Origin of the sequence: Pseudomonas sp. NFACC41-3 (assembly GCF_900109505.1) — a bacterium.
Classification (GTDB): Bacteria; Pseudomonadota; Gammaproteobacteria; order Pseudomonadales; family Pseudomonadaceae; genus Aquipseudomonas; species Aquipseudomonas chlororaphis.
Map to the genome: position 1 here is coordinate 1,920,371 of NZ_FOAE01000001.1, position 109,392 is coordinate 2,029,762.

General features: G+C 62.9%; 116 protein-coding genes, 2 tRNA genes and 4 pseudogenes (2 of these 122 only partly in view). 65 read left to right on the forward strand and 57 right to left on the reverse strand.

Annotated features, from left to right (window positions below; genetic code table 11):
• The 3 genes in view from BMY68_RS08595 to hpaI are tightly spaced (at most 11 nt apart) and all read left to right on the forward strand, a layout consistent with a single transcriptional unit that may run on beyond the window.
• On the forward strand, positions 1-495 hold the final stretch of the coding sequence (locus BMY68_RS08595) for an MFS transporter (RefSeq protein WP_085530643.1). Its footprint begins 813 nt before the window's first position; the window shows 495 of its 1,308 coding nt (coding positions 814-1,308); its start codon lies beyond the left edge, outside the window; it ends in the stop codon at positions 493-495.
• A gap of 2 nt (positions 496-497) precedes the next feature.
• Entirely contained in the window at positions 498-1,301 is an 804-nt protein-coding gene (gene hpaH / locus BMY68_RS08600) for a 2-oxo-hept-4-ene-1,7-dioate hydratase (RefSeq protein ID WP_085530642.1), read from the forward strand.
• Between the two features lie 11 nt (positions 1,302-1,312).
• Positions 1,313-2,113 (forward strand): 4-hydroxy-2-oxoheptanedioate aldolase, encoded by an 801-nt coding sequence (gene hpaI / locus BMY68_RS08605; protein WP_085530641.1) that lies wholly within the window; start codon positions 1,313-1,315, stop codon positions 2,111-2,113.
• A gap of 164 nt (positions 2,114-2,277) precedes the next feature.
• On the opposite strand, the gene BMY68_RS08610 is transcribed toward hpaI, so the two are convergent.
• A complete protein-coding gene (locus BMY68_RS08610; protein ID WP_085530640.1) occupies positions 2,278-3,420 on the reverse strand; it encodes a glycerate kinase in 1,143 nt (380 codons plus the stop codon).
• A 271-nt stretch (positions 3,421-3,691) separates the two neighbouring features.
• Positions 3,692-4,819 (reverse strand): sugar diacid recognition domain-containing protein, encoded by a 1,128-nt coding sequence (locus BMY68_RS08615; protein ID WP_009044204.1) that lies wholly within the window; start codon positions 4,817-4,819, stop codon positions 3,692-3,694.
• 243 nt (positions 4,820-5,062) lie between these two features.
• On the opposite strand from BMY68_RS08615, the gene BMY68_RS08620 reads away from it, so the two are divergent.
• Entirely contained in the window at positions 5,063-6,373 is a 1,311-nt protein-coding gene (locus tag BMY68_RS08620) for an MFS transporter (RefSeq protein ID WP_062826088.1), read from the forward strand.
• 203 nt (positions 6,374-6,576) lie between these two features.
• The gene (locus BMY68_RS08625) at positions 6,577-8,478 is read left to right on the forward strand and encodes an acyl-CoA synthetase (RefSeq protein WP_085530639.1); all 1,902 of its coding nucleotides are present in this window, start codon (positions 6,577-6,579) and stop codon (positions 8,476-8,478) included.
• Positions 8,479-8,596: 118 nt separating this feature from the next.
• Here BMY68_RS08625 and BMY68_RS08630 read toward each other — a convergent pair whose 3' ends face one another.
• Positions 8,597-9,007: a VOC family protein gene (locus BMY68_RS08630; protein ID WP_085530638.1), complete on the reverse strand. Its 411-nt coding sequence runs from the start codon at positions 9,005-9,007 to the stop codon at positions 8,597-8,599.
• Positions 9,008-9,168: 161 nt separating this feature from the next.
• Between BMY68_RS08630 and BMY68_RS08635 the strand changes: the two genes are divergently transcribed.
• The 3 genes from BMY68_RS08635 to rarD all read left to right on the forward strand — a co-directional run bounded on the left by BMY68_RS08635 (position 9,169) and on the right by rarD (position 12,247).
• Positions 9,169-10,068 (forward strand): LysR family transcriptional regulator, encoded by a 900-nt coding sequence (locus BMY68_RS08635; RefSeq protein WP_085530637.1) that lies wholly within the window; start codon positions 9,169-9,171, stop codon positions 10,066-10,068.
• A gap of 103 nt (positions 10,069-10,171) precedes the next feature.
• Positions 10,172-11,179, forward strand: a complete 1,008-nt coding sequence (locus BMY68_RS08640) for an aldo/keto reductase (RefSeq protein WP_085530636.1) — start codon at positions 10,172-10,174, stop codon at positions 11,177-11,179.
• A gap of 186 nt (positions 11,180-11,365) precedes the next feature.
• Positions 11,366-12,247 carry an EamA family transporter RarD gene (gene rarD, locus BMY68_RS08645; RefSeq protein ID WP_085530635.1) on the forward strand — a complete coding sequence of 294 codons (882 nt, stop codon included), beginning with the start codon at positions 11,366-11,368 and terminating at the stop codon, positions 12,245-12,247.
• A gap of 163 nt (positions 12,248-12,410) precedes the next feature.
• On the opposite strand, the gene hpaR is transcribed toward rarD, so the two are convergent.
• The 3 genes from hpaR to BMY68_RS08660 form a co-directional block, all read right to left on the reverse strand.
• Positions 12,411-12,833, reverse strand: coding sequence for a homoprotocatechuate degradation operon regulator HpaR (hpaR, locus tag BMY68_RS08650; RefSeq protein ID WP_007921772.1), 423 nt, complete (start codon positions 12,831-12,833; stop codon positions 12,411-12,413).
• A 144-nt stretch (positions 12,834-12,977) separates the two neighbouring features.
• Positions 12,978-14,054: a 4-hydroxyphenylpyruvate dioxygenase gene (gene hppD, locus BMY68_RS08655; protein WP_007921770.1), complete on the reverse strand. Its 1,077-nt coding sequence runs from the start codon at positions 14,052-14,054 to the stop codon at positions 12,978-12,980.
• Positions 14,055-14,308: 254 nt separating this feature from the next.
• Entirely contained in the window at positions 14,309-15,256 is a 948-nt protein-coding gene (locus BMY68_RS08660) for a DMT family transporter (protein WP_085530634.1), read from the reverse strand.
• Positions 15,257-15,335: 79 nt separating this feature from the next.
• Between BMY68_RS08660 and BMY68_RS08665 the strand changes: the two genes are divergently transcribed.
• The 3 genes from BMY68_RS08665 (at position 15,336) to BMY68_RS08675 (ending at position 18,480) form a co-directional block, all read left to right on the forward strand.
• A complete protein-coding gene (locus tag BMY68_RS08665; RefSeq protein ID WP_085530633.1) occupies positions 15,336-16,211 on the forward strand; it encodes a LysR family transcriptional regulator in 876 nt (291 codons plus the stop codon).
• 120 nt (positions 16,212-16,331) lie between these two features.
• Positions 16,332-17,870 (forward strand): EAL domain-containing protein, encoded by a 1,539-nt coding sequence (locus BMY68_RS08670; protein WP_085530632.1) that lies wholly within the window; start codon positions 16,332-16,334, stop codon positions 17,868-17,870.
• A gap of 244 nt (positions 17,871-18,114) precedes the next feature.
• The gene (locus BMY68_RS08675) at positions 18,115-18,480 is read left to right on the forward strand and encodes a histone-like nucleoid-structuring protein, MvaT/MvaU family (RefSeq protein WP_009044214.1); all 366 of its coding nucleotides are present in this window, start codon (positions 18,115-18,117) and stop codon (positions 18,478-18,480) included.
• 216 nt (positions 18,481-18,696) lie between these two features.
• On the opposite strand, the gene BMY68_RS08680 is transcribed toward BMY68_RS08675, so the two are convergent.
• Entirely contained in the window at positions 18,697-19,224 is a 528-nt protein-coding gene (locus tag BMY68_RS08680) for a DUF4946 domain-containing protein (RefSeq protein WP_085531549.1), read from the reverse strand.
• Between the two features lie 194 nt (positions 19,225-19,418).
• Between BMY68_RS08680 and gloA the strand changes: the two genes are divergently transcribed.
• Positions 19,419-19,940: a lactoylglutathione lyase gene (gene gloA, locus BMY68_RS08685; RefSeq protein ID WP_009044216.1), complete on the forward strand. Its 522-nt coding sequence runs from the start codon at positions 19,419-19,421 to the stop codon at positions 19,938-19,940.
• Positions 19,941-20,108: 168 nt separating this feature from the next.
• Here the strand turns inward: gloA and ahpF are convergent, their stop codons facing one another.
• From ahpF to BMY68_RS08700, 3 genes are all read right to left on the reverse strand, one after another.
• Positions 20,109-21,674 (reverse strand): alkyl hydroperoxide reductase subunit F, encoded by a 1,566-nt coding sequence (gene ahpF / locus BMY68_RS08690; protein WP_085530631.1) that lies wholly within the window; start codon positions 21,672-21,674, stop codon positions 20,109-20,111.
• A gap of 123 nt (positions 21,675-21,797) precedes the next feature.
• Entirely contained in the window at positions 21,798-22,361 is a 564-nt protein-coding gene (gene ahpC, locus BMY68_RS08695) for an alkyl hydroperoxide reductase subunit C (protein WP_007921754.1), read from the reverse strand.
• A 151-nt stretch (positions 22,362-22,512) separates the two neighbouring features.
• Positions 22,513-23,451: a site-specific integrase gene (locus tag BMY68_RS08700; RefSeq protein WP_085530630.1), complete on the reverse strand. Its 939-nt coding sequence runs from the start codon at positions 23,449-23,451 to the stop codon at positions 22,513-22,515.
• Between the two features lie 178 nt (positions 23,452-23,629).
• Here BMY68_RS08700 and BMY68_RS08705 point away from each other — a divergent pair, with 178 nt between their 5' ends.
• Positions 23,630-24,664, forward strand: coding sequence for a DNA-binding protein (locus BMY68_RS08705; RefSeq protein WP_085530629.1), 1,035 nt, complete (start codon positions 23,630-23,632; stop codon positions 24,662-24,664).
• Here the strand turns inward: BMY68_RS08705 and gorA are convergent.
• Together gorA and galU are read right to left on the reverse strand one after the other, a co-directional pair.
• Positions 24,661-26,019 (reverse strand): glutathione-disulfide reductase, encoded by a 1,359-nt coding sequence (gorA, locus tag BMY68_RS08710; RefSeq protein ID WP_085530628.1) that lies wholly within the window; start codon positions 26,017-26,019, stop codon positions 24,661-24,663. The genes BMY68_RS08705 and gorA overlap by 4 nt on opposite strands.
• A gap of 131 nt (positions 26,020-26,150) precedes the next feature.
• Positions 26,151-26,990: a UTP--glucose-1-phosphate uridylyltransferase GalU gene (galU, locus tag BMY68_RS08715; RefSeq protein ID WP_007921743.1), complete on the reverse strand. Its 840-nt coding sequence runs from the start codon at positions 26,988-26,990 to the stop codon at positions 26,151-26,153.
• A 362-nt stretch (positions 26,991-27,352) separates the two neighbouring features.
• Here galU and BMY68_RS08720 point away from each other — a divergent pair, with 362 nt between their 5' ends.
• Both BMY68_RS08720 and BMY68_RS08725 read left to right on the forward strand, forming a co-directional pair.
• The gene (locus tag BMY68_RS08720; RefSeq protein WP_007921742.1) at positions 27,353-27,541 is read left to right on the forward strand and encodes a hypothetical protein; all 189 of its coding nucleotides are present in this window, start codon (positions 27,353-27,355) and stop codon (positions 27,539-27,541) included.
• Between the two features lie 155 nt (positions 27,542-27,696).
• On the forward strand, positions 27,697-27,978 hold the full coding sequence (locus BMY68_RS08725; protein WP_007921741.1) for a hypothetical protein: 282 nt from the start codon (positions 27,697-27,699) through the stop codon (positions 27,976-27,978).
• A 12-nt stretch (positions 27,979-27,990) separates the two neighbouring features.
• On the opposite strand, the gene BMY68_RS08730 is transcribed toward BMY68_RS08725, so the two are convergent.
• The 4 genes from BMY68_RS08730 to BMY68_RS08745 form a co-directional block, all read right to left on the reverse strand.
• Complete coding sequence (locus BMY68_RS08730) at positions 27,991-28,221, reverse strand: hypothetical protein (RefSeq protein WP_007921740.1); 231 nt, start codon at positions 28,219-28,221, stop codon at positions 27,991-27,993.
• 68 nt (positions 28,222-28,289) lie between these two features.
• Positions 28,290-29,213, reverse strand: a complete 924-nt coding sequence (locus tag BMY68_RS08735; protein ID WP_085530627.1) for a c-type cytochrome — start codon at positions 29,211-29,213, stop codon at positions 28,290-28,292.
• Positions 29,210-29,881, reverse strand: coding sequence for a c-type cytochrome (locus tag BMY68_RS08740; RefSeq protein WP_085530626.1), 672 nt, complete (start codon positions 29,879-29,881; stop codon positions 29,210-29,212). The genes BMY68_RS08735 and BMY68_RS08740 overlap by 4 nt, the downstream gene beginning before the upstream one ends.
• A 184-nt stretch (positions 29,882-30,065) precedes the next feature.
• Positions 30,066-30,416: a hypothetical protein gene (locus BMY68_RS08745; RefSeq protein WP_009044223.1), complete on the reverse strand. Its 351-nt coding sequence runs from the start codon at positions 30,414-30,416 to the stop codon at positions 30,066-30,068.
• 176 nt (positions 30,417-30,592) lie between these two features.
• On the opposite strand from BMY68_RS08745, the gene BMY68_RS08750 reads away from it, so the two are divergent.
• The 5 genes from BMY68_RS08750 (at position 30,593) to ada (ending at position 33,746) form a co-directional block, all read left to right on the forward strand.
• A complete protein-coding gene (locus tag BMY68_RS08750; RefSeq protein WP_009044224.1) occupies positions 30,593-30,895 on the forward strand; it encodes a DUF1883 domain-containing protein in 303 nt (100 codons plus the stop codon).
• 34 nt (positions 30,896-30,929) lie between these two features.
• Entirely contained in the window at positions 30,930-31,100 is a 171-nt protein-coding gene (locus BMY68_RS29850) for a hypothetical protein (RefSeq protein ID WP_007921734.1), read from the forward strand.
• A gap of 110 nt (positions 31,101-31,210) precedes the next feature.
• Positions 31,211-31,927: a 2OG-Fe(II) oxygenase gene (locus tag BMY68_RS08760; protein ID WP_085530625.1), complete on the forward strand. Its 717-nt coding sequence runs from the start codon at positions 31,211-31,213 to the stop codon at positions 31,925-31,927.
• Positions 31,917-32,585 carry a DNA oxidative demethylase AlkB gene (alkB, locus tag BMY68_RS08765; protein WP_085530624.1) on the forward strand — a complete coding sequence of 223 codons (669 nt, stop codon included), beginning with the start codon at positions 31,917-31,919 and terminating at the stop codon, positions 32,583-32,585. Before BMY68_RS08760 ends, alkB begins: the two co-directional genes overlap by 11 nt.
• A gap of 87 nt (positions 32,586-32,672) precedes the next feature.
• Positions 32,673-33,746: a bifunctional DNA-binding transcriptional regulator/O6-methylguanine-DNA methyltransferase Ada gene (gene ada / locus BMY68_RS08770; RefSeq protein ID WP_062826104.1), complete on the forward strand. Its 1,074-nt coding sequence runs from the start codon at positions 32,673-32,675 to the stop codon at positions 33,744-33,746.
• Here the strand turns inward: ada and BMY68_RS08775 are convergent.
• Both BMY68_RS08775 and BMY68_RS08780 read right to left on the reverse strand, forming a co-directional pair.
• A complete protein-coding gene (locus BMY68_RS08775) occupies positions 33,710-34,198 on the reverse strand; it encodes a GyrI-like domain-containing protein (RefSeq protein WP_007921729.1) in 489 nt (162 codons plus the stop codon). The two genes, ada and BMY68_RS08775, sit on opposite strands and share 37 nt — an antisense overlap.
• 49 nt (positions 34,199-34,247) lie before the next feature.
• Positions 34,248-35,231, reverse strand: a complete 984-nt coding sequence (locus tag BMY68_RS08780) for an acrylyl-CoA reductase (NADPH) (RefSeq protein WP_085530623.1) — start codon at positions 35,229-35,231, stop codon at positions 34,248-34,250.
• A 236-nt stretch (positions 35,232-35,467) separates the two neighbouring features.
• Here BMY68_RS08780 and BMY68_RS08785 point away from each other — a divergent pair, with 236 nt between their 5' ends.
• The 7 genes from BMY68_RS08785 (at position 35,468) to BMY68_RS08815 (ending at position 42,490) form a co-directional block, all read left to right on the forward strand.
• The gene (locus tag BMY68_RS08785) at positions 35,468-36,532 is read left to right on the forward strand and encodes an NAD(P)H-dependent flavin oxidoreductase (RefSeq protein WP_085530622.1); all 1,065 of its coding nucleotides are present in this window, start codon (positions 35,468-35,470) and stop codon (positions 36,530-36,532) included.
• A 194-nt stretch (positions 36,533-36,726) separates the two neighbouring features.
• Entirely contained in the window at positions 36,727-37,494 is a 768-nt protein-coding gene (gene modA, locus BMY68_RS08790; RefSeq protein WP_085530621.1) for a molybdate ABC transporter substrate-binding protein, read from the forward strand.
• Complete coding sequence (gene modB, locus BMY68_RS08795) at positions 37,495-38,175, forward strand: molybdate ABC transporter permease subunit (protein WP_009044232.1); 681 nt, start codon at positions 37,495-37,497, stop codon at positions 38,173-38,175. It begins immediately after the preceding gene.
• 3 nt (positions 38,176-38,178) lie between these two features.
• Positions 38,179-39,267 (forward strand): molybdenum ABC transporter ATP-binding protein, encoded by a 1,089-nt coding sequence (modC, locus tag BMY68_RS08800; protein WP_085530620.1) that lies wholly within the window; start codon positions 38,179-38,181, stop codon positions 39,265-39,267.
• A gap of 87 nt (positions 39,268-39,354) precedes the next feature.
• Positions 39,355-40,383, forward strand: a complete 1,029-nt coding sequence (locus BMY68_RS08805; protein WP_009044234.1) for a DNA topoisomerase IB — start codon at positions 39,355-39,357, stop codon at positions 40,381-40,383.
• A 186-nt stretch (positions 40,384-40,569) separates the two neighbouring features.
• Positions 40,570-42,210, forward strand: coding sequence for an ABC-F family ATP-binding cassette domain-containing protein (locus BMY68_RS08810; protein WP_085530619.1), 1,641 nt, complete (start codon positions 40,570-40,572; stop codon positions 42,208-42,210).
• A 70-nt stretch (positions 42,211-42,280) separates the two neighbouring features.
• The gene (locus tag BMY68_RS08815) at positions 42,281-42,490 is read left to right on the forward strand and encodes a hypothetical protein (protein WP_007921709.1); all 210 of its coding nucleotides are present in this window, start codon (positions 42,281-42,283) and stop codon (positions 42,488-42,490) included.
• A gap of 242 nt (positions 42,491-42,732) precedes the next feature.
• On the opposite strand, the gene BMY68_RS08820 is transcribed toward BMY68_RS08815, so the two are convergent.
• Positions 42,733-43,053, reverse strand: coding sequence for a YbjQ family protein (locus tag BMY68_RS08820; RefSeq protein WP_009044236.1), 321 nt, complete (start codon positions 43,051-43,053; stop codon positions 42,733-42,735).
• Positions 43,054-43,263: 210 nt separating this feature from the next.
• On the opposite strand from BMY68_RS08820, the gene BMY68_RS08825 reads away from it, so the two are divergent.
• On the forward strand, positions 43,264-43,590 hold the full coding sequence (locus BMY68_RS08825; protein ID WP_007921706.1) for an isochorismate lyase: 327 nt from the start codon (positions 43,264-43,266) through the stop codon (positions 43,588-43,590).
• A gap of 63 nt (positions 43,591-43,653) precedes the next feature.
• On the opposite strand, the gene BMY68_RS08830 is transcribed toward BMY68_RS08825, so the two are convergent.
• A complete protein-coding gene (locus BMY68_RS08830) occupies positions 43,654-43,854 on the reverse strand; it encodes a hypothetical protein (protein ID WP_007921704.1) in 201 nt (66 codons plus the stop codon).
• Between the two features lie 114 nt (positions 43,855-43,968).
• The gene (locus BMY68_RS30050; protein WP_037004783.1) at positions 43,969-44,172 is read right to left on the reverse strand and encodes a DUF6021 family protein; all 204 of its coding nucleotides are present in this window, start codon (positions 44,170-44,172) and stop codon (positions 43,969-43,971) included.
• Between the two features lie 405 nt (positions 44,173-44,577).
• Between BMY68_RS30050 and osmE the strand changes: the two genes are divergently transcribed.
• Positions 44,578-44,946: an osmotically-inducible lipoprotein OsmE gene (osmE, locus tag BMY68_RS08840; RefSeq protein WP_085530618.1), complete on the forward strand. Its 369-nt coding sequence runs from the start codon at positions 44,578-44,580 to the stop codon at positions 44,944-44,946.
• Between the two features lie 480 nt (positions 44,947-45,426).
• Here the strand turns inward: osmE and BMY68_RS08845 are convergent, their stop codons facing one another.
• Entirely contained in the window at positions 45,427-45,939 is a 513-nt protein-coding gene (locus BMY68_RS08845) for a fimbrial protein (protein ID WP_085530617.1), read from the reverse strand.
• A gap of 420 nt (positions 45,940-46,359) precedes the next feature.
• Positions 46,360-46,812, reverse strand: coding sequence for an anti-virulence regulator CigR family protein (locus tag BMY68_RS08850; protein WP_062826115.1), 453 nt, complete (start codon positions 46,810-46,812; stop codon positions 46,360-46,362).
• Between the two features lie 115 nt (positions 46,813-46,927).
• Between BMY68_RS08850 and BMY68_RS08855 the strand changes: the two genes are divergently transcribed.
• Entirely contained in the window at positions 46,928-47,389 is a 462-nt protein-coding gene (locus tag BMY68_RS08855; protein ID WP_085530616.1) for a hypothetical protein, read from the forward strand.
• Between the two features lie 224 nt (positions 47,390-47,613).
• Positions 47,614-47,787, forward strand: a complete 174-nt coding sequence (locus tag BMY68_RS29970) for a hypothetical protein (RefSeq protein WP_009044242.1) — start codon at positions 47,614-47,616, stop codon at positions 47,785-47,787.
• A 72-nt stretch (positions 47,788-47,859) separates the two neighbouring features.
• Here the strand turns inward: BMY68_RS29970 and BMY68_RS08860 are convergent, their stop codons facing one another.
• Positions 47,860-48,267: a hypothetical protein gene (locus BMY68_RS08860; RefSeq protein WP_085530615.1), complete on the reverse strand. Its 408-nt coding sequence runs from the start codon at positions 48,265-48,267 to the stop codon at positions 47,860-47,862.
• Positions 48,268-48,605: 338 nt separating this feature from the next.
• Here BMY68_RS08860 and BMY68_RS08865 point away from each other — a divergent pair, with 338 nt between their 5' ends.
• Together BMY68_RS08865 and BMY68_RS08870 are read left to right on the forward strand one after the other, a co-directional pair.
• Positions 48,606-48,935: a hypothetical protein gene (locus BMY68_RS08865; protein WP_085530614.1), complete on the forward strand. Its 330-nt coding sequence runs from the start codon at positions 48,606-48,608 to the stop codon at positions 48,933-48,935.
• 170 nt (positions 48,936-49,105) lie between these two features.
• A complete protein-coding gene (locus tag BMY68_RS08870; protein WP_085530613.1) occupies positions 49,106-49,534 on the forward strand; it encodes an N-acetyltransferase in 429 nt (142 codons plus the stop codon).
• A gap of 105 nt (positions 49,535-49,639) precedes the next feature.
• On the opposite strand, the gene BMY68_RS08875 is transcribed toward BMY68_RS08870, so the two are convergent.
• Positions 49,640-50,026: a YfeK family protein gene (locus BMY68_RS08875; protein ID WP_085531547.1), complete on the reverse strand. Its 387-nt coding sequence runs from the start codon at positions 50,024-50,026 to the stop codon at positions 49,640-49,642.
• Between the two features lie 69 nt (positions 50,027-50,095).
• Positions 50,096-50,293, reverse strand: a complete 198-nt coding sequence (locus BMY68_RS30055) for a hypothetical protein (RefSeq protein WP_190304717.1) — start codon at positions 50,291-50,293, stop codon at positions 50,096-50,098.
• Between the two features lie 350 nt (positions 50,294-50,643).
• Here BMY68_RS30055 and BMY68_RS08885 point away from each other — a divergent pair, with 350 nt between their 5' ends.
• Complete coding sequence (locus tag BMY68_RS08885) at positions 50,644-51,036, forward strand: hypothetical protein (protein WP_164487463.1); 393 nt, start codon at positions 50,644-50,646, stop codon at positions 51,034-51,036.
• 296 nt (positions 51,037-51,332) lie between these two features.
• On the opposite strand, the gene BMY68_RS29855 is transcribed toward BMY68_RS08885, so the two are convergent.
• The 4 genes from BMY68_RS29855 to BMY68_RS08900 all read right to left on the reverse strand — a co-directional run bounded on the left by BMY68_RS29855 (position 51,333) and on the right by BMY68_RS08900 (position 52,714).
• A complete protein-coding gene (locus BMY68_RS29855) occupies positions 51,333-51,482 on the reverse strand; it encodes a hypothetical protein (RefSeq protein WP_164487464.1) in 150 nt (49 codons plus the stop codon).
• A gap of 162 nt (positions 51,483-51,644) precedes the next feature.
• Positions 51,645-51,881: a YceK/YidQ family lipoprotein gene (locus BMY68_RS08890; RefSeq protein ID WP_085530612.1), complete on the reverse strand. Its 237-nt coding sequence runs from the start codon at positions 51,879-51,881 to the stop codon at positions 51,645-51,647.
• A gap of 195 nt (positions 51,882-52,076) precedes the next feature.
• Positions 52,077-52,163, reverse strand: a tRNA-Leu gene (locus tag BMY68_RS08895).
• Between the two features lie 329 nt (positions 52,164-52,492).
• Positions 52,493-52,714 carry a hypothetical protein gene (locus BMY68_RS08900; RefSeq protein WP_009044248.1) on the reverse strand — a complete coding sequence of 74 codons (222 nt, stop codon included), beginning with the start codon at positions 52,712-52,714 and terminating at the stop codon, positions 52,493-52,495.
• A gap of 751 nt (positions 52,715-53,465) precedes the next feature.
• Here BMY68_RS08900 and BMY68_RS08905 point away from each other — a divergent pair.
• Positions 53,466-54,188 carry a fimbrial biogenesis chaperone gene (locus tag BMY68_RS08905; protein WP_085530611.1) on the forward strand — a complete coding sequence of 241 codons (723 nt, stop codon included), beginning with the start codon at positions 53,466-53,468 and terminating at the stop codon, positions 54,186-54,188.
• A 68-nt stretch (positions 54,189-54,256) separates the two neighbouring features.
• On the forward strand, positions 54,257-55,312 hold the full coding sequence (locus BMY68_RS08910; protein ID WP_239694075.1) for a fimbrial protein: 1,056 nt from the start codon (positions 54,257-54,259) through the stop codon (positions 55,310-55,312).
• Between the two features lie 285 nt (positions 55,313-55,597).
• Here BMY68_RS08910 and BMY68_RS08915 read toward each other — a convergent pair.
• A tRNA-Cys gene (locus BMY68_RS08915) sits at positions 55,598-55,671 on the reverse strand.
• Positions 55,672-56,168: 497 nt separating this feature from the next.
• Between BMY68_RS08915 and BMY68_RS08920 the strand changes: the two genes are divergently transcribed.
• Together BMY68_RS08920 and BMY68_RS08925 are read left to right on the forward strand one after the other, a co-directional pair.
• Positions 56,169-57,143 carry a quinone oxidoreductase family protein gene (locus BMY68_RS08920; protein ID WP_085530609.1) on the forward strand — a complete coding sequence of 325 codons (975 nt, stop codon included), beginning with the start codon at positions 56,169-56,171 and terminating at the stop codon, positions 57,141-57,143.
• Positions 57,144-57,201: 58 nt separating this feature from the next.
• Complete coding sequence (locus tag BMY68_RS08925; RefSeq protein WP_085530608.1) at positions 57,202-58,140, forward strand: LysR family transcriptional regulator; 939 nt, start codon at positions 57,202-57,204, stop codon at positions 58,138-58,140.
• 6 nt (positions 58,141-58,146) lie between these two features.
• Here BMY68_RS08925 and BMY68_RS08930 read toward each other — a convergent pair whose 3' ends face one another.
• A complete protein-coding gene (locus BMY68_RS08930) occupies positions 58,147-59,040 on the reverse strand; it encodes a LysR family transcriptional regulator (protein ID WP_085530607.1) in 894 nt (297 codons plus the stop codon).
• A gap of 85 nt (positions 59,041-59,125) precedes the next feature.
• Between BMY68_RS08930 and BMY68_RS08935 the strand changes: the two genes are divergently transcribed.
• The 4 genes from BMY68_RS08935 (at position 59,126) to BMY68_RS08950 (ending at position 63,800) form a co-directional block, all read left to right on the forward strand.
• On the forward strand, positions 59,126-59,917 hold the full coding sequence (locus BMY68_RS08935) for an NAD(P)H-dependent oxidoreductase (RefSeq protein ID WP_085530606.1): 792 nt from the start codon (positions 59,126-59,128) through the stop codon (positions 59,915-59,917).
• Positions 59,918-60,126: 209 nt separating this feature from the next.
• Positions 60,127-61,383 (forward strand): HlyD family secretion protein, encoded by a 1,257-nt coding sequence (locus BMY68_RS08940; protein ID WP_085530605.1) that lies wholly within the window; start codon positions 60,127-60,129, stop codon positions 61,381-61,383.
• Entirely contained in the window at positions 61,380-63,593 is a 2,214-nt protein-coding gene (locus tag BMY68_RS08945) for a peptidase domain-containing ABC transporter (RefSeq protein ID WP_085530604.1), read from the forward strand. Before BMY68_RS08940 ends, BMY68_RS08945 begins: the two co-directional genes overlap by 4 nt.
• A gap of 6 nt (positions 63,594-63,599) precedes the next feature.
• The gene (locus BMY68_RS08950) at positions 63,600-63,800 is read left to right on the forward strand and encodes a hypothetical protein (RefSeq protein ID WP_085530603.1); all 201 of its coding nucleotides are present in this window, start codon (positions 63,600-63,602) and stop codon (positions 63,798-63,800) included.
• Positions 63,801-64,193: 393 nt separating this feature from the next.
• Here the strand turns inward: BMY68_RS08950 and BMY68_RS30310 are convergent.
• Positions 64,194-64,289: pseudogene (locus BMY68_RS30310) on the reverse strand (short-chain dehydrogenase); the annotation flags it as partial.
• Positions 64,290-64,327: 38 nt separating this feature from the next.
• Complete coding sequence (locus BMY68_RS08955; RefSeq protein ID WP_239694077.1) at positions 64,328-64,888, reverse strand: TetR/AcrR family transcriptional regulator; 561 nt, start codon at positions 64,886-64,888, stop codon at positions 64,328-64,330.
• 276 nt (positions 64,889-65,164) lie between these two features.
• On the opposite strand from BMY68_RS08955, the gene BMY68_RS08960 reads away from it, so the two are divergent.
• The 6 genes from BMY68_RS08960 to BMY68_RS08985 all read left to right on the forward strand — a co-directional run bounded on the left by BMY68_RS08960 (position 65,165) and on the right by BMY68_RS08985 (position 70,642).
• Positions 65,165-66,193, forward strand: a complete 1,029-nt coding sequence (locus BMY68_RS08960; protein WP_085530601.1) for a cupin domain-containing protein — start codon at positions 65,165-65,167, stop codon at positions 66,191-66,193.
• Between the two features lie 29 nt (positions 66,194-66,222).
• A complete protein-coding gene (locus BMY68_RS08965; RefSeq protein WP_085530600.1) occupies positions 66,223-67,167 on the forward strand; it encodes a DMT family transporter in 945 nt (314 codons plus the stop codon).
• Positions 67,164-67,952: a glutathione S-transferase family protein gene (locus BMY68_RS08970; RefSeq protein ID WP_085530599.1), complete on the forward strand. Its 789-nt coding sequence runs from the start codon at positions 67,164-67,166 to the stop codon at positions 67,950-67,952. Before BMY68_RS08965 ends, BMY68_RS08970 begins: the two co-directional genes overlap by 4 nt.
• Positions 67,942-68,385, forward strand: a complete 444-nt coding sequence (locus tag BMY68_RS08975) for an acyl-CoA thioesterase (RefSeq protein ID WP_007923604.1) — start codon at positions 67,942-67,944, stop codon at positions 68,383-68,385. The genes BMY68_RS08970 and BMY68_RS08975 overlap by 11 nt, the downstream gene beginning before the upstream one ends.
• Positions 68,386-68,397: 12 nt before the next feature.
• Positions 68,398-69,684 (forward strand): cation:proton antiporter, encoded by a 1,287-nt coding sequence (locus BMY68_RS08980; protein WP_085530598.1) that lies wholly within the window; start codon positions 68,398-68,400, stop codon positions 69,682-69,684.
• Positions 69,685-69,808: 124 nt separating this feature from the next.
• On the forward strand, positions 69,809-70,642 hold the full coding sequence (locus BMY68_RS08985; protein ID WP_085530597.1) for an enoyl-CoA hydratase/isomerase family protein: 834 nt from the start codon (positions 69,809-69,811) through the stop codon (positions 70,640-70,642).
• 77 nt (positions 70,643-70,719) lie between these two features.
• Here the strand turns inward: BMY68_RS08985 and BMY68_RS08990 are convergent, their stop codons facing one another.
• On the reverse strand, positions 70,720-73,863 hold the full coding sequence (locus tag BMY68_RS08990) for an efflux RND transporter permease subunit (protein WP_085530596.1): 3,144 nt from the start codon (positions 73,861-73,863) through the stop codon (positions 70,720-70,722).
• A gap of 12 nt (positions 73,864-73,875) precedes the next feature.
• A complete protein-coding gene (locus tag BMY68_RS08995) occupies positions 73,876-75,012 on the reverse strand; it encodes an efflux RND transporter periplasmic adaptor subunit (RefSeq protein ID WP_239694078.1) in 1,137 nt (378 codons plus the stop codon).
• A 156-nt stretch (positions 75,013-75,168) separates the two neighbouring features.
• Here BMY68_RS08995 and soxR point away from each other — a divergent pair, with 156 nt between their 5' ends.
• On the forward strand, positions 75,169-75,654 hold the full coding sequence (soxR, locus tag BMY68_RS09000; RefSeq protein WP_085530594.1) for a redox-sensitive transcriptional activator SoxR: 486 nt from the start codon (positions 75,169-75,171) through the stop codon (positions 75,652-75,654).
• A 54-nt stretch (positions 75,655-75,708) separates the two neighbouring features.
• Here soxR and BMY68_RS09005 read toward each other — a convergent pair whose 3' ends face one another.
• From BMY68_RS09005 to BMY68_RS09020, 5 genes are all read right to left on the reverse strand, one after another.
• Positions 75,709-76,404, reverse strand: a complete 696-nt coding sequence (locus tag BMY68_RS09005) for an anaerobic ribonucleoside-triphosphate reductase activating protein (protein WP_172963005.1) — start codon at positions 76,402-76,404, stop codon at positions 75,709-75,711.
• The gene (locus BMY68_RS30270; protein ID WP_274300483.1) at positions 76,401-76,523 is read right to left on the reverse strand and encodes a hypothetical protein; all 123 of its coding nucleotides are present in this window, start codon (positions 76,521-76,523) and stop codon (positions 76,401-76,403) included. The genes BMY68_RS09005 and BMY68_RS30270 overlap by 4 nt, the downstream gene beginning before the upstream one ends.
• Before the next feature lie 26 nt (positions 76,524-76,549).
• Entirely contained in the window at positions 76,550-77,740 is a 1,191-nt protein-coding gene (locus tag BMY68_RS09010; RefSeq protein WP_085530592.1) for an NnrS family protein, read from the reverse strand.
• A 344-nt stretch (positions 77,741-78,084) separates the two neighbouring features.
• Complete coding sequence (locus tag BMY68_RS09015; RefSeq protein WP_085530591.1) at positions 78,085-79,443, reverse strand: oxygen-independent coproporphyrinogen III oxidase; 1,359 nt, start codon at positions 79,441-79,443, stop codon at positions 78,085-78,087.
• A gap of 91 nt (positions 79,444-79,534) precedes the next feature.
• The gene (locus tag BMY68_RS09020; protein ID WP_085530590.1) at positions 79,535-79,978 is read right to left on the reverse strand and encodes a CopD family copper resistance protein; all 444 of its coding nucleotides are present in this window, start codon (positions 79,976-79,978) and stop codon (positions 79,535-79,537) included.
• Between the two features lie 311 nt (positions 79,979-80,289).
• On the opposite strand from BMY68_RS09020, the pseudogene BMY68_RS30060 reads away from it, so the two are divergent.
• Positions 80,290-80,611 (forward strand): annotated as a pseudogene (locus tag BMY68_RS30060) (hypothetical protein); the annotation flags it as partial.
• On the opposite strand, the gene BMY68_RS09030 reads toward BMY68_RS30060, so the two are convergent.
• Positions 80,608-80,802, reverse strand: coding sequence for a hypothetical protein (locus BMY68_RS09030; RefSeq protein WP_175534817.1), 195 nt, complete (start codon positions 80,800-80,802; stop codon positions 80,608-80,610). The pseudogene BMY68_RS30060 and the gene BMY68_RS09030 overlap by 4 nt on opposite strands.
• Positions 80,803-80,962: 160 nt before the next feature.
• On the opposite strand from BMY68_RS09030, the gene BMY68_RS29585 reads away from it, so the two are divergent.
• Positions 80,963-81,298: a hypothetical protein gene (locus tag BMY68_RS29585; RefSeq protein WP_139214882.1), complete on the forward strand. Its 336-nt coding sequence runs from the start codon at positions 80,963-80,965 to the stop codon at positions 81,296-81,298.
• A gap of 55 nt (positions 81,299-81,353) precedes the next feature.
• Here the strand turns inward: BMY68_RS29585 and BMY68_RS30065 are convergent.
• The 7 genes and pseudogenes from BMY68_RS30065 to lptA form a co-directional block, all read right to left on the reverse strand.
• Positions 81,354-81,514 (reverse strand): annotated as a pseudogene (locus BMY68_RS30065) (IS5/IS1182 family transposase); the annotation flags it as partial.
• Positions 81,515-81,731: 217 nt separating this feature from the next.
• The gene (locus tag BMY68_RS09040) at positions 81,732-84,212 is read right to left on the reverse strand and encodes a TonB-dependent siderophore receptor (RefSeq protein WP_085530589.1); all 2,481 of its coding nucleotides are present in this window, start codon (positions 84,210-84,212) and stop codon (positions 81,732-81,734) included.
• Positions 84,213-84,315: 103 nt separating this feature from the next.
• Positions 84,316-85,275 carry a FecR domain-containing protein gene (locus BMY68_RS09045; RefSeq protein ID WP_085530588.1) on the reverse strand — a complete coding sequence of 320 codons (960 nt, stop codon included), beginning with the start codon at positions 85,273-85,275 and terminating at the stop codon, positions 84,316-84,318.
• Complete coding sequence (locus BMY68_RS09050) at positions 85,272-85,793, reverse strand: sigma-70 family RNA polymerase sigma factor (protein WP_007923435.1); 522 nt, start codon at positions 85,791-85,793, stop codon at positions 85,272-85,274. Before BMY68_RS09050 ends, BMY68_RS09045 begins: the two co-directional genes overlap by 4 nt.
• Positions 85,794-85,975: 182 nt before the next feature.
• Complete coding sequence (locus tag BMY68_RS09055; RefSeq protein WP_085530587.1) at positions 85,976-86,995, reverse strand: fimbrial protein; 1,020 nt, start codon at positions 86,993-86,995, stop codon at positions 85,976-85,978.
• A 451-nt stretch (positions 86,996-87,446) separates the two neighbouring features.
• Positions 87,447-89,357 carry an esterase EstP gene (estP, locus tag BMY68_RS09060; protein WP_085530586.1) on the reverse strand — a complete coding sequence of 637 codons (1,911 nt, stop codon included), beginning with the start codon at positions 89,355-89,357 and terminating at the stop codon, positions 87,447-87,449.
• A gap of 167 nt (positions 89,358-89,524) precedes the next feature.
• A complete protein-coding gene (lptA, locus tag BMY68_RS09065; protein WP_085530585.1) occupies positions 89,525-90,076 on the reverse strand; it encodes a lipopolysaccharide transport periplasmic protein LptA in 552 nt (183 codons plus the stop codon).
• Positions 90,077-90,513: 437 nt separating this feature from the next.
• On the opposite strand from lptA, the gene BMY68_RS09070 reads away from it, so the two are divergent.
• Both BMY68_RS09070 and BMY68_RS09075 read left to right on the forward strand, forming a co-directional pair.
• A complete protein-coding gene (locus BMY68_RS09070; protein ID WP_085530584.1) occupies positions 90,514-91,497 on the forward strand; it encodes a TerC family protein in 984 nt (327 codons plus the stop codon).
• Positions 91,498-91,598: 101 nt separating this feature from the next.
• Positions 91,599-92,270 carry a class I SAM-dependent methyltransferase gene (locus BMY68_RS09075; RefSeq protein ID WP_085530583.1) on the forward strand — a complete coding sequence of 224 codons (672 nt, stop codon included), beginning with the start codon at positions 91,599-91,601 and terminating at the stop codon, positions 92,268-92,270.
• An 84-nt stretch (positions 92,271-92,354) separates the two neighbouring features.
• Here the strand turns inward: BMY68_RS09075 and BMY68_RS09080 are convergent, their stop codons facing one another.
• Positions 92,355-92,855, reverse strand: coding sequence for a GNAT family N-acetyltransferase (locus tag BMY68_RS09080; RefSeq protein ID WP_085530582.1), 501 nt, complete (start codon positions 92,853-92,855; stop codon positions 92,355-92,357).
• A gap of 201 nt (positions 92,856-93,056) precedes the next feature.
• Here BMY68_RS09080 and BMY68_RS09085 point away from each other — a divergent pair, with 201 nt between their 5' ends.
• Positions 93,057-93,821 carry a tetratricopeptide repeat protein gene (locus tag BMY68_RS09085; RefSeq protein WP_085531543.1) on the forward strand — a complete coding sequence of 255 codons (765 nt, stop codon included), beginning with the start codon at positions 93,057-93,059 and terminating at the stop codon, positions 93,819-93,821.
• 67 nt (positions 93,822-93,888) lie between these two features.
• Here the strand turns inward: BMY68_RS09085 and BMY68_RS09090 are convergent, their stop codons facing one another.
• A complete protein-coding gene (locus BMY68_RS09090; protein WP_085530581.1) occupies positions 93,889-94,797 on the reverse strand; it encodes a LysR family transcriptional regulator in 909 nt (302 codons plus the stop codon).
• A 116-nt stretch (positions 94,798-94,913) separates the two neighbouring features.
• Here BMY68_RS09090 and BMY68_RS09095 point away from each other — a divergent pair, with 116 nt between their 5' ends.
• The 3 genes from BMY68_RS09095 (at position 94,914) to BMY68_RS09105 (ending at position 97,108) form a co-directional block, all read left to right on the forward strand.
• Positions 94,914-95,333: an ester cyclase gene (locus BMY68_RS09095; RefSeq protein ID WP_009044289.1), complete on the forward strand. Its 420-nt coding sequence runs from the start codon at positions 94,914-94,916 to the stop codon at positions 95,331-95,333.
• A gap of 3 nt (positions 95,334-95,336) precedes the next feature.
• Positions 95,337-96,389, forward strand: a complete 1,053-nt coding sequence (locus BMY68_RS09100) for an SDR family oxidoreductase (RefSeq protein ID WP_085530580.1) — start codon at positions 95,337-95,339, stop codon at positions 96,387-96,389.
• 173 nt (positions 96,390-96,562) lie between these two features.
• The gene (locus tag BMY68_RS09105) at positions 96,563-97,108 is read left to right on the forward strand and encodes a histidine phosphatase family protein (RefSeq protein ID WP_175534826.1); all 546 of its coding nucleotides are present in this window, start codon (positions 96,563-96,565) and stop codon (positions 97,106-97,108) included.
• Positions 97,109-97,147: 39 nt separating this feature from the next.
• Here the strand turns inward: BMY68_RS09105 and BMY68_RS09110 are convergent, their stop codons facing one another.
• On the reverse strand, positions 97,148-97,435 hold the full coding sequence (locus BMY68_RS09110; protein ID WP_085531541.1) for a hypothetical protein: 288 nt from the start codon (positions 97,433-97,435) through the stop codon (positions 97,148-97,150).
• A gap of 112 nt (positions 97,436-97,547) precedes the next feature.
• On the opposite strand from BMY68_RS09110, the pseudogene BMY68_RS30070 reads away from it, so the two are divergent.
• A pseudogene (locus tag BMY68_RS30070) lies at positions 97,548-97,678 on the forward strand (tRNA (adenine-N(1))-methyltransferase); the annotation flags it as partial.
• Positions 97,679-97,958: 280 nt separating this feature from the next.
• Positions 97,959-100,106 (forward strand): hypothetical protein, encoded by a 2,148-nt coding sequence (locus BMY68_RS09120; protein WP_085530578.1) that lies wholly within the window; start codon positions 97,959-97,961, stop codon positions 100,104-100,106.
• 271 nt (positions 100,107-100,377) lie between these two features.
• Here BMY68_RS09120 and BMY68_RS09125 read toward each other — a convergent pair whose 3' ends face one another.
• Both BMY68_RS09125 and BMY68_RS09130 read right to left on the reverse strand, forming a co-directional pair.
• Positions 100,378-101,463 carry a hypothetical protein gene (locus tag BMY68_RS09125; protein WP_085530577.1) on the reverse strand — a complete coding sequence of 362 codons (1,086 nt, stop codon included), beginning with the start codon at positions 101,461-101,463 and terminating at the stop codon, positions 100,378-100,380.
• A gap of 428 nt (positions 101,464-101,891) precedes the next feature.
• A complete protein-coding gene (locus BMY68_RS09130; RefSeq protein ID WP_085530576.1) occupies positions 101,892-102,800 on the reverse strand; it encodes an AraC family transcriptional regulator in 909 nt (302 codons plus the stop codon).
• 167 nt (positions 102,801-102,967) lie between these two features.
• On the opposite strand from BMY68_RS09130, the gene BMY68_RS09135 reads away from it, so the two are divergent.
• The gene (locus BMY68_RS09135; protein ID WP_085530575.1) at positions 102,968-104,017 is read left to right on the forward strand and encodes an NAD(P)-dependent alcohol dehydrogenase; all 1,050 of its coding nucleotides are present in this window, start codon (positions 102,968-102,970) and stop codon (positions 104,015-104,017) included.
• 280 nt (positions 104,018-104,297) lie between these two features.
• The gene (locus BMY68_RS09140) at positions 104,298-105,509 is read left to right on the forward strand and encodes an MFS transporter (protein WP_085530574.1); all 1,212 of its coding nucleotides are present in this window, start codon (positions 104,298-104,300) and stop codon (positions 105,507-105,509) included.
• Between the two features lie 43 nt (positions 105,510-105,552).
• Here the strand turns inward: BMY68_RS09140 and BMY68_RS09145 are convergent, their stop codons facing one another.
• Together BMY68_RS09145 and BMY68_RS09150 are read right to left on the reverse strand one after the other, a co-directional pair.
• Positions 105,553-106,293, reverse strand: a complete 741-nt coding sequence (locus tag BMY68_RS09145; RefSeq protein ID WP_085530573.1) for an SDR family NAD(P)-dependent oxidoreductase — start codon at positions 106,291-106,293, stop codon at positions 105,553-105,555.
• Between the two features lie 16 nt (positions 106,294-106,309).
• Positions 106,310-106,714 (reverse strand): DoxX family protein, encoded by a 405-nt coding sequence (locus tag BMY68_RS09150; RefSeq protein ID WP_085530572.1) that lies wholly within the window; start codon positions 106,712-106,714, stop codon positions 106,310-106,312.
• Between the two features lie 88 nt (positions 106,715-106,802).
• On the opposite strand from BMY68_RS09150, the gene BMY68_RS09155 reads away from it, so the two are divergent.
• From BMY68_RS09155 to BMY68_RS09170, 4 genes are all read left to right on the forward strand, one after another.
• Positions 106,803-107,192, forward strand: coding sequence for a winged helix-turn-helix transcriptional regulator (locus tag BMY68_RS09155; protein ID WP_204840071.1), 390 nt, complete (start codon positions 106,803-106,805; stop codon positions 107,190-107,192).
• A gap of 93 nt (positions 107,193-107,285) precedes the next feature.
• The gene (locus tag BMY68_RS09160) at positions 107,286-107,594 is read left to right on the forward strand and encodes an immunity protein Imm33 domain-containing protein (protein WP_009044299.1); all 309 of its coding nucleotides are present in this window, start codon (positions 107,286-107,288) and stop codon (positions 107,592-107,594) included.
• Between the two features lie 53 nt (positions 107,595-107,647).
• Entirely contained in the window at positions 107,648-108,028 is a 381-nt protein-coding gene (locus BMY68_RS09165) for a c-type cytochrome (protein WP_085530570.1), read from the forward strand.
• Between the two features lie 180 nt (positions 108,029-108,208).
• Positions 108,209-108,691: a DUF4265 domain-containing protein gene (locus BMY68_RS09170; protein ID WP_085530569.1), complete on the forward strand. Its 483-nt coding sequence runs from the start codon at positions 108,209-108,211 to the stop codon at positions 108,689-108,691.
• A 19-nt stretch (positions 108,692-108,710) separates the two neighbouring features.
• Here BMY68_RS09170 and BMY68_RS09175 read toward each other — a convergent pair whose 3' ends face one another.
• Positions 108,711-109,392, reverse strand: partial view of a GlxA family transcriptional regulator gene (locus tag BMY68_RS09175; protein ID WP_085530568.1) — the 3' portion only. It continues 335 nt past the right edge of the window; 682 of the gene's 1,017 nt are visible here — the last part of the coding sequence; its start codon lies off the right edge, out of view; its stop codon occupies positions 108,711-108,713.

A 109,392-nucleotide genomic window follows, 5' to 3' on the forward strand; every position in this document is an offset into this window, starting at 1 on the left:
ACCCTGATCCACCACGCCGGCATCGCCCGCGACAGCCGCGTCGGCATGCTCAGCGCCCTGCCGTACCTGGCCGGCTGCCTATTCATGATCGGTGTCGGCCGTTCCTCCGACCGCCTGCGCGAACGGCGCTGGCACCTCGGCGTGCCGCTGCTGATGTCCAGCTTCGGCCTGATCGTCGCAGGCGTCGCCCCGGACAATGCCTGGCTGGTGATGGCCGGGCTGCTGGTGGCCGGCATGGGCGCCAGCGCCGCGCTGCCGATGTTCTGGCAACTGCCGCCGGCCTTTCTCGCCAGCAACACTCAGGCCGCGGGGATCGCCCTGATCAGTTCCTTCGGCAGCATCGCCGCCTTTCTCGCGCCCTACCTGATCGGCGTGGTCCGCGACGCCACCCAGAGCGCCAGCCTCGCCCTGTATGCCCTGGCCCTGCTGATCGCCTTCGGCGCCTGGCTGGTGCTGCGGGTGCCGGCCCTTATCGTCAATCCCCAGGAGAAGTAACCATGCTCAGCACTTCGGACATCCAGCAGGCCGCCGCCCGCCTCGACGCCGCCGAACGCAACCGGGAACAGATCGCCCAGCTGTCGCTGGAGTTTCCCGGCATCACCATCGAGGACGCCTACGCCATCCAGCGCAGTTGGGTGGAACACAAGATCCGCGCCGGGCGCAAGCTGGTCGGGCACAAGATCGGCCTGACCTCGCGGGCCATGCAGGTGTCGTCGAACATCAGCGAACCGGACTTCGGCGCCCTGCTGGACGACATGCTGTTCGAGGAAGGCAGCGACATTGCGTTCCAGCGCTTTATCGTGCCGCGGGTCGAGGTGGAACTGGCGTTCATCCTCGGCAAGCCGCTCAAGGGCCCGGACTGCACGCTGTTCGATGTGCTCGACGCCACCGAATGGGTGATCCCGGCCCTGGAGATCATCGACGCGCGCATCCAGCAGGTCGACCCGCAGACCCAGGTCACGCGCAAGGTGTTCGACACCATCTCCGACAACGCCGCCAACGCCGGGGTGGTCATGGGCGGCCGCGCGGTGCGTCCCAACGATATCGACCTGCGCAAGGTGCCAGCGGTGCTGTATCGCAACGGCGTAATCGAGGAGTCCGGGGTGTCCGCCGCGGTGCTCAACCATCCGGCCAAGGGCGTGGCCTGGCTGGCCAACAAGCTGGCGGCCTACGACGTCGGCCTGGAGGCCGGGCAGATCATCCTCGGCGGCTCCTTCACCCGCCCGGTGGCGGCCCGCCCCGGCGATACCTTCCACGTCGACTACGATCAGCTCGGCAGCATCGCCTGCCGTTTTGTCTGAGGAGAATGCTCATGCAACTGCCGATCAATCATTTCAAGCAACGCCTGCGCCAGGACGCGCCGCAGATCGGCCTGTGGCTGGGCCTGGCCAATGCCTATTGCGCGGAGCTGGCGGCCAACGCCGGTTTCGACTGGCTGCTGCTGGACGGCGAACACGCGCCCAACGACCTCAACAGCCTGCTCGGCCAGTTGCAGGCCATCGCGCCCTACCCGGTGCAAGGCATCATTCGCCCGCCGGTAGGCGACACCGCGCTGATCAAGCAACTGCTGGACATTGGCGCCCAGACCCTGCTGATCCCCATGGTCGAAAGCGTCGAGCAGGCCCGACAGCTGGTGCGCGCCATGCGTTATCCGCCCGCGGGCATTCGTGGCGTCGGCAGTGCCCTGGCCCGTGCGTCACGCTGGAACAGCATTCCCGGTTACCTGGACCAGGCCGATGAGCAGATGTGCCTGCTGCTGCAGATCGAGAACCTCGAAGGCCTGGCCAACCTGGATGCCATCGCCGCCCTTGATGGAGTCGATGGCCTGTTTATCGGCCCGGCCGACCTCTCGGCGGCCATGGGCCATCGCGGCAACCCGGGGCATCCCGAGGTGGTCGCGGCGATCGAGGATGCCATCGCGCGCATCCGCAAGGCCGGCAAGGCCGCCGGCATCCTCAGCACCGACCGGACATTGGCGCAGCGCTATATCGAGCTGGGGGCGAACTTCGTCGCGGTGGGGGTGGACACCACGGTGCTGATGAAGGGTTTGCAGGGGTTGCTGGGGCAGTACAAGGAGGTGGCGGCGCCTACCTCAGGTGGCGGGGTCTACTAACCCCTGTAGCCGCTGCCGAGCCCGCGAGGCTGCGATCGACTGCGCAGCAGGCGCAAAACCTGAGATTCGCGTTGGGTCTGGATAACCGCGTTGGCCCCGTTGCGGCCGCTACGCGACCGATCGCAGCCTCGCAGGCTCGGCAGCGGCTACGGGGCTACTGGGCGTCAGCCCTGGCGCGCCGCCAGGCGCCAGACCCGGGCGATGTCCGCCGCCCTGTCGCGCAACAGGCGCGGCGCCTCGGCACAGGCCTGCTCCAGGGTCATGGGGCCGCTGGCCAGGGCAAAGGCCGCATCCACCCCGTGCTCATACATCTGCTCGTAGCCTTCGCCCAGGGTCCCGGCGATCACGATCACCGGCACCTGGTGCTGCCTGGCGATGCGCGCCACGCCAAAGGGGGTCTTGCCGCGCAAGGTCTGGGCATCGAAGCGACCTTCGCCGGTAATCACCAGGTCCGCGCCCTGCACGGCCTCGGCCAACCCCACCAGCTCGGCCACCACTTCCACCCCCGGACGAAACCGTGCACCGAGGAACGCCTTGGCGGCGAACCCCAGGCCACCGGCGGCGCCGCTGCCCGGCTCGTCGCGCACGTCCTTGCCCAACACCCGCGCGGCCTGGTCGGCGAACTGGCCGAGGGCCTGGTCCAGTTGTTCGACCTGCTGTGGCGACGCACCCTTCTGCGGGCCAAAAATCGCCGAGGCGCCGTGAGGACCACAGAGAGGATTGTCGACGTCGGCGGCGATCTCGAAACGCACCTCGGCCAGGCGCGGATCGAGGTGGCTCAGGTCGACCCGCGCCACCCGCGCCAGGGCCAGGCCGCCCAGGGGCAAGGCCTGGCCATCGCGATCCAGCAGGCGCACGCCCAGGGCCTGCAAGGCACCGCTGCCAGCGTCGTTGGTGGCACTGCCGCCGATGGCCAGGATCACTCGTTGCGCGCCGGCATCCAGGGCCGCGCGGATCAGCTCGCCGGTGCCGAGGGTACTGCTGGTGCAGGCATCGCGCTGGCCCGGCGGCACCAGTTGCAGGCCACTGGCCTCGGCCATTTCGATGATCGCGGTGTGGCTCTGCGGCAACCAGCCCCAACGCGCCTCCACCGGCGCGCCCAGCGGTCCCTGGACCCGGGTGGTGCGCAACTGGCCCTCGCAGGCATCGAGGATCGACTCCACGGTGCCCTCGCCGCCGTCCGCCATCGGGCACTGGATCAGCTGCGCGTCCGGCCACACCCGCGCCAGCCCGTCGGCGATGGCGCTGACCACGCCAGAGGCACTCAGGCTGTCCTTGAAGGAGTCGGGGGCGATGATGATTTTCATGGGCTATCTCCGGTTCTTATGGCGCCCATGCTGCCAGTTGGCCGCGACCTTGACCCCGGTCCATTGCACAAGTGTGGGGCGGCTTTATTGTTCATTTTCACAATAGCTGCATCGCACGCGTCTGTAGCCGCTGTCGAGCCCTGGCGAGGCTGCGCACGACCGCGCAGCGGTCGCAGAACCGCGCCACACCGATAGACAGACATACCGCGTCGCCGGGTTTACGGGGCGCTGCCCCGATCGCAGCCTACGGCAGCGGCTACAGGGCCTGGCATTACAACGGGGATGGCTCGGTCTGCGGCAACAGCTGCACCCCCAGGTACAGCGCCAGCATGCCGTCGAGCTTGAGCGGGTCGACGCCGCTGAGTTCGGCGATGCGTTCCATGCGGTAGCGCAGGCTGTTGCGGTGGATGCCCAGGGCGTCGGCACAGGCCTGGCTCTGGCCGTCGTGGTCGCACCAACTGCGCAGGGTCGCCAGCAGCTGGCCATTGGCGTCCTTGGCGATGACCTTGCGCAAGGGGTTGAGCAACTCGTCCAGGGCATCGTCATTGCGGTGGCGCCAGAGCATCACCGGCAGGCGGAAACGATTGAGGGTCAACAGCCGTGACTGGGGCAGCACGTCGCGGCCATAGGCGAGCAGGTCGCCGACCCGCCGGTAGCAACGGCGCAGCCCCGCCAGCCCGTCGGCCTGGCCGCCCACGGCGATGCGCAGGATGTTCCAGCCCAGGCTGTCGAGTTTCTCCAGCAGTCGCGGGTTATCGACACTCAGGGTCGCCGGCCGGCACCACAGCAACGAGGACTTGGCCGAGCTGACGCACCAGCTGTCCGGGTAACGGGACATCAGCCAGGCACTCAGGGCCTCGACGGTCTGCGCCCCGCCCTCCTGGGGCTGGCCCAGTTCGAACAGATAAGGCGTGCGCGGCAGCTGCGGCTTGAGGCCCATCTGCTGCGCTTCATCCACCAGCCGCGGCGAATCCCCACTATCGCTGAGCAACAGCGCCAGCAAATCGTCGCAACGCTGGCGGCGCCATTGTTGTTCGGCCTGCTGGTGGCGCTGGCCCACCAGCATCTCGGCGGTCATGCGCACCAACTCGGCATAGGTGCGCAGCAGTTCCGGCTCGCCGGTGATGCCCAGCACGCCGATCAGTCGCTGATCGTGCAGCAGCGGCAGGTTGATCCCCGGCTGCACGCCCTTGAGGTGCTTGGCGGTCTGCGCGTCGATCTCCACCACCCGGCCGTTGGCCAGCACCAGTTGCGCGCCTTCATGGCGGGTATTGATGCGCTCGGGCTCGCCGCTGCCAAGGATCAGGCCCTGGCTGTCCATGACGTTGACGTTGTAGGGCAGGATGGCCATCGTCCGGTCGACGATGTCCTGCGCCAGGTCGTGATCCAGTTCGAACATAGCGGCGTGATCCTAGGCTCTCTACGAAAAGTGGCTGCATGCTGGGCGCCTTCGGCGCTACGCGGGCCATGCTGCGTTAAAAACAGGCTCGGGGCGATGGCGAAGGCTTGTTCACCGGCACAGGGGATGCCGGCAAAGCCTGTGCGCCGGCACAAAGACAGCGGCCCATGGGGTGACCGAGACTCTCGGGGCGATCAACGTTAACCTCGCATCGCAAAAAATCATAATAAAGAGAGACACGCCATGTCACAGAGCGCCGCTGCCACCCTGGCCACCGATGACGATAAAAACGCCGTCTACAAGCGCATCACCCTGCGCCTGATCCCCTTCATCTTCATCTGCTACCTGTTCAACTACCTGGACCGGGTGAACGTCGGCTTTGCCAAGCTGCAGATGCTCGATGCCCTGAAATTCAGCGAAACCGTCTACGGCCTCGGTGCCGGGATCTTCTTCATCGGCTACGTGCTGTGCGGCGTGCCGAGCAACCTGGCGCTGAACAAGTTCGGCCCGCGGCGCTGGATCGCACTGATGATGATCGCCTGGGGCACGCTGTCGACCTGCCTGCTGTTCGTCACCACCCCGACCCAGTTCTACAGCCTGCGCCTGCTCACCGGCGCCGCCGAAGCCGGCTTCTTCCCCGGCGTGGTGCTGTACCTCTCGCAGTGGTTCCCGAGCTTTCGCCGCGGCCGCATCATGGCCCTGTTCATGTCGGCGATCCCGGTGTCCGGCCTGCTCGGCAGCCCGTTCTCCGGCTGGATCCTCAACCACTTCGCCGCGGGCCAGGGCGGCATGGCCGGCTGGCAGTGGATGTTCCTGCTGCAGGGCATCCCCACGGTGATCCTCGGCGCCCTGGCGTACTTCCTGCTCAATGACAACTTCGCCCACGCCAAGTGGCTGAGCCCGCAGGAGCGCGCGCTGCTGGAAGCCGACCAGGCCGAAGACGCCGCGAGCAAGCCACGCACCAGCGGCGACTCCCTGGCGGCGGTGTTCAAGAACCCGGCCATCTGGGCTTTCGGCCTGATCTACTTCTGCATCCAGAGCGGCGTGTACGCCATCAACTTCTGGCTGCCGTCGATCATCAAGAACCTCGGTTTCAGCGACAACCTGGTGATCGGCTGGCTCAGCGCCATTCCCTATCTGCTGGCGGCGCTGTTCATGCTGATGGTCGGTCGCTCGGCCGACCTGCGCCAGGAACGCCGCTGGCATTTGGTGGTACCGATGCTGATGGGCGCCATCGGCCTGGTGATCGCGGTCAACTTCGCCGCCAACCCGACCCTCGCCATCCTCGGCCTGACCATTGCCACCATGGGCGCCCTCACCGGCCTGCCGATGTTCTGGCCGGTGCCGACCGCGCTGCTCAGCGCCGGCGCCGCCGCGGGTGGCCTGGCGCTGATCAACTCCATGGGCCAGATGGCCGGCTTCCTCAGCCCCTATATCGTCGGCTGGGTCAAGGACAGCACCGGCTCCACCGACGCCGCGCTGTACCTGCTGGCCGGGGTCATCGTCGCGGGTAGCCTGCTGGCGCTGCGCATGACCCGCACGCTGAAACGCTGACCGGCTTTACCGGGCTCACCTTCTGGTGGGCCCGGCTTCCCGGGACAAGCCGCGGGTTTGTCACCGCCTCGCTACAAAAAGCAACAGCCGACCTCAGCACCCCCGTGGTATATCGGACAGACGTCCGGCCGCGGCAGTTTTCCATTGGCTGGATCGATTGATGACTCCCTCGCAGACCTTACCGAAGGAAGACCCACACGATCATGACCGCGCCCTTCTCCCTCGCCCGCCTGAGCGATATCCAAGCCCTCGAACAACAGCAGCCCCTGGCCCAGCGCAACCTTCCCGCCAGCACCTATGAATTGTTACAACGCTCGGCCAGCCGTTTCGGCGAGCGCACCGCCCTGACCTTCCTGCCCCAAGGCAGCATCCAGGACCAGCCCTGGAACATCAGCTACGCCGAGTTGTTCGCCCAGGTCACCCGCACCGCCAACGCCCTGCACCGGCTGGGCATCCGCCCGGGCAAGGCGGTGTCGTTCCTGTTGCCCAATCTACCGCAGACCCATTACGTGATCTGGGGCGGCGAGGCCGCCGGGATCGTCAACGCCATCAACCCGCTGCTGGAGCCTGCGCACATCGCCGAACTGATCCGCGCCTCGCGCACCACGGTGCTGGTGACCCTGGCGCCCTTCCCCGGCACCGACCTCTGGCAAAAGGTCGCCCACCTGCGCGAACGCCTGCCGGAGCTGGAGGCCATTGTCACCATCGACCTGGCCAACCTGCTGCCCGAGCCGCAACGCAGTGCGATCCAGAGCCAGCGCCCGGCGATGCCGGAAGGCGTGCTGGACTTCGACAGCCTGCTGGCCGCCTGCCCTGCCGACCACCTGGAAAGTGGCCGGGCGATCCTGCCGGACGACATTGCCTCGTACTTTCACACCGGCGGTACCACCGGCACGCCGAAACTGGCGCCCCACAGCCACCTCAATGAAGTGGCGATGGCCGAGATCATCGGCCTGCACGGCGACTACGACAGCAGCGATGTGCTGCTCTGCGGGCTGCCGCTGTTCCATGTCAACGGCGTGATGGTCACCGGCCTGTCCGCCTTCCACCGCGGCGCGCGGGTGCTGCTGGCCGGCCCCCAGGGCTACCGCAATCCGACCCTGATCAAGGATTTCTGGCAGTTGGTGGAACGTTATCGGGTCAGCTGTTTCAGCGGCGTACCGACCATCTATGCCGCCTTGCTGCAAGTGCCCAACGACGGCATCGATGTCTCCAGCCTGCGTTTTGCCGTATGTGGCGCCGCGCCCATGCCGGTGGAACTGATCCGCCAGTTCGAGGCGCGCTCGGGGCTGAAGATCATCGAGGGCTACGGCCTCACCGAAGGCACCTGCGCCACCAGTTGCAACCCTCAGGATGGCGAGCGCCGCCCCGGTTCCATCGGCCTGCGCCTGCCGTACTGCGAGGTCAAGATCGCCGTGCTCGACAGCGACGGCCATTACCTGCGCGACGCCGTCACCGACGAACCCGGCAACGTCTGCCTGCGCGGGCCGACGGTGTTCAAGGGCTATCTGCAGACCGACAAGAACCAGGGCCTGTGGCTCGACGGCGGCTGGTTCAACACCGGTGACTTGGGGCGCATCGACCGGGATGGCTACATCTGGCTGACCGGGCGCAGCAAGGACCTGATCATCCGCGGCGGCCACAACATCGACCCGCAGATGATCGAAGAAGCCCTGCATCGCCACCCGGCCGTGGCCATGGCCGCGGCGGTGGGCAAACCGGACATCAAGGCCGGCGAACTGCCGGTGGTGTACATCCAGCTCAAGGCCGGCGCCAGCGCCGACCCGGGCGAATTGCTGGAGCACGCCGCGCGCCATATCCATGAACGGGCCGCGGTGCCCAAGGACGTCTGGCTGCTCGAGCAGATCCCCTTGACGGCCGTGGGCAAGACCTTCAAGCCGGCCCTGCGCCTGGACGCCATTCGCCGGGTGTTCGAAGACGAGGTGCGGCAGGTTGCCGAGGGCATCCGCGTTGAAGCCCTCAGCGACGAGCGCCATGGACAACGGGTGGACATCCATGTGCCCGGCCTGGACGCGACCCGCCGCGCGGCCCTGGAGCAGCGCCTGAGCGGTTATGCGGTGCGCTACCAGTTGCATTCGGCGTGAATTGCCGGCGGCCCCGGCCATCGGGGTCGCCGCGCTTCAAGGCATTCACCTGTAGCCGCTGCCGCAGGCTGCGTACGACCGCGCAGCGGGCGCCGCCCTTGAGGCCGCAGCTACAGTCTCAAGCCGGCGCTCCGCCGTCGGCCTTGTAACGGTAATCGGCGTCCAGCTTCCCGCCCGCCGGTGCATCCAGTTCCAGCACCAGGCCACCCGGTATCCGTACGAAGATCTGCCAGGTGCCGTCCTGCGGTACTTGCGCCACCTGATGCGGCAGGCCGCTGGCCTGGACCCGCTGCAATACCTGCGCGGCATCCTCCTCGGTCCTGAAGGCGATATGGCTGAGCGCGGTCTCGGCGAAGGTCGGTTGCTCGATCACATGCACCAGCGCCTGCCCATCCTGGTACAGCCAGCGTCCGGGAAAGGGAAACGGCGGGCGCCGCCCAGCCTGCAGCCCGAGCAAGGCCTGGAATGCCTGCTGCAACGCATCGCCCTCGGCGGTGTTGAAGGCCAGATGGTCGAAGTGCCAAGTCATGACACACCTCCGCCACCGATGACGGCGGTGCGATCCGGCAAGAACGTACTGAGCGTTTTCATGGGGTCACCCTGGTGCGATGGAAGTGACTGTATATTCTCAGCTTGATAATCGAGGAAAAATCCCGGTAAAACGCAAGGATCTTTAAAGGATTTTTAGCAATGAGCTCGATTCTCGACCTTGAAGTCTTCGTCCGCACCGCCGATTCCGGCAGCATTTCCGCCGCCGCCCGCAGCCTGGAGTTGACCCCCGCCGCCGCCAGCATCGCCCTCAAGCGCCTGGAAACCCGCCTGGGCATGCGCTTGCTGGCGCGTTCGACCCGCAGCATGCGCCTTACCGAAGAAGGCCGGCGTTATCTGGACAGCGTGCGCGTGGCGCTGGCGGCCCTGGCGGAGGGCGAACAGGCCCTGAAGCAACAAAGCCAGGGCCTCAGCGGCGTGCTGCAACTGGCGGCGCCGTCGGACTTCGGGCGCAACCTGCTGCTGCCCTGGCTGGACGACTTCAAGCGCGAACACCCGCATATCCGCCTGCAACTGTTGCTCAACGACCGGCACAGCGACCTGTTCCGCGAGACCGTCGACGTCGCCCTGCGCTTCGGCGTGCCCAGCGATTCCAGCCTGGTGGCCCTGCCGATCCTGCCGCGGCATCACCGGCTGGCCTGCGCCAGCCCCGATTACCTGGCGCGCCACGGCACCCCGCAGACGCCCGCCGAACTGGGCGAGCACAGTGCCCTGATCTACCTGCGCAACGGTCGCCCCTACAACAGCTGGCATTTCAGCCGCGACGGCGAGGTGCAGGAGGTCCAGGTGCGCGGCGACTACCTCAGCGACGACGGCGACGTGGCGCGGCGCTGGGCCCTGGCCGGCCACGGCATTGCCTACAAGGCCTGGCTCGACGTGGCCAGCGACATCCGCGCCGGGCGCCTGGTGCCCCTGCTCGGCGATTGGCAGGGCGAAAGCGTGCCGCTCAACCTGTTGTGCCCGCACCGTTTGCAGGTCTCGGAACGGGTGAAGGTGCTGCAACGCTTTTTGCAGACCCGCTGCCAGCTGCTGGCCGGATAATTCAGATTGCCCCCTACGCCCGTTCTGGTATTTGATGGGCGTCCCATGACCGGTCGCTGGCCGCTGTCGCGCCGGCCTTACCTCACGCACAAGGATTTCGTACATGAGCTATCGCATCCTCGGCCATTCCGGGCTGCACGTGTCCCCCCTGACCCTCGGCACCATGATGTTCGGCGAACAGACCAGTACCGAGGACTCCCTGCGCATCATCGACAAGGCCTGGGACCAGGGCATCAATTTCATCGACACCGCCGACGTCTACACCAGCGGCCGCTCCGAAGAGATCGTCGGCGAAGCCATCGCCAGCCAGCGTGACCACTGGGTGCTGGCGACCAAGGTCGGCTTCGGCCCCGTCGATGGCGTGCCCAACCGCAGCGGCCTGAGCCGCAAGCACATATTCAATGGCATCGACGCCAGCCTGACCCGCCTGGGCACCGATTACATCGACATCTACTACCTGCACCGCGAAGACCACAACACGCCGCTGGACGTCACGGTGTCGGCCATCGGCGACCTGCTGCGCCAGGGCAAGATCCGCTACTGGGGCCTGTCCAACTACCGTGGCTGGCGCATCGCCGAGGTGATCCGCGTCGCCGATCGGCTCGGCGTCGACCGGCCGGTGATCAGCCAGCCGCTGTACAACATCGTCAACCGCCAGGCCGAGACCGAACAGATCACCGCGGCCCAGGCCTACGGGCTCGGCGTGGTGCCCTACAGCCCGCTGGCCCGTGGCGTGCTCAGCGGCAAGTACGCGCCGGATGTCGCCCCCGACAGCAACAGCCGCGCCGGGCGCCAGGACAAACGCATCCTGGAAACCGAATGGCGCGTCGAGTCGCTGCGCATTGCCCAGCAGATCCAGCAGTACACCCAGGGGCGCGGGGTCGGCATGGTCGAGTTCGCCATTGCCTGGGTGCTGAACAATGCCGCTGTCAGCTCAGCAATCGTCGGCCCGCGCACCGAGGAACAGTGGGACGCCTATATCAAGGCGCTGGACGTGAAGATCAGCGCCGAGGATGAAGCCTTCATCGATTCGCTGGTCACTCCGGGGCATGCCTCGACCCCGGGCTTCAACGATGTCAGCCACTTCGTCTCCGGACGCACGCCGCGCTGACCTCCCCCACAGCGGTGGCCCCTTCCGCGGGCCACCTGCTGCCGCGCTGCCGGTCAGTGGCGGCAAACGGGATATTTTCCCGTAACTTGCGATAAATCCGAGTAAACGTCTCGCGCCAAACCCTCTATATTCCCCGCAGTTTTTCCCTCCATCCCATTTGCCTGGTTCAGGTCACACGAGGACAGCTTGTCTAAAGGTATTGCTCTATCGGTCTTGGCGTCGGTGCTGTTTGCCGTCATGTATTTCTACACCTCCTTGCTGGCGCCCCTGACCGGGGTGGAGATTTTCGGCTGGCGCATGCTGCTGACCGCCCCATGCATGACGGTATTCATGCTGATGAGCGGCGAATGGCGGCATGTCGGCGCCATCCTCAAGAGACTGCTGGGCCAACCGCTTCTGCTGCTGGCGCTGCCGCTGTCCGCGGCGCTGCTCGGGGTGCAGCTGTGGCTGTTCATGTGGGCGCCGTTGAATGGCTACAGCCTGGATGTGTCGCTGGGGTATTTTCTGCTGCCGCTGACCATGGTCCTGACCGGGCGCATCGTCTATGGCGAACAACTGTCGCGGCTACAAAAGATCGCCGCCGGCCTGGCGACCCTGGGGGTGCTCAACGAGCTGTATCAGGTGGGCAGTTTTTCCTGGGCGACGCTCGTGGTGGCCATCGGTTATCCCGTCTATTTCGTGCTGCGCAAACGCCTGGCCGCCGACAACCTGGGCGGCCTGTGGCTCGATATGGCCCTGCTGCTGCCGATCGCGCTGTGGTTCGTGCAAAGCGGCGAGCAGGGTTTTGCCGTGGTCGATCAACACCCCTGGCTGTACCTGCTGATTCCGTTGCTGGGGTTGATCAGTGCTTCGGCGCTGGTGGCCTATATCATCGCCAGCCGCCTGCTGCCCTTCAGCCTGTTCGGCTTGTTGAGCTATGTCGAACCGGTGTTGCTGCTGGCCGTGGCCCTGCTGCTGGGGGAAAGCATCCAGGCCGGGGAATGGCTGACCTACCTGCCGATCTGGCTGGCGGTGCTGGTGCTGGTGTACGAGGGGTTCAAGCACTTGATGCGTCAGCGCAGAAGCTGAAACTGTAGCCGCTGCCGCAGGCTGCGATCGGTCTGGGCGGCACTCCGTGCGAAGCGGCCGCGACAGAAGACGCGGACTCCCCGACAGATCGCATCAAGGCCGATGGCGAGTCCTGCGGCCTCGTTCGCAGCCTGCGGCAGCGGCTATCGGTCCGCGTTGGGCATCAGGGTTTGATCTGCTTCAGTTCGTTGAGCAGGGCCAGCAAGGCCTGCATCTTCTCCTCGCCGAACTGCTGCTGGATACGCTGGTAGTTGATTTCCATGTCGCCGCTCATGGATTCGAAACAGGCCTCGCCCTTTTCCGTCAGGGTGATGAACAGGCGACGCTGGTCCTCGGGGGATTTGCGCCGGCTGACGTATTCGTCACGCTCCAGGCGGGTCAGCACGCCGGTCATGCTCGGCGGCAGGATGCAGGCCATTTTCGCCAGCTGATGACTTTCCAGTTCGCCGTTCTGGCGCAGGATGCGGATCACTCGCCACTGCTGCTCGGTCAGGTCGTGCTGGTTGAGGGATGGGCGAAAAAACGCCATGGCCGCTTCGCGGGCCTGAAGCAGGGTCAATGTCAGGGAAGGTCTTGGGTTGGTCATGTGCGGGTCGTTCACAGGGCTGGATGGCGACGCGGAGCGCCACAAAGGCCGAACATTAACACATTCACAATCGCCAACCGACAGGCAAGAAAAAGCCCGGTCGAGAATGCCCCGACCGGGCTCGATTGGCAGGCAGCCTGCGGCTTAGTCGGTGGACAGCACGCCACGACGGACCTGGTCGCGCTCGATCGATTCGAACAGAGCCTTGAAGTTGCCTTCGCCGAAACCATCGTCGCCTTTACGCTGGATGAATTCGAAGAACACCGGGCCCATCAGGGTTTCCGAGAAGATCTGCAGCAGCAGGCGCTTGTCGCCCTCTTCCGAGGAGCCGTCCAGCAGGATGCCCCGCGACTGCAGCTCGTTCACCGGCTCGCCGTGGTTCGGCAGGCGGCCTTCGAGCATTTCGTAGTAGGTATCCGGTGGCGCGGTCATGAAGCGCATGCCGATCTTCTTCAACTGATCCCAGGTCTTGATCAGGTCGTCGGTGAGGAAGGCCACGTGCTGGATGCCCTCGCCGTTGAACTGCATCAGGAACTCTTCGATCTGCCCGGCGCCCTTGGACGACTCTTCGTTCAGCGGGATGCGGATCATGCCATCGGGCGCGGTCATGGCCTTGGAGGTCAGGCCGGTGTATTCGCCCTTGATGTCGAAGTAACGGATCTCGCGGAAGTTGAACAGCTTCTCGTAGAAACCGGCCCAGTAAGCCATGCGCCCGCGGTACACGTTGTGGGTCAGGTGGTCGATGATCTTCAGGCCGGCGCCTTTTGGATGACGGTCGACGCCTTCCAGGAACACGAAGTCGATGTCATAGATCGAGCTGCCTTCGCCGAAGCGGTCGATCAGGTACAGCGGCGCGCCGCCGATGCCTTTGATCGCCGGCAGGTTCAGCTCCATCGGGCCGGTTTCGATGTGGATCGGCTGGGCGCCGAGTTCCAGGGCACGCTTGTAGGCCTTTTGCGAATCCTTGACGCGGAACGCCATGCCGCACACCGACGGACCGTGCTCGGCGGCGAAGTACGAAGCGACGCTGTGGGGCTCGTTATTGAGGATCAGGTTGATTGCGCCCTGGCGATAAAGGTGCACGTCTTTGGAACGGTGGGTCGCGACTTTGCTGAAACCCATGATCTCGAAGATCGGCTCGAGGGTATTGGGGGTCGGCGATGCGAATTCGATGAATTCAAAGCCCATCAGGCCCATCGGGTTTTCGAAGATATCTGCCATGGTTTGGCGCCTCATCATTGCTTTTGGAATTAACGGATCGTCAGTGGCTGGCAATGCTGAGGAAGGCAGGTGGCGCGCAGGAGATACCCCGCACGCTGCGGGCGAGGAAGTCACCATAAATCAGTTGAAACCCGAGAATCTTCATGTCGACCCTTGTCTTACCGGCTGGGGGGCGAGGCTTCTGCTGCCAGAAGACTTTATTATTGTATGCGTAACCAGATTCTACACAGCGTAAAACTGTTTGTCCGCACTCTCTATAAAATCCGCTTTTTTTCCAGGCTCGCAAGGGGTTTGTTGCACTGGTAGATGCCCCACAGGATCAGCCCGCCGCCCAGGCACATGGCCAGGTTCAGGCGTTCGTCCAGCAGCAGCGCGCCAAGGATCACCGCGGTCAGCGGATTGAGCGCGATAAACACCCCCGAGCGGGTCGCGCCGATCTTGCGCAGGCCGTCGTAATACCAGATATACGCCAGGGCCGAGCCCAGCACGCCGAGGTACAGCAAGCTCAGGCCCTGTTCCAGGGTCAGGCTCGACAACGCTTCGAACCGTACCTCGCCGCGCAGGGCCGCGGTGCTGCAGAGCATTGCCGTGCCCAGCAGGATCGAATAGGTCACGGTCTGCAACGGGCCCAGGGTCTGGTTCAGGGTGCGCGAAAACAACGAATAGACGCCCCAGCCCAGCACGCAGCCGAAAATCAGTAGGTCCCCGCGCCAGCTGCCCGGCCCGCTGGACAAGGCCCCCGGGTCGCGGCTGAGGATCACCACCCCCGCTCCACCCAGGCACAAGGCAATGCCGAACAGCTTGGCGCCACTCAAGCGCTCCTTGAACAACACCCAGGATGCCAGGGCGATCACCGCCGGATTGAGGGCGACGATCAACGAGGCGCGCGAGGCATTGATCGATTGCAGGCCCTCGAAGAAACACAGGTTGTAGAAAAAGATCCCGAAAAACCCCAGCAGCGCCAGCTGGGCGAACTGCGCCAGGCTCGGGCGCACCAGGGCAATCCGGGCGATCGCCATGAACAGCAGCAAGGCCAGGCTGGCCAGGAGAAAGCGCAGGCTGGCGGCCAGCAAAGGCTCCAGGGTGCCGGCCAGCAGGCGTCCGGCGACGAAGGTGCCGCCCCAGATCATGGTGACTGCCGCCAGTTTGCAATACACCGGCCAATCGGAAGGCCCGGCACAGGTTTGATCGACAGTTTTCATAAGGCCCCGAGGCGCGGATAAAGGAAGGTTCGGGTATTCTTCGACTAATGCCCGATCATCGTAAAATGAGCTTTTACTCATGACCCTGAGCCAACTGCAGATCTTCTCCCTGGTGGCTGAGCTGCGCGGATTCACCAGCGCCGCCAGCCGGCTGGGCATCAGCCAGTCCGCGGTGTCCCATGCGCTCAAGTCCCTGGAGCAGGAATTGGGGGTCGAGCTGATCCGCCGGCATCAGTCGCTGGTGGAACTCACCGATATCGGCCAGCAATTGTTGCTGCGGGCCCGCGCCATCCTCGGCCTGGCCGCCACCATGGAACAGGAAGCCGCCGACGCCCGCGGCATGAAACGCGGCACCTTGCGCATCGGCTCGTTCGGCCCGACTTCGTCGATGAAACTGCTGCCGGCAATCCTCCAGCGTTACCGCCAGGCTCATCCCGGTATCGAGGTGCACATTGACGAGGGGCCCGACCGCCAGGTACTGCAATGGCTGGAGGAACGGCGCATCGATGTCGGTTTCGTGGTACTGCCCCAGGAGCGCTTCGACTGCTTCGCCCTGGTAGAAGACCAGATGGTGGCGCTGATCCCCAGCCAGCATGCACTGGCCAGCAAGGACTCGCTGAGTCTCGCCGAGCTTTGCGACGACCCGTTCATCCTCACCGAGGCCGGTTCCGCCGAACTGGTTTCCCGGCTGTTCCTCACGGCCAGGCTCAGCCCCAACATCCGCTATCGCAGCTCGCAACTGCTCAGCACCCTGGAGACCGTGGCCCGCGGCGAGGCCCTGACCCTGGTCGCACAATTGTCGCTGCCCGAGGCCAGCGACCCGCGCTACCTGATCAAGCCGCTGTCACCTCCCGCCCGGCGCCAGGTAGGGCTGGCGGTGCTGGACCGGCGGCAATCGTCACCAGCGACCCAGGCCTTTATCGAGCAGGCGCGCAGCCTGTATCGCGGTGACTGAGCGCAACCCGGGGCCACCGTCTATCATGCCCATGGACCGGATGCCGCCGGACCTGCCGCCGTACCGCCCACCGGCTTTTGAGCGCTCTCAGGCCCCTACTTCGCCACAGGTTTTTCCTCCATGCCATTGACCGCCAAAGGCCCGTTGAAACGCTCCACCCGCAACCTGCGAACCCTGCTGATCGGCTTGCTGCCGGTGGTGCTGGGCGTGGCGATCCTTTATATGCAGGCCGAACGCGCGCTGACTCACAGCAGCCAGCAGACCGCCGAGGAAGCGATCCGCCAGTTCGACCTGATGCTCGACAACGCCGACCTCGCCGCCCGGACGCTGATGGCGCAAGTCGGCCAGCCCTGCGACGACTTCCGGCAACTGGCCCTGCGCGAGCAGGTGACCCGCCGCCCGTTCGTGCGCTCGACCAATCTGGTGTGGCGCAATGACAACTATTGCAGTTCGCTGATCGGCCCATCCTCGTTCGTGCTGGACCCGGCGGACTATGTCGACGGCAAGCTGTGGTTGATGAACGGCAACCCGGTCACGCCCGATACCGCGCTGCTGGTCTATCGCCTGCAAGAGGGTGAACGCGCGGTCCTGGCCACCATCGACGGCTATCACCTGAGCAATGCCTTGCGCCTGATCAGCCGCTTTGCCGAGCTGCAACTGCAAGTCGGCCCCTACTGGCTGGCCGACGACGGCCAGGTCCATGAATCCATTGCTCCGCCGCCCCCGGTCGCCCCTTATCAGATGGCTTCTTCGCGCTACCCCTACAGCGTCAACGCGGGGTTTCCCGAGGGCGATATCTGGCTCTACATGAAGTCCCAGTACCCTGCCCTGTTCAGCCTGCTGATCTTCTTCGGGGCGCTGGCGGCGGCCCTTGGCCACTGGCTGCAAAAGCGCTCATCGTCGCCCAGCCATGAACTGCAACGCGCCCTGGAAGCGGCGGAGTTCATCCCGTACTTCCAGCCCGTGGTCCGCGGCGACACGAAACAGTGGGCCGGCATCGAAGTGCTGATGCGCTGGAAACATCCCCGGGAAGGCCTGGTGCGTCCGGACCTGTTCATTCCCTTCGCCGAGCACTCCGGCCTGATCGTGCCCATGACCCGTTCGCTGATGCAGCAGACCGCCCTGTTGCTGGCGCCCCACGCCCCCGCCTTCATCGACGACTTTCATATCGGCATCAATATCACCGCCAGCCATTGCCAGGACCTGGAACTGCTGGAGGACTGCCGGCAGTTTCTCGGCATGTTCCCGCCGGGCAAGGTGAGGCTGGTCCTGGAACTGACCGAACGCGAACTGATAGAACCGACCGCGATCACCCACAGCCTGTTCGAGGAACTGCACAAGTTGGGGGTGATGATCGCCATCGACGACTTCGGTACCGGCCATTCAAGCCTGGGTTACTTGCGCAAGTTCAATGTCGATTACCTGAAGATCGACCAGAGCTTCGTGGCCATGATTGGAGTCGACGCCCTGTCCCGGCACATACTCGACAGCATCATCGAACTCTCGGGCAAGCTCGAACTGGGGATAGTCGCCGAGGGCGTGGAAACAGTGGAACAACAGGACTATCTGGCCGCCCATGGCGTCGACTTCCTGCAGGGCTACTTATTCGGCAGGCCAATGCCCGGGGAAGAGTTCCTACAAGCACTGGCGCGCCACTAAATAGCCATTTTCATGAAGATTTATTGAACTCGGTAATTGTTTCGCGCACCAATTTGAATCAGAAGATGACAAATTGTGTGCATCAACAACGACGTGATTTACTTGAGCCAGATTAACTACTACAATTTTTCAAGCCTGTACAAGATTCACAGGTGGGCCATTATAATCGAGTCGTTCTAAGGCTCTTGGCTTATAGCTTTGTTTGCGGTTGGTATCAGCCAAATACACTATTGGAGTAAAGATATTGTCCAGACTCGCTGAATTTCGTGCAGCAGAAAAGGCCCTTCAAGAACAGCTTGCCCAGCTGGAATCCCTGAAGAACGACGCCGGACTCAAGAAAGAAATCGAGTTCGAAGAAAAGCTCCAGGGCCTGATGAAGACCTACGGCAAAAGCCTGCGCGACATTATCGCCATTCTCGATCCTCATCCGGGCAAATCCGCTCTGCCGCTCTCGGGCGCGCCGAAAACCCGTCGTGCACGCGTGGTCAAGGTTTACCAGAACCCGCACACCGGCGAGTTGATCGAAACCAAGGGCGGCAATCACCGTGGCCTTAAAGCCTGGAAAGAACAGTACGGCGCCGCCACTGTAGATTCCTGGCTGCGCGGTTAAGCAACCGATGTATATAAAAGACCCTGCCAATGCAGGGTCTTTAGCTTTAAGCGAAGGCGCTTTGTTTCGAAATCGAATAAGTTGCAAGCCCTGGATTGCCTGAGCGGCAATAAACACCCAGCCGAAACTGCAGCTACGTACCCAATCCCGCGCTCGATCCTACAACTTTGTACTTAGTTCAAATGCATGAGCTGTGCTGGCCGACGTAGCACCCCGCTAAAGTTTCAGGCTACTTCGCACCCCACGGATTTCCTCCTGACTTTCGGCATAAACCGCAGCCTGTCCGGCATAAGACAATACATAGGCCTTATCGCCATCGACAGCCGCCACCAGTGTTTGCGACAACACATGACGGCCGTTTTCGGTAATGGTGCAAGTGGTTTCCAGCGCCGCCAGGCGACTCAATGTCGTGTCATGAATGCGCGTGCATACACTTTGATAACCGCCGCGCCCGAAGTCCTTCTGCACCGACTTGCGCATTTCCAGCAAGACCGCCTGCAGATTGACCTGATGTCCGCTTTCAACTTGAGTCATGGTCAACTCCATAACCATCAGCGGCGTGCCGTCGGCATCGCTCTTCACCGCACGCTGGCGGAATACCTTGGCCGGTTGTTCTTGCGCCTGCGGCAACTCTTCGATCTGCCAGCCGCTGGGCCAGGTGATCACCGGGTCCGCCGCCTCGGCCAGGGCCGGAACCAGAAGCCAGGGGGCAAGCAGACACAGGGTCTTGAACGATAAGCGCATGGTCATGAACACGTAAGGGACGAGCCTTGAAGTCTGAGGCTGGCACGAGTATCGGGCAACAGATTCGTAGCTTTGTGTTTGGTGCGCCCTGCCGCTCTTGCGTATCATTACCCGACCGCAAGGACGCCCGAAGCCCTGCAAGCCAGGGGCTCATTAGCATGAGTATTCTTGCCCACTTCTTTTCCGGAGGGCCCATGAGCCTGCACGAACTCAATACTTTCCCCGGCGTAACCGCCCAGCCTGACACCGCCACCGCCAACTTCGTGTTCAACCACACCATGCTGCGGGTCAAGGACATCACCAAGTCCCTGGACTTCTACACCCGGGTCCTGGGTTTCTCGCTGGTGGAAAAACGCGACTTCCCCGAAGCCGAATTCAGCCTGTACTTCCTCGCCCTGGTGGACAAGGCGCAGATCCCGACCGACGCCGCGGCCCGTACCGAGTGGATGAAGTCAATCCCCGGCATCCTCGAGCTGACCCACAACCACGGCACCGAGAACGATGCGGACTTCGCCTATCACAACGGCAACACCGACCCACGCGGCTTTGGCCATATCTGCATTTCGGTGCCGGATATCGTCGCCGCCTGCGAGCGCTTCGAAGCCCTGGGCTGCGATTTCCAGAAGCGCCTGAACGACGGCCGCATGAAGAGCCTGGCCTTTATCAAGGATCCGGACGGCTACTGGGTTGAAATCATCCAGCCGGCACCGCTGTAACTCGCGTTTATCCTGGAGGAGCAAGACGTGCCTAGACAGGCAGCGGCTTGATTGATCCACCGCGTCATCGTTGATCGCGAGCAGGCTTCTCTCCTACAGAAGCGACGGGTACAAATAAAAAACCCCATGAGCCAAGGCTCATGGGGTTTTGTTTTTTCCGCGGTCGACTCAGGCCGGTGCGGAGGTGCGGATCAGGTGGTCGAAGGCGCTCAGCGAGGCCTTGGCGCCCTCGCCTACCGCGATCACGATCTGCTTGTACGGCACGGTGGTCACGTCACCGGCGGCAAACACGCCGGGCAGCGAAGTCTCGCCACGGGCATCGACAATGATCTCGCCACGGGGCGACAGCTCGACGGTGCCCTTGAGCCAGTCGGTGTTCGGCAACAGGCCGATCTGCACGAAGATACCTTCCAGGTCGACGGTGTTGAACTCGCCCGAATCGCGGTCCTTGTACACCAGGCCGGTGACCTTCTGGCCATCACCCTTGACTTCGCTGGTCAGCGCGCTGGTGATCACGTTGACGTTCGCCAGGCTGTACAGCTTGCGTTGCAGCACGGCATCGGCGCGCAGCTTGCTGTCGAACTCCAGCAGGGTCACGTGGCTGACGATACCCGCCAGGTCGATGGCCGCTTCGACGCCGGAGTTACCGCCGCCGATCACCGCCACGCGCTTGCCCTTGAACAGCGGGCCGTCGCAGTGCGGGCAGAAGCACACGCCCTTGGCCTTGTATTCCTGCTCGCCGGGCACACCCATCTCGCGCCAGCGGGCACCGGTGGCCAGGATCAGCGACTTGGCCTTGAGGCTCGCGCCGCTTTCGAAACGCACTTCGTGCAGGCCGCCGACTTCCTTGGCCGGCACCAGCGCGCTGGCGCGCTGCAGGTTCATGATGTCGACGTCGTACTGGCGAACGTGCTCTTCCAGGGCGCTGGCCAGTTTCGGCCCTTCGGTCTCCTGGACCGAGACAAAGTTCTCGATGGCCATGGTGTCCAGCACCTGGCCGCCGAAACGCTCGGCCGCGACACCGGTACGGATACCTTTACGGGCCGCGTAGATCGCCGCCGACGCACCGGCCGGGCCACCGCCGACCACCAGGACGTCGAAGGCGTCCTTGGCACTGATTTTTTCCGCCTGTTTCTCGATGGCCCCGGTGTCGAGCTTGCCGAGGATTTCTTCCAGGCCCATGCGGCCCTGGCCGAAGTTCACGCCATTGAGGTAGACACTGGGGACCGCCATGATCTTGCGATCGTTGACTTCGTCCTGGAACAGTGCGCCGTCGATGGCGACGTGGCGGATGTTCGGGTTCAGCACCGCCATCAGGTTCAGCGCCTGGACCACGTCCGGGCAGTTCTGGCAGGACAGCGAGAAGTAAGTCTCGAAGTTGAACTCGCCTTTGAGGGCGCGGATCTGTTCGATCACTTCGACACTGGCTTTCGAGGGGTGGCCGCCGACTTGCAGCAAGGCCAGCACCAGGGACGTGAATTCGTGGCCCATGGGGATGCCGGCGAAACGCAGGCTGATGTCGCTTCCCGGGCGATTGATCGAGAACGATGGTTTACGAACATCGTTACCGTTGTCGAGCAAAGTAATCTGGCTGGAAAGACTGGCAACGTCTTTCAGCAATTCGAGCATTTCCTGGGATTTCGCACCGTCGTCGAGAGAGGCAACGATCTCGATCGGCTGGGTGACCCGTTCCAGGTATGACTTCAACTGGGCTTTAAGATTGGCGTCCAACATACGGGCGATTTCCTTTTATTCAGATCGAAAAAAAACGCCCGAGCGAATCTCGCCCGGGCGTTCTTGGGGGCGGTGCAGCTGACTTAGGTGCGGCGGTCCGCCCTGCTGTAGCGAGTCACAGGCTTAGATCTTGCCGACCAGGTCCAGGGAAGGAGCCAGGGTAGCCTCGCCTTCTTTCCACTTGGCTGGGCAGACTTCGCCTGGGTGGGCAGCGACGTATTGAGCGGCCTTGATCTTGCGCAGCAGCTCGGAAGCGTCACGACCAACACCGCCGTCGTTGATTTCAACGATCTTGATCTGGCCTTCAGGGTTGATCACGAAGGTGCCACGGTCAGCCAGACCGGCTTCTTCGATCAGCACGTCGAAGTTGCGGGAGATGGCCAGGGTCGGGTCGCCGATCATGGTGTAGCGGATCTTGCCGATGGCTGGCGAAGTGTTGTGCCAGGCAGCGTGGGCGAAGTGGGTGTCGGTCGAAACGCTGTAGATTTCCACGCCCAGTTTCTGGAATTCGGCGTAGTTGTCTGCCAGGTCTTCCAGCTCGGTTGGGCAAACGAAGGTGAAGTCGGCCGGGTAGAAGAACACGACGGACCATTTGCCTTTCAGGGTGGCGTCCGACACTTCGATGAACTCGCCATTCTTGAAGGCGGTTGCTTTGAACGGTTTGACTTGGCTGTTGATGATAGGCATCGGTGATTCTCCATCAGTGGGTAAAAACTTGGGTTGAAAACTTGATGGGGAGAATCCTAACCAATGCTCCCAGCCAAGGCTCATTGGCAAAGCTGATGCTGCTGATTAGGTTTAGCTATTAGCGCGCAGTATTAATAGAAGAAATGCGTATTTACTCGCCGACCGGCTTTTCCTGGGTCAGGGCCATGCCGAGAAATGGGCTGGCCTCGACGTAACGCATGGCCGACTTGATGTCCTTCCAGCCGACATAGCTCATCAGCGACTTGAGGTCCCAGCCGCTGCGGTGGGCCCAGGTGGCAAAGCCGCGGCGCAGGGAGTGGCTGGTGTACTGGTCTGCGGCGACCCCGGCGCGCTCCAGCGCCTGGCGTAATAACGGGATCACGCTATTGGCGTGCAAGCCCTCCTCGCTCAGATGGCCCCAGCGGTCGATGCCACGGAACACCGGCCCACGCACCAGGGCCGCGGCGCTGATCCACTCGATATAGGCCTGGACCGGGCACAACCGGCGCAACGCCGGGGTGTGCCAGGTCTTGCCGAGGTTGTCGCGGTCGCTCTTGCTGCGAGGCAGATACAGGCTGATGCCGGAACCCGACACCGCCTGCACATGCTCGATCCGTAGCCGGCACAACTCGTCGCTGCGAAAGCCGCGCCAGAATCCCAGGAGAATCAGCGCGCTGTCACGCCGCGCCCGCAGCAGCGCCGGCTGGTTGTCATCGAGCCGGGCCTGGGTGGCTTCCTGCTCCAGCCAGGCGATTACCTGCTCCAGATGCTGCAACTGCAAAGGCTCGGCCTGTTTTTCCTGCGCCGGGTGCAGCGCGCGAATGCCCTTGAACACCTGGCGCACCACCGGGGCCTTGGTCGGGTCGGCGAAACCCTGGCTGTTGTGCCACTGCGCCAGGGCCGAGAGCCGCAACTTCAGGGTGTTGATCGACAGCTCCCCCGCATACGCCGCCAGATAACGCGCCACGCTGTCGCTGGTCGCCGGCAGGAACCCGCCCCAGGTCACCTCGAAATGTTCGATGGCTGCCCGGTAACTGCGCCGGGTGTTGTCGCGGGTCGCGGCGTGCAGATAACGATCCAGATCACTCATGGCTTGTTCGACTCGTCTTGCGTACGGAAATAGCGGATGGCAACAGGGCGTTCTGGCTATGACATGGGGTAATACCAGTATATCCCATGTCAATAATTCTAATATTTATCTTTGATTTTATTGTACAATTACACGTTATACATACCACGTAAAAAAGTACGTAATCGTAGGAGATCCCATGGCTCGTGGCGGCGTTAACAAGGCGGTGGTGCAAATCGCCCGTTCGGCAATCCTCGCTCGCGGCGAACACCCCAGCATCGATGCGGTGCGCATCGAAATGGGCAATACCGGCTCGAAAACCACCATTCACCGCTACCTGAAGGAGCTGGAGCAAAGCGAAGCCCGCCGCGCCGCGCCGCAGGAAGCCCTGGAAGAAGAACTGACGGAACTGATCCAGCGCATGGCCCAGCGCCTGCGCGAACAGGCTCAGGAGCCCGTGGCGCAGGCCCAGGCGCAAGTGGAGGAAATGAACCAGGAACTGGCGGCGCAGCAGGCCGCGGCCAAACAGGCGCAGGCCCAGCTGCAGCAGCAATTGCAGACCCAGGCTGCAGCCCTGGCCAGCGAAAGCACGCTGCTGCAGGAGACCCGCTCCACCCTGCAGAGCGAACAGACGCGCAATGCCGGACTGAACCAGGCCCTGGCCGACTTCGAATTGCGCCTGAAAGACAAGGACGAGCAGATTCGTTCACTGGAAGAAAAGCACCTGCACGCCCGGGACGCCCTCGAGCATTACCGCAGCGCGGTCAAGGAGCAGCGCGAACAGGATCAGCGCCGCCATGAAGGCCAGCTGCAGCAGGTGCAACAGGAACTGCGCCAGGCCCAGCAAAGCGCATTGGTGCGCCAGGACGAGATCACCCAACTGCACCGCGACAACGAACGCCTGACCAGCGAGCAGCGCGCCACCCAGAAAGAGTTGCGCCAGACACAGGAGCAGGCACAGAAAACCGACAGCAAGCTTGGCCAGTTGCTGGAGCAATCCACCCGTCTGAACAGCGAACACACCCTCCTCCAGGAACGCCTGCGCGTCGCCTTGCTGGAAAGTCATGAGTTCAAGCAGAACCTGGAGCAGCAGCTGCAGGACAATCGACAACTGGAACTGCGCGCTACCAAGGCCGAGGCCAGCCTGGAGGCCCTGCAACTGGCTGCCGCCGCGAAGGCCGAGGCGCAGCCAGAAACAGAAGAGCAGCGGCCGGAGCCACCAGAGCAGGCTTAACCGGCGACCGGCGTGCGCATGGTGACGAACTCTTCGGCGGCCGTCGGGTGCACCCCGATGGTTTCGTCGAAGTCACGCTTGGTGGCGCCGGCCTTCAAGGCAATCGCCAGGCCCTGGACGATCTCGCCGGCGTCCGGGCCGACCATATGGCAGCCCAACACCTTGTCGGTCTCGGCATCCACCACCAGCTTCATCAGCGTGCGCTCCTGGCACTCGGTCAGGGTCAGCTTCATCGGCCGGAAGCGGCTTTCGAAGATCTGCACCTTGCGCCCGGCTTCCCGCGCCTGCTCTTCGGTCAGGCCAACGGTGCCGATATTCGGCAGGCTGAACACCGCGGTCGGGATCATGTTGTAGTCCACCGGACGATACTGCTCCGGCTTGAACAGACGCCGCGCCACAGCCATGCCTTCGGCCAGGGCCACCGGCGTCAACTGCACACGCCCGATCACATCGCCAATCGCCAGGATCGACGGCTCGGCGCTCTGGTACTGCTCGTCGACCTCGATGAAGCCACGCTTATCGAGCTTCACCCCGGTATTTTCCAGCCCCAGGTTGTCGAGCATCGGCCGCCGGCCGGTGGCGTAGAACACACAATCGGTGGCCAGTTCGCGACCATCCTTGAGCGTGACCTTCAGGCTACCGTCGGCCTGCTTTTCGATGCGCTCGATATCGGCATTGAACTGCAGGTCGAGCCCACGCTTGGTCAGTTCTTCCTGCAAGTGCTTGCGCACCGCACCGTCGAAGCCACGCAGGAACAGTTCGCCGCGATACAGCAACTTGGTGTCCGCGCCCAGGCCATGGAAGATCCCGGCGAACTCCACCGCGATATAACCGCCGCCCACCACCAGGATGCGCTTGGGCAGTTCCTTGAGGAAAAACGCCTCGTTGGAGCTGATGGCGTGTTCGCGCCCCGGAATATCCGGGATCTGCGGCCAGCCGCCGGTGGCGATCAGGATGTGCCTGGCTGTGTAGCGCTGGCCATTGACCTCCACCTGATGCGGGTCGATCAGCCTGGCGTGGCCTTCGTGCAAGGTCACGCCGCTGTTGACCAGCAGGTTGCGATAGATGCCGTTCAGGCGATTGATCTCGCGATCCTTGTTGGCGATCAGGGTGGCCCAGTCGAAATCGGCCTCGCCCAGAGTCCAGCCGAAGCCGGCGGACTGCTCGAAGTCTTCGGCGAAGTGAGCGCCGTACACCAGCAGTTTTTTCGGCACGCAGCCGACGTTGACACAGGTACCGCCCAGATAGCGGCTTTCGGCGACCGCGACTTTCGCGCCAAAACCCGCGGCGAACCGCGCCGAACGCACACCGCCGGAACCGGCGCCAATTACATAAAGATCAAAATCGTAGGCCATTTCACTCTCCCAGGCAGGCTGACAGCATAACCGCAGATGCGTATCCGGTCAGCGCTAGAGGATTTACATAGGGGCATAAAACGAAAAAGCCACCCGAAGGTGGCTTTTCAGTACAAGGACCAAGCGGGCTATCAGTAAGCCTTGCCAGTCTTGTAGAAGTTCTCGAAGCAGAAGTTGGTCGCGTCGATGTAACCTTCGGCACCACCGCAGTCGAAACGCTTGCCCTTGAACTTGTAGGCAATCACGCAACCGTCCTGGGCCTGCTTCATCAGGGCATCGGTGATCTGGATCTCGCCACCCTTGCCCGGCTCGGTTTCTTCGATCAGCTTGAAGATGTCCGGGGTCATGATGTAGCGACCGATGATCGCCAGGTTCGACGGCGCATCTTCCGGCTTCGGCTTCTCAACCATGTTGCGTACGCGGTACAGGTCGTCGCCGATCAGGTCGCCGGCAATCACCCCGTACTTGCTGGTTTCTTGCGGGTCAACTTCCATGATGGCGACGATGGTGCAGCGGTACTGCTTGTACAGCTTGACCATCTGCTTCAGCACGCCGTCACCTTCGAGGTTGACGCACAGGTCGTCCGCCAGCACCACGGCGAACGGCTCGTCACCGATCAGCGGACGACCGGTCAGGATCGCGTGACCCAGGCCTTTCATTTCGGTCTGGCGGGTGTAGGAGAACGAGCACTCGTCCAGCAGACGGCGGATACCGACCAGGTATTTTTCCTTGTCGGTGCCCTTGATCTGGTTTTCCAGCTCGTAGCTGATGTCGAAGTGGTCTTCCAGGGCGCGCTTGCCGCGACCGGTGACGATGGAGATTTCGTTCAGACCGGCATCCAGTGCTTCTTCAACGCCGTACTGGATCAGTGGCTTGTTCACCACCGGCAGCATTTCTTTAGGCATGGCTTTAGTCGCTGGCAGGAAGCGAGTACCGTAACCGGCTGCTGGGAACAAGCATTTCTTGATCATATGAGTCCTTAAAAGGGCTGTACGTACGAATTTCGGCGCAGTCTAATCAGGCCGCGTGCGCCTTACAATGGGTCGCAGTGGCTAACCGCTGCCATCTAAGAGAAATATTGCCGCGGATAGTTCCCCACATAGTTCCCCACCTTGTTCTGCACATAGCTGCGCACATTGTTCTGCACGCTCCGCACATCGTTTCGAACAGACTTGCAAACACGGCTTCGCAGCATCGTACAGATAGCCCGCGCCGTAAACCGCCATCTGGCTGCAAAGCCTTAATTTTCTGCGTCCCGCCCTTGTCCGCATTCTTACAGGAACTCGTTTACCGCTATCATGGCGCCCTTGAATCCCGCCAACGAGGCAGATAGATGTCGGCAACAAAAAGCGTAAACGGTTACCAGATCAAGCAGTTGAAAGACGGCCAGTGGTGGTTGGTCAGCGCCCAGGGCGAGAACGTCGCCGGACCTTTCGCCAGCGAGGCAATGGCGGTCGAAGTGGCATCGGTGTTCGAGGACTCGGCCGGCCACGCGTCGGCGCGTCGCAGCCCCAAGTCCTGAGACTGTCCCCGCACCGAAGAGCCCTGCCCCGCGCAGGGCTTTTTCATGCCGATCTATACCGCAGTGGCGGTTCGCTATAGCATCTCGTCCCAGACGCTCGCCAAGGGTGTCCAGCCCTCCCCCGGGGCTCAAACTTCTCGACGACGACCACACCCATGCACAAACTTCTGGCACTGACTGCGGTACTGGCCCTGAGCGGATGCGCCACCGTTTCCGATACCTACCTGGAAAACGGCGAGCAAGGCCTGAGCATCGATTGCTCCGGCGAAGCCAGCTCCTGGGCCAGCTGCTATGAAAAGGCCGACGCCTCCTGTGCCGGCACCGGCTATCGGATCATCGGCACCGACGGCACGCCGTCGCTCAAGGAAAGCGACAAGACCCTGGGGGCGGACGTTGGCAACTACAAAAGCCGCAGCGTGGTGGTGGTCTGCAAGTAGCAGACGCACGGCCTACATATGAATCTCGGCAAACTTGATGCCCAGGTTGCGGATGGTTTCGATCAGGTCGTCCAGTCGGTCGAATGACTCGACTTCATCGTTGTCATCCACCAGAAAATAGCTGCGCCCCGCGCTTTTCTTGAAGAACACGATCCATTCCCCGGAATTCGCCGGATTCTGAATCACATGGGTCGCAGAGATATGCCCCTCCGCATGCCTCTCCCGGACTGTTTCGCGCTTCATGCTTTCTCCCAAAAAACGATGCCGCCGAAACCTGGGTTTCGACGGCATCTTTGACGATGGCCGACAGTTTATCGGATGCCCTGGCCAATCAGCACGCCATCTACCGTCTGGCCATACAGATTGACGCCGTCGTTGGCGTGGAACTTGAGCCGGGTCTTCTCGATGGAGCCCTCCACCAGCCGCGGGTCCTGCGGTCGTTCATGGCGATTGACGAACGCCGCCACGTCCCAGGCCTGCTGGTCGCTCAAGCTGCCGGCCTTGCCCAAGGGCATGTTGTATTTGATAAAGGACGCGGCCGTGTTGATCCGGTGCATGCCGGCGCCCCAGTTATACGAGTCCTTGCCCCAGAGCGGCGGCATGACATAGTCCGCGCCGACCTTCTGGCCCTGGCCGTTGTCGCCATGGCAAACCGCGCATTGCGCCCGATACACCTGCTCGCCACGCGCCAGGTCGTAGCCCTGGGCCGGTTGCGGCACCTCGGGATAACCCCGCCCGGGCAACTCGACAGCGATAGGCGCCTTGCTCGCCAGCCAGTAGGAATACACCGACAACGCAGTGATCTCGTAGCTGTCGGCGGCCGGTGGCGTGCCGTTCATGCTGAACTGGAAACAGCCCTGCAAGCGTTCGGCGTAGGTGTTCACCTTGTCGTTCTTCTTGCGGTAGGCCGGGTACATCGGATAGGCGCCCCACAGCGGCGCGGAGTTGGCCAGTCGCCCCTGGTCCAGGTGGCAGTTGCTGCAATTGAGCCCATTGCCGACGAACTTCGGCGCCAGGCGCTTGGTATCGACGAACAGCGCATAGCCGTCGCGAACCATCTTGCCGTAGGCATTGTCCGGCAACTCGCTCTCCGCCGGTGGCTGGAAATACCCGGGATGGGCAGCGTTCACCGCCGGCTCCCGCAACTGTGACTGGTCCTCCATGGCGACCGCGGCGCCATAAGCCTGGGCCGTCAGCAAGGCGAGGGAAAAGCCCAATAGAAGATCATGCTTCATGGCTTGGACTCCTGGTTATCGGCCTTGACCAACTGACTGCCGACCTTGGCGAAATAATCGGCCACCGCCGTAATTTCCTCGGGGCTCAGGGCTTTGGCGATGTGTCCCATCAGGTCGTTCGGATCGTTGCGGCGCGTGCCGTCGCGCCAGGCATTCAATTGCCCGGCGAGATACGCCGCGGGTTGCCCGGCCAACGGCGGAAAGGCGTCTCCCACGCCCACGCCACCCGGCCCATGACAGGTCACGCACTCCGGAACCTGCCGCTCCCAGGCGCCGCGCAAGGCCAGCCTCGCCCCCACGCCTTCAGCCAGGGAACTGCGGTTGATCGGCGCTGGCGTCGCAGCCGGCATGGCCGCCAGGGTCTGGCTGACCGCGTCTATCTCGTCATCGCTCAGGGCCTTGGCCAGTGGCTGCATGACCGGGTTGCTGCGCGCACCGCTGCGAAAATCTTCCAGCTGCTTGCGCAGATAACCCGCCGACAATCCCGCCAGGCGCGGAAACCCGGCGGCCGCCAGGCCCAGACCATCGCCACCATGACAGGCCAGGCATGCCGTGGCGCCAGGCTGCGCGCCACCCTGGACAAAGACTTTCTGCCCATCCATGGCCTGGGCATTGGCGACAAAAAACAGCATCAGGCTGCTCAGCAGTATTCGATCCACGGGGATCATGGCGAACTCCATTTTTCTAGTTATATTCTTAGGCTTATTTTATATAAGCCTACAAAGAGTAGGCCAATAGACCTTTGGCTACAACGCGAAACCAGCCGGGCCTGCCTTGCCACCAGGCACAAAAAAACCCGCCCTCGCCACGGAAATCCGGGCCAGGGCGGGCTGTTGAAAAATCGCTTGGCTATCAGCCGGAAATGCAGTCCTCCGCCGCCTTGCGGATATCGCCCGGACGCATGGGCACATTGGACATGCTTTCATGCAGCTTGATGCTGCTGCCGCCGGAACGCTCCTCGATATCGAATACCGCGGTCGGGCCCGACGAGACTTTCTGCGGAACGATGATGCGCATGCCGTCCTTACGCGGTTCGACCTGCAACTGGCCACGGCTGTCAGCCAGTTTGTCGCTGACGCACTTGGCGTACTCCTGTGGCTTTTTCCCTGAAATCACGTTCAGGGTGGGCAATGTCTGGTTAATATCCGAGACCGTCGCACAGCCACTGATCGCCAAGGCCAGAATCAACACACCCCACTTCATACATTTCCTCCGATAAAGACCGTCCGACCGCAGAAATGGCATTTTTCTCCGGATCAGCCAGATTTATCCTAAATAATCGGCAAATAACTGTTTTAAATTGTCAAAGCCGCCTGCCGCGGCCTGATAAACTGCGCCATCGTTTTGATTTTGTAGCAAAAGCCCTTCTGGAGGCGCCCATGAAATTTATCCACCAGCGCGAGCACCTCAACGAAGACGATATCGTCGTCATCGAATGCTCCCAGGTCTGCAACATCCGCCTGATGAACGACGCCAACTTCCGAAGCTTCAAGAACGGCGGACGTCACACCTATCATGGCGGCGCGTTCGACAAGTTCCCGGCCAGGATCACCGCGCCGAGCACCGGCTTCTGGAATATCACCATCGACACCGTCAACCGCCGGCCCATCAGCGTTACCCGCAAGCCGAACCTGACCCACTCGATCAAGATCATCCGCCGGTCCAGCTCGAAACTGCGCTGAACCCCACCCCAGCCCGCGACCAACAGGTATCACCGTGGCCCAAACGACCAAGTACGTCATCAAATACAAACTCAACGGCGAGCGCCGTTTCGAGTTCGCCCAGCTGGAAAGCGGCACTCAGGAAGAAGCCAAGGCCGCGCTGGAAGCCCTGCATGGCCAGACCGACGACGTCATCAGCGATGTCAGCGTGAGCAAGGCGCTGTAAGTCCCAGCCCCTAGAACCTGTGACGAATTCGAGCGCAAGCGGCGGAGTGTGAGCGGCCCGCGCACTTCCCAGAATGGCGGACCTCAACCTCTACTCCGGGAACCGCCAGCATGTCCGCCTCCTCCCTCGAACAACGCCTCGCCTGCCTGGACTGGGCCTCGATCGAGCAGCAACTCGACCAGGACGGCAGCGCGGTGATCGACAACCTGCTCAGCGCCGACCAATGTCATGAGCTCAGCGGTTTGTATCCCCACAGCGAGTTGTTTCGTTCACGGGTGGTCATGGCCAGGCACGGTTTCGGCCGCGGCGAGTATCAGTATTTCGCCTACCCCTTGCCGCAACGGGTCGCCGAGTTGCGCGGCCAGTTCTATCCGCGCCTGGTGCCGCTGGCCAATCGCTGGAACCAGCTGATGAATATCCCCGTGCAATATCCGCCCCGGCACGAAGATTTTCTCCAGCGCTGCCACGCCGCCGGTCAGCAGCGGCCGACGCCCTTGTTGCTGCAGTACGGCCCGCAGGATTACAACTGCCTGCACCAGGATGTGTATGGCGACAACGTATTCCCCCTGCAGGTCGCGATCCTCCTGTCCCGTCCCGGGATCGACTTCAGCGGCGGTGAATTCGTCATCACCGAGCAACGTCCGCGCATGCAGTCGCGGCCGCAGGTCATCGGTCTGAAGCAGGGTGATGCGCTGATCTTCGCCGTGCATCATCGTCCGGTACCCGGCGTGCGCGGCCATTACCGGGTGACGTTGCGCCATGGCGTCAGCCGCTTGCACAGCGGTCGCCGCCATACGCTAGGAGTGATCTTCCACGATGCCCAGTAACTTCACCGGCGAACTGTTCGGCGAACCCGAGCTGCAACAGGCGCCCCGCACCGAACAGATCGGCCCGCAGTCCTTTGTGCTTCGCGGCTTCGCCCTGCCCTGGGTCGAGCGCCTGCTGCCGGCCCTGCGTGGCGTGCTGCGCGCCGCGCCGTTCCGGCAAATGGTCACGCCGGGCGGTTTCACCATGTCGGTGGGCCTGAGCAGTTGCGGCCAGCTGGGCTGGACCACCGACCGCAGCGGCTACCGTTACACCGCCATCGATCCGCAGAGCGGCCAGCCCTGGCCGGCGATGCCCGAGGTGTTGCGCGAACTGGCCCGGGCCGCCGCGACCCAGGCCGGTTTTGCCGGGTTCGAACCGGACGCCTGCCTGATCAATCACTATGTGCCCGGCGCCCGCATGTCCCTGCACCAGGACAAGGACGAGCGCGATTACGATGCACCGATCGTCTCCGTCTCCCTGGGTTTGCCGGCGGTGTTTCAGCTGGGTGGCGAGCGCCGCAGCGACCGTCCGTTGCGGGTGCCGCTGCTGCATGGCGATGTGGTGGTCTGGGGCGGCGTCGACCGCCTGCGCTATCACGGCGTGCTGCCGCTCAAGGAAGGCACACACCCGCTGCTGGGCCCACGACGCATCAACCTGACCTTTCGCCGGGCCGGTTGATCCCGCGGGAATTCAAGCGCAAGACTCGGAGTGCCAGGCACCCTGCCCTTGGTTAATCTGAGCGACATCCGCCACCGAGTAGAGCCCATGACCATGGTCCAGCCCAAGCCCACCACCGCCAGCGATCCACGCTGGCTCGCCGTCCTGGCCCGTGATGCGAGCGCCGATGGCCAGTTCGTCTATGGGGTAAAAACCACCGGGGTCTACTGCCGCCCCAGCAGCCTGTCGCGCCTGCCACGGCCGGAGAACGTCGAATTCTTCGACACCGCGGAGCAAGCCGAAGCCGCCGGTTACCGGCCGAGCAAACGCAGCGCCAGCGACCAGACCCAGGTGGCCGCGCAGCATGCCAGCCTGGTCGCCGCCGCGTGCCGGCAGATCGAGTCGGCCGAAACGTTGCCCAGCCTGAAACAGCTGGCCGAGCAAGCCGGCATGAGCAGCTTCCACTTTCACCGGGTGTTCAAGGCCGCCACCGGGCTGACCCCGAAAGGCTACGCCAGCGCCCACCGTTCGCGGCGGGTACGGCGCCAACTGGAGCACGGCCATTCGGTGACCGACGCGCTGTACGACGCCGGCTTCAACTCCAACAGCCGCTTCTACGAAACCGCCGACCAGTTGCTCGGCATGAAACCCAGCGACTACCGCGCCGGCGGCCTGAACGCCGATATCCGCTTCGCCGTCGGCCAGTGTTCCCTGGGCGCGATCCTGGTCGCCCAGAGCAACCGTGGGGTCTGCGCGATCCTGCTGGGCGACGACCCCAATGCCCTGGTGCAGGATCTGCAGGACAAATTCCCCCGGGCCAACCTGATCGGCGCCGATCAGGACTTCGAGCAACTGGTGGCCAAGGTGGTGGGGTTTATCGAAGCACCGGCCATTGGCCTCGACCTGCCGCTGGACCTGCAAGGCACGGCGTTCCAGGAGCGGGTGTGGCTGGCCCTCAAGGAGATTCCGCCAGGCAGCACCGCCAGCTACGCCGAGATCGCCCAGCGTATCGGCGCGCCGAAGTCCTTTCGCGCCGTGGCCCAGGCCTGTGGGGCCAACAGCCTGGCGGTGGCGATCCCTTGCCACCGGGTGGTACGCAGCGACGGCAACCTGTCCGGCTACCGCTGGGGCGTGGAGCGCAAGCGTCAGTTGCTCGAACGCGAGAACTCGTCCGAGGCCTGAATGCCGATGTACACCGACACCGATTCCGGCCCGGTGTACACCTCGAAGTCCGTGGCGAAGCGCCGGCGGACCTGCGGGTTGTCCTCGAAGTAGGCCCAGACCAGCCCCCAGGTCTGGATCACCACGTCGGGCATCGGCCCCTTGGCGGAGAACGCCAGGTACTCGCCGCCCTGCACCTGCACCAACGGATAGTCGGCGTTGCCTTCGCCCACCGCCACGCCGGCAGTGACGTCGAAGTGCCCCGAGGCATCGGACTCGTAGTTGGAGTACAGGCCATAGATGAACGAGTCCGACTGCCGGTGACCGATGCTGTCGAACAAGCCTTCGACAAAAAACCGCTCCCACATCGGCCCGATCCGCGCGCTGTCCGCTTGTTGCTCGTCGGCGTTGCAGGTACGTACCTGCAAGCCCGAGACACAGAAAGGCTGAACCTCTCGCAGTTTGACATCCATGCTTCGTACTCCTGTCTGGCGTTTATCTGGGTGACCGGCGCGCACGGTATCAGCGATTCACATCCACCACCACGCGCCCGCGCAACTCGCCGGCCAGCAGGCGCGACGCCGCGGCGATGGCTTCGCTGAGGCCGATCTCATGGCTGATCAACGGCAGCAGGGCCGGGTCCAGATCGCGGGTCAGGCGCTGCCAGGCCTCGATCCGCCGGGCCTTGGGCTGGGTCACACTGTTGATCCCGGCCAGGGTCACGCCCCGCAGAATGAAGGGCGCCACCGACGCCGGGAAGTCCATGCCCTGGGCCAGCCCGCAGGCGGCCACCGTGCCGTTGGCCTGGGTGCTGGCGCAGGCATTGGCCAGGGTATGGCTGCCCACCGAGTCGATCACCGCCGCCCAACGCTCCTTGGCCAACGGCTTGCCCGGCGCGGACAAGCTGGCACGGTCGATGATCTCACTGGCGCCCAGGCGCTTGAGGTAGTCATGCTCGGAAGTGCGCCCGGTGGACGCCACCACCCGATAACCCAGCCGGGCCAGCAAGGTTATGGCAAAGCTGCCGACCCCGCCATTGGCCCCGGTGACCAGCACCTCGCCCTGGCCCGGGGTCAGGCCATGGCGCTCCAGCGCCAGGATACTGAGCATCGCCGTGTACCCCGCCGTGCCGATGGCCATGGCCTCGGCCGCGCTGAACGCCTGGGGCAAGGGAATCAGCCAGTCGCCGTCCAGCCGTGCCTTCTGCGCCAGGCCGCCCCAATGCCCTTCGCCCACGCCCCAGCCGTTGAGCAGCACCGGGTCGCCGGGCTGGTAGTCCGGGTGGCTGCTGGACTCGACAATGCCTGCCAGATCGATCCCCGGCACCATGGGAAACTTGCGCACCACCGGACTGCTGCCGGTGATGGCCAGGCCATCCTTGAAGTTCAGGGTGCTGTAGGCCACCCGCACCGTCACATTGCCCTCGGGCAACTGCTCTTCGTCAATCTCGCGCAGCGCCGCGCGATAACCGGCATCGTCTTTCTCGATCAAAATACCCTTGAACATCACTGCCTCCCGATAGACCCATGACCGGGCCGTGAACTTGAGTTTCAGGTTACAAAGCTCCCACCTTCCCAGCCCGGACGGGAAAAATCCACGCTCTTTTCGTCGTAGGCCGCCCACGCCCCGCTCCTGCAAGTGATCGTGCCACCCCAGCCAAAGTCGACTGGCCTTGATTGCCTGTCTCCTGATACAAACCCCGGGTTGCCGTCCTTATCTCTTGACGTCGGAGCATCATTCACATGAGCCAATGGCCTGACACCCGTATTCTCGACCTGCTGGGCATCGAGCTGCCGATCATCCAGGCGCCGATGGCCGGAGCGACCACTACCGCCATGGTGATCGCCGCCGCCCAGGCGGGTGGCCTGGGCTCCCTGCCCTGCGCCATGCTGACGGCCGAGCAGATCCGCCAGGATGTCCAGAGCATCCGCCAGGCGACCCCCGCGCCGCTGAACCTGAATTTCTTCTGCCATCAGAACCCGACACCCGACCCGGAACGGGAAACCCGCTGGAAAAATACCCTGGAACTCTACTACCGCGAGCTCGGCGTGGATTTCGATGCGCCGACCCCGGTCAGCAGCCGCGTGCCCTTCGACACCGTCAGTTGCGAACTGGTGGAAGAACTGCGCCCGCAAATCGTCAGCTTCCACTTCGGCCTGCCGGACCCGGCCCTGCTCGCGCGGGTCAAGGCCACCGGGGCGAAGATCCTGTCGTCGGCGAGCACCGTCGATGAGGCGATCTGGCTGGAACAGCACGGCTGCGATGCAATCATCGCCATGGGCTACGAGGCCGGCGGCCATCGGGCGATCTTCCTCAGCGAAGACCTCAACACTCAGGTCGGCACCATGGCCCTGGTGCCGCAGATTGTCGATGCGGTGCGGGTGCCGGTGATCGCCGCCGGCGGGATCGGCGACGCCCGCGGCATAGTCGCAGCCTTTGCCCTCGGCGCCTCGGCGGTGCAACTGGGCACCGCCTACCTGTTCACCCCGGAAGCCAAGGTCAGTGCCGCCCACCACAAGGCCCTGCGTACCGCCAAGGAGAGCGAAACCGCCCTGACCAACCTGTTCACCGGGCGCCCGGCACGGGGCATTCTCAACCGGGTGATGCGCGACATCGGCCCGATCAGCCCCCTGGCGCCGGCCTTCCCCCTCGCCGGTGGCGCGCTGATGCCGCTGCGCGCCAAGGACGACGCCGACTTCGCCAGCCTCTGGTCCGGACAGGCCTTGCGCCTCGGGGTCGAACTGCCGACCGCGGAGCTGACCCGCACCCTGGCCGCCCAGGCCCTGGCCAAGCTGACCGACCGCTAAACCCGGCACGCCGCGACTGCGGTCGCGGCGTTTTGCGCAAAACCTCTATTTGCCCTCAAAGCCGCGCGACCTTTGCAGTTCCGTTCGCTGGCGATTCGCTATATATTTCCGTATACAGCGTTTCACCCACCCCCGGTGCCATCCATTTCCAATACCGCCAACCGCCCAACGTCCCTTCGCCAATGGAGCTGTTCATGAACCGTCGTCTCTCAGGTTTTGCCCCGACCTGCCTTGCCGCCTTGCTCGCCGTCTGCGCTTTGGGCCCGGCCCAGGCCGCTGAAGTGCAGGTGGCGGTCGCCGCCAACTTCACCGCGCCGATCCAGGCCATCGCCGCCGACTTCGAGAAAGACACCGGGCACAAGCTGGTGGCCGCCTATGGCGCTACCGGGCAGTTCTATACCCAGATCAAGAACGGCGCGCCATTCGAAGTGTTCCTCGCCGCCGACGACAGCACCCCGGAAAAACTCGACAGCGAAGGCGCCACCGTCAAAGGCTCGCGCTTCACCTACGCCATCGGCACCCTGGCGCTGTGGTCGGCCAAGGCTGGCTACGTCGACAGCCAGGGCCAGGTGCTCAAGGCCAACCAGTACCAGCACCTGTCCATCGCCAACCCGAAAGCCGCGCCTTACGGCCTGGCCGCCACCCAGGTATTGGCCAGGCTGGGCCTGAGCGAGCAGGTCAAGGGCAAGCTCGTCGAAGGCCAGAACATTACCCAGGCCTATCAGTTCGTCTCCACCGGCAACGCCGAACTGGGCTTTGTCGCCTTGTCGCAGATCTACAAAGACGGCAAAGTCAGCAGCGGCTCGGCCTGGATAGTCCCGGCCGAGATGCACGACCCGATCAAACAAGACGCGGTGATCCTCGACAAGGGCAAGGACAACCCGGCGGCCAAGGCCCTGGTTGACTACCTCAAGGGACCGAAAGCCGCTGCCATCATCCAGTCCTACGGTTACCAACGCTAAATGCCGCTATCGAGTGCCGACTTTTCCGCCATCTGGCTGACCCTGCAACTGGCGTCGCTGACGACCCTGATCCTGCTGATCGTCGGTACGCCGATTGCGTTATGGCTGTCGCGCACGCGCTCGTGGCTACGGGGGCCGATCGGCGCCATCGTCGCCCTGCCCCTGGTCCTGCCGCCGACGGTGATCGGCTTTTACCTGCTGCTCGCCCTCGGCCCCAACGGCTCTATCGGCCAGCTCACCCAGGCCCTCGGCCTGGGCACCCTGACCTTCAGTTTCAGCGGCCTGGTGATCGGCTCGGTGATCTATTCCATGCCCTTTGTCGTGCAGCCGCTGCAGAACGCCTTTACCGCGATCGGCACCCGTCCGCTGGAAGTGGCGGCGACCTTGCGCGCCAATCCCTGGGACACCTTCTTCAGCGTGATCCTGCCGCTGGCCAGGCCGGGGTTCATTACCGCGGCCATTCTCGGTTTCGCCCACACCGTCGGCGAGTTCGGCGTGGTGCTGATGATCGGCGGCAATATTCCCGAGAAGACCCGGGTGGTCTCGGTGCAGATCTACGACCATGTCGAAGCCCTGGAATACGCCCAGGCCCACTGGCTGGCCGGTGCCATGCTGGTGTTCTCGTTCCTGGTGTTGCTGGCGCTGTACTCCAGCCGCAAACCCCGTGCTGGCTGGAGTTGAATCGTGAGTGCATCGATCCATGTGCGCCTCAAGCGCACCTATAAAGATTTCAGCCTCGACCTCGATTTGCAGCTGCCAGGCCGTGGCGTCACCGCGTTGTACGGGCATTCCGGCTCCGGCAAGACCACCTGCCTGCGTTGCATCGCCGGCCTGGAACAGGCCGAACAGGGCCTGGTGCGGATCAACGACGAAGTCTGGCAGGACAGCCAGCGCCAACTGTTCGTGGCGCCACACAAACGCTCCCTGGGTTATGTGTTCCAGGAAGCCAGCCTGTTCGCCCACCTGTCGGTACAGGCCAACCTGGAGTTCGGCCTCAAGCGCATCCCGCGCGCGCAGCGTCGTGTGGACATGGCCCAGGCCACTGAATTGCTGGGCATCGGCCATCTGCTGCAGCGCCACCCGCACAACCTGTCCGGCGGCGAACGCCAGCGTGTCGGCATTGCCCGCGCGCTGCTCACCAGCCCGCGGCTGCTGCTGATGGACGAACCCTTGGCGGCCCTCGACAGCAAACGCAAAAGCGAGATCCTGCCGTACCTCGAACGCCTGCATGACGAGCTGGAAATCCCGGTGCTGTACGTCAGCCATTCCCAGGATGAAGTGGCGCGCCTGGCCGACCATATCGTCCTGCTGGAAAACGGCCGTGCCCTGGCCAGCGGGCCGATCGGCGAAACCCTGGCCCGTCTCGACCTGCCCCTGGCCCTGGGCGACGACGCCGGGGTGGTGATCGAAGGCCAGGTCAGCCACTACGACGCCGGTTACCAGTTGCTCGCCCTGCAACTGCCCGGCAGCCAGCTGCGGGTGCGGGTCGCCCATGCGCCGATGGCCATCGGCAAGCACTTGCGCTTCAAGGTCCAGGCGCGGGACGTCAGCCTCAGCCTGCAAGCGGGCGAGCACAGCAGCATCCTCAACCGCCTGCCGGTGACGGTCAGCGGCGAAATCCCCGCCGACAATACCGCGCATGTCCTGGTGCGCCTGGATGTCGCCGGCAACCCGCTGCTGGCACGGATCACCCGCTACTCCCGCGACCAGCTGGAACTGCATCCGGGCCAGCAACTCTGGGCGCAGATCAAGGCGGTGGCCGTGCTCGCCTGAGTCCCCGGCAAATGGGTTGGCACCCCTGCGCCGCGCCGCGGTCAATCGCCAGACAGGCCTGATCGATTGATTGCCAAGGATTCCGCCATGCCCGATAGCCCACTGCGCCCGGACCTGCCACCTGACCTGCATTACGTCGACGACACCCAGCCGGGGATCAGCCGCAAGAAAGTGCGCGGCACGTTCGTCTATTTCGACCCGCAAGGCCAGCGTATCCGGGCGCCCGACGAGATCCAGCGGATCAACGCCCTGGCCGTGCCGCCGGCCTATACCCAGGTGTGGATCTGCGCCGACCCGCGCGGTCACCTGCAAGCCACCGGCCGCGACGCCCGCGGGCGCAAGCAGTACCGCTACCACCCGCGCTGGCGGGAAGTGCGCGACGCCGACAAGTACTCGCGCCTGCTGGAATTCGGCAGCGCCCTGCCACGCCTGCGCCAGCGACTGGAAGCCCTGCTGGCCACGCCCGGCTTCAGCCGCGACAAGGTCATGGCCACGGTCATCAGCCTGCTCGACGCCACGCTGATTCGCGTCGGCAACAGCCAGTACGCCCGCGACAACCGCTCCTACGGCCTGACCACCCTGCGCAACCGGCACGTGGCAATCAAAGGCAGCTCGATCCTCTTCCAGTTCCGCGGCAAGAGCGGCATCGAACACCAGATCAGCGTCAAGGACCCGCGCCTGGCGCGGATCCTCAAGCGCTGCCTGGAGCTGCCCGGACAGAACCTGTTCCAGTACCTCGACGAGAACGGCGAGCGCCACAGCGTCAGCTCCTCCGACGTCAACGCCTACCTGCAGGAGCTGACCGGTGCCGATTTCACCGCCAAGGACTACCGCACCTGGGCCGGCAGCACCCTGGCCCTGGCGGTGCTGCGCGAGCTGCACTGGGAACCCGAGGCCGAGGCGAAAAAGCACATCGTCGAGATGGTCAAGGACGTCGCCCGGCAACTGGGCAATACCCCCGCCGTGTGCCGCAAGTGCTACATCCATCCAGCGCTGCTCGAGGGCTTCGTGCAGGGGCACCTGGCCGCCCTGCCGAGGCCGCGCAAACGCAAAGGGCTGCGGGCCGAGGAAGTCGGCCTGAGGATGTTTCTCGAGCGCCTGACGCAGCAGGCCTGAGGCTTTTTGCAATAGCCGCCCGGGTACCGCCGGGTTGTCATCCGGGACGCTGGCGCGTTAGGCTAGCCGCCCTTCCCCGTCACCGGACGATTGCCGACGTGAACAACTAAGCCTTCCAGAAATGTACTCGCGACAAGCCGCCTTGCAGCGCTTGTTGGCCTTTTTCGACATTTTCCGGAGGTGCTGATGACTCACGTCACACGGCTGCCTGCGCTGGTCTCCCTGAACCAGCTGACCTTCCAGTTCGCCCATGGCGAAACCCTGTTCGATTCACTCGACCTGACATTCGATGCCTTGCCCACCGGCATAGTCGGGCGCAATGGCACCGGCAAAAGCGTGCTCGCGCGCCTGATCGCCGGCGAACTTTCACCGTCCTCGGGCAGCGTCACGCGCTTCGCCCGCGTGGCCTATGTCGCCCAGGAACATCTGGCGCAGGAGGGCCAGAGCGTCGCCCAGGTCGCCGGCATCGCCCCGGCCCTGGCCGCCCTCGGGCGCCTCGCCGCGGGCCAGGCCTCGATGGCCGACCTGGCGCAGGTCGACGAGCGCTGGGACCTTGGCGAACGCCTGCGCCGCCTGCTGGACGAGGCCGGTCTCGACAGGGTCGGCCCCGACGATCCGGCCGCCCGCCTCAGCGGCGGGCAACGGGCGCGTATCGCGGTGATCGGCGCCCTGCTCAGCGATGCCCAGCTGCTGATACTCGACGAACCGAGCAACCACCTCGACGAGCCCGGTCGCCAGTGGCTGCTGGCGCAGCTTCGGCAGTGGCGCGGCGGACTGCTGCTGATCAGCCATGACCGCCAGTTGCTGGCGCAGATGCAGCGCATCGTCGAACTCACGCCCCAGGGCGCGCGGGTCTACGGCGGCAACTACGCAGCGTTCCGCGCCCAGCGCGAAGCCGAGCACGGCGCGGCGCAGGCCGCCCTGGAACACGCCCGAACCGAACGCAGTCGCGAACAGAAGCGCCTGCAACGCGAACATGACACCATCCAGCGCCACGCCGCCGGCGCCCGGCGTTATGCCGACACCGCCAACATCGCCAGCTTTGAACGGATGAAGATAAAAGGCGCCGCCCGGGACATCATGGGCCATGTGCGCAACCGCCAGCAGGGCCACAAGGACAGCCTCGATCAGCAGGTACGCGACGCCTATGCGCGGCTGGTGCCGCAGGCGCCAACCCTGGTGACGCTGCCCGGCACCGCGGTGCCCCAGGGGCAACAGGTGTTCTGCCTGACCCAGGCACAACTGCCCTGGCTGCCGCCCGAGGCCGCTGCCAGCTACCTCGACCTGACAGTCACCGGGCCCATGCGCATCGCGGTCAGCGGGCCCAACGGCTGCGGAAAATCCACCCTGCTGAAGATGCTGGCCGGCGAGTTCCAGCCCTTGCGCGGCCAATGCGAAGTGCGGGTAGCCAGCGCCTGCCTTGACCAGCGCCTGTCGCTGCTCGATCCGCAGCGCTCGATCCTCGAACACCTGGGAGCCCTCGACCGGCCACTGCAGGAAGGCCTGTTGCGCAGCCGCCTGGCCTTGCTGCAACTCGACGCCCAGCGCGTGACCCAGCCCTGTGGTCGGCTCAGCGGCGGCGAACGGCTCAAGGCCGCGCTGGCGATTGCCCTGTGGCGCGACACACCGGCCAAGCTGCTGCTCCTGGACGAGCCGACCAACCACCTGGACCTGGAATCGGTGGAAGCCTTCGAAAGCGCGCTGCGCGATTTCCCCGGCGCGATGCTGGTGGTGTCCCACGACCGCGAGTTCCTCGCCGCCATGGCGCCCAGCCACCGGCTGCAATGGACGCCAGCCGGCTGGAGACTGGACGAGGAAAACCAATGAACAGGCTTTTGCACGAATTTCAAAGTTGCTTCTATAGTTGCTCTGAGCAGCTATCAACCAGGGAAGCGCCATGGAAGACATTTTTGTCGTAAAGCGCTGCAACAAGATCATCATCCAGGGTCGACGCGCCGGGGAAGCCGCCCACGGCGCGCCGATCGCCGCCCACTGGTACCGCATCGCCGACACCCGCACCGATGGTTTCATCGGCGATGGCTACGACCTGCAAGAGGACGCCGTGCGCGAGTGCCGCCGGCTCAATGCCGCCAGCCGCCGCGCCTGAAACCGTGGACAACCGGGGCTGCGGCCACTCGCTGGCGATGATGAAATTTCTTTCACTGTGAACCCGCCAAGGCTTCGCTAAAGTGGCTCACGCTTATTGAAGACTCCCGACTGGCCCACCGCCCCCCGGTGGGTCTTTTTTATGGGCGATCAGCAAGGGCCGGGCGGCGGTCTGGCAGAGGATGCCAGGCATAAAAAAGCCCCGCACACAGGCGGGGCCGGATGACGCGGGCTAGACCTCGGTCACTTGAGCCGGACCGCGGTGCCGGTGACAAACACCACCACCATGCCGCCACGGCCGCTGGGCATGCTGATCTCGTAGTCCAAGCCGACCACCGCATCCGCGCGCAGATCGCGGGCGCGCTCCTTGATCTCGTCGGTCGCCTGCACCCGGGCTTCTTTCAGCGCCCGCTCCAGGGTCTGGGAACGCCCACCGAAAAAATCGCGCATCCCGGCGAAGACATCCCGCACGACGTTGATCCCCTGCACGGACTCGGCGCTTACGATATCCAGGTACTCGGCGATCTCTCGCCCCGCGATCGCGTGGGTGGTAGTGATAATCACGGCATTCTCCTTTGACCGGCGCGACCCGGCCCTGAACCCGGGCGGGGTCGCAAAAAAACGCGATGGTAGCAGACCCTCCGCGGGTGGCCATGGAGAGCATGTCGGGCGCGGTTGCCGCAGCGGCCTGCAAGGCGATGCCAAGGGCGAGCCTGTCCGTGATTAAATCCGCCAGCGGATAACCGCAGATCCTTTCCCAGTTGGAGTATTCACATGGATGTCATTCAGTCGCGAGCCCCCGAACAATGCGCAGGCATGGAGGATATCCGCCGCGAGATCGATCGCCTCGACCAGGCTGTCATCAAGCTGCTGGGCGAACGTTTCCGGTACGTCTTGGCCGCGTCGAAATTCAAGACCTCGGAAACCGCCGTGCGCGCGCCCGAGCGCTTTCGCGCCATGCTCCTGCAACGCCGGGAATGGGCCCAGGCCGAAGGCCTGAGCGCCGACGCCATCGAAAAGCTCTACAGCGACCTGGTGCAACACTTCATCGCAGAGGAGCTCAAGGGTTGGAAATCCGCCCAGGCCCAGTCGCCGGCCTGAGGGCAAAAGAAAACCCGACAGCCAGGGAACAAGCCAGGCTGCCGGGCAGGGTCGTGGAGGGGGTTATCGGGTATTGGCCCCTCGCGCAGCCTTCTTGGCCTTCGCCTTGTAGGCCGGCAAGGCTGCCGCGTAGGCCAGGGCCTCCTCCCGGGTGCCAAAGGAACCAAGACGGTCGCCCTTGGTGCAGACCCGCCAGGGGCCGCTGTTGACGCTGACCACGTCATAGCCGTTCATGTGCATCTTGTTCAGCATTGGAACGCTCATAATCGCCTCCCTTTCGGTAGAGATCGGCCGAGGTTGTCGCGAACACCTTACACCCGGTCCGCGCGGCTGGGGGTTCCATCCATCGCCACGGGGCGGGAACGCGCGGCCGGTCTTTCACTTGCGCTTCAGGTTTCCCAGAGGGTCATACGCCCGGGACTTGGGTTCTTTCTCCGGCCTGTTGTCCCTGGGCGCTTTCGCCGGGCCTATCGGGTCCACCTGCGGATCGGCCAGATCCGGAGAGTCAGGGTCGAAGCCCAGTTCGTCCTTGCCGGAAGCGTGCTCGGATGAACGCGGGCCCGTTGGCCTGTTCGTACTCATGGATACCTCCCGACCACGATGGAATGTCTTTCAATGAGAGGGCCATTCTCATGCAGGGTGCAAAACAGCTGACGAATGGTAATCGATCAAACAGCGTTTTCTGCCGTGCTTATGGCGTTTTGGCAGGTCTGCCGGAGCCGAATCATGAGCTGCGTTATCAGCCCGTACCCAGGCCTGCGTTTCGTCGCCCTGTCGTTGCTAGGGGCATAGCGCAAGCGCACACTGGCTGCAGCTGACGGATCAGCTCCCCCTCTGCAAAAAGCCCGCCCATGCGGGCTTTTTGTCTATCCGCCCTCCCCGCGTCCCGTCCTTTGCGAATACGACCCGCTGCCCTCGTCGCTCGGCTTTACTTCAACTGATGCACCCAGGCGTCTCTTCATGACGCTTACCATCGGGAGCCCTGCCATGAACAAAACACTTATCGGCATGACCGCTCTGCTGTCAGCCGTCGCCGGCTGCACCAGCGACGCTCATGTCTACCGCAATCAGCCGCTGGTGGCGAAGGTCGAGACCGGCATGACCCAGGAACAAGTTCGACAGATCGGCGGCGAACCTGTGGCCGTCACCCCTCGCACCGTGGAACTCGGCACCTGCTTCGACTATGTGCTGACCCAGGCCGGCCATAAACAGCCGTTCAATGTCAGCTTCGACGGCAACGGCAAAGTCGATCACAAAAGCTTCCTCACCTGCGCCGAATGGAGTCACGCCCAGCAAAAAGCCAGGGCTCCAGGCAGCGGCACGGGAGGCATGGGCGGTATGGGTGGTGGCTATTGAGCTGCGCTGGCCAGAATTGGCGGCGATTGCGGGCGGGGCATGGCCAGATGAAATTTCTTTCACTGTGAGCCGAGCGCCAGGCGGGTAGATTCCACCCTGCTCATTCAACTATTGGCCCGCTCCCCGCGGGCTTTTTTTTGCCTTGCAGGGGGGCCTCGAGGAAGGAGCCAAAGTGGCATCGAGTGGCGGGAAGAACCGCCGAAGGCAAATTCCAGGCAAAAAAAAGCCCAAGTAGCTGATGGACACTTGGGGCTAAAAATGCATAAACCGTGGTAGGTGAACGCGGGGCTATCTTAACGTCCCGAAGAACATGTAACAATATATTTTGAGGTTATTTTTACCATAAATATCTTCTAAGTCCTTAAATAACCACATGTTTTTTCAGGCTATGGCCGATTCGTCACCTTGTTGACGCCAACAAAAAAGCGCCGCTGCCCTTCTTTTCGCATGACTACGTCTGCGTGAACCGCTTGCCTGCCATCAGGCATACAGGATCACGCACTCCGAAAACGAGGAAAACTCACCGGCTTCCACAGGCCCGCCGGTGCTGACCAACCTCGCTGCGAAGAACAGCCTTAAACCCGGTACCGCCGGGTACTCCACACAGCCTTCTTGCCCCAGCAGCAGAACTTTCTTTTCGCTGTCCAGCAGTTGAACGCCAACATTGCGTGCGGAACCGGCCTCTTCGTAATCATTCATCAAGGTCACACCATCACTGGTGATGCCGTCAAAGTAGATCTGGACCTTTTTCGCACCCTTGAGCCTGTCTTCGTTCAACTCGACACTGAATGGCTGCGGAAAACTGCCACCTGCCTGAAGCACATCAAGGCTCGATGTGCCCAGCTCGACCACCTGCTCCATGCCGCTGGAACGCCGATGTGCAACCCCAGAAACAACACCTGCATCCAGGCCATGACCAGGATCGATCGTCCATGAGGGAGCGGTAATCCTGGCGCGAAAATCAAAGAACTTACCAACATTTTGAGTGGGCATTATTTATTCCTTTAATTGAATGCAAACATGCGATCGGTTCAGTCCGGAGCAGCCACCCAGGCCGCTCTTCCTGCCTGTCGCCATGCGCTTTTTCAATGGGCGAAACGCAGCCGGCTCGATAGTCGATGCCAGTCAAAAAAGCGCACACGGCGAACGCTGAAACCTTAGAACGGCGCCAAATCGGCGTCCCTAGGACACTTCCGAAACACTCCACTCAATTATCAGATCGCGCTGAAATGTTGCTGGAAAAGAGGCTCGGCAAAATCACCGCCAAGGTGGCTATCCGTACTTGAGCCAACGAAAAACAGAAAGGCACCGGAATCGAACCAGCATCAGGATGTCGGGGGGGGAGTGCCGGACGCTGTATGTCAGGCAAAAAGCCCGGTCTTGCACCGGGCTTGCTGGTGGGCCGGCCCGGAATCAGTCCAGGGCGTCGTGCAGAACTTCGTAGATGATGCCTGTGGCGATGGCGACCAGGATCAAGTCAGTGCCGGCCTGTTGCCACTCATAGCCGTCATAGTGCGGCAGCCGGCCGAGCATCCGGCCATCGAGTTTTTTCGCGATGCCCGGCGGCAGTGGTTTGCCTCGGGCCAGGTTTTTCTGGATGCCCGGCGGCAGGGCCGGCCCGGGTGACCAGTAGTCACGACTGTCGCCAATGATCACGCGAATACCGCCGACATCGACTTGAGGGCCGTCATACCGCCCGCCCTGCTTGTAGTCCTGGGATTTGTTACCTTTATTGCCATGTCCGCCCTGATTGCCCTGATTGCCATGGGGGTTGCCCTTGCCATTCCCTGGGTCCGCATACAAGGCAGTCGAGCCGAATAAAAACGCGGCGCTTGCTAAAACAGCTACAACCGAACGAGTCGTCATCTCTGCAGTCCTCTGCATGAATCCAGCCGTGGTGCCATTCGTCATGACACCCGAACTATAGACAGCCAATTGCGTCTTAGTTCATGCAAACCTCTCCTTATCTATGGAAGCGATCATGCTTTTAAAGAAAAAAAATCTCGTGACTGCCGTGACCTGTGTACTGATGCTGGCAGCGGCTCCTCTGCTCCCCATGACGTCCGCTTATGCCAAGGACGGTGGTGGCCATGGTGGCGGAAATGGCGGTGGCAACGGCGGGGGGCATGGCGGAAGTAACAGTGGTGGTCATGGTGGCCAGGCAGGCGGTCACTCGGGAGGGGTCAGCAGCAAGGGCCATAATGGCGGCCTGAAAAGCGACCCAGCCGGCAAGTCGGTTCGCAATCTTGGAGAAAATGGCAACCATTACGGCAGCATTCGTAATGACAGCAACGGTCATGGCTCGACCACTTCCGGCGTGGCTCATTCCAAAGATACCCGCGGGCTGTCAAAAGCCACCGCGATCTCGGACACCACGCCCGGGGACCACAACTCGAAAGGCCTGGGCAACGCCAGCGTCTCCTCGAGCAAGAATGATCGATAGACCCAGCCTCATGCTCTCCAGCTGAATCGGTTTCAACACTCTCGGTTGGTCAGCATCGCCCCGCATGAAAAGCCCGGCCCAGCGCCGGGCTTTTTAGTACCTGCCTCTTCTGCCCTCATGGCTCGGACAAAGATGAAACTATCTTTAAGTAACCTTCATGAAGCGAAGCATCTGAGTGCCTACCCTTCTGGGACCGACAAAGTGAACTACAGGAGTAACCCACGATGTTTTCCCATGAAGGTCTCGGTCTGATGTCCATCTTCATTGTCCTGCTGCTGTGCGTGCTGGCGATGTTCATTCACCCTGTGCACGCACTCTGGAGCTGGGTTCAAAGGCGTAGACGCAGGTTGTCGGTAGAAAACGCGGGGCGTGAAGGCAAGCCCTATTCTTCGCGCTGAACAGGCCCCCATCCAACGAAGCCCGGCCATGTCCGGGCTTCTGCTTTCTTGCTGCTACAGAACCGCTCTGGCTCAGAGTCGCGCCCTTGGTTGGCGCCGGTCGATCGCAACCGCGATCGCCGCCAGCAGGATCGCCAGGGTGTAGGCAAACAGCCCGAGGTTGATGCCCAGGATCAACTTCTCAGAGCCATCGGTGAGCACCATCGACCCACCGTAAGACTGCCGAAGCCCGTAAGCCAGCAAGAAGCCACCCGTGACGAACACCGTCAGCAGGCTGGACAGGCGAAGGTTGCCCTTCAACCACACCAGCCACAGGCTGAATGCACCGATCGCCGTATTGGTGAACAGCTGCCAGACCTCATGCAACCGTGCGTGCGGCTCCCAGGCCGGGTTGAAAACATGGGTCTGATTGATCTCCAGCACCGGCACCACAACGGCGTAGAAGATAATCCCGATCGTCACAAACAGCTTTGCTATCACTTGGAACCTCCTTGTGAGCGCGGCAAAACGCTAGTGCTTCAGCGGCCTATAAGGACACGCAAACGAATAAAGATCACGTTCGATATGCGCCAAAAGTCAGGGGAAAATGACGGCCCGGGCACAGCCAATGGGTACCGCTCGTCCAGACCGTGGTGCCCTGTCCCGTTCGTCATCTACACCTTTAACCATGGACTTCCGGTCGTATTCATCCGACCTCTTCAGCGCCGCTCTTGGATATGGAGGATTGGGCAGCCGACATTCGACTCGATGGCACACGAAGCGCCATGCGAAACCGCAGTACCTCAAGCTTCGGGTTTCATTTCTCAAGGAACGGAAAAATGATCACGAACTGCACGAACTGGCATGCCTGGCTGGACACCATGCCACCCAAACCGGACGAACTTCATGTCGTTGGAGACGTTGAAGTTGCCAACCCAGGGGTCAAGGCCTATCTGACGGTACGAGTCCCGCAGGGTATCAACCCGGCAATACTCCTGCTGGATCTGCACCTGTACCAAAGGCCAGGGGATTGGATTCAGGCAATCACCTGCACGCAAGTCAGGTTCACCCGGGTGCTGCCGCCCAACGCCACGCTCTACAGCGCGGTTGAAATCTTCCACAACGGCGAGCGAATCGCGTACATCGACAAAATCCCACACATCTCCTGACTGATCCGTACTGCATCAGTGGAGCCTTGATATCCGACTGCGACCGCCTGATCCTCGATCAGTCGGTCGCCTCCCCCGCCGCACTCCTGCATCTTTTAATATGTCGGCTCTTGAACTGGCCAGCGCCTGCTTCTAGCCTGCAACCCGTTGTCAGGAAAAGTGCAAGAGAAATGATCAGAAGATTTGAACAGCAAGATATGGATGCCGTGCTGGACATCTGGCTGCAGGCTTCGCTGAAAGCCCACAATTTTATCGACGCCTCATTCTGGCAGTCGCAAGTCGACAACATGCGCAACCTGTACCTCCCGGCGTCAGAGACCTATGTCATCGAGCGACAATCCAAAGTGCGGGGTTTCTATTCGCTGCATGACGACCAGTTGGCCGCCCTCTTTGTTGCACCTGCATTCCAGGCCAAGGGGATTGGCAAGCAACTGCTCGCCCATGCCAGGGCACAGCGTCCCGTGTTGAGCCTGGCGGTGTACAAGGACAATACGGCCAGCTGCGGCTTTTACCTGGCACAAGGCTTTGTCGTGACCCACGAGCAGACGGATGAGCAAACGGGGCAGCAGGAATACCTTATGAGCAGCCCCCCGCCCTGATCCATGTAGCCCGTCACGGTATATCCCGCCCTGGCTTTTTATTGCCCTCCAAAAAAACCAAAAAGCCCAGCGTACAAGCTGGGCTTTGCCTGGCCAAAAACTGAATCAATGAGGCTGACGCTGCCTCTGCAACTCGGCCTTCAACCAGGCGCTTGCCGGTTGCGATCCAGCAGCGCAGTGCACCTCATAAGCCTTGCCACTCATGCTGCTTTTAGTGGCGGCGAGGTCGATAAAGTCCTCCGCGCTGCTCACCATGTTCTTGCCCTCGAGGTAATTCAGTTTTTTCTCCAGGTGCTGCCGTGCCTGGGGGGCTGGATACTCGGTGCCATTACGCACGAACTGGCATTGGCTGTGCTCGACAAAATCCAGCAAGCCCTTTATCTCCCGGGCAGCCTGAGGCGTTGTTTGCGCCTGCGCGTTAGTCGCCATTGCCAAGGCGGTGAAACCTGCCGCCATCAGCCATCGAGCCCGTTCACCGGTAAAAATTCGCATCATTCGTCCTTGTCTTGAAACTGAGCATTGTTGTCGGATCTGGTCGAGCATTACCCGGCGCCAGGTCGGTCAAACTTCGATAGGGAAAACCGGCTGAACGCCTTGCTGCACATCCGCCTGTTCTATCGCGGCTTCAAGCTTGGCCAGGAAGGCTGGATTCAATTTGGCGTCAAGCAGATTGACCTGCTCTACCGCCCTCTTCTGCTCAATCATCTTGGCAAGTTCTGCATAAGACAGTTTGGGTGCCGGGTTTTGAATAATAATCACTGAAACGCTTCCTTGGTTCATCCGTCCTGCCCACCAGAGGCTTGGCGGCAAGTGTATCCGCTGTTCCACACCGATCCAAACTCGCCCGGCCAGCACTTGGACGCCTGCATCCACTCTCCCCTTTGTCGATACCTGGCGCCTCCGAGCCTCAAATGCCACTTCGAGCGCAGCCTTGAGCCTTGCCGCCTCAGCCCGTCTTTGCCACGCATGCCTGTCCATGCCTAGGCCCGGCAGCGCTTCTGCCCCGTCATAGACCAATGGTGCCGCCAGTCGTCGTCGCAGCGTTGACGCCCTATCCCTTAAGGCGCGCAATGGCCCCCTAAAAATGATCGCCCAGGGCCCCTTTCCAGATGGCAAAGATCATAGTGCTGGCCGGTGACTTCCCCCAGGGTGACGCGGAGTATCTGCGCGGAACCATCACGCTCAAAACCGCCAATAAGCCGCTGATAGGGAAAAGTTTTCTCGTCTCCGAGTTCAAGGAACTCACCGTCGAAAATACCGATTCGAACAAGAACATAAAGAGCGCCATAGGCCTTGGAGTGGTGGGTGCCATGTTTCTTGGGCCCGTAGGAGCCGTCGCCGGCTATCTTCTGGCAGGCCACAATACCGAAGTGACATTTCTGGCCACCTTGAAGGATGGCCAGACACTGCTTGCTGCAACCGATAACGAGACCTATCAAGACATCTCGGCGCGCTTCAACAGAAAAAACTCACCTGAAAAACACGATAAAACCGAGGCTTGACGCCCGACATCGCAGGATGTTGCAGGCCGTGACGGGGTGAACGTAGCACTCGGGTACTCATTGACCGTCATATCGAAGATCAGGCATCCAGAATGCCTTGCAGATTGCTGCGTTTTACCCGCCAGCAGAACCCTCTCTTTCAGCCTTCTCCGCAGTCGGCAACTATCGACGCAGCCTGGATGGGGGATTGAGTGCAGCGCGATTTGCGCCCGAATGGAAAAGCAACAAGGCTGACCGGATTAGCCATTCACAGTCAGCCTTGTCGTTGGGACAGCTTCAACCCAGGAAACGGCAAATTACCATTGGCCCGAGAAGATGCAGGTCAGTGCTTCGATGCCGCTGAACTTCCACAGCGAGTCGTTACAGTCTCTGGCAAATGCGTGGGCGTTCGAGGCGGTGAGGGCCAAAACCACTGCGCAGGAGTAGACGATTTTCTTGAATGACATGGTGAATCTCCTTTTTCGTATCGGCACTTTCTTGTGAGAGCCACCCCGACGAGGATGGTCGTCCGCACTATATGCCCGGCCTCGGCAGCAGACGATTAGGGCTGGTGTGCTAATGGCGAATACGCATCACCCAAGGCCGCAGGCGAGTTGCGCCAAAACAGATTAGTCATTGCAGCTGTACTGATACTCGAATGGAAAAAACACTGTATCGACCACCAAGGAAAACGGCGCGTCGATCAGTAAAAAGGGAATCAGCTTTCCATGGGAGGTGCCTACCAACCACCAGTCCAGGCGCACGCCCTTGTAGGGGCAAGGGTGGTCGTAGTCCATGCGCATCGCCACCGCGGCGCAGCCGATCAGGCAATTGACCAACACCAACAGAATCACTTTCCGAAACATGTAATGTCCTTATTACATCCATCTGCAGAGCTGCATAGACGTCTCTGCGATACGCCAGTGACAGAGAAATACCTCCGCCAGCAGAAAGGCAAGAAAACCTCTCCAACTGCGTAAATCGCAGGCCGGATTTGAATTTGCGGAGCGGAAACGAACAAGGGTTTGCATCAGCTTTCGCCAGCAAACCCTTGAAATAGATGGTGCCCGAAGCCGGAATCGAACCGGCACGCCCTTACGAGCGGGGGATTTTAAGTCCCATGCGTCTACCAGTTTCGCCATTCGGGCGGTAGCGCGGTGTTGCAGTCTGAAAGGCTTGAGCCGTTTCAGTGCCTTGCGGCAAGGGGGTGAAATATATACATCCCCTCCCTTTGAAGCAAGTTCGTTGGCGTCAAATTCAAGACTGAATATCGAGCCTGCCCATAAACAAAAAGCTCCGTAAATCATAGATCTACAGAGCTGTTTCTATCGGTGGGGGCTACGGCCGGAATCGAACCGGCGCAGAAGAAGGCTGCATGCCACTGATAAAAACAGGCCGGCAGGTTAGCACACTGAAAACATCGTAACCAACTGATTTCAAAAGACTTGTAACTGAATGGACGGTGCAGTCGGATCGCCTAGGTGCCGCTCCCAACGCCTTCCACCGCGCGCGCATAAGCGACCGTCGCCACCTCTATCAGAGTCTTGCGCTCTTCCCCGTCGATAATCCCCTTGGCCTTGAAGTTGTCGACAAGCCGCAGCAGTTCATCGTACTGCTCCTGCGCATCCATCCGGACTTCAGGGTTCGTCAGCAAGTCATGGAAGGCGGAAAACGCCTGCACTTTCGCGTCATCGTACATGGCCGACTCTCCAGGAATGTGTATTCGGTAGAGGGCGCAATGCCTCAATGGGTTCGTCGTGTACGACGTACGGTGTAACCCAACTGACTTGGGGATCGTGGGATGGCTAAAGCTACGGGCCAGCAGAGTCGAAGAGACAGGCCTGCGGCTGCTTCAGCCTGAATAGATGCCCACCCTGACCAGCTGTTGGCCGTTCAGCAATCCATCGTAAACACACCTGGCCGGGCAAGCGGGACCACTCTAATCAGAGCGGTCGCGCATGTCTCGAAGACAATTCTGAAGAAACCTGAACGGCTTGAGCAAACCTGGGCGTAGCCGGCCGAAGCACGCGCGCGAGTACCTCGGTTGAGCGGTGATCGGACGGGCTAGCGTATCGACGCAAGCGTTCGAGGCGGGGCTGGCTTGCTTATCCAACTCGGCGAACAGGGCACAGAACGCCCTTACCCGCCAAGCCAATACTTTGAACAGACTGCGATAGCGAGCCGGTGGATGGCCATCAATATAGCGAGTAGGTCGCGCTATACCTGCCAAACGTCGCGGAATACTCCCGATTGTGCACTTCTGTCCCAGGGCCCAGGGGTCACCAGCGTTTTAAGAATCGACTGATACCAGGGAAAGTCCAGTGCCACTAGTATCCCCAGGCATTTATAAAGGCATGCGATGAAAGCCCCGCAATCACCCGCATTGACTAATGAACACGCCATAAGAAAGAAGCGCACCGATGTCTCTTTCAACACCTTCGAGAAGTCCCATGAAAAAGTTCCTTGCCATGAGTGTGGCGTTTGCCGGGCTTCTGTCGTTGTTTGCCCTGCCCTCCCATGCCGGTATCTCATTGAATGAAACTCGAGTGGTACTGACCGGACCGAAGAAAGAAACTTCCATGCTGGTGCTGAACGATGAATCGACACCCATCATGATCCAGTCCTGGATCGAACCCTTCAGCACAAGTTCCGATCAGGACGTCCCCTTTGCCCTCACCCCTCCGCTGAAACGCCTGAACGGGAACGCCCGACAGCAGTTGCGCATTCTGTATCAAGGCATGGGACTACCCGCGGACAGGGAGTCGGTGTTCTGGTTGAGCGTGCAGGAAATCCCCCAGAAGTCGAAGGATGAAAACATCCTGCAGATTGCCGTGCGCCAGCGCATCAAGTTGTTTTACCGGCCCGCCGGTTTGCCAGGTGACGTTGACCAGGCCCCCTCCAGGCTGCAATGGCGCATGATGCTCAAGGAGGGCAAGCCGGGCCTGGAAATCAGGAATGATTCCGCGTTTCACATTTCTTTCGGCACGGTGAACATCAAGAGCGGCTCGAGCAGTTATCCGGTTCCGGCGACAATGCTCCCCCCCTATTCAAGCCAATCATTCGCGATCGAGGGGGCATCTTCCCTGGCGCCAGGCGGAGCAACAAAGATCGAGTTCGAAAGCATCAACGACGATGGCGTAGCGGTACAGCACTCAGGCGACCTATCCAGTTGAGCCCGGTTAAAGATCAGAATTCGTTGCTGGTCGCTTAACCCGGCGTCTTGTTATCAGCTGAATGCTTAGTGAAATACACACGTCGCCAACAATCTTCGCCCAAACAAAGAGATTCGTTTCCGAACGCATGGAACCAGGATGCGCAAGAGCGATTCACCCACGCCCCCTATTCAAGGTCGATCAGAGAAAAGCAGGCAATGAAGACCACAGCAAAAAAAATGATCAGCGCCCCATTCATCGCACCGCAACTGTGCGCAATTGCACTCATGACCTTCGTCATGTTGCCGTCCGCGAGGGCTGCGACTGTGGATGCATTTGGGCAGCAACTGTCGATCCCGAAGAACACGGCCAGCGGCAGCATACTGGCTCGACATTACATCACCCCGCTGCAGGCATGCGGCCAATCGACGTGCACAGCCTCAAATCTTTACGCCTACCCAAATGGCGGCGCAACACCCTCAACGTTATCATTAATCACCACGAACGTCTCGGGCATATCGACTCGTTTGTTAATCAATGGCAGAGCCTACGGAAGTGGATCGATCGGGGTCGTATTCACCCAGCCAATCGAAGTGCAGTTACTCAGCGATGGTCGAACAAATCTAGGTGGCTCCCTTGCAGGTGTCCACGCTTCACCGTACTACTACCAGCTCACGACAGGAAGTTCAGCTTTAATAATCAACCTGAAGGGCACTATCACCCCGATCGACGGCACCTGCTCGGTACCGAACCAGACGGTAAAGCTACCCAAAACCTTACTGAACCGCCTGGACCGCATCGGCTCGACGGCCGGCACCCAGAGCTTCCAGCTTAATATCAACAACTGCCCCAGAGGCTATAACCGGATTGGCTATACCCTTAACCCGGTTGGCGGCGTGATTGCGAACTCGCCAGGGGTATTGCCGCTTGCTGGCGGTTCGACCGCCAGTGGCATAAAGATCCGGGTTGAAAACGCCCAGGGCGCTCCGGCAACCATGGGGACCTCGATAACGGTAGATGGATACAACAAAGCAACAGGTGGTTCGTTTGCCATTCCGATGCAGGCGTCCTACATCAGGACTGACACAATCGCCAAAGTGGGAACGGTAAACGGGGCAATGACCGTATTTCTGGATTATCGGTAGCCCTTCCTGCTTGCCTCCTTCGAGCCAACGACAGGAGGCTCTGCCAGTCGTGACCATGTCTGGCCAGCCAATGCCGGTTCAAGGCAAACCTTGAGGAGCCTCAAAAGGCCCATCGGGCGAACCTCGAACGGCAGGTCGCCATAAGGCTCACTGTATAAAAGAAAGTTGGCCTGCGGCCATATCGGCTGGTAATCGCGATGCAGACACCGTTCCTTGCGCTTCAAGCCTGCTTTCCTCCAGCCAATAAAAAAGCCCGTAGATCATTGATCTACGGGCTTTTCAGTTTGGAGGCCGAGGTCGGAATCGAACCGGCGTAGGCGGATTTGCAATCCGCTGCATAACCATTTTGCTACTCGGCCAAACTTTCGATGCTTTGCAACCGCATCAAAGGCATACAACTCGAAGCTGGAAACCTGAATCTGTTCTGACTTCCAACCCTTTGAATTCTAAGGGGTTTTTCGCATTCCTGAATCAGGAATGGACGCAATTCTGGACTTGTTCACCGGGCATGTCAAGAACAGGAATAAAATAATTCAATGCGTTGCGCCTGCATGGGTCATCACTGGCGCAAGCCGCTTGCTTGCATCTTTTGGCTTTGCGGCGAGGCTTCGACAGGCTCCCCCACCCGCGCACCCACCTTACCGGCCGAAAGAGTCCACCCGCGCTATCAGGGCCCGCGATAAGCGGTGAACGACGGTGCAGCTGCCCTGGCCTGCGCAGCGAGGCTCTCAATTGATTGCTGCACTCTATGCAGCAGTCAAATGCAAAGAGGCCGGATTGTTGAGCATCTAGCACAACCCTATCCTCGTTTCCTGCATCCCAGCTTCCTACCGCAAAGCTTCCAAGGAGATCGAGCATGCTCACCCGCGTACAGCTTCACCAAGTCGGCGCCCCTCAGGTCCTGCAGTTCGAACAGGTACAAGCCCAGGCGCCCGGTGCCGGCGAGGTCTGGCTGGAGCAGACGGCCATCGGCGTCAATCCGCTGGACCTCAGTCAGCGCAGCGGCGCGGTGCCGGTTGCCCTGCCCTGCGGGCTCGGGCTGGAAGGCGCGGGGCTGGTCAAGGCGATTGGTCCCGGCGTCACCCAGGTCCAGGTGGGTGATCGCGTCGCCTATGCCACCGGGCCCCTCGGCGCGTATGCCAGCGCCCGCCTGTACCCGGCCGAGCGCCTGGTCAAGCTGCCGCCGGCGCTGGCCTCAGACGCCGCCGCGGCGCTGCTGTTCAAGGGCATCACCGCCCAGTACCTGCTCAAGACCACCTACCCCGTCGGCCCTGGCACGCGGGTGTTGATCTATGGCGCCGCCGGGGCCCTGGGCCAGTTGATGGTGCCTTGGGCCAAGCACCTGGGGGCCACGGTCATCGGCGTCGTCTCCAAGGCGCAAAGCGTCGACCGGGCCCGGGCCGCCGGTTGCGACGAGGTGCTGGTGTTCGACGCTGCGACCCTCGCCCGACAGGTCGTCGAGGTCACTCAAGGGCACAAGGTCGATGTGGTGTACGACCCGATCGGCCGGGTGTCCTTCGAAGCCTCCCTCGACAGCCTGCGTCCCCGTGGCTTGCTGGTGTCCTTCGGCGCGGCGTCGGGCGCTCCGGAGGCGGTGCAGGTCGGCACGCTCAACGCCAAGGGCTCGCTATTTCTCACCCGCCCGTCCCTCGCCGCCCACACCGCCAGCGCCAGCGAATACCAGGCGCGCGCCGCCGATGTGCTGGACGCCTTCGCCACGGGTATCATCCAGCCGCGGATCTGGCAGCGTTACCCCTTGGCCGACGTGGCCCAGGCCCACGCCGACCTGCACGACGGACGCGCGCAAGGCGCCATCGTGCTGATACCTTGAGGCCGATCCTTTCCGTCCCTTCCGGCCATTTGGCCGCACAACGAGGCAGCCCAGGCACATGGATCCGTTCGACAGCCGACAGGCCGATGAACTCGCCACCTTGATGGCGCTCTTCGAGCACGGCTCTTTCGCCGCCGCCGGGCGTGCCTTGCAGCGCCACCCTTCGGTGCTGTCCAAGCGCCTGGCGGCGCTGGAAAGCCGCCTGGGCATTCGCCTGGTGCAACGCACCACCCGGCAATTGCGCTTCACCGACGAAGGCGCGCGGTTAGTGGAGCGCTTGCGGCAGGCGGCGGGCCTGATCAGCGAAGCCGAACACGAAGCCTCCCAGGGCGCCGCGCAGATCCGCGGGCGCCTGCGCCTGGCCTTGCCGGCCGCCATGGGCCGGCGCTGGCTCAGCCCGATCCTCGCCGAGTTCGCCCTGGCCCATCCCGGGGTGACGCTGGAGACCGAGTATTCGGACCGTTTCGTCGACATCGTCGGCGAAGGTTTCGACGCGGCGATCCGCATCGGCGAACTGGCCGACAGCCAGCTGGTGGCGCGTAAACTCTGTGCGCACCGGCGCATCCTCTGCGCCGCCCCCAGCTACCTGCAACGCCATGGCGAACCGCGGCTGCCCGCCGATCTTGCCAGCCACAACTGCCTGGGCTTTACCGGCCTGCGTTCCTGGCCCGACTGGCGCCTGACCCGCCAGGGCCGGCTGGAAACCGTGCGTATCCACGGCACCTTGCAGAGCAACGACAACGAAGCACTGCTCGCCGCGGCCCGGGCCGGCGTCGGCATTCTTGCCGGCGGCGACTGGCTGATGAACCAGGACCTCGCCTCGGGGCATCTGGTCCGGGTGCTGCCGCAGTGGCAGCTGGACAGCGACTCGGGGATCTTTCTGCTGCGACCGTCGGCGCGCTTCAGCAGCGCCACCACCCAGGCCTTCAAGCAGTGGATCGAGGCACGCTTTGCCCAGGGCGCGCCCTGGGAAACGCCAGCCAGGGACGAGCCGTAGCAGCGTTCACAGCGAACTGACGATGAACTCCCGCAGCCACTGATGAGCCGGGTCGCGGTGGCAGCGCTCGTGCCAGAGCATGGCCAGGTCATAACCCGGGACTTCCAGCGGCGGCTCGACCACCTTCAGTGCCGGGTTGTCGCGCACCAGGCGCGACGGCAGCATCGCCACCAGGTCGGTGCTCGCCAGCGCCGAGAGGACAAACAGAAAATGCGGCACCGACAGCACCACCCGGCGCGTCAGGCCCACCTCGCCCAGCGCGCTGTCGGTGACACCCTGGAAACCACCGCCATCGGGCGATACCACCACATGTTCCAGCTTGGCGAACTGCGCCAGGCTCGGGCGTCGTTGTAGGCGTGGATGGCCCGCGCGGCCCACCAACACGTAACGCTCGCTGAACAGCACGCGGCGGCGCAACCCCGGCGGCGAGTCCTCGCTGGTGTGCAGGGCCAGGTCGATGATGCCCTGCTCGGCCTGCTGGACCAGACGCCCTGGCTCCAGTTCGAGCACCGCCAACCGGGTACCCGGCGCCGCCGCGCGCAAGCCGGCCAGCGCCGGCAGGATCACCGTCGACTCGCCGTAGTCGGACGCCGACACGCTCCAGGTATTGGCCGCCGCGCCCGGGTCGAACGGGCTGGCCGGCGACACCGCCAGCTCCAGGGCCTCCAGCGCCCGGCGCAACGGCTCGCGCAAGGCGTCGGCCCTGGCGGTGGGCCGCATACCCCGCGGCCCCGGCAGCAGCAACGGGTCGCCGAAGATCTCCCGCAGCTTGGCCAGGTGCACGCTGACCGAGGGTTGCGACAGGTTCAGGCGGTGCGCCGCGCGGGTCACGTTGTGCTCGGCGAGCAGCACATCCAGGGTCAGCAGCAGGTTGATGTCCAAGCGCCTTAAATTATTCACGACAATACCTGGGATATTGGATATTCATTTCCAATATACCTGGCAGCGGCCGATCCTGCTGTCTCCCGACATTGGAGACCCTGTGATGAATGTACTGCTGGTGTATGCCCACCCCGAACCCCGCTCCTTGAACGGCTCGCTCAAGGACTTCACGATCAAGCGCCTGGAGGCCGCCGGTCACGCGGTCCAGGTCTCGGACCTGTATGCGATGGACTGGAAAGCGCCGCTGGATGCCGACGACAGCCTGGGCCGGGCGCAGAACGCCCGCTTCGATCCATCCCTGGACTCCAAGCGCGCCTTCGAAGAAGGCCTGCAGTCGGCGGACATCGCCCGCGAGCAGGAAAAACTGCTCTGGGCCGACACCGTGCTGCTGCAATTTCCCCTGTGGTGGTTCTCCATGCCGGCGATTCTCAAGGGCTGGGTGGAACGGGTCTACGCCTATGGTTTTGCCTATGGCGTGGGCGAGCATTCGGATGCGCGCTGGGGCGACCGCTACGGCGAAGGCACCCTGGCGGGCAAGCGGGCGATGCTGATCGTCAGCGCCGGCGGCTGGGAGTCGCACTACAGTCCGCGGGGCATCAACGGGCCGATGGACGACCTGCTGTTCCCGATCCACCACGGCATCCTCTATTACCCGGGCTTCGACGTGCTGCCGCCCTTCGTGATCTACCGCACCGGGCGCATCGACGAAGCGCGTTTCGCCACGATCTGCGACCAGCTCGGGCAGCGCCTCGACCACCTGGCGCAGACCGCGCCTATTCCTTTCCGGCCACAGAACGCCGGGGCCTACAGGATTCCAGAACTGACCCTGCACCCAGACGTCGCCACGGACCGGCAGGGCTTCGCCGCACACCTGATCCCGCCAGCGATCCCCTGAATCGAGCGCCAGTGCAGCAGCCGGCCGCGCAGATAGCTGAATCACAACGAGAAAAGGACCTTTCCATAACCAAACAGCGACAACGCTGATTTACCCTGAAATCAGGACCAGCGAGAATTTCCGGCCCTTCATTTCAGCCAGTCCGTCATGCAATGCTTCCCCCTTCCCTCCGGCCCGGTTGTGCCGCCCGCTGAACATCGGTACCTGGCATGACCGGTCCGCTTTACCGCCAAGCCGCGCTGCAAGCAGAGCAACGCAGTACCCTGGGCGGGGTCACGCTCTATGGCCCCCCTCATCACGCCTGGCTGGCGGCAGCCGCGCTGTTGTTCACCGCCAGCGTCGCCCTGTTTCTTTATGCCGGCAGCTATACCGCCCGTGAACGGGCCAGCGGCGACCTGCTGCCGGAACAAGGCGTGCTGAATATCGTGCCGCCGACCGCGGGCACCGTGACCAAAGTCTTTGTGCGTGACGGCCAGGAAGTCGAGCGCGGCGCGCCCCTGTTGGCAGTGTCCAGCGACGTGGCTACCGGGCTCGGCGCCACCCGCGTGCTCATCGCGGAGCGCCTGCAACAGCAACGCGCGACGCTGGAGCTCGACCAGGGTTCGCAGTCGGCGCTGGCGTCCACCACGCTCGATGAGCTGCGCGCCCGCGCTGGGGTGCTGGCCGCGCAGCGGGCCGAATCCGCCAGCGAAATTGTCCGGCGCCGTCGGCAAGCCGAGCTTGCACGGGAGAAGCTGGCACGCTGGCGTACGCTGCGCGATAAAGGTTATGTGTCGAACGGCAAGCTCGCCGACGAGGAAGCCACGGTGCTCGATGCCGAGGTCCGGGTTCAGGAGGCCATCGGCCAACACCTCAAGCTTGAGCAAGAACAACTCGACACTCGCCGCCAACTGGCCGAGGCGCCGCTGGCGGCGGCCCTGAGGCAGCGCGATATCCAGCGCAAGCTTGGCGAGCTCGACCAGCAGATCGCCGCCAACGAAGAACAACGCGAACGCATACTGCGCGCGCCGCAGGCGGGAACCGTCGCCGCGCTCCTGGCGCATCCCGGACAGACCGTCGCGGCCGGCGAACTGGCCGTCGCCCTGCTGCCGGAAAACGCCAAACTGCAGGCGCGCCTGCTCGTGCCAAGCCGGGCCATCGGTTTCGTTCGCGAAGGCGATCGGGTCGTGCTTCGCTACCAGGCCTATCCGTTCCAGAAGTTCGGCCTGCATTACGGTCGAGTCATCGATGTCTCCCGCACCGCGCTGTCGGCTCGCGACGTTGCCACGCTCACCGGCAACCCCGAGACCCGCGGGCAGTATTACCGGGTGGTTGTCGCGCCCGACCGGCAAGACATCGATGCTTATGGACGTCGCGAACGCCTGCGTGCCGGCATGAGCCTGGAGGCGGACATCCTGCTGGAGCGGCGACGCTTGGTCGAATGGCTGTTCGAACCGCTGTATGCCATTGGCAGGCTGGCACGATGAGGCCGGGTTTCGCTCGCACCCGCCTGCCGATGCTGCTGCAGGCCCAGATGGCCGAATGCGGTCTCGCCTGCCTGGCGATGATCGCCTGCTATTACGGAGCCGACACCGACCTGGCCGCGCTGCGGCGGCGTTTCATGCCGTCGGTGCGCGGTGCCACCCTCAACGAGCTTGTCGGCTACGCCGATCAGCTGGGCCTCGGCGCGCGGGCACTGCGCCTCGAGCTCGATGAACTCGAACGCTTGACGCTGCCGTGCATTCTTCACTGGGACATGAACCACTTCGTGGTGCTCAAGCAGGTGGCCCGCGACCATGTCGTCGTGCATGACCCGGCGCGCGGCGTGCGGCGCCTGACCTTCGCGCAGATTTCCCCCTGCTTTACCGGCATCGCCCTGGAGTTGTGCCCGATGCCGTCGTTCGCGCCGGTACGGGACAAGCCGGCCGTCTCGCTGACGACGCTGATCGGCCGGGTGAATCACATCGGCCGAGCCCTGGGGCTGACCCTCGCCCTGTCGCTGGCGATCGAGATGGCCGGCATCCTGACGCCCCTCTACCTGCAATGGGTCGTCGACCAGGTCCTGGTCTCGGCGGACGTCGACCTGCTGTCGCTACTGGCGATCGGCTTCCTGCTGCTCGTGCTGTTTCGCGATCTGTTCGACGGGCTGCGCGCCTGGGTGCTCACCGGGTTCTCCAGCCAGTTGAACGTGCAATGGAGCGCCTCGGTGTTCGCGCACCTGCTGAAACTGCCAATCACCTACTTCGAGCAGCGCCATGTCGGAGACGTCGTCTCCCGCTTCAACGCGATCCATGAAATCCAGCACACGCTCACGTCGCGCTTCGTCGGGACGTTGCTCGATGGCGTCCTGGCCATCGTCATCCTGGTGGTGCTGTTCACCTACGAAACGACGCTGACCTGGCTGGTGATCGCCTCCTTCGTCATCTATGGCCTGGTGCGCTACCTGGCGTTCCGCCCCCTGCGCCGGGCGCAAGAGGAATATCTGGTGCACGCCGCGCGAGCCGAGACACTGTTGCTGGAGTCGATCCGCGGCGTGCGCGCGCTGAAAATCGCCAACCAGCAGGAACGGCGCACCCAGGGTTATGCCAATGCGACCGTCAACGCCACCAACCGCCACGTCAGGGTGCAAAGACTGTCGATCGGTTTCTCTTCGTTTCAGCACCTGCTGATCGGCGCATCCCGGGTGCTATTGATCTGGGCCGCGGCGCGCCAGGTGCTCGACGGCGAGTTCAGCGCGGGCATGCTGATGGCCTTTGTCAGCTACGCCGATCAGTTCATGACCCGCGCCTCGGGCCTGATCGATGCACTGATCGAGTTCCGCATGCTGCGCCTGCACGGCGAGCGTCTCGCCGACATCGTGCTGGCCGAGATCGAGCCCGGGGCAACCACCCTTCCCGCGCCAGCCGGCCCCCGTCCGGCGCCGGCGCCGGCGCCGAGCGTGGAGGTGCGAGGCTTGCGCTACCGCTACGCGGACAGCGAGCCCTGGGTGCTCGACGGCTGCGATTTCTCCATCGCCCCCGGAGAATCGGTAGCCCTGGTCGGTGCATCGGGGCAAGGCAAGTCGACCCTGACAAAGCTGTTGCTGGGCCTGGTATCGCCCCAGGAAGGCAGCGTGCTGATCGACGGCATCGACCTGCGGACGATCGGCCCCCGCGCCTATCGCGACATGATCGGCTGCGTGCTGCAGGACGACATTCTGTTCGCCGGCACCCTTGAGGACAACATCAGTTTCTTCGCCACAGAACCGGACCGGGCGCGCATCGTGGAAGTGGCACGGCTCGCGCAGATTCACAACGACATCAGTGCGATGCCGATGGGCTACCGGACGCTCGTCGGCGACATGGGCGATGCCCTGTCCGGCGGCCAGCGCCAAAGGGTGCTGCTGGCACGGGCGCTGTACCGGCAACCGTCGATCCTGGTGCTGGACGAAGCCACCAGCCACCTGGACGAGACCTGCGAACAACTGGTCAACGACGCAATCAGCCAACTGCCCATTACGCGGATCATCGTCGCGCACCGCGCACAGACCATCCGCAGCGCAGACCGCGTGATCCGCATCGAACGCGGCAAGGCCCATGACGCCAGCGCCGCGGCAACGAACCTGCGAGCCGAAGAGGCCCGCGAACGTCTTCGGCCGGATTGGCCGGCCGAAGCGGAGGTCCCGGCGAATGGCCGGCCTCCCTTACCACAGGAGTAATTCCCTATGCGTCAACTCACTCAACAGGAAATGACGGTCGTCAGCGGCGGCGGCTTCAGCATCTCGGGCGGCATCAGCGGTAACACCGGCACCGGCAACAATTCGGTGAACGTCGGTATCAGCATCGGCCGCAACGGTACGGGTAAGGGCAACGGCGGGACTGGTATCGGCGTCAATATCGGCGGTAAACAGTCGAGCGCCCGGTAAACCGCTGATGCGCATCGCTCGCCCGCGGCGCAGCCGCGCATCCAGCCATTAGAAATGCCTTAGCGCATGACACTGGCCGGACACCTCCAGGTGTCCGGCCCCCTTCCCCCCATTGACCCCGATGACCTTGGCCCCACCGCATGTCCCCGGACACATCCAAGGGATGCGCCTGAGGACTGATGGAAAAGGCCGGCAGTCTCGGGCGCCAGCCCCACCTACGATTGCTGGCGCGTCCAGGCGTCCTGCTGCTCCTGCTTGACGATGTCGACGAAGTGCGTCGGCAGAAGGTTGCGCAAAGCCCCCGTAATGATGTCGAGCTTCTCCATCCACAGCTTGAGGTCCAGGCTGGCTGCAAATTCGCGCAGCTCGGTGACCTGCGGGGTGATCTGCCCCCCCGGCGATCACCTCATGCCCATTGGCGGCCAGGCGCAGCGCCGCCACACGGCCCAAACCCGAACCGGCGCCGGTGACCAGAATACGTTGAAGCAGTCGCCCGGGCGCGACGCCCGCTAAAACCGAGGCAAAGCCTAGGCCCGCGCCTGGACGCTCGGCACCAGCATGCGCACCAGGGAGTCGGCCGTGCTGCGCAAACGCTGCGGCTCCTGGTAGATGCGTTCCATCACCGCCAGCCCGCGGGTGAAGGTGACCATGACCTGCGCCGCTTCATCCGGCGCCAGGACCAGGTCGCCCCGGATCCGCTCGGCCGACAGCGCGCTGCTGATGGTCAGTTGCAGGGCGTCCAGCAGCTCGCGCAAGCGTTGCTGGATGCGCGGGCCGATCGCATCGGCTTCGGCGGCCGTTTTGGTGGTCAGGCAGCCTTTGGCCGGCGTGCCGCTGGTCATGTTGCTGATCGCCACTTCGAAAAAACGCCGCAGTGCGGTCTCGGTATCCGCGGCCTCGAGGGCCTTGGCGGCGTTGCCCAGAAAGCGCGTGGCGTAGGCTTCGAACGCCAGCAGGAATAACGCTTCCTTACCGCCGTAGGCATGGTACAGCGAGCCGCGCTGGACCTCGGCCGCCTCGGCCAGGTCGGCCATGGAGGTGGACTGCCAGCCCTTGCGCCAGAACACTTCAAGGACCGCCGACAACACTTTTTCTTCGTCAAACTGCCTGACACCCGCCATAAAAATCACTGCTCACATAATTGTTGACAACGTTGTCAAAGATACCAACACTGCGATCCTTGACAGCCCTGTCAATCATAGCCGATAGGCGCTGTGCGGTAAGCATGCTTGATGTACTGGTCCACGACTTTCGTTCCGCGCCACGGAAGGAAGTCGGCTTCACCTGCGCAGTCACGCCCGGTAATAGCGCTCGTGGGCGCGAGCGGTTTTCTCTTTTTACGTCAGGAAAAAGGAGTCTTCGAAATGGTTTCGAACAGTCGTATCCAGTATGGCTACATCAATGTCATCGAGCCCGCCGAGCACAAGGGCGAGCTCACCCGCGACAAGGTCGAGCGCTTCACCGAGGGGTTCAGCAAACCGGCCCTGCTGCGCAAACTCGCGCCCATCGGCGAGGAGTTCGCGCAACGGGCGTTCTTCGATCAGGTCGGCTCGGGGAAAAACCTGCAATGGCGGGTCAAGTCCGGCGACCAGCCAGTGTCGATGCGCGACGAGAACGGCGCCTCGGACTACAACTACGTCACCGGTCGCGTCGGCACCGGGCAGGAATTCCTCGACGACATCTTCACCCACAACCTCGACGTCTACTCGCACCTGGGCACCATTTCCTCGAGCTACAACGACCCCTACGAGTGGGGCAAGGACGCCTTCAACCTGGTCAAGCAGCACGTCTTCAGCAAACCCTGGTTCAACATCGACGCCTGGAAAGTCACCGGCCACATGTTCCTCGGCTACAGCACCCAGGAATACGGCGAGCCGGCCCGCGGCGCGGTGGGCAGCGACTGGCACATTTTCCCGACCCTGAATATTTTCGTGATGATCGCCGGCACCAAGAAGTGGAGCACTCGCCCACCGCAGTTGGGCGACCAGTTCCGCGACTACGACCTGATGTTCGAAACCAGCAGCGGCCGCGAGGCGCCAGGCGGCGACTACGAGGCCGACACCGTCTACGTCGAACCGGGCGACGTGCTGATCAACCCGCCCTTCGAATGGCACAAGGTGCTCAATGCCCGTGGCCTGAGCATCGGCGCGGCGTTCCGGGTGATCGACATCGACTACCTGGATAAGCTGGAGAACCGCCGCAACCTGGACCTCTCCAAGGTCGCCCATGACAACGGCCACTTCGCCGAGACCGAGGAGCTGGCGCACTTCCTCACCAGCGTCAACTACGCCTCGCGCCACATCAATCGGGCGCAGATGCTGCTCAACGACATCGAGTACGCCTACCTGCGCAAGCGCGGCAACGCCGGCTCGGTGAAGATCGGCCACCGCTAGCCCCCAGGCGCCGCAGCGAGGACCCGCTCATGACGCTTACCGTCAGTCCCGAACAGCGTTGGGCCGGCATTCTGTGCGGCCTCGCCGCGGCCCTGATCTGGGGCGCGTTCCCGGTGGTCACCCGGCTGGGGCTGACCCGCACGCCGCTGGATGCCTACGACATCACCTGCATCCGCTACGGCGTCTCCGGGCTGATCCTGCTGCCGTACCTGCTCCGCCATGGCCGTCGGGGCCTGAGCTGGACAACCATCGGCCTGATGGTCGTCGGCATCGGCGCGCCGTACATGCTGGTGGTGGCCCAAGGGCTGGCCCTGGCCCCGGTGGAACTGTTCGCGGTGGTGACTCCCGGCAGCATGATCCTGTTGTCGATCCTGATCAGCGCGCGGCTGTTCGGCACCCGCCTCGGCGCCCGGGCGAACGCCGGCACCGCGCTGATCATCGGCGGCGTGCTGCTGGCCGGCTGGCACAGTTTCGCCGGGGCCCAGGCCTCGCCCTACGCCTACCTGATGTTCCTGCTCGGCGGCCTGCTGTGGGCGATCTATACCCTGGTGTCGAAATGGTCCGGCAGCGACGCGCTGCACGCCACCGCGATCGTCTCGGTGTGCTCGATGGTCCTGTACCTGCCGGTCTACCTGGGCAGCCGCGGGCTGCGGATCCTCCAGGCGCCGCTCTGGGATATCGGCATTCAGGTGGTCTACCAGGGCCTGCTGGTGTCGACGGTGGCGTTGTTCTTCTACAGCCGCTCGGTCCAGTTGCTCGGTGCTGCGCTCGGTTCCACCTTCGCCGCGCTGGTGCCGGGCACGGCCATGGTGCTGGCCGCCCTGCTACTCGGCGAGCGCGCGGACAGCACTGCCATCGCCGGCTTGCTGGTGGTGACCGCCGGCATGCTCCTGACCCTGCTGCCGCAACGCCCGCGCCCGCTGCCGGGCGCCATCGGCCAGCCGACGCCCAGGCCACCAGGACCCACGCCATGAACGACCTGCATGAGCGGACAGCGGCCACTGTCCACAACCAAGGAAAACCCAGTATGAGCAGCGCACCCCTGACCCTCTACGAACTGGCCGGCGCCGACCCGGACCTGCGCTTCAGCCCGCACTGCTGGAAGACCCGCATGGCCCTGGCCCACAAGGGGCTGCAAAGCCAGCGCATCGCCTGGCGCTTCAGCGACAAGGCGCGTATCGCCTTCTCCCGACAAGGCGCGGTCCCGGTGCTGGTGGATGGGGACCAGAGCATCAGCGACTCCTGGCGCATCGCCCTGCACCTGGAGCAGCGTTACCCCGAGCGCCCGTCCCTGTTCGGCGGCCGTGAGGCCATCGCGCTGTCGGCTTTCGTCAACCGCTGGGCCGACAGCATGCTGCTGCCCGCCGTGGCCCGGGTGATCCTGCTGGATGTCTACGCGCAACTGGCCGCCGAGGACCGGGCCTATTTCCGCAGCTCCCGCGAAGCGCACTTCGGCACCTCGCTGGAACAGTTGGTGGCCCCCCAGGCTCAGCACCTGGAGCAACTGCGCCAAGTCCTGACCCCGCTTCGCCAAACCCTCAAGGGCCAGCCCTTCCTGGCCGGCGAAGCCCCGGCCTACGCCGACTATTGTGTGTTCGGCATGTTCATGTGGGCGCGCTGCACCAGCGGCGAAGAACTGCTGGCCCCCAACGACGCCCTGCATGCCTGGCGCGAACGCCTGCTGGACGCCTTTGGCGGGCTGGCGCGCGCGGCCACCCTGGCCACCCCTATCGAGACTGGAGCACGCCATGTCCAATGACCCCGCCCTGCACGACTTCGCCGTCCGTTCCTCGGACAAGATCCGCTACGCCGATACCGACCGCCAGGGCCATGTGAACAACGCGGTATTCGCCACCTTCCTCGAAACCGGGCGGGTGGAGATCATCTACGACCCGCACGCGCCACTCGCCGAACCTGGCAGCGAATTTGTCATCGCGCGCCTGGAGCTCGACCTGCGCGCCGAACTGCGCTGGCCCGGCACGGTGCAGATCGGCACCCGGGTCGCGACCCTCGGCAAAAGCTCGATGACCCTGGAGCAGGCGCTGTTCCAGGACGGCCGCTGCGCGGCCCTGGCCAGCACCGTGATCGTGCAGATCGATGCCCAGAGCCGGCGCTCGAAACCCTTTGGCGAAACGGCGCGGCGCCGCTTGGGCGCCCTGACCACGGCCGCGGAGTCGTTCGCGGAAAAATAGGCGGAGGACGCCATGTCGACGCTCCAGCAACTGTTCTCGGCCCTGCCGTTTTTCCAACTGGCGGTGATCATCGTCGCCAGCCAGCTGTGCGGCGCGCTGCTGGCCCGCTGGGGGCAGTCGCGGGTGATCGGCGAAATCTGCGTGGGCATCCTGCTCGGTCCCTGCCTGCTGCTGGCCCTCGGCGCGCAGTGGCATGCCGCGGTCTTTCCGACGGCCATCCGCCTGGGCATCGAGAACCTGGGCAATATCGGCCTGGTCCTGCTGATGTTCCAGATCGGCCTGCGCTTCGACAACAACCACCTGGGCAGCCACAAGATCGGCTTCAGCGCCCTCTCGGTGGCCAGCGGCGGGGTGATCCTGGCCTTCGCCCTCGGGGCCATGGTCGGGCTGCTCTCCCACAGCGCCCTGGCGCCCGCTCAACCCCGGCTCGGCTACGTGCTGTTCTGCGGCATCGCGCTGTCGATCACCGCCCTGCCGGTGCTGGTGCGAATCATCAGCGACCTGGGGCTGGAGCACTCGCTGGCCGGGACCGTGGGCATCGCGGCCGCCGCCATCACCGACATCATTGGCTGGGTGCTGCTGACGGTCATCGTCGCCCTTTCCAGCAGCGACAGCTCGCTGTTCGGGGTGCTGCGCCAGCTGAGCTTCATCGTCCTGTTCCTCGCCCTCGCACGCTGGGGCCTGCGCCCGCTGCTGCACACCTTGTTTACGCGGCTGCCCGCGACCCGCAGCGCGGCCCCCGCCGCCGATATGAGCATGGCGCTGATGCTGGCGACCGCCCTGCTGTGTGGCTGGATCACTACCCTGATCGGCCTGCACAGCGCCCTGGGCGGGCTGATCGCCGGCTGGCTGCTGCGCGAGCAGCGCCACCACTGGCACCGCCACATGGAAGGCTTCGTCAACATCGGGCTGGTGCCCTTCTACTTCGCCGCCACCGGGTTGAAGATGGACCTCGGCGCCCTGGCGCCGCTCGACAGCTGGCTGTGGCTGCTGGCCTTCTTTGCCGCCGCGGTGCTGGGCAAGACCGCCGGCTGCTACCTCGCCGGACGCCTGGCCGGCCTGTCCGTGGAGGTCTCGCGCAGCGTCGCGGTGTTGATGAACACCCGCGGCCTGATCGAGATCATCGTGCTCTCTGTGGGCCTGGACATGGGGCTGATCTCCCAGAGCGCGTTCTTCCTGTTGCTGATGGTGGCCATCGCCACCACCTTGATGACCACCCCGCTGCTCCGGCGCCTGGCCAGGACCGAGGTCCTTCCATCCGCCCTGGCGAAAGGCGGGCTGCAGACTTCCGATCGGTAACCATCGAGCGACCGGGAAGGCCGGAAAAACCCAGGAGCTACACTCGCAGGTTGTGCCTTGCCTGCGCCCGAAAGCCTGGCCGGGTACCGGACATTCCTCGCCAACCACAGGAGGTGCGGCGGCCATGGTCTTCACCGAAATCGACTACGAAACCCAGGGACCGGTCAGGATCATCCGCTTCAACCGACCGCAGAAACGCAATTGCATCGGCCCCACCACCCACCTGGAACTGATTGAGGCCTGGAGCCGTTTTCGCGACGATCCGCACGCCCTCGTGGCCATCATCACCGGCGCTGGCGACCAGGCCTTCTGTGCCGGCGGCGACCTCAAGGCGGCGCTCGATCTGGTGCCCACCACTCCGGACGAGATCGCCGCGCACAACCGCGGCGAGCGCCCCGGGATCATCGGCCCGAGCCGCTGGACGGATATCTACAAACCGGTGATCGCCGCCGTGAACGGCGTGGCCTACGCCGGCGGCCTGGAATGGGCCTGCTTCGCCGATATGCGCATCGCCGAGGAACACGCGCGCTTCGGCGTGACTTGCCGCCGCTGGAACATCGGCCTGGGCGATGGCGGCACCCAGCGCCTGCCACGCATCGTCGGCATGGGCCGGGCACTGGAGTTGATTCTCACCGGCAAGGTCATTTCCGCGGGCGAGGCGCTGGCGATCGGCCTGGTCAACGAGGTCGTCGCCAAGGGCCGCTCGCTGGAGCGGGCGCTGGAACTGGCGCGCCTGCTCTGCACCCTGCCCCAGCCCGCCATGCGCTCGGACAAGGAAGCCGTCATCCGCGGCTACGGCCAGCCCCTGGCCGAGGGCCTGCGCATCGAAGCCGAGTGTTTCAACCGCTCCATCCATGAGCCGGAAACCCAGGAAGGACTACGCCGCTTCCGCGAGCGCGACCACCCGGACCTGCGCGACGACGTACCGGCCCAGACGCCGGGGTTGACCAAGGATTGAGAGCTGCGGCAAGCCGCGACGCCGGCGGTCAAGAATGACAGGCCCAGGGCGCCCGCCTCGACACCCCGGGCTGCCTGTTACGCCGTGACCGCCGGCGCGTAGCGCACTGCCAGCTTGCGCAAGGCGACGTAGAACACCGGGGTCAGGAACAGGCCGAACAGGGTCACCCCGAGCATGCCGGAGAACACCGCGACGCCAGTGGCGCGGCGGATCTCGCTGCCCGCGCCGCTGCCGATCAGCAACGGCACGGAGCCGGCGATAAACGCCACCGAGGTCATGACGATCGGCCGCAGGCGCAGGCGGCAGGCCTCCAGCGCCGCCTCGATGATGCCCTTGCCCTGGAGCTCCAGCTCCCGGGCGAACTCGACGATCAGGATCGCGTTCTTGCAGGCCAGGCCCATCAGCACCACCAGCCCCACCTGGACGAAGACGTTGTTGTCGCCACCACTGAGCCACACCCCCGACAAGGCCGCGAGCATGCACACCGGCACGATCAGGATCACCGCCAGGGGCAGCGTCCAGCTCTCGTACAGGGCGGCGAGGACCAGGAACACCAGCATCACCGCCAGCGGGAACACCACCGCCGCGGCATGGCTCTGCGTGACCTGCTGGTAGCTCAGGTCGGTCCATTCCAGGGTGATGCCGCGGGGCAATACCCGGGCGGCGATCTCTTCCAGCTTGGCGATCACCTGGCCCGACGACAGCTGCTTGGGATCGGAGTCGCCGATCAGGTCGGCCGCCGGGTAGCCGTTGTAGCGCACCACCGGATCGGGGCCGTAGCTGGGCGTCACGGTGATCATCGCGCCGAGCGGCACCATCTCGCCCCGGTCGTTGCGCACCCGCAGGTTGCCGATGTCCTCGGCGGTCTGCCGGTAGGAGCTGTCGGCCTGGGCCATGACCCGGTAGACCCGGCCGAACAGGTTGAAGTCATTGACGTAGACCGAGCCCAGGTAGGTCTGCAAGGTATTGAACACATCGCTCAGCGACACCCCTTGCGCCTTGACCTTGACCCGGTCCACCTGCACCTCCAGCTGCGGGATGTTGGCCTGGTAGGAGCTGACCGGGTAAGTCATGCCCGGGGTCTGCGCCACCGCGGCCTGGAAGGCGCTCAAGGCATTCTGCAGGGCGCCGTAACCCAGGCCCGCACGGTCCTCGAGGTACAGCGAATACCCCGAACCGTTGCCCAGCCCCTGGATCGGCGGCGGCAACAGCGCATAGGCAAAACCTTCGTGGACCTGGGACAGCTTGGCGTTGAGTTCGGCATTGATCTGCGCCGCGCCGCGTTCGCGCTGGTCGAACGGCTTGAGGATCACGTAGGCGGCCATGACATTCGGCGTGTTGACCGATTGCAAGGCATTCAGGCCGCTGAAGGCCGGCACGGTCTCCACGCCCTCCACCGAGAGTGCCGTCTCGATCAGCTCGCGGGTCACCGCATCGGTGCGGGCCAGGGACGCGCCTTCCGGCAGCTTCGCGCCGGCGAACAGGTAGAGTTTGTCCTGGGTCGGGATAAAACCGCCCGGCACCAGGTTGAACATCCAGGCCGTGCCGATCAGCAGCAAGGCGTAGAGCAAGAACACCGAGCCGCGCCGCCCCAGGGAGTAGGACACCAGGCCGTGATAACCCTCGGAGCGGCGTTTGAACATCCGATTGAAGGCGCGGAAAAAGCCCCCGAACACCTTCTGGATGCCCCGCTCCAGCCAATCCTGCGGCGCGCCGTGGGGCCTGAACAGCTTGGCCGCCAGGGCCGGCGACAGGGTCAGGGAGTTGATCGCCGAGATCACCGTGGAAATCGCGATGGTCACCGCGAACTGCTTGTAGAACTGGCCGGTGACGCCGGAGAGAAAGGCCATGGGAATGAACACCGCGCACAGCACCAGGGCGATGGCGATGATCGGCCCGGACACCTCCTTCATCGCCCGGTGCGCGGCCTCCCGTGGGTCGTAGCCCTTTTCGATGAAGCGCTCGACGTTTTCCACCACCACAATCGCGTCATCGACCACAATGCCGATGGCCAGCACCAGGCCGAACAGGGTCAGGGTGTTGATCGAATACCCCAGCAAATACAGCCAGGCGAAGGTGCCGATCACCGACACCGGCACCGCGATCAGCGGGATGATCGAGGCGCGCCAGGTCTGCAGGAACAGGATCACCACCAGCACCACCAGCACCACGGCTTCCATCAGGGTGTGCTGCACCGCGCTGATGGATTCCCGGACGAACACCGTCGGGTCCCACACCGCCTTGTAGGCCACGCCTTCGGGGAAATGCCGGGACAGTTCGTCGAGCTTGCCGTAGACCGCCTCGGCGACCTGCAAGGCGTTGGCCCCCGGCGAGAGGAAAATCCCCACCGTCGCCTGGTTGCGGTCATCCAGGTGCGCGCGCAGGGTGTAGTCGCCCGCGCCAAGCTCGACCCGGGCCACGTCCGACAGCTTCACCAACTGCCCGTCCGCCCCGCTCTTGAGGACGATATCGGCAAACTCCTGCTCGCTGCGCAAGCGCCCGCGCACGCTGATCGACACCAGGAAGTCGGCGCCCTGGGGCGAAGGCTCGGCGCCCAGCTGGCCGGCCGAGACCTGCACGTTCTGCTCACGGATCGCGTTCACTACGTCGGCCGCGGTCAGTCCCCGGGCCGACAGGCTGTTGGGGTCCATCCAGATGCGCATCGCGTAGTCGCCCGAACCGTAGACCCCGACATCGCCGATCCCGGACAGCCGCGACAGCTCGTCCTTGACGTGCAGGGTCAGGTAATTGCGCAGGTACAGCGAGTCGTAGCTGTTGTCCGGGGACAGCAGGCTGACGTACATCAGCGGCGTCGGCGATTGCTTCTGGGTGGTCACGCCATACTGCCGCACCTCTTCCGGCAGCCGCGACAGCGCCTGGCTCACGCGGTTCTGCACGCGCACCGCGGCGGTGTCCGGATCGACGCCGGGGACGAAGGTGATGCTCAGCGCCAGGCTGCCGTTGGAGCCGGTGACCGACTTCATGTACATGATCCCTTCGACGCCGTTGATCGCCTCTTCCAGGGGCACGGCGACCGACTCGGCGATCTCCTTGGGGTTCGCCCCCGGGTAGGTGGCGCGCACCACCACGCTGGTCGGCACCACCTCGGGGTATTCCCCCGACGGCAGCACCGGGATGGCGATCAGGCCGAGGGCGAAAATGATGATCGACAGGACGATGGCGAAGATCGGTCGGTCGATGAAAAACTTGGAAAAATCCATGGCCGCTCTTCCTTAATTCGCCAAGGGTGTCTGGGGCGCGGCGGCCGCGGCCTGCTGCGGCGGCGCGGCGATGTCCCTGGGCTCCACCGCCATGCCCGGGTAGAAGATCTTCTGCGCTCCGTTCAGCACCACCCGGTCGCCGGCGGCCAGCCCGGCGCTGATCACCCGCAGGCCATCGAGCTGGCGGCCCAGGGTCACGTCCTTGCGCAGGGCCTGGTTTTGCGGGCCGATGACGTACACGTATTTGCGGTCCTGGTCGGTTTGCACCGCGCGGTCGTCGATCAGCACCGCACGGGTCTCGCTGCCGCCTTCAAGACGCACCCGGGCGAACAGGCCCGCGGTCAGCCGGCGCTCGGGGTTGGGCAGCACCGCGCGCACGCGGATGGTGCCGGTGGCCGGGTCGACCTGGTTATCCAGGAAGTCCACGGTGCCGGTCAGGGGGAAGGTCCCGACATCGTTGGCCAGGCCGACCCGCACGGTATTGCTCACCCCCGGGCGCTGGCCCTTGCCCAGCAGCTCGGTGTAGCGCAGCAGGCTCTGCTCGTCGGCATCGAAATAGACGTACATCGGGTCCTGGGAAACGATGCTGGTCAGCACGCTCTGGTCGGCCTGGGCCAGGTTGCCGAGGGTCAGCATGGCCCGGCCGACACGCCCGGAAAACGGCGCGCGGACCTGGGTGAAGTCGAGGTTGAGCTGGGCCGTGGCCACCTCGGCGACGGCCGCGTTCACGTCCGCCACGCCCTGGGCCAGGGAGGCGCTGCGAATGTCGCCCTCCTCCCGTGACAGCGCCGACTGCTTGACCAGGGCCTGGCCGCGGCGGTCCTGCTCGCTGGCCAGGCGCACCGTGGCGCGGGCCCGGGCCAGCCGGGCCTGGGCGCTGGCCAGCGCCTCGCGGTAAGGACGCGGATCGATGACGAACAGGGTCTGGCCCTTCTCCACCTCGTCGCCCTCGCGGAACGCCACCCGGTCGACATAACCGCTGACCCGTGGCCGCAGGTCGACCGCGTCGATCGCGCTGATGCGGCCATTGAACAGGTCCCACTCCCGCACCGCCTGCACGCTCACGGTCGTCACCTCGACCACCGGCGCCGCGGCGGCGACCGGTTCACCCTTTTCGTCACAGCCGCCCAGCGCCAAGAGGAGGCACAACGCGCCCAATCGATGGGTTGAAGAACAGCCTCGACCGACTACTCGGCGAATTCGATTCATGAACGTGGACTCCCGCTGCAACAGAGGTGTTGATTTATAGGCAGACGGAATATAAAAGTTAAAGCTAACTTTAAGTAAAGCCCCTTCGGAGGCCCCATGAAAAAGCCCAGCGAACCGCTGCTGACCATCACCGAAGTGGCCCGGCGCAGTGGCGTCATGGCCTCGGCCCTGCGTTTCTACGAGACCCGCGGGTTGCTCCACTCGATCCGCGTGGGCAGCGGCCACCGCCGCTACCCGCGCTCGATCCTCAGGCGCATCGCCTATATCGTGTTCGCCCAGCGCATCGGTTTCTCGCTGGATGAAATCATCCAGCAACTGACCGGCCTGCCCATCAACACCGCCCCGGCGGGCGCGGACTGGCGGCGCCTGACCGCCACCTGGAAAACCCGGGTGCAGCAACGCATCGCCGAACTCGAACGGCTGAACATGAGCCTGGAGGAATGCATTGGTTGCGGCTGCATGTCGATGGAACACTGCCAGCTCAACAACCCCGAGGACATCTACTCGCGCAACGGCTGCGGCGCCCGTCGCTGGCTGGGGGACCAAAAAATCGCGATCCCCGGCGAGCCGCAGGCCGATTGATCGAGGAAGTCGCCTGCCCTCCCCGGCGGCGACCGTCCCATCCGCGCCAGCGCCTTAGCCGCGCAACACGAACACCGGGAACATCTCGCGCAGGTGCTGCCACAGGTCCGGTACCAGCACCTGTTGCGGCGTGCTCGGCAATTGCGGGTCGAGCATGCGCGCGGTGCGCACCATCTGCACCGCGAAGCGCTTGACCCCCAGGGCTTGCAGGCGCTGGCCGAGGAGCAACAGGCGGGCCGGCTGCAACAGGTGCCAGTGCACGGTGGTGCGGCACTCGTAGTCGACGCCGCTGGCCAGCAGCAGCTCCAGGCTGCGCCAGTTGGCCTTGCCGCTGCCCGGCACGCCGGTAATCATCGGGCCATCTTCGGCCAGGGCCTTGACGTCGAAGCCGACCCAGTCGGCGCCGGCCACCGCCCGGGCAAAGGCCGCCGGCTTGATGCCAGCGCTGTGCAGGCCGATGCGGAAACCCATGGCGCGCACTTCATCCATCGCCGCCGGCAAACCGTCCTGCAGGGTCGGCTCGCCGCCACTGAACACCACCGCGTCCAGCAGGTCCTGGCGGCGCTGCAGGAAACTCAGGACCCGGCACCAGTCCAGCTCCTCGCTGCCGCGCGGCGGGATCAGTTGCGGGTTGTGGCAGTAGCGGCAACGCCAGGCGCAGCCCTGGCAGAACAGCACGCAGGCGAGCAGCCCCGGGTAGTCGAGAGTGGTCAGGGGCACCATGCCCCCGACCCGCATCTTTCGGCTCATGGGCGCCCTGCCGCGGTCGCCTGTTCGGTGACGTGCAGGCTGCACACCTCGAAGAACCGCGTGCCGATAAGACCGAAGGCCGCCCGCAAATGGGTGACCGGTAACCTGGGGTAGATCATTGCCCTTCTCCTTGCTTGCTCTGCGCTCACCCCGGGTGCCCGTCGACCCGCGCCCGCAGCAGCATCGGCCCGTAGCGCCAGACGTACAGGGCAAAGGCCAGGGCCCAGCACAGGCCCGCCAGCCACAACGCCGCCACCGGCAGCCAGAGCACCAGCAGCACCCGGCTGAGGCAGGCCAGATTGAGCAGGATGAACGCCAGGGTCATACCCGCTGGCGGCTCCAGCGGCCGCCCGGTGTGGCCCAGGCTGACCCGGGCGATCATCGCCAGGATCAACCCGGCCATGGCGCCGATGGTCAGGCCGTGCACGGCCAGGCTGGGGTTCAGCGGCGCACCGAAATGCCACAGCGCCATGCCCAGGCACGCCAGCGCCAGCCAGCCGTAGGCCAGGTGCAGCGACCACAGCAGCGGCACGCGCCACAGCCCGCGATCCTGCCAGCGCCACAACCGCAGCAGATGCGCGACCGCCAGCAGCAGGAACAGCGCGCCAACCCAGGTATTGGCGATGAGCGCCGGCCCGGCGGCATACAGCAGCGCCACCAGGGCCGAGCCCGCCAGCAGCAGATAGTCGAGCCATGGCCAGGGCGCCACGGCCGCGACCCGACCGAGGCCGCGCTGGGTGAAAAACGGAATCACCCGCCCGCCGATCAGGCTCATCATCGCCGCCACCAGCCACAGACCGCTCAGCACGCCCTGGCGCTGCCAGCCTTTGTGGCCTTGCAGCAGGCCGGCCACCGACAGGCCGTCCGCCGCGGCGAGCAACAGCAGCACCAGGACAATCGGGTAGTTGCGCTGTTGGCGCACCTTCCACAGCATGCGGCCCATCAACCCGGCCAACGCCAGGGGAAACCCCAGTTCCAGCACGGCCAGCAACGGCCAGGGCGCGCTGCCTAGCCAGGCCAGGCGCGCGGCCAGCCAGAGCAAGGCCAGGACCGCCAGCGGCTGGCCGCTCAGGCCCGGCTGGCCGGTCCAGGTCTGCGCCGCGGTCAGCAGGAAGCCGGCGATGATCGCCAGGCCGAAACCGAACAGCAGTTCGTGGCGGTGCCAGCCCAGCCAGCCTCCCGCCGGTTGCCAGTCGCCCAGGGCGCCCTGCAGCGCCGTCAGCCACAGCGGCACCACCAGCAGCGCCAGGACACAACCGGCGAGGAAAAACGGCCGGAAGGCCAGGCGCAACAGCGGCACGATCGCCAGCGCCGCACGACGCTCAAGTACTTGCATCAAGCCCACTCCTTTACCCAGCGTGCGACCCGGCGACGGTCGACACGCGGCGAATAAAATCCCCGGCCATCATCGGCCATTGGCGCGCCCTTGCCGTTGTCGCACATCAAGCTTGCCCGGGATGCGGCGGGCTGTTGTGCCCGTCGTCCTTTCCAGCAGTGCAAGGGCCGTGCCCCGGGGCCCGATCACCACCAGGAACGGCCATAGGCCGGCGGGCCGGGGTGGCGGCCGGCGCGGTGCCGGGGCTTGCCTTACAGCGCGAGGGTCAAAATGACCATTCGCTAGTCATTTGCACCCGTAATTGCCAAGTCCTTTTGACCACGCCTTTGGCATTCCCCCTGCAATCAACGCTCGCAATCGGGCTCCACGCACTCGCAACCGCAGGCTTGCCCCGGGCTGTCCAGGTCCTCCTGGAACAGCTGGCAGATGCTGTCCACTTCCAGCCGGCCGGCGGGCAGGATGCTGATGAAGCGCTCCGAAAGCTCCACCAGGCCATTCCAGCTCAGCTGCTGCAGGCGCAGCCAGGCGGATGCGAAGTACTGGCGGAAGATCAGCCCGTAGCGGCTCTCAATGGCCAGGATGTCCAGCTCCAGGTCGCACGCCAGGCGCTCCATGACCATCTGCCGGACCTGGTCGCCGGCCTCGCAGCGCCAGCCGCGACGGGTCGCCAGCTGGCCCAGGCCCAGCTGTTGCAGGTAGTCGTCGAGCAGCTCGCTGTTCTGCGTATACAGCTCGTCGAACTGGCTGATGGCGCCCAGGCCGAAACCCACATGGTCGCAATAGCCGTGGCAAGTAAACCCCTGGCAGTTGCGGCGCAACCGGCCGCGCTCCTGGGCCATCATCAGGTCGTCGTCGGGGCGCACGAACTGGCCCAGGCCGATGTACTGGTAACCCGCCGCCAGCAGGCGCTCGAAGCAGATGCGCCGCATCGTCTCCTTGGCCTCCTGGCTGCAAGCTGCCGCGGGGCGCTCCTGGCTCTGGCGCCGGTAGCGCAACGGTGGCCGGGCATAGTCGAACACCTGCAGGCGGTCGGGCTCCAGCTCGATCAGGGTGCCGAGCTTCGAGGCGAAGCTCGAAGGGGTCTGCCAGGCATGGCCATACCCCAGGTCGACATTCACCGAGCGATAACCAAAGGTCCGCGCCGCATCGATCAGCGAATGGATGGGCGCCGGGTTCTGGTAGCAGGCCACCGACAGCTGGCTGTCGCTGCCAATATCCGGCACCCCGATATTGACCTGGTTGAACCCCTGCTCGCGCAGCAGGCCCATGGTCGCCCAATCGGTGGGGTGCAGGTCGACGTCGATGCTGTAGTCGCCGCAATCGTGTTCGAGGAAGTGGAAGCGCTGGCGCAGGTGCTGCATCAAGCGTTGCAGTTGCGCCGCCTCCGGGGTGCCGCCACCCAGGTGGAACTGCTCGATGCGCTGCTCCGGCGCCAGGTGGCAGCCCACCAGGTCGATCTCCCGCTCCAGCCGCCGCAGGTAGCTTGCGCCAGCGTCCACCGGCGTGCCCGCCAGGCGCGGCGGGAACTGCACGTTCAAGGACAGCGGCCGGCGCTTCTGCCGGCTGTTGCGCAATGCCCGCAGCAGGTCCAGGGAACCGATGCCGCCGTGAAAGCGGCGGGTGTCGGCATGGCCGTTGGGATCGAGCACGCCTTGATCGCGTCGAACGACCGGCTCGCTGCGGTGCGGCAGTAGATCAGGCATGACAGGGCTCCATGGCTGGCGGTGGAGGGCCAGTGTCCGGCGTTAACGCCCGGGGCTCCTTGACTTGCATCAAGCGTGGGGCGCCGCCGGCCTACCAGTTCAGGTAGAACATGCCCTTGGCCAGCAGCACGATCAGCAGCATATGGCCGAACAGGCTGTGATGGATAAAGCGCGAATAGCGGGCATTCATGCGCCCGCTCCTGAACAGCAGCATGGCCACCAGGAAGTGCCCGAGCACGCTGGCGGCCAGCAGGATCTTCAGCAGCAGCAAGGTACCGAACGACGACGCCAAGGGCGCCGCCAGCACCGGCAGGTAACGCACCCAGACCATGCCCAGCCCGGCGCCGAACAGCACCAGCAGGACCCAGGGCATCAGCTGGCGGGCACGGCCGGCGATGCCCTGTTCGAGCAGTACCATGAGCTTGGCGGGCAGTTGCTGGCGGATGTGTTCCAGGAACAGCACCTCGAAGAACACTGTGCCGATGAAGACCAGCGCGGCGAGCAGGTGCAGGGTGAGCAGCAGCGGATAGATCATGGGCCCTCCGAATCAGAGTTGCGCGGCCTGGGCCAGCGCCTCAACCGCCGGTCAGCGTGGGAAAGAACGCCACCTCGATGGGCTCGGACCAGGCGGAATCGCCCCGGCCTCGCACGTTGCCGCGAGACTACCGCCCCGCCCCGCGGGCGCGGTTGACGTCAATCAAGAAAGCCACAAGTCCCCACGGTTCAAGTCCGGGTGGACCCACCACCTTGAAAGCCGCGTATTGCGCTGCTTCGTCTTTTACTCCCCAGAAAAAGCGGCACTCCGCCCTGCGGTAGTGCCCACAAAGTATCCACTCCCAGGTGCTCACCGGCCGCGACCTGAATCTGGTAGTGGGGCAGAAACATAACGCCACCGTCGGCGGCGACATGCAGGAGAAAATCCGGGGACTGCGCCGGAGTCTGGCGGAGGTCAACCAGTGCCTGCAGACGCCAAGGTCTTGGACAGGGTCAGAGGGGTTAACGTGCTGCAGGTGATATACGATCTGCTTGGCCTGGTGGCTGACATGAACAACCAACTGGCGACTCATACCCATGGGCCGACACCGCCACCGGGCAACGCCGCTGCATTCACTGCAGCGGCAACTAGGCCAGTCTGCTGGGCGGAAAGATGAAACCAATCACCCTTTAAAAGTTAAGCCTGAGTACCGTCCGCCAGAGATTTTTAATCGGCGCGGTACGGTGTTTGTCCCAATTGCGTTGCCACCATTCATCCTCATTTTTTACCTCGGCCTCGATGTCGCTGCCCGTCATGGCAGTAGGATTCTGACGGAACAGCATCGGAAGGCGCAGTGCTGCTTGATTCACTTCTTGAAGGTGCAACTGACTGTTTTTGAATTACTGAAACTTTCTGAAGTTACATGTTTTAATTTCTATTTGTTCTTGGGTAACTCCTTGGGACTGCTATCGTCTAGCAGCCAATATCATTGCGGCGTCAGGGGATGCGGCATGCTGGGATAGGCCAAATTTAAAGGATGAAATCATGGCAAAAACAATAGCTGTTTCGGTTAACAAAGATGGAACTATCTATAAAAACCCTACCGAGGGAATAACTTCAACTTACAGAGTACAAGCAGGGATCTATGTCGTGGAGTATCAGGGGCAGTTTTCTGATGTTCCTGTTGTTGTAGCCTCCCAAAACTACCCGAGTTGGAACGCAGGGGCCACTCAAGCAGGAAGGCCGACAGATAACGCGGTAATTGTTTCCATTGACGAAAACAGAGCTATTATCCTCACCGGGAATAGCGACTTTAGTAGTAAGGGACCCTCTCCTGAAGACCGCAATTTCACTGCAATCATTATCGGGCCTAGTTATTGAAAACACTGTACAGCACAGGCCGATGAAACCATCGCCGCAGAACTTTCGCGATTTAATCGAAGCGCGTAACGATGTGGCGATTTTCTTTCAGCCAGCTGAACATATACTCGATAATGTTGCCCTGTCGGTATTTAAGGTGATCGAACGGCCTAGGCAAGTCTGGTTGAGAATTACGCTTCATATTTCGCAACAAGATCATTCCTGCATCCGATAACGATGACTTGATACGGCACCCACTACAGCCGAAATACGCACCAGGTCAAAAAGGCGCAGTCCCCAAGTCGCCCATCGTCGATGTGCTGCTGGATGCTCCGTGAAGCCTGTCGATGCTCTGCTGGGCGCCGGCGACACCCAGGGATGGGTAGAGATCGGATAACCAGCCACAAACAAAAACGCCACTCCCGGGAGTGGCGTTTTTTATTGGCTGAGCGACTCAGAACTGCGCCTTGAGGGTCATGGTGAAGTTGCGTGGATCGCCGTAGTAGTTGCCGAAGGTCTCGGTGCCGATGGTGGCGTAGTAGCGCTTGTCGAACAGGTTGTTGCCGTTGAGCGCCAGCGACCAGGTGTCGTCGATGCGGTAGCCGATGCGGCCGTTCCACACCGCGTAGCCGGCCTGGGTGATTTTTTCGCCGGTGGCCGGCGAGACCCGGAAGTTGTCGCTTTGCGCGTTGACCCCGGCGCCGATGCTGAAGCGCTCGAACGCGCCATCGAGGGCATAGTCGCCCCACAGGCGCAGCACATGGCGCGGCACATAGCTGTTGAACGCGGCGCCATTGAGCCCGCTGTCGATGTCGTCCAGGGTCTTGGTCTGGGTATAGGTGTAGCCGGCCAGCAGTTGCAGGCGCTCGATGACCTCGCCGCTGACTTCGGCTTCGAAGCCCTGGGCGCGGACCTTGCCGGAGTTCAGGTAGCAGTAGCCGTCCGATGACGCACAGCTGGAGTTGTAGTCGGTCTGCGCCTGGTCCTTCTGCACGGTCTGGAACAGGTTGAAGGAGCTGTTCAAGCGCCCTTCGAACCATTCGCCCTTGATCCCCAGCTCGTAACTTTCCCCCACCAGCGGCTTGAGCGCCGAGCCGCTTTCCGAGCGGTAGTTGCCTTGGGGCGTGAAGATCTCCGCGTAGCTGGCATAGGCGGTCAGGTTGTCGTTGAGGTCCAGCAACAGGCCGGCAAAGGGCGTGACCTGCCCGGTCTCGGTGCTCCTGGCGTGCTCCGAGGTGCCCGAGCTGAGGAACACCGAATCGCTTTTCGAGCGGTACCAGCTCACCCGGCCGCCGACGACGAAGGTCAGGGGTTCCGCCAGCTTGAGCCGCAGGGTCGAGTACAGGCCGCGCTGCTCGGTGACGGTCTTCACCGGGCCACCGCGGGTCGAGTTCTCGATGAAGTAGTTGTCGTCCGGTTCCGGGATATGCCGGTCCGGGTTGAACACGTTCTGCCGCTGCGGCAGCAAGGCTACCGAGAAGAAATCGTCCTTGTCCGCGCGACTGCCGTTGACCCCCACCACCAGCTCATGCTGCAGGCCGAACGCGGTGAATTTGCCATCCAGGTAGGCATCGAGGCCGTAATCGACCTGGTCGTAGTCGTACATGCTGCCGAGCATGCCAGTGGTGTCGACGCCGGGGGTCACCGAGCCGGAGGCGAAGGTGTATTTGATGTCCTGGGTGTTCTTGGTGTAGACGCCGGCGACCTTCAGCGCCCAGTCGTCGTTGAGCTGGTGCTTGAGGTCGCTGAACACCGTGGTGCGCTTGCTGCGCCAGGTGTTCCAGGACGGATCGAGGCAGGTCGAGCGACTGAGTTTCAGGTCGCTGCCGTCCTTGTAGCGCGGCAGGCCGCCCCAGCACGGGTTGGCGTCGACGTCTTCATAGGCGATGCCCAGGCCGAGGGTGGTGTCGGGGCTCAGGTCGAAGTCGAGCGCACCGTAATACACCTGGTCCTTGCGACTGGCGTCGTCGATGAAGTAACGCCGGCTCTGCTCGGCCACCACCGCGCGGCCACGCAGGGTGCCGGACTCGTTGAGCGGGCCGCCGGTGTCGACCTGGCCGCGGTAATTGTCCCAACTGCCACCGGACAAGGTGACTTCGGTCTGCGGCGTGCTCTGGCCACGCTTGCGCACGAAGTTCACCCCGCCGGCAGTGCCGCCCGCGCCTTTCATCATCCCGGCGGCGCCACGGAGGATTTCCACCCGGTCGTAATAGGCCATGTCGCCGCTGAAGCTGTCGGCCTGGACATAGAGGTTGCCCATGTCCAGCGGCACACCGTCGTACTGATACTGGCCCGACATGCGAAAGCCGCGGGAGTAGAAATACTTGCCGCCCATGGTCGAGTCGTAGACGGTGATGCCCGGGGTCTTTTCCATGACCTGGTCGATGCTGTGCAGGTTCTGGTCGTCGAGCATCTTGCGGGTCATCACCGTCACCGACTGCGGGGTCTCGCGCAGCGAGTGCTGGCCCTTGCCGATGGTCACCGCCCCGGTGGTGTAGGAGCCGCTGCCCTCGGTGGTCGCCCCCAGCAATTGGCCGTCGATGTTGGTGGCGCCCAGTTCCAGCGCCGAGCCGAGCACCGGCACCGCGCGCAGCACATAGCTGCCGTTGGCCTGGGGCTCGGCGCGCAGGCCGCTGCCGCGCAGAATCCGCGCGAAACCTTCGTCGACCCCGAACTGGCCCTTGAGCCCGGGCGATTGCCGGCCCTGGGTTTGCTGCGCATCAAAGGAAATCGCCGCCCCGGCGGCGCTGGAAAAACGGGTCAGCACATCCACCAGGCTGCCGGCGCCGATGTCGTAGGCGCGGACCTGGCTCTGCTGCGCCGCGGCCCCTGTGGCCGTGTCGGCATTCGCCGAACAGGCGCTGGCCATGGTGGTTGCCAGCAAAGCGACTTTCACTGCGTTCGCCAGACGACCTGGCGCGTTCACCCGAGACATGCTCCCTCCCCCAAAACGGTCAATGACAACTCACTGAGGGATGAGCCGAACGATGCGGTCGAAAAGTGCAGGCGCCGCAGAATTTTTTATCCAAGGCGCCTGTTCAGCGCGAATCGGCCCGGGCGACCTGGACCCAGAAACGGCTGTAGCGGGTCACGCGCAAGGCAAACCCACTCTCCAGCGCCGCCAGGGCGAGGTCGGTGTCATCGATGGGAAAGACCCCGGAGACTTTCAGGTCGCCGATGGCCGGGTCCCAACGCAGCACGCCGGGGCGATAGCGCGACAGGTCGTTGAGCAGCGCCGCCAAGGGCCGGTCGATGGCGATGATGCTGCCCTGCTGCCAGGCGCCCACCGAGACATCGTTGCCCCGTGGCGTGCCCAGGCTCCGCTCGTCGAACGCCAGCCGCTTGCCGGCCTCGACCCGCATCGCCGAACCGCCGCCCGGCACACTGACCTCTACCGCCTTTTCCAGCACCGCCACCTCGCCGCCCCCGGGCTGGCTGCGCACGATAAAACGCGTGCCCAACGCCAGCACCTCGGCGTGGCGGGTGACCACCTTGAAGGGCCGCAGCAATGGATCAGGCGCGGTGCTCACCAGGATCTCGCCCCACAGCAGCTCCAGCACCCGCTGGCGCCCATCGAAACGCAGGTTGACCGAGGTGTCGGTGTTAAGCAGCAGGCTGCTGCCGTCCGCCAGGCGCAATTCGCGGCGCTCGCCCACCCGGGTGCGGTAGTCGCATATCAGGTTCTGCGCGGCCTGGCTGCGCCAGCCCAGCCAGCCCAGGGAACCGGCGCAGGTCAGCAGCAAGGCGCTGCGCAGCACCTGGCGTCGGGAGCGATTGCCGGCCTGGCTCAAGGTCGGCGCCGCCAGGGCGCCCGGCACACTGGCCATCTGCTCGGCCACGGCGGCCATTCTCTGCCAGGCCTGGCGATTCAGTGGATCGGCCGCCAGCCAGCTGTCCCAGGCGGCCCGGTCGGCGTCGGTCGCGGTGCCGGAATGCAGGCGGGCATACCAGCGCGCGGCGACGCCGATGGCTTTCATTTCTTCGGCGGGCAGGCTCATGGGAGTTGCAACTGGATCTGCATCAGGCAGCAATGCTCCATGGCCTTGGCCATGTGGTTGTTCACCGTGCGCACGCTGACGCCCAGTTGCTCGGCGATTTGCGGGTAGGTCAGGCCACTGAACTGCGACAGGATAAAGGTCTGCTTGACCCGCGGCCCCAACCCTTGCAGCAGGCGGTCGATCTCCATCAACGCCTGGAACAGGATCGCCTGTTCCTCCGGCGACGGCTGCAGGGCTTCGGGCATGGCGGCCAGCACGTCGAGGTAGGCCTGCTCCAGCGAGCGCCGGCGAAACAGGTCGATCAGAAGGCCCTTGGCAATCATCGACAGGTACGAGCGCGGCTCGCGGATGTCCAGCGCGGAGCGGGCCTTGATCACCCGGACGAAGGTGTCCTGGGCCAGGTCCGCGGCATCGAAGGCGTTGCCCAGGCGCTTGCGCAGCCAGCCCTGGAGCCAACCGTGATGGTCACAATACAGATCGTTGACAGCACTGCGTAAGGACAAGTCGTTGGCGGGCATGACGATGGAATAATTCGCGACTGATAATGACTCGCATTGTCATGTACACCTTCGCGGCTTGCAACAAATACCTGTGGGCGCGGCTCCAGGCGTGTTGGCGCGACAACCCTCCCCTTCGACCTTGGGGCTGTTTGTCCTTGATCGCGATGCGGAACCGCCATGACAGTAAGCGTTCACGGCCTTCAAAGGTAACTGAGGACGAAGGTCAGGGTGCCGTCGGCCTTGCCACTGGAAACCTTACTGGCAACCTGGATGTACCGGGCCGCCAGCTTCAACGAATTGATCCCGCCGCTGGCCAGCCCCATCATCTGCGGCTGCCCCAGGAGCATTGGCGTGTGGTTTGCCGTGGAAGCATTGAGTACCTGGATGCCGACCCCTGTCGCCGACTGCGCCGAAGAGGCCAACCTGATGGTTCCCGGGTAGCCACCGACCTGGTAGGTATTATCCAGGGTCAGGTTGACCCTGGCTCCCGCATCGCAGCGCAGGTCGATGGAGAAGTTCTTTTCTTGCGCCATGCTGCCCGGTCCGCGAAAGCTGTTGGCATCGACCCTGCCCATCTTCACCAGGATGCTGTTCTCCATCACGAAGCAGGACGACACCGCCACATTGATCAGGGGAAAAGTGAAGGTGTTGAGCTTCTTGTCATACAGGCCACCCAGAAGAGAGTCAGGGCTGCTCATCACCGAGAAGTCTGGAAATCGAAAACTTCCCCCGGCCACATCCCCCAGCTTGATCAACTCGAAGGTGTGTTGGAGCGCGTAATATTTATCCCCTCCCAGATAGGGAAAGGCGACGCCAACCATGGGACTGGTGCTGTTGAGATCGGTACTGCTGAACGAATAGTTTCCCGTGGGCGCCGACAGGTTCCACCTCAATCCGATCCCACTGTTGCTCGTCCTGAATGCCCCACGACTGACCCCAACCGCCGCATTGGAAGACGACTTGAAGTATTGGGCATAGCCCCCGGTTGGAAAGTAGCGGTTATTGCATCGAATAGGGGTCTTGACCTCCACGGATGCCAGTACGCCGCCAACCGGGACGTCCCGTTGCACAACCAGCGAGTTGGAAAAAGGAACACTGATAACAGCGGAACCTAAAGGAAGGCAGACATCGGAAAGGGCGGCGACCGAGTACGGGGAAAACAGGCTGCCAGCCGCTGCAAGCCAGACAGTCCAGACACTGAGACCACGAATACTGAACAAGAAATGTCCCTCGAGAATTGAACGACCTGTGCAGCAACGCTACATAGAAGCTTCAACAGTCTAAATAAGATAATTCGCAATAAATTGATCTATTTTCTACGGAAAACTGAAGATTCTTACCCATGAAAATGATGAAATATCCTTAAGACAAGTTCTGTACAAGACAGCTTGCTCAACAGATCTTTCTGCGTCGACCGAGCGAACTTTCCCTCCCCGTCAGGCCCTACCCGATATAGGCAACCTTGGCAGTAGAACGACGCGCCGCTGTAGCCCGTAGGGCGAAAAGTTGCTGTACGCCAGGTTGCCGCCGCTGGCGGCGTAGGCGTTGACCTTCTCCGGGTACGGGTCGGTGACGTTGTCGCCACCCGGGGTGAACAGCCAGTGCCGCAGTGCGATAAAAAAACGCCGCCTCCTTGCGGGGGCAGCGTTTTTTATGGCCTGCGGTTCAGGTTCAGAAGTCGAGGCTGACCCCGACGTTGATACCTTGCTGGGTGAAGTCATCGTCCTTGCGGATGTTGTAGCTGGCGCGCAAGGCCAGGTCCTGGGTGAGCTTGTGGCTGACCCCGAGGTTCAGGCGGTTGAGGTTGGTCTGCGGGGTATAGCCTTCGAGGGTGTAGCGGTTATCCGGCAGGCTGTTGAGGGCCATGGTCAGCTTCTGGGTATCGTCCTCGTATTCCTTTTCGTGGGCGATTTCGCCGAACACCTGGGTTTGCCGGGTGATCTGATACTTGCCTTGCAGGCCGATGCCCAGGCGCCGCGACGTGCGTTTCTGGTCATCGAAGGTCAGGGCGGTGGAGTCGTTGCCGTCCTCGGAGTAACCGTCGACCTTGGCCCGCGCGTAGTCGGCGCTGATGAACGGCGACAGGTGCCACGGGCTGCTGGTCTGCTGCGCGATGTCGTAGCCCAGGCGAGCGCTGAAGGCCAGGACATCGCCGCTGGTGTCGCCTTTTTCCCCACGCTCGTTGGGGCCCAGGTCGAATTTGCGTTTGAGGTTGTCGTAGTCCAGGTGCCCGGCAGTGGCTGCCGCGTCGGCCCACCAGCGGTTTTGCTGGTACTGGACGAAGGCGGTGCCGAGGTAGGTGTTGAGTTTGTAGTCCGAGTCGTTGCTGCCGGCTTCGAGCTTCTGCCGATAGGCGCCGGCCAGCACGCCCACTCGCCAGGCCTCGTCGAGCCGGTAGCTGCCGCCGATGTTCAGGTTGAAGCCGTTACCGTCGGCGCTGGCGCCGCTGCGCTGGCTGTCGAAGTCCTGGTGCTGGCCGCCCGCGGCGACAATCGCCCGCCATTGCCCCACGCCCTGCCAGTTTTCCCAGTCGGCCTGCCATTGGTTGCGCAGCTCATCCTGATGCGCGCGCAGGGTGCCCTGGGCCATTTCCGGGAGCAGGGTTATTTCCCAGGGCGCCGCCAGCAGGGAGTAAGCGTAATCGGCGATCAGCCGCTGGCCGGCTTCGGTGGGGTGGACCGCGTCGTTGTAGATCAGCTTGCTTGGGTCCGGTGTGGCGCTGTGAATGCCATAGCGGGCGTTTTCCGTACAGCCTTTGCCGCTGAAGCAGGTACTCATGAGGTTCTGATCGGTGGCCAGGCCGAACTGCCCCGGATTGGCGAAGCCCTCTTTCAAGAGCGCCGGTATGTTGAGGGGAATGACTTGGGCATCGACCGTGCGCAACTGGCGGACCAGCTCGCTGTTGAACCGGTTGCTGAGCTGCGAGGTGAATGCTTGCAGCGCAGTGCCGTTAAGCAATGGGGTCAGGCCGAGATCAGGCAGCAGCCAGACCATGATGTAGCGGGCACCAGCCTGTTGCAGCGCTTGCACGCTGTCGACCAGGCGGCCGGCCGCGGCGTCGGCCTGGCCGAGACTCGTGGCTCCCCCCTGGTAGAAGTCGTTGGCGCCACCGGTCAGGTAGTAGAGGGCGTTCGGGTCGGCGCGAAAGTTGTTCGACGGCAGATAACCGGGACGGCTACGGCCGCCAACAGTAGAGGTGGTGGTGATCGAATCGAGAATCTGGTCGGTACGATAACCGCCGACCGCCCAGTTGTCGCCATCAAGCAGGCCTTCCCTGGCGCGGGCGGCCGAGGTCGAACCGGCGAGCTGGTCGGCCGAGAACCCGAGTCTGGCACCCAGCAATTGCGGGGCAACAGCGGAATACTCCTCCCCACTACCGTCCAGGTAGACCGGCCCCGTACGGTTGGTCGCGCGATAAGAAGACCCAGCGGGACCGCCGGGGTCGGCAACCTGCCCGGAACTGCTGAGGCTGTCGCCGAACACGATAAAGCTGGAATAGGGAGAGGGAGCTGCGATCGCTTGAGCGCAGGCCAGGGACAGAAGACTGCTGGCAAGCGGTACGAACAACGTCTTTCTAATCATGAGTAAGTCCATTTTTTGTTGTTTTAGAGAACGAAACGACAGTACCAAAAACTTTTACAATTGAGCTATGGCCATGAGCCATATGCCGGAAGGAGGCAATCCCCCCGATGCAGCTGATGATTGATAGGTCGTGAGCGTTGCCTAAGGGGTGATCTTGTCGGTGCCCATTACTGGGCCCTTTGCATTTCATTTTTCTTGTTCGGCCGGATGACCATGTTGACCCGTGGGCGCGACTCGGTGATCTGGCTACCGGTGCCGCGACCGACACTGGCAATCTGCTTGACGGTGTCGTAGACAATTTTCTCACCCAAGGTGGTATTGCCTGCGCTGATCACTTTGGCTCTGTCGATCAGGATGATGCGGTTCTGCTGGGTCAGGTATTGAATGGTCACGGCATATGCCTGGACCGGTTGAGGGTCTGTCGCTTTTTGCAATTGTTCGAAGTAGGCCAGGTTGCCCACGGAGGTGATGATATCGACCTCATTGTGACTGCCCTTTTTCATGACGATAGTCACAGTGTCGCCGGTGATCTTCATCGAACCCTGGGTAATGATGACGTTGCCGGTATAAGTACCAAAACCTTGCTTGTTATCAATTTGACTGCGGTCGGCCTGAACTCGAATGAGTTGCTCACTGTCATTCGGCAGCCCCCAGGCGCTCATGCTTCCCAGTGCGATGCCCAGGCCAAGCAAAATAGGGAAGGTTTTAACGAACCTCATGCTGTCCACTCAATCACCCCTTGAAAGCGCCACTGATTCGAGCCGCCACAATGCACGATCTTGGTCTCGTAAAAAATGAGGGAATGGAGATTCAGATTGTTCTGAAGAGCGCTGGACAGCAGCAGGTAGCAGCCAGCGCCTGCATCTATACCGAATGGGCCGAAAGCGACTTGAACAAGGCGTCTGGCGCTCACTGAGGCAAAGGCCCTCCGAGCTGGGCCCGATTGTCCCGTGCCCTCTCCGGTCACCACAAAACGTCGGGCTGGAGTGGCTTTTTTTGCTGACCAGGGATGGCCGAATGCAACTCGCGGGAGAACCTTCAGCGACACTTCGTAAATAACGAACCATGGCTCAGGAATAATCGATTTTTCTTCACGGTGATCTCCCCACTAGCATGAACCGTTGGCTCCAGCACACGCCCAGACCGGGAGAACGGCATGCAGTCCCTGCACATCGGCGAACCCTGGATGTGGTTCGCCTTCATCGCCTTCGTTCTGGCCATGCTGGCCCTGGACCTGTTTGTCCTCGGCGGACGCAAGGCCCATCGCGTATCGGTACGCGAAGCATCGTGCTGGGTGATTGCCTGGTCCACGCTGGCGCTGGCCTTCGCGGGATTGCTCTGGTGGTATCTGCAGGGTGAGTTCGGGCCAGAGATCGCCCAACGCAAGACCCTGGAATTCCTTACCGGCTATCTGATCGAGCAGTCGCTGTCGATCGACAACATGTTCATCTTCGTGATGATCTTCGGCTACTTTGCCGTGCCCCCGGAGTTGCAGCGCCGGGTGTTGCTGTACGGTGTGCTCGGGGCGATCGTGATGCGCGCAGCGATGATTTTCGCCGGCGTGTGGCTGGTGTCGCAGTTCGCGTGGCTGCTGTATGCGTTCGGCGTGTTCCTGATCATCACCGGGATCAAGATGCTGCTGTTCGCCCATCGGCAGCCCGACCTCGCCAGGAACCCCCTGTTGCGCTGGATACAGAGCCATCTGCGGATCACCAGCGGCTTTCATGACGAGCATTTTTTCGTCAGGCAGGACGGTCGGCGCTGGGCCACGCCGATGTTCCTGGTGCTGGTGCTGATCGAGGCCAGCGACCTGATGTTCGCGGTCGACAGCATCCCGGCGATCTTCGCCATCACCACCGACCCGTTCATTGTGTTCACCTCGAACATCTTCGCGATCATGGGCCTGCGTGCCCTGTACTTCCTGCTGGCCGACATGGCCGAGCGCTTCCACCTGCTCAAGTACGGCCTGGCGATCGTGCTGGTGTTCATCGGCACCAAGATGACGCTGATGCCCTGGCTGCACATGCCGGTGGAATGGTCGCTGGCCACTGTCGGCGGAATCATTCTGGCTTCGGTGCTGCTGAGCCTGATCACCAGTCGCAACAAATCGCCTGACGGGGACCGGATGCGAACCCCGTAGGAACGCCTGAGCGGCGAACGACATATTGGACCCGGGCGCCCTGCCTGCTAACGTCAGCGCTAGCGACCCCGTAGCCCCCACCACTGACGCTGGACACCGACATGCCCAATGCCGAATCCACCCTGCTGCACAGCTGGCAACACAACGCCCAGGCCTGGATCGACGCCGTCCGCGGCGGCGCCATTCAAAGCCGCGTCGAGGTCACCGACCAGGCGATCCTGCTGGCGGTGCTGGGCCGTCAGCCCGAGCGGGTGCTCGACCTGGGTTGCGGCGAAGGCTGGCTGTTGCGCGCCCTGGCGCAACGGGGCATCGAGGCGGTCGGGGTAGATGGCGATGCGGCCCTGGTGGAGGCCGCGCGCGCTGCAGGCTCGTCCACAGTGCATGTGGCCAGCTATGCAGCGCTGGCGGAAGCGCAAGTAGACATCGGCCGCGACTACGAGCTGATCTGCGCCAACTTCGCCCTGCTGCACCAGGACATCATCCCGCTGCTGGCCGCCATGCACGCCCTGCTCGCCCCCGGCGGCGCGCTGGCGATCCAGACCCTGCACCCCTGGAGCGCCGCGGCCGGCGACTATCAGGATGGCTGGCGCGAAGAGACCTTCGCCGGCTTCAAGGGCCAGTGGCAACCCATGCCCTGGTACTTCCGCACCCTGTCCAGCTGGCTCAACGCCCTGGACATGGCCGGCTTCCAGCTCGCCAGCCTGCAGGAACCGCAGCACCCGCAAAGCCCGGTGCCGCAGTCGTTGCTGTTGGTGGCCGAGCGGCGCGGGTAAGCGCTATCCGTCTGACTGACACGACGTAGCGGTTACAGGCCAGCAGTCAGAGTCGCGAGTGCGGTAAAGGGCCACAACCCTTATCTAGATCGGGAGAACGAATCGGCGCTCGGCTCCCGCCTTGCCGTCTTCTGCGGGCTGCTCCGGCAAGAACCCGCAGCGTTCCACGACCTTGGTCGAGCCGAGATTTTCCGGGTAGACATAAGCCACCAGCTGCGTCAGTTGCCAGCGCGTCCGCGCTTGCTCGATCAACTGCCGCAGCGCCTGTGTCGCAAGCCCCTGGCCGCAGGCGCTTTGGGCAATCCGATAGCCAACTTCGGCGGAGCGCTGCGCGGTATCGATGTTTTTCAGGTTGGCGCGACCGATGATGTTTCCACTGCAATCCTCGATCACCCAGGGATGCCAGGTGCCGGCCGCGAAATCGGCCAGGTAGCCCTCGATATGCTCGGCGACGCCCTGCAACGAATAAAAGGCCGGGGCGCGCGCCTCGATATGGGATTCGAACCACTCACGGTTCCGGGTTTCGAACGCCAGCAGCGCTTGCGTATCGGTACGGCTCAGCTCGCGCATTTTGAATGGCGGCATACACACCTCTGCTTGTTCTCATGAGTAATTGCACGGACCTGCTCACCTGTTGGCCGTTCCTGCAGGAACTTCAGGGTACGGGCCAGGTCGATAGGAGCCCCTTCATCGGTCATGACGGGACAGTGAACAAACCCCAGCCGAGCAGCGCTGAAGGCCTGTTTTACGCCAGTGCCGTCGATGATCAACCGAGTCTGCCCCCTGATGCCAACCAAGAGTTTTCTGCCGGGTCTGATCCTGGCGCTCTGCGCAGCCGCGTCGTATGGTTCGGTTGCGGCCGAGCGCAAAGCCTCTCAGCAAAGTAACAACGCATCAACAACCCTGATTGAATCCGCCTCGCAGCAGTATGCGGATGGCCAGTTGGACCAGGCCGCTGCCACGCTGGAGCGGGCCCTGCATATCCAGCCGAACAATCCCGCGACGCTGCACTACCTCGGTGTGTTGCGCCTTCAGCAAGGGCAGTATCAGCAGGCTGAAGCGCTGGCGACGCGCTCCAATATGCGGGTGGGTCACAACGTCGCGTTACGCAATCGCAACCTCCAATTGATCCAGGCGGCGCAAAAGGCCCTGGTGTCGAATAACCCACCCAACGCCGACGAGCGTCTTGTTGCCGTACGGGAGGGCCTGGAAGAAGAGGTTAAAAGGCGCCGTGCAGCAGAAGCTGTCGCCGCCGAGCAGCCCACGCCGGACACTGAACGCCGCACTGAGACCCTCACCCGCGAAGCGGCGGAGAACGCAGCGAACTGGCCGACGGGTGACAGGCCAAGTCCCGAAGGGCAACTGCGAATGACTTCCGCCGAGCCAGCCCCCACGTACGACGAGATTGAGATTCCCCGTGGCCATCGGCCGCCTCCGGGTAAATGTCGAATCTGGTTTCCCGATCGCCCGCCGGGGCATCAGCCCAAACCCGGCAAATGCAAGAAGCTGCGCGATCGGGTTCCGTCCGGAGCCTACCTGGTGCAGGGTTGAGTGTCCGAGCGCGCTTCTGAGCGCTCTGTGCCGATCAGGCATAACACACAGGAAAACCGGGATCGCTTCACCCCTCAGCCCTCGCCCCCGAGGCGTCACTTTCAACCGTCTCCAGGGCAAGGGCTTCGAGCAGCACCTGCTGCACAATGGCAAAGAAACAGCTGATATGAGCCTGCTTCAAGGCCTGTGGCCGGGTCACCAGGTAGACCTCCATATCGGGAAGCTGGAGCTGCGGGAACAACTCAATCAAGTCCTGCGCCAGCACACGCGGCAGCACTGCCACCCCCAGGCCACGCCTCACCGCGTCCAGCTGCAGGGCGAACGAGTTCACGCTGATCTGCGCGCGCTCCAGGCCGGCGGCCTTGGCCGCGCGCACTTGCGGCAACATGTCCAGTGGCGGCAGCAGGCCGATATTGACGGCCGTGGCCGGCGTCACCTGTGGAAACCGCCGCAGATAATCCGCAGCGGCGAAGACCCCGTAGGCGAGCCGGCCCATGGGGCGATAAATCAATGACGGCTCGCCCAGGTGCGCGGTGCGTACCGCGATGTCGGCCACGCCGCGCACGATTTTGTGAAAGTCGGCGGCTACCAGCAATTCCACCGTGCAACGTGGGTGAAGCGTGGTGAAGCGACTCGCAGCTTCCAGCACGCACGACGCAAAGCCCTCTCCCGCACTGACCAGGACACTGCCCGACAGCTCGCTGTCCAGCGCGGACATGCCGGTCACGGTTTGCCGCCTCAAGCCCGCTTCCGCCGCCTGGGCGACTTCCACCAGGGACTGGCCCCGCGAGGTCAACCGGCATCCTTCGACACCGCGTTCGACGAGCGGCTCGCCCAGGGCCTCCTCAAGCTGGGTCAACCGACGGGACACGGTCGACGCCGCAATCCCCAGCAACTGGCCCGCTTGCAGAAAGCTGCCACGCCGCGAAACGGCCAACAACAGGCGAAGATCGTCCCAATTCGCTTCCGACACCATGTTTCATCTGCTCCCTGGTTTGCATATATGCAAAGCCATTATGCAGGAGTCGCTGTTTTTCGAGAGGGGGCTCGACGGTATATCTACAGGCCCTGGAAACGACTGGAATGGACTGTATGCCGATTGGCCCCAACGACTATGCGCAACACGCCGCCAATGCCTTCAACCGCCGTGATATGGAGGCGCTGCTGGCGCTGGTGAGCGAAGACTTCACCTACCTCGATGGCATGGGGATACAAGTGGGCCGCGAGGCCATGCGCCAACGAGAAACCGCGTTGTTCGAAGCCTTCCCCGATGCCCACGTGATCCTCAACCCGTTCGCCGTCGGAGCCGATCGTCTGGCGCTGACGGCCATGCTGAGCGGCACCTTTGCAGCGCCCCTGGTGCTGCCGGACCGGGTGCTTGCACCCCATGGACGCTTTATTGCCGTGCACTACGCCGCACACTTCACCTTCAAGGACGGGTTGGCCATCCATCAAGAGGTGTTCTTCGACAGCGCGGTGTTGATGCCGTCAGCCGAACCGAGTGAGGGTTGAGCCATGCGTCGTGCATTCGTGACTGGCGCCACCGGTTTGCTGGGCAACAACCTGGTGCGTGAATTGCTCGCGCGTGGCTGCGCGGTCAAGGCCCTGGTGCGCTCGAGGGCCAAGGGTGAACAGCAGTTCAAGAACCTGTCGGGCGTGGAACTGGTCGTTGGCGACATGGGCGATGTCGAGGCCTTCGCCGCGGCCCTGCAAGGCTGCGATACGGTGTTTCACACCGCGGCGTTCTTTCGCGACAACTACAAGGGCGGCAGCCACTGGCAGGAACTGGAAAAGATCAATGTCATCGGCACCCGGGAACTGCTCGAGCAGGCCTACCGTGCCGGTATCCGCCGGTTCATCCATACCTCCTCGATTGCCGTGCTCGACGGCGCGCCTGGCAGCTCCATCGATGAAACCTGCCTGCGCACCGACGCCAACGCGGACGGCTACTACCGCAGCAAGATCCTCGCCGACCGTGCCGTCCTAGCGTTCCTCGAAGCCCATCCCGACATGCAGGCCTGCATGGTCCTGCCGGGCTGGATGTGGGGCCCTGGCGACCTGGGCCCGACCTCCTCGGGGCAGTTGGTCAACGATGTCCTGCACGGCAAGTTGCCCGGGCTGATCCCCGGCAGCTTTTCCGTCGTCGATGCCCGCGATGTGGCCTTGGCGCAGATTGCCGCGGCCAGGCACGGGCGGCGAGGCGAACGTTATCTGGCGGCGGGCCGGCATATGACCATGGCCGAGCTGATGCCTGTGCTCGGGCGTATCGCCGGGGTCAAGACCCCTGCTCGCTACGTGCCGTTGCCCCTTCTCTACACCCTGGCGGCGGTGCAGGAGGTCTACGCGCGCCTGACCGGCAGGCCCATCCTGCTGAGCCTGGCCACCTTGCGCCTGTTGGTACGGGAGAAGGACCGCAGCCGTTTCAACCACCGCAAGAGCGAACAGGAGCTGGGCCTGAACTTTCGAGCGCTGGAGCTGACGATTAGCGACACCGTGGCGTGGTACCGCGACCGCGACTGGTTTGAAACCCAGGGTGCAAGACACGCCCGCGCCATGGCCGAAGACTGACTTGTTGCCGATGGCGTGACCGTCGAGCCCCAAAGCCGCTGGTCTCGCCTCGCATTGCTGCGGTTTCGCGCCGGCACCCGAGAGATGCCTCGAGTGCCCGCGACCGCGCTTCGCGTCCCCTCTCCACACTCCCCTCAAGGACGTAAAAGACTGTGAACAGGGAAATCATCCTGATGCGCCACGGCCAGCCAAAGCTGGCCGCCACCGACAAACTGTCCGCGCTCGATATGAAGGGCTGGATCGAACACTACAACCGCTGCGAAATCACCCAACAACCCGTCCCGCAGGCCAGCCTGCAACTCGCCGCCACCGCCAGGGTGATTGTCTCCAGCAACGCGCCGCGGGCGCTGACGTCTGTCCAGGCGCTGGGCCTGAAACCCGCCCTGGTCGACGCGCTTTTCAGTGAAGCGCAACTGCCTTACGGACGCTGGAAACGGCCACGGCTATCGCCGTTTACCTGGGCATTTATCCTTCGGGTCCTGTGGTTGTGCGGTTACTCGCCCAGCGTCGAATCCGCCGCCACCGCAAGGACCCGCGCCAGCACCGCCGCGCAACGCCTTCAGGCCCTCGCCAGCGACGGACCGGTTCTGCTGCTCGGGCATGGCTTCATGAACCGACTGATCGCCAGGCAACTGGAGGCACAGGGATGGGTTCGCCAGACACCTAATGGCGGCAGCCGCTATTGGAGTGCGACGGTGTATCGGTATGGTGGGGTTTAGGTGGTGGCCGGCGGAGCATTCCGGGCGTTCAATCCATGGCTATTTTTTCCCACAGGTTTCCACCTCCTCCTGGCGAGTCAACACGGTGTCGATGCCCAGCCGGTAACGGCAGTAGTCGATGATCCAGCGCCGCTCCTGCTCGGTGAGGCGCTCGACTTTCCTGATCTCGCCATCGTTGGCGTGCAGGTTGTAGAACTTCATTTGAAGCGTCGGGTGCTGCTTTATAAACACGATCGTCTCGATGTCGCCATCCTCGAGCGCCTGGTAATAACCGACATAGAACACCGCCAGCAGCGTCAGGGCGGTTGCGATCAACAGTGTTTTCATGAGCGCGGCATCGCTGGCAGCCGTTGGGTCTTCATCCTGATATTCCTGGCCTTTTTCGAGACGGGCGATATAAGCACAAGAGTGCGTGGTCAGGTACATCTCCTCTTGGATGATTCGCGACATCCTCGACAGCGGCCAGGAGCGCCCGGTCCAGCATCCCAACAGCGGCTGCGCCAATGGCTAATGGAAAACGGCTACCGCATCCTGGACGAGGAAGTGGCGCGGGAAAACCGCTTCAATTACTAAATTAACGTCGCCGATGCGCCGGGCCAATGATCTACAGCGCCAAGGAGCTGTACAGCGTGGTTGATGGAGTGGCTGGCGAATGCGAGACGGGATGGGGGCGTTTGCTGAGCGTCGCGATAGGCTGGAATCGGCCAGAAGCGGACGTTCAGGAACGACTGATTCCGGCCAGAAGCAGACCTACATGTGAAACGCCTACTACGGAACTCGCCATGGAGTGCGACTAACTTCACAATTATCGCTATCGTTGAAATCCCAGTTCCGTTCCCAAGGATGACCCATGAGCGCATCGTCGATACCACTGGAAAGCGAGGTTGCGGCCTGGCTGGTACAACTGATCGAAAGCGAAGGTTTGCATGACGCTATCGCTGGAAAGGAGGCCTTGGTATCAATAGCCGAAGGCGTGCGCCAGGCCCACTTCATTCCCTCATTTGGTATCGACTATAGATCCAGATTAGCCTCCGCAGACGCAGCTGAGCATGTGCTCAATCAGCTGACATTTCTAGAAATCATCTCCGTCAATATGAGCATCTCTCTTACAACTGGAGAGGTGCTTCGACCGGACATTCTTTGCTTCAACCCGGAGTCAAGAACGCTGGTTGTTTTCGAGATCAAGAGAGCGGCAGAGACTGAGCGACAGACAGTCACTGAGCTGGGAGGCTATGAGCAGGAGTTGAGAAACCTTCTGCCATTTGTAGGTGACTACGATATCTGTTTCGTGGTGGTAGCCACTGAGTGGTCGACCCTTTTGAACCACGCGGTGGGCGCATTGAATGCCTGGTCGGGTAAACGATGCCTCGCCCTCAAGCTTGCTCTCGATGTACCCGGCAAGGATTTAAGTCTGAGTTGCCACCTCCCGGAAGCTTGGCACCTAACCGGAAGCCTTGCGCTCGCCCCCGAAGCATTGCAGACCATTAACCTGTATTTAGCAGAAGATGACCCAGACATGGACGAAAACTGGCCGCCGAGGTCAGTCATTACCGCCATGGATGTGATAGCTCGCGCTGGTGATCGAGGCGGGTCTCACGGCTTCATGATGCTCTGGAAAGATGTCAACGGTATGGGGAGAGGTGTCTGGGGCTTAACCCTTTGTGGCATTGACCCATACGCGATGTATGCATGGTGGAGAGACCATGGCCTGCCTCAGCGCGATTCCGACATCGCCCTCTTCTTCGATAAAAACCTAGAAGATATGCCCGGCTTGGTACCAAGCTCCGTTTTTGCACACGTCGATGAGGCAAGAACTCTACTATCTGATCGCTACGATCTTGAGCTTGGCGATGCATTTAGCTGGGAGATGCAACTCAAGGCTCTGCGCATGCAAGCCCTTCCGAGACGATTCGAGTTTTGGGGCAGCCTCGGACAATACGCCCAGAAGTTTGTCTGCAACCCAAGCGTTCGCGACCGGTATATGCCCTACATTGGGCACAATGATCTGGACTGGACAGATCCAGACGTAGCACTTCCGCTTATCCAAAACCTCGCGCAAGGCACTCCATTTTCAGGAGGACAGATACGTTGTAGCGACGCGTTCAAAGCTGGTACCGCTATCGGGACACTGATCATAGCTCTAAGGAATGCAGCGGCCAGCGAAGCTGCGGCGTTGAAACTAGAACCGTTCGTTTGCTGGTCTCAATACGAAGCGCTTCGCTACGCGATTGAAATGCAGCAGATCAGTGTCGGAACTGATGATATTGACGAGCCAATTCCGACCCTGACGAATAATCCCCAGCAAAGGCTGCAGGCTGCGGAGGCGATGAGACTCTGGATTTTTTCCCACCTCCTTGGGGATGACCATCCTTTCCATCAGCATTGCTTTGAACTCGGATGCAGCGGACCATTTCTGTTTGGTGACTTGGCACTACGACTAGGCTATCAGCTTCCCCGAGAGCCTCGAGGACACATGCTTGGTGAGCTGCGTGAAATCATGAAGCGAGCGATCCCAAAGGTTGCGGCCAGCGTGGGGTACCAAGTCCGCAGTGAAGAGTACAAGGCGTTTGCAGACTATCTTTCCCCCTATCTTGATATTGGGTCTTGTCACGACGAAACGTCAGTGGGGACTGCGGTCGATGCGATGCCCGATGATGAGCTGATTGCTCAGTTTCCCAAGCAGATTTTGAAGGGTATCGACAGCATTATCCCTGTGGTTTTTCACCAGGCGAAAGCGGTTCCGATCTCTGCAGTCGACTGGGATTGGCTCAAAGCAGGGATTCGAGCTTTGTACGATGCTGGTAACCATCACGGAGCAGTCATCCGCCAACTGGATGGAACCATTGGGACTGGATGCGTCGACAGAGGCATGACCGGCTTGCTAGTCCCCATTTCAGACCCAAACGAGGAAGTGTACTTCTATGACAATCTCGCAGGGCACGCCATCATGGCGAAAATCACGTGGCAGAAGCTGATTGAAACAGTTACTTCCGATTAACGTGTTCACCCCTTTTGGGCCAAGGCGGCGACTCGCGCATTCCAGCAGATGACTGGCAGGAACCGGCCAATAGCTGCCAGTCACGAAAGGCTATTTTCGACCCAAAGCAGCCGGTGGCGACAGGCAGAAGTCGGCTAATAGCTACCTCTCATCAACAGCAATTACTGGTCGGGCTCTACCCACGGCCGTCTACCTCTCTGCCCCATATATAAGTTCTTGAAAAGGGACACGTCCGCCACTAATACGGATTACATCCCGTAGTGGCTATCCTTTACTCGTCGACAGCATTCAATTGCTGGAGAGTATGTGTCGGATGTCGTCCCACCTGAAGCTTGTAAAGAAGAAATAGGCCTTCCGGCATCGGCAGGCCATCTTCGTAGTCTCGCCAGCGATCTTCGGTAACGAACACAAGCGCTGCGGCTTGGGCCTGGGTCTGCTCCATTGCATCACGCAGCGCGATAATCTCTTCAACCTTCGCTTCACGATGACTACGGCGGGGCCAAAGCCGTGGAAGGCTGCTGTTTTTATTGACAAGCCGAAGTCTAACGTCATCCCAGTCCAGCAATAGGGCGACATCTGCGGTAGTGTCGCCGACGCGTCGAGCACCAAGGCCGATGATTGACTCTGCACCAGCTTCCTTGTACTCGCGGATTGCCAGTTCAATTGCTGACCTGGCTTGTGCTACCTGGTCTTTGGACAAGTTGCGTAGAGCCAGATGCACCTCGCCTACCGCTTGTACACTTCGTCGTGCACGCCGCCGAATATCGATTTTCTGAGGTTGCTCATCCAGAACTCGGAGCTTGAAGTCTTTATCTGCCCTAAGAGTCTCTTTGTTTGCATAAAACGTTACTGTCTCGACCCAGCCGTTGGCATCTCTCATCCGATCATCGTCTGCTACAAAACCGTGCACAGCAGTAGCCTTATGCTGAACGTGGTTCCTTAAACTGCACATAAATCGATAGTCCAAGCTTCGGTAAAATGCCTCATTTAGTTCCGACTTGGCCACCTGGCTGAAGCTAGGAACCAGGTCCAAGCACTTGAAGTCCTGCACCACCTGGTCGGCATAGGCTCGCATAGCGGTAAGCGTATTCACGACATGGCGATTTGCGGTCTCTAGGATTTCAGCTGAATCCATGTACCGATGTTGGGGTTCTACTTTGTTACGCAGGCAAATTTCGGTGAAAGCGAGTTCCATGGCCAGAAAATTGCCAAGCAATAATTCGTATCGTTGCTCGAAAGCCAGTGCCTCGGACAACACGTTTCGTGCATGCGCAAGCTCCTTGTAGCGCCCCTCGGAGATGCTCAGTTGCAAGCGCGGACCAATAATGAATTGTTCAAGAATGTACTCAGCAGTCACTTTCCAACACCTTCTATTCGACTTTCCGTGAGCATAGCTTCGCTGGCAAACCGGTGGCTAGGCTCTACTCGCAGCGGCTACTTGAATGACCGTCCGCTTCTGGCCGAGGGTGTGTAAAAACGTTTTTGAGCGCGACAGGTACTCAAAACTGGACTGGAAATCGCGCTTCTACGCAAGATCCACATCTGCTGACGTGCCGATAAATTTCAAATTTCACGTAGACGCGCACACTTCAATTTTGGCGAAGCGTTTTTACACACTCTGGGCCGTTTTCTGCCGGTCGCCACCGGCAGCTATTGGCCGATTACTGCCTTTCGCGAATGACCGCTTTTGGGGTGTTCGCGGTCTCCTATTAGAAACCGCGGACATTCAATCGAGGGCGTAATCAAATGCCCGCAAGCCCCAGCACCTCCCACTCACCCCCTCCCCTACCCCCCCCGCAACTGCGCAATATCCCGCCTGGGCGCTGCGCCAAACAGCCGGCTGTACTCCCGACTGAACTGCGACGGGCTTTCATAGCCGACCTTGAAGGCCGCACTCGATACGTCCAGGTGTTCGTTCATCATCAGGCGTTTGGCTTCGGTCAGGCGTAGCCATTTCTGGTATTGCAGCGGGCTCATGGCGGTGAGTTGGCGGAAGTGGTGGTGAAAGGTCGGCGTGCTCATCTGCACGCGGGCGGCGAGTTCATCGACGCGCAGTTGCGCGGTGTAATTCAGTTTCAGCCAGTCGATGGCCCTGGCGATGCGGTGGCCCTGGCCGTCGACGGAGGCGATCTGCCGCAGCCGCGCCGACTGGTCGCTCAGCAGCAAGCGGTAGTGGATCTCGCGCTGGATCAGCGGCGCCAACACCGGGATGGCTTCGGGCTCGTCCAGCAACTCCAGCAGGCGCACGAACGAGGCCAGCATGGCCGGCGTCGCGGTGCCGATGCCCACGCCCTTGCCTGTGCCTCGATCGCGAGGTTGCAGCAGCCCGCCCTGGGCGGCCAGCTCCGCCAGCATGCGCGGGTCGAGCTTGAAGCCCAGCCCGAGGCAGGGTTGTTCCAGGCTGGCCGCCGTCACCTCGGAATTGGCCGGCAGGTCCAGTGAGGTCACGAGAAAGCGCGAGGGGTCGTACGGGTAGGCTTCGCCGCCGACCCACAGCTGTTTCGCCCCCTGGGCGACGAGGACGATGCTCGGCTCGACCATGCACACGGCGGGTGGTGAAGGGGTCTCGCGGCGAAAAAAAACCAGGCCGGGGATCGCTGTCGAGCAGTCTCCCGAGTGTTTGATCCAAGCGCCAATGAGGCGCGCGAGGGTTTCCTGGGGCGCCTGGGCGCGGGTGTCGTGTGGGCGTGTCATGTCGGTATGGACCCTCCTTGCCAGACGTTAACCCGCCCCCGGTGCCGGTCCTACCAAAAAAACCAAAGCCCAGAGAATCAGGCAAGAATTCCAGCGAAATGCACTACTGGCCGCCTGCGCCTGCCCGGGAAAATGGTCGTCCAACGTAACGCTGGATGGAGTGTGCAATGTTAGTCAACGCCTATGGCGCCCATGCGGGCGACCAACCTCTGGAACCACTGCAGATCACCCGCCGCGCCCCCGGCGCCCATGACGTGCAGATCGACATCGCCTTCTGCGGCATCTGCCACTCGGACCTGCACCAGCTGCGCGCCGAGTGGCAAGGCACGCAGTTTCCCTGCGTGCCCGGCCACGAGATCGTCGGCCGGGTCGCGGCGGTCGGCGCCCATGTGCACGGTTTCCGCCCGGGCGACCTGGTCGGCATCGGCTGCATCGTCGACAGCTGCAAGCACTGCGCCGACTGCGAGGACGGCCTGGAGAACTACTGCGACGGCATGATCGGCACCTATAACTTCCCGACGCCGGACGCCCCGGGCTGGACCCTGGGCGGCTATTCGCAACAGATCGTGGTCCACGAACGCTACGTGCTGCGCATCCGCCACCCCGAGGAACAGCTGGCCGCCGTCGCGCCGCTGCTGTGCGCGGGCATCACCACCTATTCGCCGCTGCGCCACTGGAAGGTCGGGCCCGGCAAGAAGGTCGGCGTGGTCGGCATCGGTGGCCTGGGCCACATGGGCATCAAGCTGGCCCATGCCCTGGGCGCGCACGTGGTGGCGTTCACCACCTCTGACTCCAAGCGCGAGGCCGCCCGCCAGCTGGGCGCCGACGAAGTGGTGGTGTCGCGCAACGCCGAGGAAATGGCCGCCCACGCCAAGAGCTTCGACCTGATCCTCAACACCGTGGCCGCGTCCCACGATCTCGACGCCTTCCTGGTACTGCTCAAGCGCGACGGCGGCATGACCCTGGTGGGCGCCCCGGCGACTCCGCATGCCTCGCCCAATGTGTTCAACCTGATCATGAAGCGCCGGACGCTCGCCGGCTCGATGATCGGCGGCATTGCCGAGACCCAGGAGATGCTCGACTTCTGCGCCGAGCACGGCATCGTCGCCGACATCGAGCTGGTGCGCGCGGACCAGATCAATGAGTCCTACGAACGCATGCTCAAGGGCGACGTCAAGTACCGCTTCGTCATCGACAACGCCACCCTGGCGGGCTGAGCGCGGCAAGCGCCTGATCATATTCCTCCAGGGCAACCCCTGGTAATCCGCTGGGTGCCCGGCTTGGGCACCCTTTGCTTCGCGGCACCGGTGTCGCGTTTTCCTTCTGCCGCGACCGGAGCCGCTCCAGCACCGGGCCGGCCCCGATCGCCATTCACGCGCCTGCCCGGTCTTCCACCGGCGGCGCGCACCCATTTATGCATCGAAGCGTCCGCAGACCCGGCCGGCAACGCCCAGCGGTCTGCACGGAGGCTTCCAGCCATACAGGAAACCTGTCGCCATGACCGCTACCTCTCACGTCGAATCGCCCGAACCCCGACACACCTGGGGCGCCGTGCTGGCCATGGCCCTCGCCGCCTTTGCCCTGGTGGCCTCCGAGTTCATGCCGGTCAGCCTGCTGACCCCGATCGCGGCCGATCTGCAGGTCAGCGAGGGGCAAGCCGGCCAGGGCATTTCCGTCTCCGGGCTGTTTGCCCTGTTCACCAGCCTGGCGATCGCCTCGGTGGCGGCCCGGGTCGAGCGCAAGCGGCTGCTGCTGTCCCTGACCCTGCTGATGATCGTCTCCGGAACCGTGGTGGCGTTCGCCCCGGACTACTTGACCTTCATGGCCGGCCGCGCGCTGATCGGCGTGGCCATCGGCGGTTTCTGGTCGTTGTCGGCGGCCACGGCCATGCGCCTGGTGCCCGAAGACCAGGTGCCGCGCGCCCTGGCCATCGTCAATGGCGGCAACGCCCTGGCGACCGTGATCGCGGCGCCCCTGGGCAGCTTCCTGGGTTCCCTGATCGGCTGGCGCGGGGCGTTCTTCTGCGTGGTGCCGGTGGCTGCCCTCGCCGCCGTCTGGCTGCTGGCCAGCTTGCCGTCGCTGAAAGCGCAGCCGGCCGCCGGCACCGGCAATGTCTTCAGCCTGATGAAAAGAATGCCGGTGGCCCTGGGCATGCTCGCGGTCAGCCTGTTTTTCATGGGCCAGTTCATGCTGTTCACCTACCTGCGGCCCTTCCTGGAGACGGTCACCCAGGTCAGTGTCACCACCCTGTCGCTGATGTTGCTGGTGATCGGCCTGGCCGGCCTGGCGGGCACCTTCCTGATCGAAGCCTTCCTGAAAAACGCCCTGTATCGCACGCTGATCATCATCCCGCTGATGATGGCGGCGATCGCCATGGCCCTGGTGGCGTTTGGCGCCTCGGTGTCGGTCACCACGGTCTTGCTGGGCCTCTGGGGCCTGGTGGCGACCGCGGCGCCGGTCGCCTGGTGGACCTGGCTGACCCGGGCACTGCCGGACGATGCGGAAGCCGGCGGCGGACTGATGGTGGCGATCGTCCAGCTGGCGATTGCCGCGGGCGCCACGGCGGGCGGCCTGGCCTTCGACCTGAGCGGTTATCGGGCGACCTTCGAACTGAGCGCGGCACTGCTGGTGGTGGCCGCCGTGCTGGCGGTACTGGCCGCCCGCGCCGCCACGCGCAAGCCTTTCAGGGCAACGAACGTGGCGGCGTGAGCGGTGGTCGGCGTTAAGACAATCGACAGCACAGGGCCGGGTGTCAGCGCGCGCTGTCGATGATCTGGCCGCCGTCAGGCGTCAGGCTGTAGCCGGTGAGGTACTGCCCATCCTTGCTGGCGAGGAACAGCACCACCGGGGCGATGTCTTCCTCCGGCGAGCCATGGCGGGCCAGCGCGTTGCTCGGTGGCGGCCCATCGGCCGCGCCCCAGGTGTCCGCCACCGGCAGGACGTTGTTCACGGTGATCCCATCCGCCCCCCACTCGCGCGCCGCCGAGCGGGTCAAGGCGCGCACCGCTTCCTTGGCCATGTTGTAGGGGCCGTAACCGACCATGCCGAGGACCCCGGCCAGCGAGGCAAAGTTGATCACCCTGCCCGCCCCGCTGGCCTTGAGGTAGGGATGGCAAGCTTGCATCGTCCACAGATAGGCGAACGGCCCCATCTCGAAATTGCGCTGCAACTGCTCGACCGACAGTTCGAGGACCGACGACGAGACCGCCATGGGATCGAAAGCGTTGTTGACGAGGATGTCGATGCCGCCATAGACCGCTACCACCTGCTTAACGGCAGCGTCGATCTGGGCGGGATCGGCGATATCGCAGGCCACGCCCAGCGCGGTGCCGCCCGCGGCCTGGATATCGGCGACCACGCGATCGATGTGTTCGGCGGTGCGCGAAAGCACCGCCCCCCTGGCGCCTTCTGCCGCGAACAGCTTCGCGGTGGCGCGGCCGATGCCACGGCTGGCGCCGGTGACGATGGCAATTTTTCCGTTGAGTCGAGCCATGTTGTTCTCCAATGGGTCAGAGGGTTGCCAGGTGTGCCGCCGGGAGCTGGCCATAGGGCGATGGCAGTTCGCGAGCGGCGTTCTGCGTCAGGAAAGAAACGCCCAGCAGTACCAGGCACACCGCCGCCGGCAATGCGCCGCGAGGTTTGCGCACCCCCAGGTGCGCCACCGCCGACAGCAGCAGGTGGTAAAGCATCCCGGCATACGCGAGGTCGCTCAGCGCCACGCTGAAGCGCGAGACAATAACCAGCACCGCCAGCACCTTCACCACGATCAGGCCCGCCACCAGATAGGTGGGATAACCGAGGTCGACGAGGGCCTGGCGAACCCAGTCCCGCTTGACCACGTACAGCGTCGCGGAGGTCATATAGAGCACCGACAACAGCGTGGTGCTGAGCCAATATGAAGCGTGTTCGATCATGAGTTTTCTTCCTGAATGAGGGGGGGTGCGTCGACGTGGGGCAAAGATGTCGCCTAACATGAAAAGCCACAAGTAGGATGAAAAAGTGATGGTTAGTATGGAAAAGCAGACTAATGACAGCGCCGCGGTCAACATGCATGAGGAAATGCGCCGGGCATTCGCCCTGCTCTCAGGCAAGTGGAAGCTGGAAATCATGTGGTTGCTCAATCAGCGGATCTACCGCTTCGGCGAGTTGCGAAAAGCCATTAGCGGCATCACCCAGCACATGCTGACCGCGCAGCTTCGCGAGCTGGAAAGCGACGGCCTGGTGTCGCGCACGGTATTCGCCGAAGTGCCGCCACGGGTCGAATACGAGATCACCGCCAAGGCCCGCGCGCTGGGGCCGACGATGGAGGCGCTGGCCATCTGGTGGAGCGAATATGGCGACAGCGTGCCGGTAAAATCCAAGCCGCGCGGGCGCAAGGCCAAGGAGCTTTAAGCCGGGTCGGCCGGGCCATGCCGCGCTGGCTGGAGGGCGATTTAGGAATGGGTGTACCGTTCGCCATCGAAGTACCCTGAGGCACTACCTAACATGCAGAAAGATATCTGTGAAAAGTACGGACTGCCCGTACTGCCTCCAGAAGAAATGGTCGCCATTGCGATTGCCACCCTGGGCAAGTCCCCTATTTATGGCACGCGAATTTCGCTGCCGGAGGGAGGTAATGTCAGTTGGTTTATTCACTGCGGAGAACATTCGAGCGCTGATGATTTTTATCAAGCGGTTCACACTGAGCATCTCAGTGAAATGCTGCCACAGGTGCTGAATTACCTCTGCCTGCCCGCTGGCGCCAAGTTCATCATCGACAACCAAGGCTACGAAGATGTCTGGATAGAAGGCTGACAAGCCTTTGCCCCTCGATTCAGACTGATTGACACAACAAGGACGTATGAAAAATGAAAGTAAAGGTATTGCTCATCGCTTCGCTAGGCGTTCTGTCGCTCACTCAAACATCACTGTCCTTCGCGGATAACAATGGGAAAAATCTCTATTCGCAGCGCTGTGCCGTGTGCCACGGAGCCGATATCAAAGGAACCGGACCACTGGCCAATAAAAGCAACCCTCCGACACCTGACCTTACAACCCCCGTGTTCAAGAAACGGCTCAATGATTATCCGGGCGTTATCGTGTCATCGATAATACTTCGCCCAAATGGCGACCTGATTCCAAGAACCTTGCGGGAGAATGGTGTAAAGATACCGCCGCACGCCTGGAGCATTCAGGACCTGCGCGATTTGAGTCAATACATGAACAGTGTGATTTCAAAAAATCGATGACCCTGAGTCAGTCGGCCTCTCACGAGCACATCGCTAATGAACAATATTGATTTAAATATCTCCCCTACAAATTCAACTCCACTACAAACACATTGGCTCCTGGAACAGCCCTGGCACCAGAAGCTTCATTCCCTATCAACATGGATGCGTGCATTGAGCAGAACAGCGACGGAGTAGTGTATGAGCGATAAAGAAGCACCTGTTCTGATTCAAGTTTATGTAACAGATGATGACGGCCCTTTTTTTGAAGAGCTGCCTGCTCGCAAGATTGACCAGGATACTTACGAGTTGCTCTCCTCCCCTGGTATCGCGCTGAACCTGGCGCGAGGAGATATTGTTTCAATCAAAGACAAAGAAGCACCTGCCGTCGTCTTGAAGCGAGGTGGAAATTTCTGCATCCAGATCTATGCAGACTCTATTCCTCAAGAAGAAATAGCCTTGCTGGAAAACGGTGTAGTTTGTGAGCTGGGTGGAACACTGGACGGTGTATTTGAGGGAAACCTGTCATTAGCGGTTCCTGCACGCAATGGGCTGGAGAAGATCAACGACTTCTTTAACAGGTTTCGAGATAGAACAGGGATCCAGTGGTACTACGCCAACATCTATAAAAACCTGGATGATGACGAGGATGAAACACTCTTATATTGGTGGCTCGAAAGCTGATAGATACTGACGCCCGCGATCATTTCACCAGGCGCTTTTCCTTCGACGGCCGATAGCCGAAATACGAGCTGTAGCACTTGCTGAAATGGCTCGGCGAGACGAAGCCGCAGGCCACCAGCACCTCGACCTGGGACAGTTCGGTGTGCTGCAGCAATCGACGCGCTTCGGTGATGCGCAATTCCAGGTAATAGCGCTGCGGGGTGGTGCCCAGCTGCTCCTTGAACAAGCGCTCGATCTGCCGCCGGGAACGCCCGGCATACTCCGCCAGCTGGTCCATTTGCAGCGGTTCCTCGAGGTTGGCGTCCATCAGATTGACCACCTCGCGCAAGGGCGCGCTCAACGACACATGCATGGTCGGCTTGATGCGCCGGTAGCGGGATTCCTCGAACGACAGGATGTCCTCGATGCCCTCGACCAGCGCCTTGCCGTGCAGTCCCTTGATCCACTCCAGGGCCATATGGAAGGCGCCGGCGGGACTGGACGCCGTGAGCCGGTCGCGGTCCACCACAAAGGCCTCGCTGGTGACATGGGTGACCTTGGAAATCTCCGCCAGCGCGGGACGATGCTCCGGGTGAATCGCACAACGGTAGCCTTCGAGCAGCCCCGCGACGCCGAGGAACCAGGCCCCGTTCCACAGCCCGGCCAGGGTGATGCCCAGTTCGGCGGCGCCTTTCAGCAGGCTGCTCAACTGCGGATCGGCC

Excerpts from the sequence above, each read along its gene's own strand:
- alkB (WP_085530624.1), top strand. The coding sequence starts at position 31,917 with ATGCCCAGTAACTTCACCGGCGAACTGTTCGGCGAACCCGAGCTGCAA.
- BMY68_RS08785 (WP_085530622.1), top strand. The coding sequence starts at position 35,468 with ATGAGCCAATGGCCTGACACCCGTATTCTCGACCTGCTGGGCATCGAG.
- BMY68_RS08900 (WP_009044248.1), bottom strand. The coding sequence starts at position 52,714 with ATGTACGATGACGCGAAAGTGCAGGCGTTTTCCGCCTTCCATGACTTG.
- BMY68_RS09140 (WP_085530574.1), top strand. The coding sequence starts at position 104,298 with ATGACCGCTACCTCTCACGTCGAATCGCCCGAACCCCGACACACCTGG.
- BMY68_RS09095 (WP_009044289.1), top strand. The coding sequence starts at position 94,914 with ATGCCGATTGGCCCCAACGACTATGCGCAACACGCCGCCAATGCCTTC.
- BMY68_RS08825 (WP_007921706.1), top strand. The coding sequence starts at position 43,264 with ATGGATGTCATTCAGTCGCGAGCCCCCGAACAATGCGCAGGCATGGAG.
- BMY68_RS08970 (WP_085530599.1), top strand. The coding sequence starts at position 67,164 with ATGAACGACCTGCATGAGCGGACAGCGGCCACTGTCCACAACCAAGGA.
- BMY68_RS09010 (WP_085530592.1), bottom strand. The coding sequence starts at position 77,740 with ATGCAAGTACTTGAGCGTCGTGCGGCGCTGGCGATCGTGCCGCTGTTG.
- BMY68_RS08680 (WP_085531549.1), bottom strand. The coding sequence starts at position 19,224 with ATGCGCTTATCGTTCAAGACCCTGTGTCTGCTTGCCCCCTGGCTTCTG.
- BMY68_RS29855 (WP_164487464.1), bottom strand. The coding sequence starts at position 51,482 with ATGTCATTCAAGAAAATCGTCTACTCCTGCGCAGTGGTTTTGGCCCTC.
- BMY68_RS08625 (WP_085530639.1), top strand. The coding sequence starts at position 6,577 with ATGACCGCGCCCTTCTCCCTCGCCCGCCTGAGCGATATCCAAGCCCTC.
- BMY68_RS08760 (WP_085530625.1), top strand. The coding sequence starts at position 31,211 with ATGTCCGCCTCCTCCCTCGAACAACGCCTCGCCTGCCTGGACTGGGCC.
- ahpC (WP_007921754.1), bottom strand. The coding sequence starts at position 22,361 with ATGCCTATCATCAACAGCCAAGTCAAACCGTTCAAAGCAACCGCCTTC.
- BMY68_RS08855 (WP_085530616.1), top strand. The coding sequence starts at position 46,928 with ATGCTTTTAAAGAAAAAAAATCTCGTGACTGCCGTGACCTGTGTACTG.
- BMY68_RS08920 (WP_085530609.1), top strand. The coding sequence starts at position 56,169 with ATGCTCACCCGCGTACAGCTTCACCAAGTCGGCGCCCCTCAGGTCCTG.
- BMY68_RS08620 (WP_062826088.1), top strand. The coding sequence starts at position 5,063 with ATGTCACAGAGCGCCGCTGCCACCCTGGCCACCGATGACGATAAAAAC.
- BMY68_RS08830 (WP_007921704.1), bottom strand. The coding sequence starts at position 43,854 with ATGAGCGTTCCAATGCTGAACAAGATGCACATGAACGGCTATGACGTG.
- hpaH (WP_085530642.1), top strand. The coding sequence starts at position 498 with ATGCTCAGCACTTCGGACATCCAGCAGGCCGCCGCCCGCCTCGACGCC.
- BMY68_RS08950 (WP_085530603.1), top strand. The coding sequence starts at position 63,600 with ATGCGTCAACTCACTCAACAGGAAATGACGGTCGTCAGCGGCGGCGGC.
- BMY68_RS08975 (WP_007923604.1), top strand. The coding sequence starts at position 67,942 with ATGTCCAATGACCCCGCCCTGCACGACTTCGCCGTCCGTTCCTCGGAC.
- BMY68_RS08700 (WP_085530630.1), bottom strand. The coding sequence starts at position 23,451 with ATGAGTGATCTGGATCGTTATCTGCACGCCGCGACCCGCGACAACACC.
- BMY68_RS08610 (WP_085530640.1), bottom strand. The coding sequence starts at position 3,420 with ATGAAAATCATCATCGCCCCCGACTCCTTCAAGGACAGCCTGAGTGCC.
- lptA (WP_085530585.1), bottom strand. The coding sequence starts at position 90,076 with ATGAGGTTCGTTAAAACCTTCCCTATTTTGCTTGGCCTGGGCATCGCA.
- BMY68_RS09085 (WP_085531543.1), top strand. The coding sequence starts at position 93,057 with ATGCCAACCAAGAGTTTTCTGCCGGGTCTGATCCTGGCGCTCTGCGCA.
- BMY68_RS09020 (WP_085530590.1), bottom strand. The coding sequence starts at position 79,978 with ATGATCTATCCGCTGCTGCTCACCCTGCACCTGCTCGCCGCGCTGGTC.
- BMY68_RS09120 (WP_085530578.1), top strand. The coding sequence starts at position 97,959 with ATGAGCGCATCGTCGATACCACTGGAAAGCGAGGTTGCGGCCTGGCTG.
- hpaR (WP_007921772.1), bottom strand. The coding sequence starts at position 12,833 with ATGACCAACCCAAGACCTTCCCTGACATTGACCCTGCTTCAGGCCCGC.
- BMY68_RS08745 (WP_009044223.1), bottom strand. The coding sequence starts at position 30,416 with ATGAAGTGGGGTGTGTTGATTCTGGCCTTGGCGATCAGTGGCTGTGCG.
- BMY68_RS08730 (WP_007921740.1), bottom strand. The coding sequence starts at position 28,221 with ATGAAGCGCGAAACAGTCCGGGAGAGGCATGCGGAGGGGCATATCTCT.
- BMY68_RS08850 (WP_062826115.1), bottom strand. The coding sequence starts at position 46,812 with ATGACGACTCGTTCGGTTGTAGCTGTTTTAGCAAGCGCCGCGTTTTTA.
- BMY68_RS09040 (WP_085530589.1), bottom strand. The coding sequence starts at position 84,212 with ATGTCTCGGGTGAACGCGCCAGGTCGTCTGGCGAACGCAGTGAAAGTC.
- modB (WP_009044232.1), top strand. The coding sequence starts at position 37,495 with ATGCCGCTATCGAGTGCCGACTTTTCCGCCATCTGGCTGACCCTGCAA.
- BMY68_RS30050 (WP_037004783.1), bottom strand. The coding sequence starts at position 44,172 with ATGAGTACGAACAGGCCAACGGGCCCGCGTTCATCCGAGCACGCTTCC.
- BMY68_RS09155 (WP_204840071.1), top strand. The coding sequence starts at position 106,803 with ATGGTTAGTATGGAAAAGCAGACTAATGACAGCGCCGCGGTCAACATG.
- BMY68_RS08640 (WP_085530636.1), top strand. The coding sequence starts at position 10,172 with ATGAGCTATCGCATCCTCGGCCATTCCGGGCTGCACGTGTCCCCCCTG.
- BMY68_RS08865 (WP_085530614.1), top strand. The coding sequence starts at position 48,606 with ATGATCACGAACTGCACGAACTGGCATGCCTGGCTGGACACCATGCCA.
- BMY68_RS09075 (WP_085530583.1), top strand. The coding sequence starts at position 91,599 with ATGCCCAATGCCGAATCCACCCTGCTGCACAGCTGGCAACACAACGCC.
- BMY68_RS08635 (WP_085530637.1), top strand. The coding sequence starts at position 9,169 with ATGAGCTCGATTCTCGACCTTGAAGTCTTCGTCCGCACCGCCGATTCC.
- BMY68_RS08985 (WP_085530597.1), top strand. The coding sequence starts at position 69,809 with ATGGTCTTCACCGAAATCGACTACGAAACCCAGGGACCGGTCAGGATC.
- BMY68_RS09135 (WP_085530575.1), top strand. The coding sequence starts at position 102,968 with ATGTTAGTCAACGCCTATGGCGCCCATGCGGGCGACCAACCTCTGGAA.
- BMY68_RS08945 (WP_085530604.1), top strand. The coding sequence starts at position 61,380 with ATGAGGCCGGGTTTCGCTCGCACCCGCCTGCCGATGCTGCTGCAGGCC.
- BMY68_RS08665 (WP_085530633.1), top strand. The coding sequence starts at position 15,336 with ATGACCCTGAGCCAACTGCAGATCTTCTCCCTGGTGGCTGAGCTGCGC.
- BMY68_RS09090 (WP_085530581.1), bottom strand. The coding sequence starts at position 94,797 with ATGGTGTCGGAAGCGAATTGGGACGATCTTCGCCTGTTGTTGGCCGTT.
- BMY68_RS08935 (WP_085530606.1), top strand. The coding sequence starts at position 59,126 with ATGAATGTACTGCTGGTGTATGCCCACCCCGAACCCCGCTCCTTGAAC.
- BMY68_RS08775 (WP_007921729.1), bottom strand. The coding sequence starts at position 34,198 with ATGGATGTCAAACTGCGAGAGGTTCAGCCTTTCTGTGTCTCGGGCTTG.
- BMY68_RS08925 (WP_085530608.1), top strand. The coding sequence starts at position 57,202 with ATGGATCCGTTCGACAGCCGACAGGCCGATGAACTCGCCACCTTGATG.
- gorA (WP_085530628.1), bottom strand. The coding sequence starts at position 26,019 with ATGGCCTACGATTTTGATCTTTATGTAATTGGCGCCGGTTCCGGCGGT.
- BMY68_RS08965 (WP_085530600.1), top strand. The coding sequence starts at position 66,223 with ATGACGCTTACCGTCAGTCCCGAACAGCGTTGGGCCGGCATTCTGTGC.
- BMY68_RS08735 (WP_085530627.1), bottom strand. The coding sequence starts at position 29,213 with ATGAAGCATGATCTTCTATTGGGCTTTTCCCTCGCCTTGCTGACGGCC.
- BMY68_RS08660 (WP_085530634.1), bottom strand. The coding sequence starts at position 15,256 with ATGAAAACTGTCGATCAAACCTGTGCCGGGCCTTCCGATTGGCCGGTG.
- hppD (WP_007921770.1), bottom strand. The coding sequence starts at position 14,054 with ATGGCAGATATCTTCGAAAACCCGATGGGCCTGATGGGCTTTGAATTC.
- BMY68_RS09005 (WP_172963005.1), bottom strand. The coding sequence starts at position 76,404 with ATGAGCCGAAAGATGCGGGTCGGGGGCATGGTGCCCCTGACCACTCTC.
- BMY68_RS08940 (WP_085530605.1), top strand. The coding sequence starts at position 60,127 with ATGACCGGTCCGCTTTACCGCCAAGCCGCGCTGCAAGCAGAGCAACGC.
- hpaI (WP_085530641.1), top strand. The coding sequence starts at position 1,313 with ATGCAACTGCCGATCAATCATTTCAAGCAACGCCTGCGCCAGGACGCG.
- BMY68_RS09165 (WP_085530570.1), top strand. The coding sequence starts at position 107,648 with ATGAAAGTAAAGGTATTGCTCATCGCTTCGCTAGGCGTTCTGTCGCTC.
- BMY68_RS09080 (WP_085530582.1), bottom strand. The coding sequence starts at position 92,855 with ATGCCGCCATTCAAAATGCGCGAGCTGAGCCGTACCGATACGCAAGCG.
- BMY68_RS09070 (WP_085530584.1), top strand. The coding sequence starts at position 90,514 with ATGCAGTCCCTGCACATCGGCGAACCCTGGATGTGGTTCGCCTTCATC.
- BMY68_RS08890 (WP_085530612.1), bottom strand. The coding sequence starts at position 51,881 with ATGTTTCGGAAAGTGATTCTGTTGGTGTTGGTCAATTGCCTGATCGGC.
- BMY68_RS09105 (WP_175534826.1), top strand. The coding sequence starts at position 96,563 with ATGCGCCACGGCCAGCCAAAGCTGGCCGCCACCGACAAACTGTCCGCG.
- BMY68_RS08725 (WP_007921741.1), top strand. The coding sequence starts at position 27,697 with ATGCACAAACTTCTGGCACTGACTGCGGTACTGGCCCTGAGCGGATGC.
- BMY68_RS09150 (WP_085530572.1), bottom strand. The coding sequence starts at position 106,714 with ATGATCGAACACGCTTCATATTGGCTCAGCACCACGCTGTTGTCGGTG.
- BMY68_RS08750 (WP_009044224.1), top strand. The coding sequence starts at position 30,593 with ATGAAATTTATCCACCAGCGCGAGCACCTCAACGAAGACGATATCGTC.
- BMY68_RS08630 (WP_085530638.1), bottom strand. The coding sequence starts at position 9,007 with ATGACTTGGCACTTCGACCATCTGGCCTTCAACACCGCCGAGGGCGAT.
- BMY68_RS29970 (WP_009044242.1), top strand. The coding sequence starts at position 47,614 with ATGTTTTCCCATGAAGGTCTCGGTCTGATGTCCATCTTCATTGTCCTG.
- BMY68_RS09145 (WP_085530573.1), bottom strand. The coding sequence starts at position 106,293 with ATGGCTCGACTCAACGGAAAAATTGCCATCGTCACCGGCGCCAGCCGT.
- BMY68_RS09045 (WP_085530588.1), bottom strand. The coding sequence starts at position 85,275 with ATGAGCCTGCCCGCCGAAGAAATGAAAGCCATCGGCGTCGCCGCGCGC.
- BMY68_RS09110 (WP_085531541.1), bottom strand. The coding sequence starts at position 97,435 with ATGAAAACACTGTTGATCGCAACCGCCCTGACGCTGCTGGCGGTGTTC.
- galU (WP_007921743.1), bottom strand. The coding sequence starts at position 26,990 with ATGATCAAGAAATGCTTGTTCCCAGCAGCCGGTTACGGTACTCGCTTC.
- BMY68_RS08960 (WP_085530601.1), top strand. The coding sequence starts at position 65,165 with ATGGTTTCGAACAGTCGTATCCAGTATGGCTACATCAATGTCATCGAG.
- BMY68_RS08845 (WP_085530617.1), bottom strand. The coding sequence starts at position 45,939 with ATGCCCACTCAAAATGTTGGTAAGTTCTTTGATTTTCGCGCCAGGATT.
- BMY68_RS08805 (WP_009044234.1), top strand. The coding sequence starts at position 39,355 with ATGCCCGATAGCCCACTGCGCCCGGACCTGCCACCTGACCTGCATTAC.
- BMY68_RS09130 (WP_085530576.1), bottom strand. The coding sequence starts at position 102,800 with ATGACACGCCCACACGACACCCGCGCCCAGGCGCCCCAGGAAACCCTC.
- BMY68_RS08740 (WP_085530626.1), bottom strand. The coding sequence starts at position 29,881 with ATGATCCCCGTGGATCGAATACTGCTGAGCAGCCTGATGCTGTTTTTT.
- gloA (WP_009044216.1), top strand. The coding sequence starts at position 19,419 with ATGAGCCTGCACGAACTCAATACTTTCCCCGGCGTAACCGCCCAGCCT.
- BMY68_RS09170 (WP_085530569.1), top strand. The coding sequence starts at position 108,209 with ATGAGCGATAAAGAAGCACCTGTTCTGATTCAAGTTTATGTAACAGAT.
- BMY68_RS08815 (WP_007921709.1), top strand. The coding sequence starts at position 42,281 with ATGGAAGACATTTTTGTCGTAAAGCGCTGCAACAAGATCATCATCCAG.
- osmE (WP_085530618.1), top strand. The coding sequence starts at position 44,578 with ATGAACAAAACACTTATCGGCATGACCGCTCTGCTGTCAGCCGTCGCC.
- BMY68_RS29585 (WP_139214882.1), top strand. The coding sequence starts at position 80,963 with ATGGCAAAAACAATAGCTGTTTCGGTTAACAAAGATGGAACTATCTAT.
- ada (WP_062826104.1), top strand. The coding sequence starts at position 32,673 with ATGACCATGGTCCAGCCCAAGCCCACCACCGCCAGCGATCCACGCTGG.
- BMY68_RS08980 (WP_085530598.1), top strand. The coding sequence starts at position 68,398 with ATGTCGACGCTCCAGCAACTGTTCTCGGCCCTGCCGTTTTTCCAACTG.
- BMY68_RS09015 (WP_085530591.1), bottom strand. The coding sequence starts at position 79,443 with ATGCCTGATCTACTGCCGCACCGCAGCGAGCCGGTCGTTCGACGCGAT.
- BMY68_RS08720 (WP_007921742.1), top strand. The coding sequence starts at position 27,353 with ATGTCGGCAACAAAAAGCGTAAACGGTTACCAGATCAAGCAGTTGAAA.
- BMY68_RS09100 (WP_085530580.1), top strand. The coding sequence starts at position 95,337 with ATGCGTCGTGCATTCGTGACTGGCGCCACCGGTTTGCTGGGCAACAAC.
- BMY68_RS30270 (WP_274300483.1), bottom strand. The coding sequence starts at position 76,523 with ATGATCTACCCCAGGTTACCGGTCACCCATTTGCGGGCGGCCTTCGGT.
- BMY68_RS08810 (WP_085530619.1), top strand. The coding sequence starts at position 40,570 with ATGACTCACGTCACACGGCTGCCTGCGCTGGTCTCCCTGAACCAGCTG.
- BMY68_RS08885 (WP_164487463.1), top strand. The coding sequence starts at position 50,644 with ATGGCAAAGATCATAGTGCTGGCCGGTGACTTCCCCCAGGGTGACGCG.
- BMY68_RS08670 (WP_085530632.1), top strand. The coding sequence starts at position 16,332 with ATGCCATTGACCGCCAAAGGCCCGTTGAAACGCTCCACCCGCAACCTG.
- soxR (WP_085530594.1), top strand. The coding sequence starts at position 75,169 with ATGAAAAAGCCCAGCGAACCGCTGCTGACCATCACCGAAGTGGCCCGG.
- BMY68_RS08705 (WP_085530629.1), top strand. The coding sequence starts at position 23,630 with ATGGCTCGTGGCGGCGTTAACAAGGCGGTGGTGCAAATCGCCCGTTCG.
- BMY68_RS08870 (WP_085530613.1), top strand. The coding sequence starts at position 49,106 with ATGATCAGAAGATTTGAACAGCAAGATATGGATGCCGTGCTGGACATC.
- modA (WP_085530621.1), top strand. The coding sequence starts at position 36,727 with ATGAACCGTCGTCTCTCAGGTTTTGCCCCGACCTGCCTTGCCGCCTTG.
- ahpF (WP_085530631.1), bottom strand. The coding sequence starts at position 21,674 with ATGTTGGACGCCAATCTTAAAGCCCAGTTGAAGTCATACCTGGAACGG.
- BMY68_RS08990 (WP_085530596.1), bottom strand. The coding sequence starts at position 73,863 with ATGGATTTTTCCAAGTTTTTCATCGACCGACCGATCTTCGCCATCGTC.
- BMY68_RS08780 (WP_085530623.1), bottom strand. The coding sequence starts at position 35,231 with ATGTTCAAGGGTATTTTGATCGAGAAAGACGATGCCGGTTATCGCGCG.
- BMY68_RS09050 (WP_007923435.1), bottom strand. The coding sequence starts at position 85,793 with ATGCCCGCCAACGACTTGTCCTTACGCAGTGCTGTCAACGATCTGTAT.
- BMY68_RS08615 (WP_009044204.1), bottom strand. The coding sequence starts at position 4,819 with ATGTTCGAACTGGATCACGACCTGGCGCAGGACATCGTCGACCGGACG.
- BMY68_RS08875 (WP_085531547.1), bottom strand. The coding sequence starts at position 50,026 with ATGCGAATTTTTACCGGTGAACGGGCTCGATGGCTGATGGCGGCAGGT.
- estP (WP_085530586.1), bottom strand. The coding sequence starts at position 89,357 with ATGATTAGAAAGACGTTGTTCGTACCGCTTGCCAGCAGTCTTCTGTCC.
- BMY68_RS08905 (WP_085530611.1), top strand. The coding sequence starts at position 53,466 with ATGAAAAAGTTCCTTGCCATGAGTGTGGCGTTTGCCGGGCTTCTGTCG.
- BMY68_RS09160 (WP_009044299.1), top strand. The coding sequence starts at position 107,286 with ATGCAGAAAGATATCTGTGAAAAGTACGGACTGCCCGTACTGCCTCCA.